We start from the raw sequence: 113735 nt of genomic DNA, 5'->3' as shown, positions 1-113735 counted from the left end.
CGCCGAGCGGGTCGAGGGCCTCCTTCTTCGCCTGGGCGGTGCCGGAGGAGCCGGAGACGATGGCGCCGGCGTGGCCCATGGTCTTGCCCTCGGGCGCGGTGAAGCCCGCGACGTAGCCGACGACCGGCTTGGTGACGTTGGCCTTGATGTAGTCGGCCGCACGCTCCTCGGCGTCGCCGCCGATCTCGCCGATCATCACGATGAGGTCGGTGTCGGGGTCGGCCTCGAACGCCTCGAGGGCGTCGATGTGCGTCGTGCCGATGACCGGGTCGCCACCGATACCGACGGCCGAGGAGAAGCCGAGGTCACGGAGCTCGTACATCATCTGGTAGGTCAGCGTGCCGGACTTCGACACCAGACCGATGCGGCCGGGCTTGGTGATGTCGCCCGGGATGATGCCGGCGTTGGACTGGCCCGGCGTGATCAGACCGGGGCAGTTCGGGCCGATGATGCGGGTCTTGTTGCCCTTGGACTTCGCGTACGCCCAGAAGGCGGCGGAGTCGTGGACGGCGATGCCCTCGGTGATGACGACCGCGAGGGGGATCTCGGCGTCGATGGCCTCGACGACGGCGGCCTTGGAGAAGGCCGGCGGCACGAAGAGGACGGAGACGTTGGCGCCCGTCTTCTCCATCGCTTCCTTGACGGTGCCGAAGACGGGGACGGACGTACCGTCGAAGTCGACCTCGGTACCGGCCTTGCGCGGGTTCACGCCGCCGACGATGTTGGTGCCGTCACCGAGCATCAGCTTGGTGTGCTTCATGCCGGTGGCGCCGGTCATCCCCTGGACGATGACCTTGCTGTCCTTGGTGAGGAAGATAGCCATGGTGTTGGAGTCCCTCGTCCTTACTTGGCCGCGGCCAGCTCGGCGGCCTTGTCGGCCGCACCGTCCATCGTGTCCACGCGCTGGACCAGCGGGTGGTTCGCGTCAGACAGGATCTTGCGACCCAGCTCCGCGTTGTTGCCGTCGAGGCGCACGACCAGCGGCTTGCTGACGTCCTCGCCCTTGGACTTGAGCAGCTCAAGCGCCTGGACGATGCCCTTGGCGACCTCGTCGCAGGCGGTGATGCCGCCGAAGACGTTGACGAACACGGACTTGACGTCCGGGTCGCCGAGGATGATCTCCAGGCCGTTCGCCATGACCTCGGCGGAGGCGCCGCCGCCGATGTCGAGGAAGTTGGCGGGCTTGACGTTGCCGTGGTTCTCACCGGCGTACGCGACGACGTCCAGAGTGCTCATGACGAGACCCGCGCCGTTGCCGATGATGCCGACCTGGCCATCGAGCTTGACGTAGTTCAGGCCCTTCGCCTTGGCCGCAGCCTCGAGCGGGTTGGCTGCGTCCTTGTCCTCGAGCGCCGCGTGGTCCGCCTGGCGGAACTCGGCGTTCTCGTCGAGGGAGACCTTGCCGTCGAGCGCGATGACGCGGCCGTCGGCAACCTTGGCGAGCGGGTTGACCTCGACGAGGAGGGCGTCCTCGTTGATGAAGGTCTCCCACAGGGTCACCATGATCTCGGCGACCTGCTCGGCGACGTCGGCCGGGAACTGCGCCTGCGCCACGATCTCGCGGGCCTTCTCGATCGAGACGCCCTCGTTGGCGTCGACCGGAACCTTCGCGAGCTTCTCGGGGGTCTCCTCCGCGACCACCTCGATCTCCACGCCGCCCTCGACCGAGGCCATGGCCAGGAAGGTGCGGTTGGTGCGGTCGAGGAGGTACGAGACGTAGTACTCGTCCGCGATCTCCGGAGCCGTCTCGGCAATCATCACCTTGTGGACCGTGTGGCCCTTGATGTCCATGCCGAGGATGTCGGTCGCGCGGGCGACCGCCTCGTCCGGGCTGGAGGCCAGCTTCACGCCGCCGGCCTTGCCGCGGCCGCCGACCTTCACCTGCGCCTTGACGACGGACTTGCCGCCCAGCCGCTCGGTCGCCTCGCGGGCTGCCTCAGGCGTGTCAATGACTTCACCGGCCAGCACCGGTACACCGTGCTTGGCGAAGAGGTCCCTCGCCTGGTACTCGAACAGGTCCACGCGCGTCCGTCCCTTGTCTTCTCAGAATCGCCGTAGTGATCGCGGTTCGTTGTCTGCGATGGGCGTGCCGCGAAGGGCAACGTGACGGCGCTGTCACAGGGGAGGCGTACACGGTGTCCGAATACGCGGCATGTCCGTCCCGCAGGTTATCGCCGCTGCACCTGGGTCCCTAAATCACAGATCACACTCCGGCGGTGATTACTGTCACAGAGATAGCGGTCACAGATCGTTTGGCCGAACGGCCGGCGACCTCCGCGCGGCGTTCGGGAACTGCGCCCGCTACCTCCCGTTCGCGCCCGTCCCGGGCGATTCCTACGGGCCGCCATTCCCCGGGCCTCCGTCGGCATTACTCCGGCATTCCACTTGCGGAGAATGCGAAAGGGCTCCGCACAACACCCCCTCAAACGGTGTCCGGAAAGCCCCCTTGACCCGTCAACTACCCACCACGGAGGATGCGTTGAGCAGTTGAGCACTTACGCATCAGGAGTCACAAGCCGGAGTCAGGCGCTCCGGACTTGGTCCCGTGCAGGTCGGTCGGCAGATCGTTCCGCACCGGGTGCAGACGGGGGAACTTGATGGGTAGTGGGGGGATGTACGGCCGACCGGGGACGAAGTGCCGCCCTGCGACCGCACGCTCTTCCGCGCCCGCCTCCCCTCCCCCTTCTCTCTCGATTTCTTGGTGTCCTCACACTCGGTGCCTGAAGGGATTGGAGGGGGAATGCCGACACATACGACCTATCCCGGCGTCTATGTCGAAGAGCTTCCCAGCAGCATCCGCAGCATCACCACGGTTACGACATCCGTGACCGCGTTCGTCGGCCACACCCGGCGTGGCCCGCTCAACCAGCCGGTCCGCATCACCAGCTTCGCCGACTTCGAGCGCCGCTTCGGCGGACTGACCGCACAGAGCCCGCTCGCCTACGCCGTCCACCAGTTCTTCGGCAACGGCGGCACCGTCGCGGTGATCGTCCGGGTCGCCAAGGCGGGCAGCGGCAAGGAAGCCCACGTCATCCTGGAGTCCACCGAGGGCCACAGCCAGTGCCCGGTGCTGGAGGTACACGCCAAGGAGCCCGGTGTCTGGGGCTCGGGCCTGCGGGTGGCCGTCGACCACGACACCCCCTGCCCAGGGGAAACCTTCAATCTCCAGGTCCTGGACGCGCACGGCACCGCCCGTGAGTCGTTCTCCGGCCTGTCCATGGATTCCGGCCACGGCAAGTACGCCGAGACGGTAATCAACGCCGGCTCCGCACTGATCCGCGTCGCGGTCGTCGGCGAGGGGCGCCCGGACCCGTCCGGCACCGTCTCCAAGGCCTTCCACCACGAGCTCCCCGACCTGAACGTCGACGTGACGGTCAAGATCGGCGAGGTCGAGCGCGAGTTCACCCTCTACGACCCGGACTGCGACGGCGAACCGCCCTGCAACGTCACCGAGCTGGCGCTGCTCCTGGAGCACAAGCTGCGCGCCCTGCCGGACGCCCCCGGCAAGCACGCCTTCGCGGGCGCCGAGGTGACCGCCTTCGGGCGCCGTATCCAGGTCGTCGCCGGGTCGATCGACCCCGACGACACGGTCCGCTTCCTCGGCGAGTGCGCCAACGACCTCGGCCTGGAGGCCTCCGTCAACCCGCCGGTGTTCCCGCTGTGCGGCGGCGAGGACGGCGACCCGCCGGGACCGCGCGACATCATCGGCAGCGAGTCCCGCAAGAGCGGCCTGCAGTCCCTCCGCGATGTCGACGACGTCAACCTCCTCGCCCTGCCCGAGCTGGCCGGGTACGAGAACGTCGACGACGCGATCACGGTGCTGTCCGCGGCCGAGCGGCTCTGCCAGGAGCGCCGGATCTTCCTGCTCGTCGACGCGCCCGCCACCTGGGGCAGCGTGGACGCCGCCCGCGCCGGCATCGCCGCCTTCGATCCGGTCCGCGGCAACCACTCCGGCCTCTACTTCCCGCACCTCCAGCTCACCGACCCGCTCACCGGCCGGCTGCGCTCCTTCCCGCCGTCCGGCGCCGTCGCGGGAGTCTTCGCCCGTACGGACAGCGAGCGCGGCGTATGGAAGGCGCCGGCCGGCACCGAGGCGCGGCTGGCGGGCGTGCACTCGTTCACCGTCAAGCTCACGGACCGCGAGAACGGACTGCTCAACCCGCTGGGCATCAACTCCCTGCGCACCTTCCCGGTGGTCGGCCCGCTGGTCTGGGGCGCGCGCACCCTGGAGGGCGCGGACGCTCTGGACAGCGAGTGGAAATACGTCCCGGTGCGACGGCTGGCGCTGCACATCGAGGAGAGCCTGCTGCGCGGGCTGCAATGGGTCGTCTTCGAGCCCAACAACGAGCAGCTCTGGCAGCAGATCCGGCTCAACGCCTCCGCCTATCTGCACACCCTCTTCGAGAAGGGCGCCTTCAAGGGCGGCACGCCGCGCCAGGCGTACTTCGTCAAGTGCGACAAGGACACCACGACGGAGGCGGACATCGAGAACGGGATCGTGAACGTCGTGGTCGGCATCGCACCCGTCAAGCCCGCGGAGTTCGTGATCGTCAAGATCCAGCAGATGGCCGGCCAGTTCGACGTCCGATGACGTCCGGGAAAGGAGATTGAGGGAATCCGATGGCTGAGTTCCAGATCAACGCCCATCGCTTCGACCCGTACAAGAACTTCAAGTTCCTGGTCCTGTGGGACGGTCGTACGGTCGCCGGAGTCAGCAAGATCAGTCCGCTGAAGCGCACCACCGAGGTCGTCAAGCACCGGCACGGCGGGGACCCCAGCTCCCCGCGCAAGTCGCCGGGGCGCTCCGAGTTCGAGGGGATCACCCTGGAGCGGGGTGTCACCCACGACCCGGAGTTCGACCGCTGGGCCAACAAGGTCTGGCAGGTCGGCGCCGGCCTCGGCTCCGAGGTGTCGCTGGCCGACTTCCGCAAGGACCTCGTCATCCAGGTCCTCAACGAGGCCGGGCAGGTCGCCGTCTCGCACAAGATCTACCGGTCGTGGCCGAGCGAGTACCAGGTCCTGGGCGAGTTGGACGCCAACGCCAACGCGGTCGCCATCCAGAGCCTGAAGCTGGAGTGCGAGGGGTGGGAGCGGGACTACGAGGTGCCGGAGCCGGAGGAGCCTTCGTTCACGCATCCGGCCTGACCGGAGGAGTCGGCGGAGGGGGACGCGGGACGGGGGCTGAGGGATGGCGCTGACCGGGGCGGCGGAGCTGCTGGCCACCTGGGAGGCGGGGCTGGACCGGGACGCGCCCGGCCGTGCCCTGCTGCTGCACCGCGCGGCGCGTCCGGAGGCCGGGACCGACACACTGCTGTCGATGCCGGTCGGCCGGCGCGCGGCCGATCTGTTCGCGCTGCGCCGGGCGCTGTTCGGCGAGCGGATGCAGGTACGGATCGAGTGCGCGGCGTGCGGCGAGGCGATGGAATTCGACCTCGACGCCGGGCAGTTCACCGGCCCGTCGGCGCAGTTCACCGACCCGTCGGCGCCCTCCGAGGAGGGTCCGCTGCGGGTGGCGGAGGGCGGCTGGGTGGTCGAGTTCCGGCTGCCGACCGTCGCCGACCTCGCAGCGGTCGCCCGCGCCGTCGCCGACCCGGCCGCCGCCTTCGACCCTCCGGATCCGCAGCACCTGCTCCTCACCCGCTGCACCGTCTCAGCCGTACGGGACGGGGAGCCGGTCCCCGCGGGCCGGCTCCCCGGCCTGCTCCCGACGAAGCTGCGCCGCCGGCTGGCCGAGGAGGCGGAACGCGCCGACCCGGCCGCCGAGACCACCCTCAACATCGCCTGCCCCGAATGCGGCGAGGCCACCCCGGCCGAGCTGGACATCGCCGCCTACCTGTGGACCGAACTGGACGCCTGGGCCCGGGACGTGCTCCTCGACGTCCATCTGCTCGCCACCGCGTACGGCTGGAGCGAGCCGGAAATCCTCGCGCTCAGCCCGCAACGCCGCCGCTACTACCTGGAGTTGTGCGCAGATGCCTGACCTGCCCGACTACTTCGACCGGCTGCTGGCCCGGCACACGCCGACGCCCGCGGACGGCCCGCTGCCGGGCGTCCCCGGGATCGCCCCGGACGACGGCCGGGGCCGCCCCGCGCTCGTACGGCCGCGGCTCCCGGGACCGTTCGAGCGGATCGAGGCGCTGCGGGCGGACGACGGGGAAGGCGGGGAAGGCAGGGACCCTGCCCTGACCGCTCCGCCCAGCCGCCTCCAACCCCCGCTCCCCGGCCCCTTGTCCGGTCGCGTCGAGCGGGAGGTTCGGGTCACGGAACGGGAGACCGTGGTGCGTACCGAGGCCGATGCGCGGGGGGCCGCGGAGGGGGCCGAGGGCGCACTGCGCCCGTCGGCTCCGCTGCTGCGGCCGGCCGCGCCCCTGACGCCCACCGCGCGCCCGGCCGCCGCGGAGCCGGTGCGGCCACGGCGACGGGCTGAGGCCTCGGGGGACGACGACGGCACGGCAGAGCGGTCCCTTGCACCCGTGACCGTCAGCCCTGGCGGGGAAACCACCCGTTCGTCTCCTCGCACGCCCCTGCAGCCACGTCGCGACGACGCGGCGGCGGCTCGTGGCGCCGCCCGGCAGGCCGCTGCGGGACGCCGGGGCGGGCGCCCGGCCGAGCGCGTGGTGCATGTACAGATCGGCCGGCTGGAGGTCACCGCGGCGGGCGGCCAGGACCGTACGGCCGCGGCCCGCCCGGACCGGACGGTACGGCGCGGCCCCGCGCTGAGCCTTGCGGACTACCTCTCCCGCGACGAGAAGAGGAACTGACGTCATGAGCAACGCACTCGCCGTCGCGACGGTCACCCAGGCCCTTGCGCTGCTGATCGAACACAATCTGCACCCCGAGATCGATATGGCCGTCTCGGTCGAGACCCGTAAGCCGCCGGCCGATCCGCCGACGGACCCGACGATCACGGTCTTCCTCTACCAGGTCACCCACAACCCGTCGATGCGCAACAACGACCTGGCCACCCGCGCCTCCGACGGCACGCTGCTGAAGCGGCCGGCCGCAGCGATCGACCTGCACTACGTGATCAGCGCATACGGCGAGGAGACCGAGCTGGTCGGGCAGCGGCTGATCGGGAGCGTCATCCGCACCCTGCACGAAATCCCGGTACTGCCCAAGGAGTTGATCGAAGAGGCGGCTCAACGGCCGTACCTGGAGGGCAGCGATCTCGCCGAGTCGCTCCAGAAGGTCCGCTTCACGCCGACCCAGATGGACGTCGACGAGACCTCGAAGCTGTGGGGCATGCTCCACAACACCCCCTATTCCCTGTCGGTCGTCTACCAGGCCTCCCTCGTACTCCTCGACGGCCACCAGAAGCCGGCCCCGGCGAAGCCGGTGCACAAGCCGGAGGTGACGGTGCTGCCGTTCGGGGCGCCGGGGGCTCCGGTGCCGCCGGGGGGTGCGGGGCCGGTGGGGTCGGTGGCTCCGGTGGGGCCAGTAAGGAGCGCCGGGGTGCCGCCCATACCTGCCGTACCGCCGAAGCCCGCGGGGACGCCTTGGGCTACGGATGCGGCGGGTGGCGGGAAGCCGGAGGACGGAAAGACCGAGGGCGCCAAGGCCGAGGGCGCGAGGGCTGACCGTGCCGAGGCTGGTGGGGGCAAGGCTGACGCTGCCAAGGCCGGGGGGATCAAGGCTGATGGTGCCAACGCCGGGGGCCGGGCGCGGTCCGGGCGTGCGGCGGGGGCGTCGACGCGCGCGGCGCGTAAGGCCGCGGCGGGCGTCGGGGGCAGCCGGGCCGCCAAAAAGGCGCCCGCCAAGCGGGAGACGCCGGGGAAGCCGGAGACGCATGAGACGCCGGCCAAGAGCGCGGACTCCAGCTCAAGCTCCAGCTCAGGCCCCGATTCTGCGTCCGGCTCCCATCCTGCGTCCGGCTCCGATTCCGCTTCCGCTTCCGGTTCCGGCGCGGGCAAGGAGGACTGAGCGGGGTGAACGATTTCACCGGGGACGACCGGACGGCGGACGGCCAGGCACTGACCGCCGCCCTGGCGGCCGTTCTCGCACGCCTCGACACCCACGCCGCCCGAACATCCGGTACGCCTGCCCAGCCCGCCGACCAGCCCCCCGCGTCCGAAGCTCTGCCCGCCACAACACCCACACCACCCGCCTCACCTCCCACACCTCCCACACCCCCCACCCTCGAAGCCCTCATCTCCTACTTCGGCCTCAGCGACTTCGAGCGGGACATCGTGCTGCTCGCCGCCGCGGCGGAGCTGGACCCGACCACCGCCTCCCGCTGCGCGGCCGCGAGCGGCGCCCCGGACCGGGCGTACCCGACCTTCTCCCTCGCCCTCGCCGCCCTCGACGCCCCGCACTGGAGCGCGCTGACGCCGGTCGCACCGCTCCGCCGCTGGCGCCTGGTCGAGCTGGACGACGAGTCCCGCCTCACCACCACCCGGCTCCGGCTGGACGAACGCATCCTGCACTTCCTGGTCGGCTCGCCGTACCTGGACGCCAAGCTGCACGGTCTGCTGCGCCGTACCACCGCACCCGGGTCGCTTCCCCCTGCCTACGGCCTGGCCGCCGACCGGGTCGCCGCGGGCTGGCGGGGTTCGGGCCCGGACGCACCGCTCCGCGTCGAGCTGGTGGGCGGCGATCTGCGCAGCCGGGCCGATATCGCCGCCACTGCCGCCCGCCGCTCGGGCCTGGGCCTGTACTCCATGGCCGCCGACGACGTACCGACCGACGCCGCCGAACGCGACCGCCTGGCCCGGCTCTGGCAGCGGGAGGCGATCCTGCTCCCGGCGGCGCTCCTCGTCGAGGTCGGCGAGATGGACCGCGACCAGCACGCCGCGGCGGACGCTTTCATCGCGGGCGCCGCCGTACCCCTGGTCGTCTCCAGCCCGGATCCGCGGCAGACCGGTCAGCCGCGCGGCGAGCGGGTGACCGTGCCGAAGCTCTCCGACGAGGAGCAGTTCGGCCTGTGGGCGGACGCCTTCGCCGACGTCCCGGAAGTGACAGATCGTCATCTCCAGTCACTGGTGGCCCAGTTCCAGCTGCCACCCCATGTCGTACGATCCGCGGCCGCCACCGTACGCCGCGACCTGCCCCTCTCCGGCACCCTCGACGCCGCCGAACTGGCCTGGCAGGCCGGTCTCACCGAGGCGCGCATGGGGCTGGACGAGCTCGGCCGCCGCATCGAACCGCGCGCGGGCTGGGACGCCCTGGTCCTCGCCGACCGACAGCTGCGCATCCTCCAGGAGGTCGTCGCACACGTACGCCAGCGCAGCACCGTCTACCAGGACTGGGGCTTCGCGAAGGCGCTGCGCAGCGGCCTGGGTGTCACGGCCCTTTTCGCGGGCGGCTCCGGCACCGGAAAGACCCTCGCAGCCGAGGTCATGGCCAAGGAACTGGGGCTGGACCTCTTCATCATCGACCTCTCCCAGGTCGTCAGCAAATACATCGGCGAGACCGAGAAGAACCTCAGCAGGGTCTTCGACGCGGCGGAGCGGGGCGGGGCGCTGCTCCTGTTCGACGAGGCGGATGCGCTCTTCGGCAAGCGCAGCGAGGTCAAGGACAGCCACGACCGTTACGCCAACCTGGAGGTCAGCTACCTGCTGATGCGGATGGAGGCGTATCGCGGCCTGGCCATCCTCACCACCAACATGAAGAAGGCCCTCGACTCGGCCTTCATGCGCCGTATCCGCTTCGTCGTCGACTTCCCCTTCCCGGGCGAGAAGGAGCGGGCGGAAATCTGGCGCCGGGTGCTTCCGCCCCAGGCCCCGACGAAGGGGATCGAACCTTCCCTGCTGGCCCAACTCACCGTAGCGGGCGGCTCGATCCGCAACATCGCCCTCTCCGGAGCCTTCCTCGCCGCGGAGGAGGGCGACCGCCTCCAGATGCGCCACATGTTGGCGGCCGCACGTACCGAATACCTGAAGCTGGAACGCTCCTTGACGCCGTCGGAGGTCCAAGGATGGGTCTGAGCGAGGTCAATGAACAGGTGGTGGCGGGGGACGCCGGACACACCCCTCCGCCCGCCTCCAGTTTCCGTATCGACATCGGGGAACTGGTCCTCGACGGCTTCGACAGCCGAGTGGACCCGGCCCGTGTGACGGCAGCCTTCGAGACGGAGCTGACCCGGCTCGTACGGGAACGCGGGGTGCCGCTGGCGGCGGACGGGACGGGCGTGGCGCTGGACGGACTCGCCGGCCTGCCACCCCTCCCGGCCACCACCTCCCCCGTACGGCTGGGTGAGGCACTGGCCCGTGCGGTGCACGCGGGGCTGGCGGGACGGGGGGAGGCGCAGTGAGTACGTCACAGACCGCACAGGACGCCCGGTCGGCCACCGACGACAAGCGACGCAAGCGCAAGGAGCGCGCCGCCAAGTCCCGTACCCCGGAGCCGAAGGACATCGTCAGCGGCGCCGGCCAGCCGCTGGACCTGAGCGTCCGCCGCGAGCTGGAGGAACAGCTCGGCCACGACTTCAGCCAGGTCCGCCTGCACACCGACCGGGACTCCGGACAGCTGGCGGACATGATGGGTGCGGACGCCTTCGCCGTCGGCCAGGACATCTTCTTCCGCGAGGGCACCTACCGGCCGGGGACAGCTGACGGGCAGCGGCTGCTGGCCCATGAGTTGCTGCACACGGTCCAGAACCCGCATGGCCTGGGTGCGTTGCGGGCGGGGCGCGACCTGGGCTCGGTGAGCCTGCCGCAGGAGTCGATCGAGCGGGAGGCGGAGTCGGCGGCACAGGAGTCCGTGCTGGATGCGCTGCGGGGTTCCGTACGCGAGGAGGAGCCGGCGGCGGAGGTCGAGGCGGGGCAGGCCACGCCGGGCTGGCTGCGGTACGCGACGGTGGATGCCGACCGTCGCCGTTTCGAGCAACTGGACCCGGCGACGCTGGTGGACCGGCTGGCGAACGGGGTGCTGAGGTCGCTGCGGGGTGATCCGGAGGACCTTTCAGGGCGGGTACGCATGCAACTCGCCCGCATGGGACCGGAGTTGCAGGAATCCGTCCTGGACCGCCTTGAGGTCCGGCTACTGGCCTCGGACCTCGACCGGCTCCTGGAACTGACGGAGGAGGCCGAGGTCGCCCCGCTCGGCCTGGAGCCCTCGAACGTGCCCGAGCCGATCCCGGACGCGATCGAACTGCTCCAGGACGAGCGCGCGGTAGCGGCCGAGCGTACCGACGGCGAGAAGAAGTCCCAGGAGGCGCGGGACGAGGACACCGCCAAGGAGAAGAAGGACGCCAAGGGGCGGGACGGCGAGCGCGAGCAGGAACAGACCCGGGCGCAGCAGGACTCGGCGGCGGAGGACAAGGAAGCCGGCGAGCGCAAGGCGCAGGAGGACGAGCGGGCCGAGGAGCGCGCCGACTCCGAGAAGGAACAGCGGCAGGACGAGGAGAAGCAGGGCCAGGAGCGCGAGAAGGCGGACCAGGCCGATGCGGAGAAAGCCGAGCAGGGCCAGGAGGGCTCCGAGCGCACCAAGGAGGAGCGCAAGGAGCAGCGGGAGCGCGAGGAGCGGGACCCGGAGCAGGCCAACCGGCCGGGCGCGGACAAGCGCAAGCGCAAGGATGACGAGAAGAAGCCTGCGAACGGCGCCAAGCAGGAAGAGCTCGAAAAAAAGAAGAAGGAACAGCCCGGCCCCGTACGCCCGGAGAAGGTCGACGAAAGGGCCGACCAGCGCGACAGCGCGCTGTCCGAGCACGGTCTGCACGAGAAGGACGAGGACGAGGGCGAACCGCGCGAGGAGGAACAGCCCATCGGGCTGGAGGCCGGTGCGGACAAGGAGGTCCACGGCGGCGAGGAGGAGAAGCGGGGCGGCGGCTCGGGCAAGGGCGAGGCGGAGCTGAAGCCCGAGGACCATCTGCCCGAGGCCAATCTGGATCTGTCCTCCGTCCCGACCGCGGACAGCATGACGCCGGGCGCCGCTGCACCTTCCATGCCCAGCTTCCCCGCCCCCCCGCCCACCAAGGCCGAGAAGATCCAGAAAGAGCGGGAGAACGAGGCCGACGAGGAGGAGGACGAGGACGCTCCGGAGGCCGAGACCAAGGCACCGGGTGCGGAGCGCGGTCCTGTAGAGGGCGAGGCTCCGCAGCCCGAGCACGGTCCCGCGTCCGAGGCCCCCGACCGCAGCGAAAAGGACCTCCAGCCGGAGAAGCCGGTCGAGCAGGAGGTCGGCCCCGACCCGGAGAACGAGGAGAAGCCTCAGCCGGAGCAGGAGGCCGAGGAGAAGAAGGACCCCGAACAGCAGCAGGACCAGGACGAGGACGGGGCCAAGGCCACCAAGCAGGACGCGGCCGACAAGGACGCGGAGCGCGACGAGGGGTCGGGCGACGGCGAGGAGGCGCCGGACGCCAAGGAGGCTCAGGACGAGCAGCAGGAGAAGAAGGACCAGGACGAGCACGAGGAGAAGAAGGAGGCCAAGGGCCAGCCGGAGGGCGCGGCGGCGGAGAAGCCGGCCGGTGCTTCCTCCGCGGGCCCGGCCGGTCCCGGAGCCGGCCCGGCGGCCGCGTCACTGGCCCCACCGGCTGGCGCGCGCACGGAGAAGACGCCCTCACAGGACCGTCATCCCTCCCCCGCCGCGCGGCGGGCCGTGGAGCCAGTACGCAGTGAGCACGAGGCGCCGGCTGCCAAGAGCACGGTGCCGAAGGAGGCCGGTCCCGGAGCGGCGCCCAGTGGCGCGGTCGGCGCGTCCGAGCCTACCGCCGCGCCATCCGCTGCCGCCGGCCCAGGAGGTGCGCCATCCGTCGCACAGGCCGCGGTCAGCCCGGCGGCCGAACAGGCCGAGAACCCCGGGAAGATGGGCGCGCCCGCGCCCGAGGGTGCCAAAGCGCAGCCCGATGCCTCGCTGGAGAAGGACGGTGGCGGCTGCGCGCCGCCGGAGCCCGCGGCGGAGAAGGAGGACAAGGGCGGCTCCTGTGGTGGGGGCGGCGGCGGTGAACAGGCTCCGGAGAAGAAGGAAGAGCCGCCGGACGTCTCGGGGCAGGACCCGAAGGCCGCGGTCAGCACCGTCAGCAAGCTCGCGCCGGACCAGGCGCAGGCCGCCATGCCCGGCGTGGACGCGGCCGCCGGCAAGAAGGTCAATCAGGAGCAGAAGCGTCTCGACGCCAATCCGCCCAAGCGGGAGCGGCCGTCGGGTGCCCCGCAGACCCAGTCCTCGCCGCCGCAGGCCGAGGCGCCGGAGACGGCGGTCAGCGGCAAGCTGGAGAAGGTCGGGCCCGAGGACCAGGGCAAGAAGCAGGAGGCCAAGGGCAGCGAGAAGGCCCAGGGCGCCAAGCCCACCGACAACGTCAAGACGCCGGAGCTCCCGCCCAGCAAGGACGGGAAGCTGACGCAGGGCGACGCCAAGAGCGTCGAGGCCGCGGCGGACAAGGTGCCGACGACCGACCCCGAACTCCGCAACAAGACGGTCGGCCCGGCCCCCAAGATCAAGCTGGAGGGCGAGAGCGACCCGCAGCGCACTGACAAGCAGGCGGAGAAGCTCAAGGACAAGCAGGGCAAGATCCAGGAGACCGGCAGGGCGGACACGTCCAAGCCGATGGGTGAGGACAAGGTCTTCCCCAACGCTCCCAAGGAAGAGTTGCAGGGCAAGGCATCCGGCCGTGCGGGAGGCGCCGGTGGCCGACTGTCGGCGGGCGGTTCCCCCAAACAGGGTGTCGGCGTCGTCGCCAAACAGGAACGCGGCGGCGAACTCAAGGCCGGGGCCGCGCAGTCACAGACCGACATGTCCGCCAAGGAGAAGGACCACCAGCAGGGCGAACAACAAGCAAAACAGAACAAACAACAGGAGGTCGACAACGAGGTCGCGCGCAGCGCCGAGCAGCAGACGGCAGAGCGCGGCCGGGCCGCCGAGAAGGCGACCAAGGAGCGTCAGAACTGGCGCGACGAGCAGGACAAGAAGGTCGAGAAGGCCGACAAGGACACAGAAAAGGAGCACAAAGACGGCAACGAAAAGATAACCAAGGAACGGGACAAGAAGGACAAGGATGTCGAGGGCCGCAAGGACACCGACAACAAGGATATCGACGGCAAAGCCAAGCAGGCCGAGAAGGACGCCGAGAAGAAGAAGGAAGACAAGAAGGGCGAGTCCGACGGCCTCTTCGGCAAAATTCTCAGCGCGGTCGGCGACTTCTTCAAGGGCCTCCTGGACGCCGTTACGGCGGTCTTCGACGCGGCGCGCAACGCGATCAACAGCGTCATCGACAAGTTCAAGGAGTTCGCGAACAAGGCGATCGACGCGGTACGCGACCTGGCCATCAAGGCCATCAACGCCGTCGCCGACGCCCTCATCGCCATCGGCGACGTTCTCCTCGCCGCCTTCCCCGAACTCCGCGACAAGTTCCGCAAGGCCATCGAGGGCCTGCGCGACGCGGCCATCGCCACCGTCAACAAGCTGGCCGACGGCCTGAAGAAGGCCGTCAACACCCTCCTCGACGCCCTGGCCGCCGGCCTCAACGCGCTCCTCACCGTCCTCGAAGCGGGCCTCAAGGCCGTCATCAAGGCCTTCCAGTCAGTCATCACCGCCGCGATCAAATTCGCCGAGGCGGCCATCGAGGCCCTCGGCAAGTTCGCGGCCCTGGTCGCCGATATCGCCCCGGACCCGGGCGGCTGGCTCAAGAAGGCCGGCAGCGCCGCCAAGACCGGCATCCAGGAACACCTCTGGGGCGCCATCAAAACGGCTGTGAAGCAGTGGTTCGACGCCAAGGTGGAGGGCATCCTCGGCCTCGGCAAGACGGTCATCAACGTCCTCGTCAAGGGCTGCATGTCCTTGAAGCAGATCGGCAAGATGGCCTGGGACGCGATCATCGCGTCCCTCCCGATGATGATCGCCGCCCTGGTCGTCGAGAAGGTCGTCTCGATGATCATCCCAGCGGCCGGCGCGATCCTCACCATCGTCCAAGGCCTCATGGCCGCCTGGCAGTCGGTCAGCGCGATCCTCGCCGCCTTCGGCAAATTCTTCGCCTTCCTCAAAGCCGTCAAGGCCGGCCCCGCCGCCTGCCTCTTCGCCGAAGCAGTGGCAGCCGGCGTGGTGGCCCTCCTCGAACTCATCACCAACCTGCTCCTGGCCCGCCTCGGCCGTGCCGCCAAGGGCGTAGGCAAACGCCTCAAGGCCATGGCCCAGAAGATCGCCGCCGGCCTCAAAAAAGCCGGTAAGGGCGCCCGCAAAGCAGCCGGCAAGGCCGTCAACTCCGCCAAGGCCGCCACCCGCAAGGCCGCCCAGGCGCTGCGCAAGCCCACAGGGCCGGTGAAACCCAAGGGGGCCCGGGTCCCGGGCCGGCCTGGCAAGTCCACTGCCCGCACCCCGGACGGCGCACAACCCAAGCACCAGCCCAAGACACACCCGACCGGCCGCCCGACGAGCAAGACCCCGGACCCGGCCAAAAAGAAGCACACCGACGAGGCCGACGCCAAGAAGGCCAAGGACGAGACCACTTCACTGAACAAGCACCCGGACAGGGACAGGCCTGACAAGCCGAAGGACAAGACGCCGGACCGCGACGGCCCGGACAAGGACAAGGACGGCGCGAAGGACACGGACGGCCCGGACAGCAAGAAAGACAACGCCCCGGACAAGGACAAGGACGGGCGGGACGAGAAGTCCGACAAGGACGGCCCTGACGGAAAGAAGGACAAGAAGCCCGACAAGCCGTCCAAGAAGAAGGAGACCGAGGCCCCCAGGCGCGCCAAGCCGCGCAAGCCGAAGTCCCCGCTGGGCCGCGCCCTCAAGAAGATGAAGGGCAAGGTCAAGTCCGCCCTCAAGAAGGTCCGCAATGCCAGGAAGGCGCTGGGCAAGAAACTCCGCAAGTCCAAGGTCGGCAAGGCTCTCAAGAACACGGCCAAGAAGACCCGCGATTTCTTCGAGAAGAAGCGCGGAAATCTCCGCGACAACAAACAGCACAAGAAGGACCACAAGAAACAGAAGAACGAAGACAGGAAAAAGAAGGAGAACTCCAAGGAGTCCAAGGCGGCTCGGCTCCACAAAATCGCAGGCCGCATCAGGCCGAAGCTGGACGGCATTCTCGAAAAGGGCGTACCCCGCCCGGTCATGAACGCGACCCTGGCCGGTATGCGTCTCTGGTACCGCCTCACGGGACTGTCCCTGCGTGGCGGCGACACGGGGTTCGTCAACGCGCGACTCAACCCCGATGAGGACACGAACCAATTTGCCACCCAACAGCCGGTAGCCGCTCCACAGCAAGCAGCGGCATCAGCGCCGGCCCCGCAGCAGGTTCAGCAAAGCACCATCCAGCGACAGCAGAATCAGGCGGCAGCCCAGAGTTCGGCCGGCGGGCCCGCCGGCCAGCGTGCGCAGAACGTGCAGCAGCTGAACTCAAGCCTGGCCACGATCCTCGCCTATCCCTTCGAGCCGCACCCGACCTACCGGCAGGCAGGCGAGGTGCAGACCTACAAGGAAGCGGATAAACGACGCAGGAAGGAGAAGCGCCACAGGACGAAGAACAGCCTCAAACCACGGAAGACACAGGTGACGGCAGATCACATACCGTCCGGTCGGGCCATCATCGCGTCTCACCAGCGACAGTTCATTGAGGAGCAGGCGAAGGGGAACAGAAGTCTTCGGCGCATGCTGGATGACGAGGCGGCCGGCGTCATCACGCAGAGGGACAAGGAGAAGCTCGACGCGGAGCGCTTGAGACTCCTCCGGAAGGAGAAATTGCTCGCTAAAGGCCAGGACGGCCTCAAGAGGCACCAGCGGAAGGCTCAGGAGAAGTACAACCAGGCCCTTACCGTCATGGTTCCGGAAGAGCCCGTACACAAGAAGGGCCGCACCTGGGGGCCCAATAACACGCCGGAGCAATACGAGCGTGACGCCCTGGACCTGACCCGTGCAGCAAAATTCGACTTCCAGCGGTACTTACGGCACCTCTCCACGCCGCCTCAGGTGCTCACCAAAGCCTATGTTGCCCACTATGTGCGACTTTACAAACAGCTCGTGGACGACGGGGTCATCGACTACTCTCGTGGGATCGACATGATGTTCTTGCACTACTGGGGGAAGGCGAAATGAATTCCAGCGACGAAATTCGGAGGATCAACGCCAGCTCCCGACTCGTCGGCCCGAAGAAGAGGGAGCGGATCTTCGCGTACCTCTGCACGCTGGAGGATCACGGCGTGCCCGCCGCCGTCGAAGAGCTGACCGCGACCGACAGCCGGCATCTCGCCGAATATCTGGCGCAGTACCTTGAGTTGGTGGCGGGCCACCCGGCGGAGAAGACCCGGGCCGCAGAGGCCCTCAGGGGGCACGAGGAACTCGTCAGCGCTGCCGCGCGCCTGGTGCCCTGGCTTCCCGAGAAGACCCTCCAGGGCTTCATCGAGGACTACGTCGCCGCAGGCGACCCCGACGCGCCCGTGGCCAACGTCCTTTACACCATCGGCATCTACCGGCCCGAGCTGCTCCGCTCTGTCGCCGACCGGATCCCCGATGACAGCATCCGGCAGTCGATGCTGTCCGGGGCACCCGACGGCGAGGTGCAGCAGCTGCTCGCTCAATGGGAGGCCACCCAGGACCCTCGTCACCTGCTCCAACTGGCCTTCATCCGCACCCCATTCGCCCAGGAGGCCCTACTCGGCGTCCGGGACGAGTTCGGCGGCTCTCCGGAGTGGGAGACCCTGCTGGAGCTCTCGGGCGCCCTGCCAGACTCGCCCCTGCCGGCCGGCCACTCCCCCGCGTACATGGGGTTCGTCGCCGAACGCGGCGCCGGCCCGCACCAGGTCGCCCGTCCGGTGTCGGATGACGTGCCGGTGTGCCACCTGTGCGAGACACCCGCCGGGCACCTGTTGACCCTGTCGGCGGAGGAACTCCCTTACGGGCTGACAGCAGACCCGACGTTCTATTGGTACGCCTGCGGATGCGACGGCATCGAATCCACAACAGTACGGACCGAGCCGGGCCGGACCACGGTGTATTACGGTCCGCAGGGTCCCGCCGACCCGGACTTCAGCTTCGCGGGCGGCGAGCGGTCCCTCATCCTTGAGACCCATCCCAACCAAGTGGGCGTGACCACTCGGGGAGTGACCGAGCAGTCCCTGCACCAAGTGGGCGGGCTGCCGCGGTGGATCAGGCCCGACATCCATCCGCGCTGCCCCGAATGCTCGGGAGTCATGCGCTTCCTCGCCTTCATGGACAGCGCCCGGACGCCCTTCGGGCAGCTCCGGCTCGGCGGGCTCGTCTACTGCTTCTGGTGTGACGACTGCCGCGTGTCGAGCACGAAAATTCAGCGTTGAGAAGTATAGGGGGATTTCATGACTCGTTATGCCGACATACCCAAACCCATCCGTTCCGGACTGGTCATCGTTGATCCCGAGCGGGGGACGCCGCAGCGGATCATCGTGCTGCAGTTCAACCCGGACACGTTGGAACGGTCCGTGGCGCCCCAGGCCGCCGGAGGTGAGGGAGATGGCGGCGGAGGCGGGAGTGGTGGCGATAGGAATGAGGCGCTAAGGCTCAAGGGCCCCGCGCAGGAGACCTGGAAGTTCACGGCCGAGATCGACGCCACCGATCAGTTGGACGTAGCCGCGCCGGACGGGATTCACCCCCAGCTGGCCGTGCTGGAAATGCTGGTGCAGCCGACGACCGCGCAGCTCAGGGCCGCGTCCCACCTCACCAAGAAGGGGACCATTGAGATCAGCCCGATCGAGACGCCGCTGACGCTCTTCACCTGGGGGAGTAAGCGCGTTATGCCGGTGCGGCTCACCGAGTTGTCGATCAATGAGTCGGCGTTCGATGTGAATCTCAATCCGATTCGGGCCTCGCTCAGCATTGGCCTGAAGGTACTGACCGTGAGTGACCTTCCGGCCGGGCACCGTGGAGCCGAGCTCTACCTCGCGCACCTCGCGCAGAAGGAGCAGTTGGCGCGGACGGCCCGGGGTGGGAGTTTTGCGGCGTTGGGGCTCGGGAGGGGGATCTGAGGCGTGATTGAGCCGTATGAGAGCGCGTTGGACGAGGTGCCCGGGGCGCATCCGTATCCGCGGAGCAGTCGGTATCACGATGCGGAGATCGGGGTGCATCGGAAGGCCGACGGGACTGAAGTGAGGTATGCCAAGCGGAGGTTGTTGCCGGCGCTCGACGATGCTGCGGAGGAGACCGTGCCGCACACAGTCAGTGCCGGTGAGCGGGTCGATCAGCTGGGGCAGCGGTACTTCGGGGATCCGGGGCAGTGGTGGCAGATTGCCGATGTCAATCCCGTCCTCGATCCACGGGAGTTGACGGATGAGCCGGGCGAGGAGATAGGCATTCCGTTGGCAGGCGGATTCCCTGGTGGCATGGGTGGACCGGGGGTGCGGAATGGCTGATGAGCAGCCGGTCGGGCGGGGGCCTATCCATGTGTCGTTGTACATGGGGCCGAAGTCGGCGCGGCCGGTGCCGTCGGAGGTGACGGAGGCGCTGCTGTCGGCTCAGATTACGAGTACGGCGGGTGAGAGGTCCGGGTTTCAGCTCGCGTTTGATCTGACGAAGAAGGGGGCGATCATCAAGCGGTTGTTGCCCGAGGGGTTCTTTGATCCAAAGACGCGGGTGATTCTGGCCGTGTCGATCAAGGGGACGGCGGCCGTGCTGCTGGATGGGGTGATTGTGCGGCAGGAGGTGGGGGCCAGTAATCAGCCTGGACAGACCACTCTTACCGTGACCGGGGAAGATCTGACGTTGTTGATGGATCTGGAGGAGCGGACGGACCGGTATCCCAACCTCGCGCCCTCGCAGCGGGTTGAGCGGATTCTGGGGAAGTATGCCGACTACGGGATTGACTCGCGGATTATTCGGGAGCAGGTGCCGCAGCCGCCCAGGGAGCAGCTCCGGGTCGACTACCAGACCGGGACCGACCTGCAGTATGTGAATGAGTTGGCCAGGGCGAATGGTTATACGTTCTATCTGGATCCTGGGCCCGTGCCGGGGAAGTCGACGGCGTTCTGGGGGCCGGAGCAGCGGCTCGGCCAGCGGCAGCACGCATTGAATGTGAATATGGATGTGAACTCGACTGTGGATCAGTTGACGTTTGCTTATGACGGGACGGCGCGGGAAGAGCCGCAGGCTCGGGTGCAGGACCCGGTGACGCGGCGGGCGCCGCTGCTCGACCAGCCGGACATCAGTCCGCTCAGGCCGCCGTTGGGGTTGCGTGGGTCGCCGGCGTTGAAGCGAAAGACGCTGAGCGGGACCGCGAAGATGGATGAGGCACTGGCGAAGGCGGAGGCCTTGGCGCGGGCCGCCACCAGTGCCGATTCCATTTCCGGGTCGGGGCAGTTGGACGTCAATCGGCATGGGTATGTGCTGCGGCCGCGGGAGTTGGTGGGAGTGCGGGGAGCCGGGGTGACGTATGACGGCGACTACTACGTGAAGAGTGTGACGACCAATCTCCGGCCCGGTTCCTACCAGCAGAACTTCACGCTGTCGCGTGAGGGCCTGATCGCCCGCAGCAACACCGTCCGTCCGTAAGGACTGTAAGGACCTAAGGAGAAACGCCGCTCATGGCTGGTGGACCGAACAACCGCTTCCTCGGCAAGTTCCGGGGCCGGGTGGCGGCGAATGACGACCCGATGGGGATCGGACGGGTCAGAGTCCAGGTCCCGGATGTCTTGGGGGATGAATCCTCCACCTGGGCGTTGCCGTGTTTTCCGTTCAGCGGGGAGAAGGCGGGGCAGGTGGTGGTGCCGTCCGTCGGGGCCGGTGTGTGGGTGGAGTTCGAGCAGGGGGATCCCAGTTTCCCAGTGTGGACGGGGTGTTGGTACGGGCGGCGGGACGAGTTGCCGGAGGATGCGCAGGTGGATCCGGCGACTTCGCATCCCGTTGTCATTCAGACGCCTGGGAAGCACAAGATTGTCATGTCGGATGTGCCCACCAATGGGATTTTGCTGGAGGCGCCAGGCGGCGCGTACGTGAAGATCGATGCGACGGGTGTGCATATCAATAACGGGCACGGGGCGTCGATTTCACTTGTCGGGGATCAAGTCGACATCAATGAGGGCCGGTTGACCGTGCCCAAGAAACGATAGCGAAAGCGGGGGGAGTAGTGACGTGTTGACCGGGAATCTCGTCCACGGTGGCATGGTGTTCAGCTGCCCGCACGGAGGGCGCGTGTTATCGACCGCGGCCGCCACAACAAGTGCAGGCACAGGCGCAGGCGTACGGATCGACGGCGCGCCCGTGGCCACCGTCGCGGACCTCTTCACGGTCAGCGGATGTACGCACTCCGTCGCCCATCGGCCGCAGCCCTGCACGAGTGTCCGCTGGACGACGAGCGCGAGCGCTGACGTCGTACGGATCGACGGTGCGCCGGTGCTGCTGGACACCACAGCAGCGATGTGTTTCAGCGCCGGGCTGCTGCCGCAGGGCCCGCCAGTCGTGGCGTCCGTCCATCAGGGCCATCAGGGGGTATCGAGTCGATGAGGGCTGCCAGGAAAGTACGTACCGAGGTCGCGTTTCCGTTTCGGATCGATCGGCGGGGGCGTACCGCGCATGCCGATCACGACGCGCATGTGCGGGATTTGATCGAGCAGTTGTTGTTCACGAGTCCGGGTGAGCGGGTCATGCGGCCCGAATTCGGGTGTGGGCTGCTGGATCTGGTCTTTACGCCGAACAGTCCGGAGTTGGCATCCGCCGTGGAGCTCTCCGTGCAGGCCTCGCTGCAGCGCTGGCTGGGCGACCTGATCGAGGTGGAATCGCTGGACGTGGTGAGCGAGGAGAACGTCGTACGCGTGTATCTGCGCTATGTGGTGCGTTCCACCGCCAGTCGGCGCGATGAAGTGTTCGAGGGGCGGGGCGAGATATGAGTGAGCAGCAGCTCGCTACGAGCGAGTTGACGTGCCGTACGGACAGTCGGCGCGGGCGGATCAGGGCGGCACAGCTCAATGGGATTGATGCGGTCGAGGTCGCCGACGATGGGGTGACGCTGACCGTCACCTTTCTTGGGAAAGCGCCGCACGGGCTGTGCCCGGAGAATGTCCGTATTGACGGCGGACGACGGATCACCGGCCTGGAGGCGCTGGAGATTTCGGTCGAGCGGGAGGAGGATCCCGAGCTCGACGACCGGTTGCACGTCGTCCTCGATCGCGCCGGTGACACATCCCGTTACCGTCTCTCCATCGTCACCACCGACCCGTACGGGCGGCCCGGCACCGACCCGTACGAGGGCTTCGACCAGCGGTATTTCCGTCAGGAATTCTCCTTCCGGGCCGATTGCCCGAGCCCTTTCGACTGCGTGGACGACGAGACGCAGCAGGACTGCCCGGACACCTTCAAGCCCGCGCCCGTCATCGACTACACGGCTCGTGATTACGACACCTTGCGGCAGCTGGTCCTGGACCGGCTGCGGCTGACTACCCCCGACTGGGTCGAGCGCAATCCGGCCGACCTGGGAATGACGCTGGTCGAGCTGCTCGCCTACACCGCCGACCAGATCAGTTATCAGCAGGATGCGGTGGCGACCGAGGCCTATCTCGATACTGCGCGGCGCAGGGTCTCCGTACGGCGGCATGTAAGGCTTATCGATTACCCGATGCATGACGGGTGCAGCGCGCGGGCGTTCGTGTCCGTGGAGGCCGTGGAAGAACTCACCCTCCTTCCCGGCGAATTCCGCTTCGCCGCGATCGACACGAGGACGTTCGGGCCGCGCGACCGGCCCGAGATCGGGACCGTCATCGACGACCGGGATCTGGCGGTGCTCGATGAGCGCGGCTCGGTGGAGGTCTTCGAGCCGGTCGCCGACGCACCGCTCGTCCTGCGCCCCGAGCACAACGCGATCCGGCTGTGGACCTGGGGCGGCGAGGTCTGCGCCCTGCCGAAGGGAGCCACCGGCGCGACGCTGCGCGACGAGTGGACGGATGACACCTGCGAGGGCCGCGCTCTCCGCCTCTCCCCCGGTGACCTGCTGCTCTTCGAGGAGGTCAAGGGGCCGCGCACCGGAACCCCCGGCGACCAGGACCCGACGCACCGACAGCCGGTCCGCCTCACCTCCGCCACCCCGGCCGTCGACCAGCTCGACGGCAGGCCGGTGCTGGAGATCACCTGGGCGGCGGAGGACGCGCTGACCTTCCCGCTGTGCCTGTCCACCCGTGGCGGCAGCGGCTGCGCGCCCGTCGAGGACGTGAGCGTGGCGCGCGGCAATGTCGTACTGGTCGACCACGGGCGGTCGCTGACCTTCGGGAGCGCGCAGGAAGGCACTCCCGAAGCCTTCACCGTCCCGCCCGTCCCTGCCGTCCTCGGCTCCTGCGACCCGCCGGCCTTCGGCTGCGCCGACCACAAGGACGGCGGGAATGCGACAGCCCGGACCATCAACCATCTGATGGAGAAGGCCGGCTGCCACCAGACGCTCACCCCCGACGACATCCGTGAGCTGTTCACCGTCGTCGGCGAGGAGGCGACCGTACGGGCCGGGCTCGGGCTGGAGCTGGCCGGGCAGCGGCGCGAGAGGGTGGTGCCGGGGACGGTGTATGCGCAGGCCGAAGCGCTCCGCACGCTGCTCGCCCAGTCCGTCTACCCGGGCGTCCGGCCGCGCTTCCGGCCCGTACTGCACCGCTCCCCCGTCGCCCAGACCGTGCCCTTCCCGCAGCCCGCGCAGGTGGCCGCCGGGCAGGCCGACCGGCTGGCGGGTATACGGGAGCGCGTACGCAACCGCCTCGTCGAGCTGTGGCGCAGCGCGCGCGACCACGACGGGCTGACAGAGGAGGAGATCGCCGAGCTGACGGTGATCTTCGGGCTCAAGGTCCTGGAACACATCGAACTGCACCGCCACCCGGTGCGTGCGCTGCGGGAGCTGCTGCATCGTGGCGACCGGCTGCTGGACGCCAAGCTGCGCCGGCTGGACGTGCTGACCGCACGGGCCCGCGCGGGGACGGTCCTCGACGGGCACATCGCCTGGGAGATCGCGCACAGCTGGGGCCCGGCGTACGCGGCGGGGCTGCACCCGGACGAGCCGGCGCTGCACGGCCCGGCCGCCGGTCTGCTGCCCGATCCGCGCGCCGCGCTGCCCGCCGTACGCCTCCACGATGGGGAACACACCTGGCTCCCCCGCCGCGACCTCCTCGAGAGTGGTCCCCGCGACCGGCACTTCGTGGGCGAGCTGGAGGACGACCAGCGGATCGCGCTGCGGTTCGGCGACGGGCGGTACGGGGCGCGCCCCGAGCCCGGCAGCCGCTGGGAACTCCACTACCGCCTCGGCGGCGGTACGGCCGGCAATGTCGGCGCCGAGGCGATCAACCATCTGGTGCTCAGCCGGGATCCGGACGCCTCGGACGCCGCCGAGCCCCTCCCCGTGGCCGGTGTCCGCAATCCGCTGCCCGCCACCGGTGGCGCCGAACCCGAGCCCGTCGAGCAGGTGCGCCGGCTCGCCCCGCTCGACCTCAAGCGCACCCGGCTGCGGGCCGTGACCGCGGCGGACTACGCGGAGCTGGCGTCCGCGCTTCCGGGCGTGCAGCGCGCGGCGGCCGAGATCCGCTGGACCGGCAGCATCCAGGAGGCGCATGTCGCCATCGATGCGGCGGGGACCGGTGAGCCCACGCCGCGGCTGCTGGATTCCGTCGCGTATGCGCTGGAGAGCTACCGGCGGATCGGGCACGACCTGGTCGTCGAGCCGGCCCGAACGGTGCCGCTCGACCTCGCGCTCGAGGTGTGTGCGACACCGGGGCATCAACAGGGTCAGATCCTGGCCGAGTTGAGCCGGGTGCTCGGCAACCGGCGCCTTCCGGGCGGCCGCCTCGGCTTCTTCCATCCGGACGCGCTGACCTTCGGCGAGCCGGTCCGGCTGAGCCGCCTCGTGGCGGTGGCCGCGGCCGTACCGGGCGTGGCGAGCGTACGGGTGAGCCGGCTGCAACGGCTTTTCCATCAGGGGCACATGGACAACAGAGCACGGGAGGACGGTGTGCTGCGGCTCGGCCCGCTGGAGATCGCCGTGTGCGACAACGACCCGGAGCGGCCCGAGAACGGCCGCCTGGCCATCGGCATCGCAGGAACCGGAGAGCTTGGGGGTGCCCGATGAGCGGCACATGCGGATGCGGATGCACGGGCGGCGGCAGCGACGAGCGCCGCGCCCCCGACGCCCTCTACAACCCGCCGGGCCGCAGCGCCCTCGCCTACCGCGTCGGCGACCACGCCTCGTTCCTGGCCGGGATGCTGGACCGGCTCGCCTCCCCCGCCTATCCGGCGCTGCGCGGCCTGACCGTCCGCACCCCGGACGACCCGGCGATCGGGCTGCTCGATGCCTGGGCGGTGTTGGGGGACATCCTGACCTTCCACAGCGAGCGGATCGCCGACGAGGGGTATCTGCGGACGGCGAACGAACACCGGTCGCTGGCGCTGCTCGGGCGGCTGGTCGGGCACCGGCCGCGGCCGGGTGTCGCGGCCGATACCCATCTTGCGTACACCCTGGACAAGGACCCGCGCGCGGCGGGACTGCCGGTCGTCATCCCCCGTGGCTCGCGCAGCCACAGCGTGCCCGCCGCCACCGGTGAGGAGTCGCAGACGTTCGAGACCGGCGAGGACCTGACCGCTCGCTGGGACTGGAACCTGCTGAAGGTGCGCAGGCGCCGGCCGGCGCTCCTGGTGCCGGAGGATCTGGCGAAGCGTGCGGAGGTGTTCGTCGCGGGGACGTCCACCCAGGTGCAGACCGGTGACCAGCTGCTGTTCGACTTCGGGAGCAGGCAGCTGCTGCTGCCGGTGGCGAAGGTGCGGATCGACCGGGAGGAGGATCTCACCGCGATCGGTCTGCCGCAGTCCGCGCCGCCCACGCTCAAGGAGCTGGTGGACGAGCTGCGGCAGTGGATCACCGAGCCGGAGGACACCGGCGATCCGGATGACCCCGACTACCCGCCGGGGCCCACCGCCGAGACGCCCAACCCCCGCCCCGTCAGCAAGCTGATCGAGACCTTCGACCTCCAGGTACTGGCGCCGCTGCGCAAGGATCTGGGCGCCCTCACCACACCCGCCGCCTTCGCCGCGCGGCTGGCCGGGCCGCATGAGCGGCTGGCGGAGGCGCAGGTGCTCGCCGAGCCGTACGAGAAGGTGGCCGCCTGGTTCGAGGAGCTGGAGGCGGTGGTCGGCGAACTCCGGGAGCACGCCGAGGACTTGGACCCGGTGCCCACAGTGCCCGGCAAGCCCAAGCCCGCAGCGGGAAAGCCCCGGCCGGAGTCCGCCGCCCTGGGCGCCCTGGCCTCCCTCCTCCCCGCCCTCCGCACCAGCGTCGTCCGCCCCCCGGCCGGCACCGATGTCGGCTCCCGCACCGCCGGCCGCCTCTTCGCCCCCGGCTCGGACCTCACCGCACGCCTGCTGTCCGCCCTGGACCCGCGGCTCGCGGACGGGATGTACGCGGCCTGGCGGCAGGCGTCGTCCGAGGTGCCGTCCGCGCTGCGCGAGGTGCTGGCGATGCGGGTGACGGCGGCGCCCTTCGGGGCGACCGCGCCGCTCAAGCCCGTACAGGACGAAAAGGGCCGGGTGATCCGGCAGGCGGACTGGCCGCTGACCGGTGGCGTGCTGACCAGCATGCGGATCGTGTTCGACACGGCGGGCAAGGCGCCGGTGAAGGCGGAGTTCGAGCACATCGAGACCGGCCAGACCGCTCAGCACACGGTGAATCTGCCGTCGGACGAGCCCTTCACGCTGGGCCCCGGCCGCGTCGAGCTGTCCACCCGCACCGGTCAGGACCACGATCTGAGCTGGCTGGGCCGCCGCCCGACCGACTCGCAGGAGTCGGGGATCACGGCGCGGCTGCTGGCCGGGCTGCCGGAGCGCAGCCTGTTCGTGGCGCGCCCGGACGAGGCGGGCCGGATCGAGGTCGCGGTCAATAACGGCCAGACGGAGACCTGGCATCTCCAGCCGGGGGATCAGCACCAGATCCGGCACGGCGAGTACGAGGTGACGGTGCGCCGCACGTCGGCCGGGGAGCCGCCCGCCGTGGAGATCGGCATCGCGACGGTCCCGGCGGCCGCCAACCGTTATGTGCTGCCGCTGGATTCCGTCCAGGACGGCATCACGGTCGGCAGCTGGGTCGCCGTCCAGCGGCCGGGTAAGGGCGCGGGCGGCAACGACGGTATCCCCGGCGACAAGAAGCTGGCGTTCGTCACCACGCGGGTGACGGCGGTGCGCACCGCCGCGTACACCAACTTCGGTATCACCGGGCGCGGTACGGAGCTGACCCTGGCCGATCCCTGGCTGGACGAGCACGATGTCGTCCTCTCCGCGATCCGTGACACCACGGTGCATGCGGGCGGGCAGCCGCTGCGGCGGGCGGACGAGCCGCTGGGCGAGGACGTGCACGGCAACGAGATCGAACTGGCCGGGCTGTACGACGGGTTGCGGCCGGGCCGGCAGCTCATCGTCTCCGGCGAGCGTACGGACATCCCGGGCATCCCCGGTGGTGCGGGACTCCGGGCCACCGAACTGGCCGTGATCGCCGCCGTCGACCAGCGGCTGGACCCCGATCTGCCCGGCGACCATGTGCACACCACGCTCACCCTCACCGCCGGCCTCGCCTACCGCTACCGCCGGGACACCGTCCGCATCCAGGGCAACGTCGTGGCCGCGACGCAGGGCGAGAGCCGGGACGAGGCGATCGGCAGCGGGGACAGCGCGCGGGCGCACCAGACGTTCGCGCTCTGGCAGTCGCCGCTGACCTGGCTGCCGGACGACAACCCGCTGGGCGCGACGCCGGAGCTGGAGGTGCGGGTCGACGGTCTGCTGTGGCATGCGGTGGACAGCCTGGCGGGGCGGGGCCCACGGGAGAGGGTGTATGTCCTGGGCGTCGCGAGCGGGGGACGTACGACGGTGACCTTCGGCGACGGGGTGCACGGCGCCCGGCTGCCGTCCGGGCACGACAACGTACGGGCCCGCTACCGCTTCGGCACCGGCCGGGCCGCCAATGTCGCCGCACACCGCATCACCCAGGTGATCACCCGGCCGCTGGGCGTCACCGGGGTCACCAATCCGCAGCCCGCCACGGGGGGTGCGGACGCGGACGGACCGGGGCTGACCCGCCGTACCGTGCCGCTCGCCGTCTCCGCGCTGGACCGGCTGGTCTCGCTGTCCGACTACGAGGACTTCGCCCGGTCGCGGGCGGGCATCGGCCGGGCCGCCGCGCGGGAGCTGTACGACGGGCGGCGCAAGGTGCTGCATCTGACGGTGGCCGGGGTGGACGACATCCTGATCGCGCCGGATGCGGAGGTGCTGCGGGCGCTGCGCTCCTCGCTCGCCGAGTACGGGGATTCCCGGCTGCCGGTGCGGGTGGACGTACGGGAGACCGTCCTGCTGCTGCTCGTGGCGAAGGTGAAGGTGGCGCCGGATCATTCCTGGGCGCTGGTCGAGCCCCGTGTGCGGGCGGCGTTGCTCCGGCACCTCGGCTATGAGGGACGGGAGTTGGGGCAGCCGGCGCAGTGGTCGGAGGTGCTGGCGGCCGCGCAGTCCGTGCCGGGGGTGGATTACGTGGACGTGGACGCCTTCACCGGGATTCCGGCCTCCGTCACGCCGGCCGAACTCGCCCGGCTGGGCGAACGGTTCGCCGGCCCTCCGCCTTCCTCCGTCCCCGCCCGGCTCGCCGCGTACGACGAGCAGATTCACGAGGTGACGTCGGCCGACGGAGAAACGCTCACCGCCGTCGCCGCCCGCTACGGCATCCCGCTCGCCGAGCTCCTCCGCCTCAACCCCGACATCACCGACACCCGGCCGCTGCCCAAGGGCCGCGCGGTCTGCGTCTTCCGCGGCATCCGGCCCGCCCAGCTCGCGCTGTTCTCGCCGCAGGTCGCGGACACGCTGATCCTCACGGAGGTAACCCGATGAGTACGACGAGGGAGCCGGACGGGCTCGCGGAGCTGCTGCCGCAGTGGCACCGGCTGCGGGACGCCGAGAATGGCGAGCCTCTGCGCGCCCTGCTGGCCGTGATCGCCGAGCAGGTGGACCGGGTTCGGGACGGGGTCGCCCAGCAGTACGACGACTGGTTCGTGGAGAGCGCCGCCGAATGGGTGCTGCCGTACATCGGCGATCTGGTGGGCTACCGCCCGCTGCCCGGCTACGAGCGGGTGCTGGCCACCGGGCTGCGCGACGGCGGGCTGCCGGACTCCTCGCGGCGGCGGCTGGCCGAGGCGCTGGCGCCGCGCCGCGATGTGGCGGCGACGGTCGGCAACCGGCGGCGCAAGGGCACCCTGGCGCTGCTGGAGGAGCTGTCCGAGGGGGTGGCGGGCTGGCCGGCGCGGGCGGTGGAGTTCTCCCGGCTGGTCGCGCACCAGCAGCCGGTGAAGCTGTACGGGTCGGGCACCGAGGCCGTCAATGCGCGGCGGGCCGGGCGAGGGCGGCTGGTGGACGTACGGGACGGCGCGGAGCTCGACCTGGCGGGCGGTCCGTTCGGGACCGTGGCCCGGTCGGTGGATGTGCGCCGGGTCAACTCCCGCCGTACACAAGGGGGTTACACCCCGGCCGGGGTCGGACTGTTCGTCTGGCGGCTGAAGCCGTACTCGGTGACGCGGGCGCCCGCCTACTGCATCGACCGGGCCCGTAACCTCTACACCTTCTCCATCCTGGGCAATGACACCGCGCTGGCGACCCGCCCGGAGCCGGAGCCGTCCGCCACGCACCTCGCGACCCTCGACAACGTCCCGGCCGCGATCCGCCGCCGCCAACTGCACGACCGGCCGGCGGACTACTACGGGCCGGGCAAGAGCTTCACCATCCGGCGGGACGGCGAGGACAACCCGGTGCCGCCGGCCGACATCGTCGTCGCGGACCTGAGCGACTGGCGCTACCGGCCCAAACGGGGCCAGGTGGCGGTGGACCCGGAGCTGGGCCGGATCGCCTTCGGGTCGCGGTCGGCGCCGCGGCAGGGCGTATGGGTGGACTACCACTACGGGTTCGGGGACGAGCTGGGCGGCGGGGAGTATCTGCGGGAGAGGGAGACCGCTCCCGACGCCGCCGTCTACCGGGTCGGGCCCGGCCAGACCTACCAGCGGATCATGGATGCGTACGGGGCGTGGCAGCACGACCGGCGGGGCGGGCGGTGCGGCCCCGACGGCATCATCGAGATCACCCACAGCGGCGCCTACCAGGAGCAGCTGGACTTCGACCTGGACCCCGGCGACCGGCTGGAGCTGCGCGCGGCCGAGGGAACCCGGCCTGTCATCCGGCTGCTGGACTGGTACAGCAACCGGCCGGACGCGCTCAACATCCGTGCGCAAGAGGCGAGTTGCGAGCCGGGCGAGCGGCCGCGGATGGTGCTGGACGGGCTGCTGGTCACCGGCCGGGGGCTGAACGTCACCGGGCCGATGGGCTCCCTCGTCCTGCGGCACTGCACCCTCGTACCGGGCTGGTCGCTGGAGCCGGAGTGCGATCCGCACTCCCCCGAGGAGCCGAGCCTGGTCCTGGACCGTACGACCGCGTGTGTGGAGATCGACCGGACGATCCTGGGCACCATCGAGGTCATCGGGGACGAGGTGGGCGAGGACCCGCTGTCGATCCACCTGCGCGACTCGATCCTGGACGCCACCGGCTCCGACCGCGAGGCCCTGTCGGCTCCCGACTGCCGCCATGCGCATGCCGTGCTGCACGCGCACCGGACCACCGTCATCGGCGAGGTCCACACCCACGCCGTACAGCTCGCCGAGAACAGCATCTTCACCGGGCGGATGCATGTCGCCCGGCGCGGCATCGGCTGTCTGCGCTTCAGTTACGTCCCGCCGGGGTCGCGCACCCCGCGCCGCTACCGCTGCCAGCCGGATCTGGTGGGGCCCGATGGGGGTACCTCCCGCTCGAGCGGAGCCGAGAGTGGGGGAGCCGCGCGGGTGCGGCCGCTGCTGCGCGGCGAGCGCTACGGGACGCCGTGGTACGGGCAGTTGGCGGTCGGCTGCGCCGAGGAGATCCGTCGGGGCGCGGAGGACGGGGCCGAGATGGGCGCGTACCACGACCTCTACCAGCCGCAGCGCGAGGACAGCCTGCGGGCCCGGCTCGCGGAGTACACGCCGGCGGGGACCGACGCGGGGATCGTGTGGGTGACATGAGCCCTCCCGCCCTTCCGCTTCCTGGCCGTGACCTTCCGACTCCCGACCTTTTGAGCATCCCGAACGAGGGGGACCCCTTCCATGCACGCTGATCTCTCGCGCTTCACCTTCCGGCCGCAGCGCCACTACTCCGCGGTGGTCGCCCAGCAGGGCCGCGTCCAGCTGGACGCCGACGCCAACGAGCAGACCGCGATCCAGCTGTTCCAGGCCCGTACGATCGCCGCCGATCTGATCGGGCAGCACGGCGGGCCGAGCGGCGCCACCGGCTTCAAGATCGACCTTCAGGGCGGCTCCCGCGACCTGGACAACCTGCTCATCGGCGGCGGCCGCTACTACGTGGACGGCATCCTGGTCGACGCGACCCGCCCGCAGCCCGGGGAACCGGTGCCCGCGGAAGGAACCAAGAACACCGAGGACGGCGAGGACAAGGACGGGCCGGACGACGGCGAGGACGCGGCCGCGCCCAAGGCGCCGGACGCCACCTGGTCGTACTGGGACCAGCCCGACGGCTTCCGCGACCCGGAGCGGCCCGGCGACCGGCTGCCCAGCCAGTTCCCGTATCTGGCCTATCTGAAGGTGTGGGAGCGGAGCGTCACCGCCGCCGAGGACCCGGCGCTGCGCGAGGTGGCGCTGGGCTCCGCGCTGCCCGACACCGCGGCCCGCACCAAGGTGGTGTGGCAGGTGCTGCCGCTCCCCGGCACCGTGCTGGGGCTGGAGGGCGACAACCCGCCGGTCAAGGACATCCGCAAGGCGTTCGACACATGGGCCCGGCAGGCGTCCGCCCCCGCCTCCCGGCTCGCGGCGCGCAGTGAGCGCCCGGACCATGCGGACGACGACCCGTGCCTGGTCAAGCCGGATGCGCGCTACCGGGGGCCGGAGAACCAGCTCTACCGGGTCGAGGTGCACGACGCGGGCGGCGCGAAGGAGGCCACCTTCAAGTGGTCGCGGGAGAACGGCTCCGTCACCTTCCCGGTCGATGAACTGGACGGCACCTGGGTCGCGTTGGCGACACTGGGCAGCGACGACAAGCTGGATCTGAATGTCGGCGACCGGGTCGAGTTCGTGGACACCGCCTCTACGAGCCGGGGCGAGGCGCTGCCGCTGCTGCGGGTCGAGGAGCTCGATCTGCCGGGGCGGCGGGTACGCCTCTCGGACGAGCCGGCGGCGGGCGTGGGGCGGCGGCCCGAGCTGCATCCGTATCTGCGCCGCTGGGACCACCGCGAGGGCAGCGCCCGGGCGGTCAAGCGGAGTGCGCAGGCCGGGCGGCTCAAGCACGGTGCGCTGCCGGTGGAGGAGGGTGGCTGGCTGCCGCTGGAGGACGGCGTCGAGGTGTACTTCGCGGCGGACGGCACCTACCGCACCGGCGACTTCTGGCTGATTCCGGCCCGTACGGCCACCGGGAGCGTCGAGTGGCCGACGGATGCGGCGCGCCGGCCGCTGCTGCAGTCCCCGTCCGGGATCGCGGTGCACTACGCGCCGCTGGCGTGGATCCACGGCGAGCAGGCGGTGCCCGATCTGCGGCTGTCGTTCCGGCCGCTGTCGGAGGGCATCCCGGCGGCGGACGACGCGGCGCGGGCCGCCGAGGAGGCGGCGCGGGACGAGGAGACCTACGCCGAGTCCGGTGCGGAGTCCGGCGCCGAGGGCGATGCGGCGGCCCCCGTGAGCAGGTCGCAGACGACGGCCGCGGCCGAGGCGGCGGTCGACGAGGCGCCCGATCAGGGGGGTGTGGGCTGATGGCCACCCCGCTGACCGCGTCCCAGCTGCTCAAGGCGCTGCGCGACGAGGGTCTGGTCGTCCATGAGGTGCGTAACTGGCGGAACCACAACCGCAATTCCAAGGGCCGATGGGGCCCCCTGCACGGGGTGATGATCCATCACACCGTCACCCAGGGCACCGAGCGGTCCGTGGACCTGTGTTACGACGGCCATGCCGATCTGCCGGGGCCGCTGTGCCATGGCGTGATCGACAAGAAGGGCGAGGTGCATCTCGTCGGCAACGGCCGCGCCAACCACGCCGGGCTCGGCGACCGCGATGTCCTGCGGGCGGTGATCAACGAGACGGAACTGCCGCGGGACAACGCCGCCGACACGGACGGCAACCGTCACTTCTACGGCTTCGAGTGCATCAACCTCGGCAATGGCGGGGACCCGTGGCCTCAGGAGCAGAAGCTGGCGATCGAGAAGGTCTCGGCGGCGATCTGCCGGGCGCACCGGTGGAGCGAGCGCTCGGTGATCGGCCACAAGGAGTGGCAGCCGGGGAAGGTCGATCCGCGCGGCTTCACGATGAGCGGGATGCGGGACCGGATCAAGCGGCGGCTGGCGAAGGCACCGGAGGGGCCGGCGGGGGCCGACGGGCCGGGGTCCGAGGGCGGCGACCAGGGCGAGAACCGGCCGCCGGTGCCGCCGAAGCCGGAGTATCCGCCGTACGAACCGTTCCCCGGCAGCGGGTTCTTCCGCTCGGGGGAGCGCAGCGCGGTGATCGCGGCGATGGGTGAGCGCCTGGTGGCCGAGGGCTGCGGCCACTACAAGGGCGGGCGCCCCGGCCCGGACTGGAACGAGGCCCACCGCAAGTCGTACGCGGCCTGGCAGCGCAAGCTCGGCTTCTCGGGCAAGGACGCGGACGGGGTGCCGGGGAAGGTCAGCTGGGATCGGCTGCGGGTGCCCAACGCGTAGTGATTCGGTGCTGGTTGACGCCGTTTATTGAAACGCCGAGGCCGGGCGGCTCTCCCCCACAGAGAACCGCCCGGCCGTTCAGCAGCACCGGAGATGATCCGGCGCAATCCGTGTCACCGGCGTGCGGTGACGTGCCCGGTCCGATGTCACCGCCGTGACGGATGGACCGGGGCTACCTCCGGCCGGGGTTACCGGCCGGAGGAGTTCAGACGCCCTGGACGGGCAGGTTCGGCACGCCCGACAGGACCGGGAGGGCCGGGATGTTGGCGGCGTTGGTCAGGTCGCCGAGGTTGGCCGGGACGGCGGGGACGGCCGGGGCGCCGGGGACGGCCGGGACGGCGGGGACGGCCGGGGCGGCGGGGACGGCCGGGGCGCCGGGGACGGCGGGGACGGCCGGGATGGCGGTCACGTCGGACAGGTTGGCCGGGAGGGACTTCACCGGGGCCAGGCCCTGCGCGCCGGCGGCGGCGTCGGCGGCGATGTTCTGGCCGTCGGCCGTGACAACGGTCACCAGGCCCTGCGCGAACGGGGTGGCGTCGGCGCGGACACCCTGCGCGAACGGGGTGGCCTGGGCGCCGACACCCTGCGCGAAGACCTGCGCACGGCCACCGACGGAGGTCGCGAACGGGGTCGCCTGAGCGGCCGCGTCACCGGCGAGCACACCGGCACCGCCAACGGTGTTCTGGACGACCGGCACCACCTTGATGACGACCCGCTGGGCGACGGGCGGCAGCACGTCCGCGGCGGTGTTGTCGACGGTCGGGCGGACGGTGGCCAGCGCGCCCTGGGCCTGGTGCGTCAGCTGCTCGGGGCGGACACCCGCACCAGCGAGCGCGGCCAGCAGGTTGGTGGCCGAGCCGGGGGCCTTGGGCAGCGCGGGGGCCGCGGGCAGCTTCTTGGTCAGGCCGTCCAGGTCGGCGGCGGGGACACCCGGGGTGGCGGGCAGCGACGGGGCGCCGGGCAGGTTCGGCACGGCGGGCAGCTCGACGTTGGGGAGCTGAGCGGCCTTGCCCAGCTTGGCGGCCTTCTTGAGGGCCTTCTGGGCCTTCTTCGCGTCGGCGGCCTTCTTCAGGTCACCGGCGTTGGCGTTCGGCAGACCGCCGCCCACCAGCTTCTGCACACCGCCGAGCTGGGGCAGGCGGTCGGTCGGCACACCGCCCCCGAGGGCGCCGGTCGCCTTGCCGGCCACGTCGCCGACCGTCGCCTTGACGGTCTTGGTGACGCCGTCGACGGTCTTCGTGACGGTGCCGGCCGCATCGCCGGTGGACAGGCTCTTCGCGGCATCGGTCGCCGTACCGGCGACGGGCAGGTTAGGGGTGGCGGGCAGCTCGGCGGCGCCGGCGGCGGCGGAGCCCAGGGCCCACAGACCGGTGGCGGCGGCAGCAACGACGATGGAACGGCGAATGTTCGAGCGCATGGTGGTGAAGTCCTTCGAATTCAGGGGTGTTGGGCAGACCTGTCCCGCCCCCGCGCGGCAGGTCGGTGATACAGACGCGGAGCGGTCTGCCCTAGCCGGGGAATTCGAGGATGTCTTCGGCACGCCGGCGCGTCGGAGCGCCATCGGCGGTGCGGACGCCACCGGGCAGGAGCCGGAAGCGTGTGGGGGCCGCCGGGGCGGCGGCGTGCAGGTCCCCGCCACGGGGACCGTTGCCGTCACCCGCGGAGTGCGAGGCGGGCGCCACCGGGCCCTGCGGGAACTGTCCCGGCAGGCCGTGGTGTCCCTGGTCGCGCTGCTGGTGCAGGGCGGGCCGGAGGTGCGCGACGGCCGTACGCGGGCCGTCGGTGCAGTGCGCCGGGTGCAGCGTGGCGGCGGAGCCGGCGGCCGGGCCGACGGTCCGCGAACCGGCCGGCTGCGCGCCGTTCGGCGCCTCGCCGTGACCGGAGGCGCTGCCGTCGCCGGGCCGTCCCGCGTGCTCACCGGAGGGGAGCTGTACGGGCAGCGTGGCGCCGACCGTGCTGCCGATCTCCCGTACGACGCCGGTCACCGGCTGGGTGATCGGGTCGGTGACCGGAGCGGTCCGCTCGGCGGCGGGCCGTGCGGCCTGGGTCAGGGCGGCGGAAGCGTCCTCCGTGTGCGCGGTGAACCGGGTGTCGGCCGCCTCGCCCTGCCGCGCGAACGCGGCCTGGGAGCCGGACAGCCGGTCCGCCCCGTCCCGGGTGGTGACCCGGTCCTGGGTGGCGGTCTCGGCCGGGGCCGTGGCCGTGGACGATGTCCCGGTCAGGTCCTGGGCGCCCGTACGGTCGTCGGCGTGTGCGCCGGGGCCGAAGGCGAAGCCGAGAGCGACGAAGGACACCAGGAAGAGCCCCGCCAGCAGCGCACGCCGCGCGGCCACCGTGCGCGGCAGGCGCACGGTGGCAGGCAGAGCGAGCACAGCAGACAAGGAGGGGACCTTCCCATACGGACGGGGACGCACAGCCGCGCGGACGCGCGGCCTTGCTGTCACTCTCGTCACGGGTGATCGAGCGATGGGCTGATCCTTGCACGACCAGCCAGGTGCCTGGCAAGTCCCCCCGGTGCTCCTGTCACCGTTGCTCCGCCATGTCCGGTATGGGCAGCGGACGTTTCTCGATGGCGGCCGCCATCACGTCCGGGAAGAGGTCCGGCGTACACGCGAACGCCGGTGCACCCAGGGCCGCCAGCGCCGCGGCATGCTCCCGGTCGTACGCCGGCGCACCCTCGTCGGAGAGCGCGAGCAGCGTCACGAACTGCACCCCGGCCGCCTTCATCGCGGCGACCCGCTTGAGCATCTCGTCCCGGATACCGCCCTCGTAGAGGTCGCTGATGAGGACGACGACGGTCTCGGCGGGGCGAGTGATGCGGGACTGGCAGTAGGCGAGGGCGCGGTTGATGTCCGTACCGCCGCCGAGCTGGGTGCCGAAGAGGACGTCGACCGGGTCGTCGATCTGGTCCGTCAGATCGACCACCGAGGTGTCGAAGACGACCAGTCGGGTGTCGATGGCCCGCATCGAGGCCAGCACCGCGCCGAACACCGAGGCATAGACGACCGAGGCGGCCATCGAGCCGGACTGGTCGATGCAGAGCACCACTTCCTTCTTCACCGACTGCGCGGCCCGGCCGTAGCCGATCAGCCGCTCGGGGACGACCGTGCGGTACTCGGGGAGGTAGTTCTTGAGGTTCGCCCGGATCGTGCGGTCCCAGTCGATGTCGCGGTGACGGGGGCGGTTGATCCGCGCGGAGCGGTCCAGCGCACCGGTGAGGGTGGCGCGGGTGCGGGTCGCCAGCCGCTTCTCCAGCTGCTCGACGACCTTGCGGACGACGGCCCGCGCGGTCTCCTTGGTGGTCTCCGGCATGACCTTGTTGAGCGAGAGCAGGGTGCCGACCAGATGGACGTCCGCCTCCACGGCCTCGAGCATCTCCGGCTCCAGCAGCAGGGAACTCAGGCCGAGCCGGTCGATGGCGTCGCGCTGCATCACCTGCACCACGGAGGAGGGGAAGTACGTACGGATGTCGCCGAGCCAGCGCGCCACGGACGGCGCCGAGGCGCCGAGCCCCGCCGAACGGCGCCCGCCGTCGGCCCCCTTGCCGCTCTTGCCCTGGCCGTAGAGCGAGGCGAGCGCCCCGTCCATCGCGGCATCGTTGCCCCGCAGTTGGCATCCGGTGCCGTCCGCGCCGGCGCCCCCGAGCACCAGCCGCCAGCGGCGCAGCCGTTCGGCCTCGGCGGCGGCGTCGGCGTCGGCCACGGCGGGGCCGGTCGTGGTGGGGCCGGTCGTGGTGGGGCCGGTCGTGGTGGTCATGTCCGTACCCCCGTGAGGTCGTTGTCCGGTTGTCGGGCGGGGTCGCCGCCCTGGTCGATTCCCAGCAGCAGGCGCAGCGTGGGGAGGACGGCCGCGGCGCGGTCGCGGTCCAGGCCGGGGCCGAAGCCGGGGGCCGCGGTGTCGGTGGCGGCGCCGGCCGGGTCGCGGGTAGTGGCGGGCCCGCGCCGGACCAGCTCGCCGAGGGTGCGCCGCACTCCGGACTCGTACTCGGCGAACGTCCGCCGCAGCAGCGGCAGCACGTCCGTGAACGCGGCGTCCGGCACGCTGGTCAGCCAGCCGTCGATCAGCGCGAGCAGCCGTGCGTCGTGGACCAGCAGCATGCCGCCGTCCCCGCCGCCGACGAACCCCTCGATCCATCCGGCGGCGTCGCCGGGCGGCGTGCCCGGCGAGAGGGCCAGGCCCATCAGCCGCTCCGCTCCCCCGTCGCCCAACTGACCGTCGTCCAGCAGGAGCCGGGTCGCGCGCCCTTGGATCAGTCCGGGTACGGCGTCGCGTCCGCTGACCGACCGCAGCACCCCGGCCCACCGGGACCGCAGGTCCGCCGTGCCGCCCCCGGGCCGGGTGTCGGCCTCGAGCTGGCCGAGGAGGCCGACGGCCTGGTGGGTGGCGTCGAGATGGCCGCGCATCTCGGCGGCGCCGTCGTCGTCCAGTCCGGCGCAGGCCGGCGGCAGTCCGACGAAGACCCGCTCGGCCAGGCCCAGCGCCACCTCGCGCAGCGCCGCGCCGTCCGTGCCGCGCACATCGCCGTACCGCACGGACCGTACGAGGGCGGGCAGCGCCTGGGCGAGATGGCCCACATCCGCGTCCAGCGCCGCGCGGTCCGACAGGGCCCGCATCACCACCGGCAGTGCGTCCGGGAGTTCGGCGAGCAGACAGCGCTCGGCAAGCGCGGTCACCTCGGCGAGGGACGCCGCACCGACCGCCTCCGAGGCCGCCTTGGCGGTGGCGGCGGACACCACGGTGGTGCCCCAGATGCCGGCCTCAGCGACCCGTACGGACAGTTCGGGCTCCCAGCACAGCAGCCAGGTCTCCCGGAAGGTGCCGGTGCTGCCACGGGAGCGGGTGGGCTCGCCCCAGGGGATGCCGAGCAGCCGCAGCCGGTGGAGCAGCCTGCTGCGCCCGGCGTCGGTCTCCTTGCGAAGATCCAGCTCCAACTCCCGCTCCAGAGCCTCCGGCTTGAGCCGCAGGGACCGCTGGCTGCGGGCGAGGTCCCGCTGCAACGGCACCGCCGGGGCATCGTCGGGCACCTCGCCCAGGACGTCGCCGACCACCAGCCGGTCGTGGATCAGCGAGGACGGGGCGTCGGAGCCGTCGCCCATGACGGCCCGGATCGCGTCATCGGCCTCCGCGAGACCGGCCAGCGGGCGCCCGCGCATCGTGGCCAGTCCCTGGGCGAGCCGCACCGCCTCGATGACATGGGCCGACGAGACGGCGTAGTCCTCCTCCCGCAGCAGCCCGGCGACCTTGGTCATCCAGCGCTCGATGGGGCGGTCGGGGGAACTGAAGAGATGGCCGTACCAGCCGGGTGAGGCGATGCCGGCGCCGTAGCCGCTGCGCCGGGAGAGCCGACGGTGGGTCCAGGGCACCCAGGTCACCGCCGCCTTCACCTTGGGCAGGCCCTTGAGCAGCTGGCGGTCGGCGGTCACGGTGCTGCGCTGGGCCAGCGCCGGGACGTGCCAGGCGCCGCACACCACGGCAATGTGGTCCCCGAACTCCCGCCGCGCCTCGCGCAGTCGGAGCCGCATATGGGCCTCGCGCACCGGATCACGGTCGTGGCCCCCGTCGCCGTACGCCTCGCGCAGCGCGCCCATGGCCTCGGCCAGCGCCGCGAACGGCGCCAGCGCGTCGGCGCCGGGGCCGCCCGCCTCCCCGCGGTGCTCGACGACGTCCTCCCACCAGCGTTCGGCGTCGTCGTAACCGGCGGTCTCGGCCAGGACGCCGATGGGGTCGACCCGGACGTCGGCGGTGTCGTCCTCCGCCGATGCCTCACCGGGCGCCCCCTCCACCGCGGCCCCGGCCCCCTTGGCTTCCGCCTCCTTGGCCTTTTCCTCCGCCTCCGCCTCCGCCTCCGCCGCCATGGCCAGGGAGTGCGCCGCGGGCAGATCGATGAAGCGGACCGGGACCTCGCGCTCCAGCGCCCAGCGCAGCGCCACCCACTCCGGGGAGAACTCGGCCAGCGGCCAGAACGCCGCGCGGCCGGGGTCGTCCAGTGCGTGGGCGAGCAACGCGACCGGCGGCCGCATGTCTTCTCGCAGGGCCAGCGGCACCAGTTCGTCCGCCTCGGGCGGGCCCTCGATCAGCACCACGTCGGGCGCGGCCTGCTCCAGGGCGGCCCGCACCGACCGCGCCGATCCGGGGCCGTGGTGCCGCACCCCGAGCAGCACCGGCTCCGCCGCAGATGTGGCGGTCATGCGCTCACCTCGCGGCAGGCGCGGTAGAAGTCCTTCCAGCCGGCGCGCTCGCGCACCACGGCCTCCAGGTACTCCTGCCATACGACGCGGTCCGCGGCCGGGTCGCGGACGACCGCGCCCAGGATGCCGGCGGCGACGTCGCCGGGGCGCAGCACGCCGTCCCCGAAGTGCGCCGCCAGCGCCAGGCCATTGGTCACCACGGAGATCGCCTCGGCCGTCGAGAGCGTGCCGGACGGCGACTTGACCTTCGTGCGGCCATCGGCGGTGATGCCGTCGCGCAGCTCGCGGAAGACAGTGACGACGCGGCGGATCTCGTCCATGCCCTCCGGGCCGGCCGGCAGATCGAGCGAACGGCCTATCTGCTCGACCCGCCGGGAGACGATGTCCACCTCCTCGTCCGGTGTCGCGGGCAGCGGCAGCACCACGGTGTTGAAGCGGCGGCGCAGCGCGCTGGAGAGGTCGTTGACGCCGCGGTCGCGGTCGTTGGCGGTGGCGATCAGGTTGAAGCCGCGGACGGCCTGCACCTCCTGCCCCAGCTCCGGGATGGGCAGGGTCTTCTCCGACAGGACGGTGATGAGGGTGTCCTGGACGTCGGCCGGGATACGGGTGAGTTCCTCGACCCGTGCGGTCATGCCCTGCGCCATCGCCCGCATCACCGGGCTGGGCACCAGCGCCTCACGGCTGGGGCCGTTGGCGAGCAGCCGGGCGTAGTTCCAGCCGTAGCGGATCGCCTCTTCGGGGGTGCCGGCGGTGCCCTGCACCAGCAGGGTGGAGTCACCGCTGACGGCCGCCGCCAGATGTTCGGACACCCAGGTCTTGGCGGTGCCGGGCACGCCGAGCAGCAGCAGCGCGCGGTCCGTGGCGAGGGTGGTCACCGCGACCTCGACGATCCGCCGCGGGCCGACGTATTTGGGTGTGATGACCGTGCCGTCCGCGAGCGTGCCGCCGAGCAGGTAGGTGGCGACCGCCCACGGCGAGAGCCGCCAGCGCTCCGGCCGCGGCCGGTCGTCGGCCGCGGCGAGGGCCTTCAGTTCGTCCGCGAAGGTGTCCTCCGCGTGCGGCCGCAGTGCCTCGTCGTTCGCTGCCTTGGTGCTGTTCTCGGAGTTGGCTGTCATTGCTCCCCCTCGTCGCAGAAAAATCGTCGCAAGGTGTGCGGCCCGCGCCGCGAGATCCGCCGGCCGCTTGCTGAAATCAAGCCTGCACCACACCACTGACAACGCCCCAAGAACCGCCTCTGACCAGCCACTTCGTTGCGTCCTCGACGAACGGCCGGGCCGACGCCGGGGGCATTGTCAGTGGCGCGTCGTAGCGTCGACGACATGAATCCGCAGGGGGAACGCTGGACGACGGATCAGGTGCTCGCACTGGCGCCTGACGATGCCTCACGCAAGGCGGGCGGCAAGCTCGCCTCGCCCGGGCCGTGGACGGAGACGGGCGCGGACGAAGGCGCGGTGTGGGGGCTGTGCAGGGGCAGCGGCAAAAAGCCGTACCAAGCCGTCATCGACATCAAAGGGCCCGCCTTCAAGTGCAGTTGCCCCAGCCGTAAGTTCCCGTGCAAGCACGCCCTGGGGCTGCTGCTGCTCTGGGCGGGCGAGGGAACCGCCGTGCCGGGCGGGGAGCCGCCGCAGTGGGCGGGCGAGTGGCTGGCCGGGCGCCGGGAGAAGAGCGAGCGGGCGGCGGGCACGGCGGCCGGGGGCAGCGCTGCGGCGCGTACGCCGGCCGACCCGGAGGCCGCCAAGCGGCGGGCGGAGCGCCGGCTCCAGCGGATCGGCGCGGGCGCCACGGAGCTGGAGCGGCGACTGGAGGACCTGCTGCGCACGGGCCTGGCCGCGGCCGAGGGGGCCGGCGGGGGCACCTCCGTCGAGAACGGGGGAGGGTCCTGGGACGAGACAGCGGCGCGCATGGTCGACGCCCAGGCGCCCGGACTTGCCGCACGCGTACGGGAGTTGGGTTCTACAGTGGCCTCCGGGGCGGACTGGCCGTCCCGGCTGCTGGAGGAGTGCGCCCTGCTCCACCTCCTCGACCAGGGCTTCCTGGGGCGGGAGCGGCTGCCGGCCCCGCTCGCCGCGACGGTGCGCTCGCGGGTCGGCCTCACCACGGAGGCCGCGGATCTGCTGACCGGCCCCGATGCGGCGACGGTCCGGGACCGCTGGCTGGTACTCGCCCAACAGGACAGCGACGACGGCAAGTTGATTACCCGCCGCATCCACCTCCGCGGCGAACGGACCGGCCGGATGGCCTTGCATCTCTCCTTCGGCGGACAGGGGCGCCTGCTGGACCTGGCCCTGCCGCCCGGTCTGGTCCTCGATGCGGACCTGGCCTACTACCCGGGTGCCCGCCCGCTGCGCGCCGCCCTGGGCGAGCGGCACGCCCCGGCGGCCCCCGGCCCGGTGCCGCCCGGTTGCGGCATCGACGCCGCCCTGGCCGCGTACGGCGACGCGCTGCGCGACGACCCCTGGCTGGACTCCTGGCCGGTGGTTCTCGCCGATGTCACCCCGGTTCCGCCGCGGGACGGCACGGGCTGGCAACTGGCCGACACGGACGGGGAGTCGGCGCTTCCGCTCGACCCGCGGAGTCTGGGCCGTACGGGCCTGTGGCGGCTGGCCGCGATATCGGGCGGCGCTCCGATCACGGTCTTCGGCGAATGCGGCCACCGCGGATTCCTGCCGCTGACCGCCTGGGACCCCACCCCGGTGTCCCTGTGACACGGCCACCGGCCAGGCCGCCGACGCCACCCCCATCCGCCGCCCGACTCTAGGAGAGACCCCATGACGAACGCCCCCTCCACCACCGCCGCCTGGGAGGACCTGGTGAGCGCCGCCCTGCTCGGGACGGAGCGGCGCACGCCACCGGTGCCACTGCGGGCCGGCCAGAGCCCGGCGGCCGCGCTGCTGGACGCGGCCGCCGTGAGCACGGTCCGCCGCCGCGCCGCGCTGCGCCCCGCCCTGGCCGGTGAGCGGCCCGCCGCCGCCCCGGCCGACCCGCGGCCCCCGCTGCCGCCCGCCGCTCGGCGCCGGCTGTCCCTGCTGCTCGCCGACCGCGGCGGCACCGGCGGCGGCAGCCGTCGCGGCACCGCCCCCGACCTCACCGAGCTGCTGCCCCAGTGGCTCACCGCCGCCGAGGAGTACGGCTACCGCGCCCCCGGCGCGCTGCTGCCCGCACTCCTGGACACCGCCCGCGCCCGTACGGACCTGCGGCCCGCCGCGCTCGCCCTGGCGGGTCCGCGCGCCGTGTGGCTGGCCCGGCTCAACGACGACTGGAAGTTCGCGCTCCGCGGCACCGCCGGCCCGGCGGCCGTGCCCGGCGAGGGAGGTACCGCCCGCACAGGGGCGTCCCCCCGCGCCGCGGAGAGCGGGAGAGACCCCGAGGGCGTACGGCGCCTGTGGGAGGAGGGCCTGTTCGCCGAGCGGGTCACCCTGCTGACGGCGCTGCGCCGCCGCGACCCGGCCGCCGGCCTCGACCTCCTCGACAGCACCTGGGCCACCGAGCGCGCCGAGGACCGTCTGATGTTCCTCGACTCGCTGCGCGAGGGGCTCTCCACGGCGGACGAACCCTTCCTGGAAGAGGCGCTGTCCGACCGCAGCCGCAATGTCCGCGCCACGGCCGCCGAGCTGCTCTCCGCGCTGCCCGGCTCCGCGCTCGCCGCCCGGATGGCGGAGCGCGCCCGCGCCTGCATCGGCCTGGACCGGACCCCCGCACCAGTGATCACCGTCGAGGCACCGCAGGAGTGCGATGCGGGGATGCAGCGGGACGGCGTGGTGCTCAAGCCGCCGTCCGGGCGGGGCCAGGGCGCCTGGTGGCTGAGCCAGTTGACGGAAGCGGCCCCTCTGGACAGCTGGCGCGACATGTTCGACGGCCGGCCGCCGGCGGAGATCATCGCCCTGCCGGTGGCCGACAACTGGCGGACGGAGCTGCACGACGCCTGGTGCCGCGCCGCGGTGCGCCAGCGGGACGCCGGCTGGGCGCGGGCCCTGCTGGGCGCGCCCGCCACCCCCGCCCAGGCCACCGAGGTGGCACCGGCCGGCTCGTCCCGAGACCTGGCCAAGCTGCTGACCGTACTGCCCGAGGACGAACGCGCCGCATGGGTGGCGGAGTTCATCGCCGCGCACGGCCTCTCGGACGCCTTCCGAATGCTCGGCGTCTGCGCGGTTCCCTGGGCCGAGCCACTGGGCCGGTCGGTCGTCGACGCGCTGGACATCGCCCGGGACGCGGGCAGCTACCCCTGGAGCTTCAGCGGGGTGATGGGCCTGGCCGAACGCTGCCTGGACCCGGCCGCCGCGGACCGTCTCGACATGCTCACCGCCGTCACGGACGAGCCGGAAGGCGCCTCCCCGGGCGCCGGCGGCTACTGGTCCGAGGCCTTCCAGCGCCTGGTCGGCACCCTGCGCCTGCGCGCCACCATGCACGCCGAACTCACCGGTTCCGCCACCCCGGCCACGGAGGCCGACGAGCCCGCCCGGCCCACCTCATGACCGCTCACCGGCCCCGGGGCCCGCTGCCTCACGCGGCCCCCGTACGTCCTCCGCTCGGCTCAGACCGCCGCCGACCGCACATTGGCGTTGACCCACTCCACGATGGAGGTCGTCGTCGCGCCCGGCGTGAAGATCTCCGCGACGCCCTGCGCCTTGAGCGGGGCGATGTCCGCCTCCGGGATGATGCCGCCGCCGAAGACCTTGATGTCCGCCGCGTCGCGCTCCTCCAGCAGGGCGATCACCTTCGCGAAGAGCGTGTTGTGCGCGCCGGAGAGGATCGACAGCCCGATCGCGTCGGCGTCCTCCTGAATGGCGGTGTCGACGATCTGCTCCGGGGTCTGGTGCAGACCGGTGTAGATGACCTCCATACCGGCGTCGCGCAGCGCCCGCGCGATCACCTTCGCGCCCCGGTCGTGACCGTCCAGCCCCGGCTTGGCCACCACGACCCGGATCGGCCCCGGCCTGCCCGCCGTGCCCTGGCTCTGCGCTTGCGCTCCGTCGTGCCGAGCCACACTCATCACTGCCTCCAAGCCAAGTACGGCACGCGCCGGGCGGTGCCGCCGAGCCGACAATCGATCGCGCGGCCACGATCGGCGGCCACGAGCGTGAACGAACGTTATCTCCAGCATCGCGTACCCAGCCGTTTCGTGACATCCGGCGAGGGGGAAATCACATCTGGGACACGTTCGCCAGGCGCCGCGTCCCTTGTGTCGCACAGCCACGGGACGGCGCAGTGCGCACGGGGACGGGCGCACGGGAAGCCGCAGCCGGGCCACCGCGCCGTTGAGCGCGCCTCCCGCATGCCCTTCGGGAGGTCGATCATGCAGGCCCCTCTCCCCGCCCGCCTCTCCTCCCTCCCGCTCCTTGTGCGCAGCACCGTCGTGGACCTCGCGGTCCTCGCCGGCCATCTGCTGCTCTACCCCACCGGCATCTCCCAGGAGCAGCCCATCCCGCACCCCACACCCGCCGCATCCGGGGCCGAAGCCCCACCGCTCCTCCCGACGGAAGGCCGCGCGCACCCTCCCGTCCTCCTGCTCCACGGCTTCATCGACAACCGCTCGGTCTTCGTCCTGCTGCGCCGCGCGCTGCGCCGGCACGGCTGGCGCCACCTGGAAGCGCTCAACTACTCCCCGCTGACCTGCGATCTCCGTAAGGCGGCCGAGCTGCTCGGCCGCCATGTGGAAGGGGTGTGTGCCCGGACCGGTCACCGCCGGGTGGACATCGTGGGCCACAGCCTCGGCGGGCTCATCGCCCGATATTACGTCCAGCGCCTCGGCGGCGACGCCCGCGTGCGCATGGTGATCACGCTCGGCACCCCGCACTGCGGCACCCGTTTCGCGCCCCTGATGTCGGCGCACCCGATCGTCCGGCAGATGCGGCCGGATTCCGAGGTGATAGCCGAGCTGTCGCTTCCGGCGCCGAATTGCCTGACGCGCTTCGTCGCATTCTGGAGCGAGGCGGACCAGGTGATGGTGCCTGCCGGGACGGCCCGGATCGATCACCCCGATCTGCTCGCGCACAACGCGCATGTCTCCGGTGTCGGACATCTCGCGCTACCGGTCAACGGCACCGTCGCGGCCGGAATACGCGAGGCATTGACGTCGGCGCGGGGCATGGAAGGCAGAGAAAACGCCATCTCAGTGGCCTGAATGCATCGCACGCCACGCCGCGGCGGCCCGCTTTCGCGACCCGACCTTGTCTTTTTCTCGAACAAACCTCGAACGGGGCGCCAAGAACTCGCATGCGGGCTCCCGAAAGGCGGCCAAATGCCCCTTCTCGTCGAGTCGGAAACCTGTAGAAGATTGTCGCCGTCACGTACCGCCGGGTACAGTCGCCGCTAATTCTCCTGCTGCCGAGGCGAAAGAGAAGTTGGTGAACGACCGTCACCCATCGGGCTACCCGGCCTACGACTCCCACGCGCAGCAGCACCCCGCGCCCGGCTACGGCGAGTATGGCGACGGCGACCCGCTCTTCGGCTCACTCCCCGGCTCGCACGACACGAGCCCGTACGGCACGGGCGGGTACGAAACGGGTCAATACGACGCGGCCCCGTACGACACGGGCGGCTACACCTACGGCACCGGTACGTATGACGCAGGTACGTATGACGCAGGTGCCTACGAGACCGGCAGCTATCAGACGACCGGCACGTACGCCGCGCCCACAACCACGTACGACCACACCGGGGCCTACGACACCGGCAGCTACGCAACAACGGGCAGCTACACCGCAGATGGCTATGCCACCGGTACGTATGACAGCGGCTCGTATGACACCGGCGCGTATGACACCGGCACCTATGGGGGCTACGACCCGTACGCCCACACCACGGACGAGAACGCCGGCTCCGAGCAGTACCGGCAACACGATCAGTACCCGCAGTACGACCAGTACGAGCAGCCCGCGTACGGCACCGGCACCTACGACACCGGCAGTTACGACACCGGTCAGTACGCCACCGGCGCATACGACACCGCCGGCCACGACGCCACCGCGATCTGGTCCACCGCCGACCAGAACCTGATCGCCGACATCCCGGCGCAGGCCGGCCCGCCGGCGTACGAGACCGTCGCGTACGAGGCAGCCGAGTACGACGCCTCCGGGTACGACACCGCTGAGTACAACACCGCTGAGTACGGCACCTCCGATTACGGCACTGCCGAGTACGACGCTGCCGATGTCGAACCCCCCCGGTTCGAGGCCGACTCCCCCACCCGCCTCTCCGACCCCACCGACGACCCGACCGACGACGCCACCTCCGTGGCCGACGCCATGACCCAGGCGATGCCGGTCACCGCCCCGGCCCCCGCCGCGCGGCGGGTCGCGGGGCCGGCGGCCGGGAAGCCCGTACGGGGCCGGGGCCGTCGCCGTACGGCCAAGCGCTCGGCGCTGCTGACCGTGGCCGTGCCCTCGGTGGCCGCCATGGGAGTGTGCGCCGCCGCGGCCGCCTCCGTCACCGGGTTCGTCGGGGACGACAAGAAGGACGACAAGCCCGCCCAGGCCATGGGAGACGCCGGGTCGGTCAAGGCGTCCGCGGCGAACAAGAAGCTCGACACCCAGCTCGCCGGACTCAGCGCGGACGCCCGGGACTTCGGCGACCGCGCGAACCGCACCCAGGAGCGCATCGACCTCAAGCAGCGCCAGGCCCTCGAGAAGAAGCGCGCCGCCGACGAGGCGGCCCGCAAGGAGGCCCTGCGGCCCAAGTTCGTGCTGCCGGTCACCGACCACGGGCTGAGCGCGCTCTTCGGCCAGGCCGGCGTGAACTGGATGTCCGTACACACCGGGATCGACTTCCCGGTCAGCTACGGCACCCCGGTCATGGCCGCCACCGACGGCACCGTACGCACCCAGTGGAACTCCGCCTACGGCAACATGGCGATCGTGACGGCGGCCGACGGCACGGAGACCTGGTACTGCCACCTGAGCAGCACCAAGATCCGTTCCGGGTCGGTCAAGGCCGGTGACCAGATTGCCTATTCGGGCAACTCCGGCAACTCCACCGGCCCGCATCTGCACTTCGAGGTACGGCCCGGTGGCGACTCGGCGATAGACCCGCTGCCGTGGCTGCGCAGCCACGGCCTCGATCCGAACTGACCGCCGCCCACCCCTGTTACGGCGTTACAGCTTCTCCACCGGCGCATACCGCAGCAGCAGCCGCTTCGGCTTCTCGCCGCCGAAGTCGATGGTCGCCTCGGCGTTGTCGCCGCTGCCCTGCACCCCGACGACGGTGCCCAGGCCGAAGCTGTCGTGGGTGACGCGGTCGCCGACGGCCAGCGCGACCACCTGCCGGTCCGTGGCGCGCCGCGTCGCGAAGCCGCTGGGGCCCTTCGAGCGGGCCGACGACAGTGAGGCGCCGATTCCCCCGCCGACACCGCCACGCGACGAGAGCCCACCCATCGAGGCGGACGGCGTCGCGGGTCCCGTCCGCTTCCACTCCACGTAGTCGTCCGGGATCTCCTCCAGGAACCGGGAGGGCGGGTTGTACGAGGGCTGGCCCCAGGCGCTGCGCATCGTCGAGCGGGTGACATAGAGCCGCTCGCGGGCGCGGGTGATGCCGACATACGCCAGCCGGCGCTCCTCCTCCAGCTCCTTGGTCTGGCCCAGCGCGCGCATATGCGGGAAGACGCCGTCCTCCATGCCGGTGAGGAAGACGACCGGGAACTCCAGGCCCTTTGCGGTGTGCAGCGTCATGAGGGTGATCACGCCGCTGCCCTCCTCGTCCTCGTCCGGGATCTGGTCGGAGTCGGCGACCAGCGCGACCTGCTCCAGGAAGTCGGAGAGCGTGCCCGGGTTGTCCTCGCCCCGCTCCTGCTCGAACTCCAGGGCCACGGAGGCGAGTTCCTGGAGGTTCTCGATCCGGGTCTCGTCCTGGGGGTCGGTGGAGGACTGGAGCTCGGCGAGGTAGCCCGTACGCTCCAGGATGGCCTCCAGGATCGTGGCGGGCCCGGCGCCGGACTCCACGATCGTGCGCAGCTCCTCCATCAGGACGTTGAAGCGCTTGACGGCGTTGGCGGAGCGGGCGGCCATGCCGTACGCCTCGTCGACGCGGCGCAGCGCCTGCGGGAAGGTGATCTTCTCGCGGGAGGAGAGGGCGTCGATCATGGCTTCGGCGCGCTCGCCGATGCCGCGCTTGGGGACGTTGAGGATGCGGCGCAGCGGGACGGTGTCCTCGGGGTTGGCGAGCACCCGCAGATATGCGAGGACGTCGCGGACCTCCTTGCGCTCATAGAAGCGCACACCGCCGACGACCTTGTACGGGAGCCCTACCCGGATGAAGATCTCTTCGAAGACGCGGGACTGGGCGTTGGTGCGGTAGAAGACGGCGACATCGCCGGCCCTGGCGTCGCCCGCGTCCGTCAGCCGGTCGATCTCGTCGGCGGCGAACTGGGCCTCGTCGTGCTCGGTGTCCGCGACATAGCCGGTGATCCTGGGGCCGGCGCCGGCGTCCGTCCAGAGGTTCTTGGGGCGGCGGTTCTCGTTGCGCTCGATGACGGCGTTGGCGGCCGAGAGGATCGTCTGCGAGGAGCGGTAGTTCTGCTCCAGCAGGATCGTGGTCGCGTCCGGGTAGTCCTCCTCGAACTGGAGGATGTTGCGGATGGTGGCGCCGCGGAAGGCGTAGATCGACTGGTCGGCGTCACCGACGACGCACAGCTCGGCAGCGGGGATGTCGGGCGTGCCCGCGCCGACCAGCTCGCGGACGAGGGTGTACTGGGCGTGGTTGGTGTCCTGGTACTCGTCGACGAGGACGTGCCGGAAGCGGCGGCGGTAGTGCTCGGCGACATCCGGGAAGGCCTGGAGCAGATTGACCGTGGTCATGATGATGTCGTCGAAGTCCAGGGCGTTGGCCTCGCGCAGCCGTGCCTGGTACATCGCATACGCCTCGGCCAGGGTCTTCTCGAAGCCGTCGGCGGCCGTGCCGGCGAAGGTCTCCTCGTCGATGAGCTCGTTCTTGAGGTTGGAGATCTTCGCGCTGAAGGACTTGGGCGGGAAGCGCTTGGGGTCCAGGTCGAGGTCGCGGCAGACCAGGGCCATCAGGCGCTTGGAGTCGGCGGCGTCGTAGATCGAGAAGGAGGAGGTGAAGCCCAGCTTCTTGCTCTCCCGGCGCAGGATCCGTACGCAGGCGCTGTGGAAGGTGGAGACCCACATGGCGTGGGCGCGGGGCCCGACCAGCTCCTCCACGCGCTCCTTCATCTCACCCGCGGCCTTGTTGGTGAAGGTGATCGCGAGGATCTGGCCGGGGTGGACATGGCGCTCGGCGAGCAGATACGCGATGCGGTGGGTGAGCACCCGGGTCTTGCCGGAGCCGGCGCCCGCGACGATCAGCAGCGGGCCGCCGGTGTGCATCACGGCGGCCTTCTGCTCGTCGTTGAGCCCCTCGAGAAGCGCCGCCGGGTCGAGGGGCGGGCGGGCGGCGCCGTCGCGGTAGTACGCCTCCCTGGGCACGGGCGCGTCGAACTTCCCGTCGAAGAGATCGGCGGGGATCTCCTCCGGGACCGGGCCGTGGTCGTCCTCGGGCGGTGGCGGGGGCTCCTCGCCCTTGGGGCCGAGGTCCGCCAGGAAGCTGTCGTCAAAGAGGCTGCTCATCGCCCACCGAGTCTAGGCCGCCGCACCGACAGTCGGCCCCGCCCTCTCCAGATCGGGCACCCGGCGGCTCCGGATACCGCAGCGTTTTCCGGCCTTCCGAAAAAGGTCACGAAAAGGTTTCGGGCATATCGAACATCAGCCTTCACAGGAGCCACACGAGTTGGCTACCGTGCCTGCTCGGGTAGCCCGTTTCCCCGCGAACGACCGTCCGCACGGGCCGCCTGCGCCGAGTCCGGCCCTGCCACCAGGCACCCGGAGCCGGGGACCCACCAGCACCACCGGGGTGAATCGACCGGTGCGGCCGCCAGCGGCGGACGTACCGACCGTAGGGCAAGCCTTCCGTCAGCGACACCGCCCGAACCCGACAGCTAACCCGGTAGGCGGTCCACGGAAGGAGTCGCCGGCCTTGGCGTCGCATCGCAAGCCGCGCACCCGCGTTCTCACCACGTCCGGAAGCCGTACGGCGGCCGGGCTCACCACCGCCGCCCTCGCCTCGGTCACGCTGCTCTCGCAGTCCGCCGACGCCGCCCCCAGGGCACCCAGGCCTTCCATCGAAGAGGTCAAGCAGAAGGTCGACGGGCTCTACCGTCAGGCCGAAGTGGCCACCCAGAAGTACAACGCAGCCAAGGAGAGCGCCGACCGGCAGCGCGCCACCGTCAACCATCTGCTCGACGCCGCGGCCAAGCGCGCGGAGAAGATGAACGAGTCCCGGCGCGAACTGGGCACGTTCGCCTCGGCGCAGTACCGCACCGGCGGCATGAATCCGACGACGCAGCTGATGCTCGCCAAGGACCCGCAGGAATTCTTCGACCGTACGCATCTGATGGAGCGGCTGACCGGTCGGCAGCAGCAGGCGGTCGCCAACTATCAGGAGCAGCAGGCGGCGGCCGCCCAGCAGCGGGCCGAGGCGAGCCGGAGCCTGGAGCGGCTCCAGACGTCGAAGGCCTCCCTGGAGGAGTCCAAGCGGTCCGTCCAGGGCAAGCTGGCCGAGGCCCGGCAGCTGCTGTCCCGGCTGACCGCGCAGGAGAAGGCGCGGCTGGCGGAGCTGGAGCGCCAGAAGGAGGCGGCGGCCAAGCGCAAGGCCGAGGAGGAGGCGCGCAAGCAGCAGGAGCGCGAGCGCCAGCGGCAGCACGACGACGACGGCTCGACCGGCGGCCAGACCGGCGGCGACACCGGAGGCCAGACCGGCGGCGGGTCCACCGACGACGGCTCGTACTCCACCAAGGCCGAGAAGGTCCTCGCCTTCGCCCGCGCGCAGATGGGCAAGCCGTACGTCTGGGGCGCGACCGGTCCCAACTCCTACGACTGCTCGGGCCTGACCCAGGCGGCGTGGAAGGCGGCCGGCGTCGATCTGCCGCGGACGACCTGGGACCAGGTCAAGGTCGGCCAGCGGGTCGCGACCGGCGACCTCAAGCCCGGCGACCTGGTGTTCTTCTACAGCGACATCAGCCACGTCGGCATATACATAGGCGACGGCAAGATGATCCACGCCCCCAAGCCGGGCGCCAACGTCCGGGTGGAGTCGATCTACTACATGCCGATCTACGGGAACGTCCGCCCGGCCTGACCCGGCCCGTTCCCCAAAAGGCCACCCCCCACGGCCACCCCCCACACGCCACCGCGCGGCCGTCCTTTCATCGGGACGACCGCGCGGTGAGCTGTATGTACGGGAGGCACAGGCAGTACGTGAGGCACGGGCAGTACGGGAGGCACGGGCCGGTACGGGCGCCGGGGCCTCAGGTCCAGAGCACCGCGATGAAGATGTTGGCCACCGTGAGCCCGCCGACGGCGCCGAAGAGCGGCTTGGCGACCGTCTCCTCGTCCCGCTTGACGTAGACCAGGGCGAGGATCACCACCAGGACGGCCATCTTGATGCCGATCTTGATGTTGTTGAGGGTGTGGTCCTGGGCCTGATTGAGCCCGACCAGCACGATGCCGGTGACCAGCATCGTCAGCGCGCCGTGCAGCATGGCCGGCACAAAGCGCGCGGTGCCCGCGCTCATCGCCTTCATCTGGGTGAGGAAGCCGCCCAGGAGGGAGGCGATGCCGACGATGTGCAGGCCGACGAAGATATTGGTTACTACGTCCATAGTGCGGGATCGTATCCACCGCATAGCACGCACCTTCCGGCAGGGCGCCCGTAATCGCCGCATCGGTCACGGCAGGCACCTTGCGACCCAGTGGACGGCGGCCGCACGGTCAGTCACCCATCACCCCCGGTCGAAAGCCGCCAATTCCGGGCAACTGGGCGCAACGCCGTGACCCGCAGGTTTAGCGTCCTCGGGTCGGCCCGGCCCGTAGGGAAGGAAGTGACGGCCCCAGTGGCGTCGCACCGCAAGACCAAGCAGCACCCGCTGGCCCTCGCCGGCGGCTCCCGCACCGGCCGTACGGCCGCCACGCTGGCCCTGGCGGGCGCCGCCGGCGCCACCGCCTTCGACGGCACCGGCCAGGCCGCTCCCCGCCCCACCCCCGCCCAGGTCAAGGGCCGGGTCGATGCGCTGTACCAGGAGGCAGAGGTGGCGACACAGCACTACAACGGCGCCAAGGAACAGGCCGACGCGGCACGGGCGGAGCTGGCCCGGCTCCAGGACGAGGCCGCCCGCCGGACCCAGAAACTGAACACCGCCAAGGCGGAGCTGGGCACGATGGCCGGGAGCCAGTACCGCTCGGGCGGCGTGGACCCGGCCGTACGGCTGATGATGTCCGCCGACCCGCAGCGCTATCTGGACGGCGCCACAGTCCTGGAGCGCGCGGGCAGCCACCAGGCCAACGCGGTGGCCGGTTACGCACGCCGGCTCGGCAGCGTCCGCCAGGTCCGCGGCCGCGCCGAGGCCACCGCGGAGCGGCTGGCGCGCCACGAAGGCACGCTGAAGCGGCAGCGCCTCACGGTCGTGCGGAAACTGGGCGCCGCCGAGGCGCTGCTCGACCGGCTGACGGACGAACAGCGGCGCCGGATGTCGCCCAAGGACGAGCCCCCGACGGACGGATCCGCCGCAGCCCCCGCCCCCAACTCCCGTGCCGCACAGGCCGTTTCCTTCGCCCACGCCGCCCTCGGCAAGCCGTACGTCTGGGGCGCGACCGGCCCCGCCGCGTACGACTGCTCGGGCCTGACCCAGGCGGCCTGGAAGTCCAGCGGCGTCTCACTGCCCCGTACGACCTACACCCAGATCGGCTCCGGGACGCGCATCGACCGGTCCCAACTCGCCCCCGGAGACCTGGTGTTCTTCTATTCCGGCATCAGCCATGTGGGCCTCTACATCGGCGACGGCAAGATGATCCACGCGCCGCATCCGGGGGCGCCGGTCCGTATCGCGCCCATCGACGAAATGCCGTTCGCGGCGGCGACGCGTCCTGCCTGATGGGTGCGTCCCACGTTGCCGGGTGCCCGTCCCTTCGGGGTGCGTCCCACGTTGCCGGGTGCGGCGCCGTGCCTCGTCCGTTGTTCTGGGCCCGCCTTCGGCGGGATCGGGGGAGGTTGTGGGGTTGGCCGCGGGGCGATGTCGTGGGGTGCGGGGCCGGTCCTCCAGGACTTCGTCCCTACGGCCCGGCCCCTCCCGCCGGTTTCGCGACCACCCCTGGGTGGGCGGGAAAGGGTGCGTGGCAGGTTGCGCATGCCCTGCACCCGGCGGCCGTCGTCTGTGCCCCTCCTCCCACCGGCCGGAGGTCGACTACGGACGGGAGGCGGCAGGCTGTAGGGACGAAGTCCTGGAAGCCTGACGTCGCACCCACCGCTCCAGAAACGCGACCGCGTCGGCCAACCCCCACCCCGCCCGCCGAAGGCGGGCAAAGCGCAACCCCCACGGCGGGAAAGCCGACAACGTGGGACGCCCCGTCAGGAACCCACCTGCTGGCCCAGCCACCGGAAGACCTCCGGCACCTGGGTCTGCCACACCGCCGTGGTGTGGCCGCCACCCGCCGCGAGTTGGTGCACGGTCACCGTCGTCGGCGGCTTGGCGATCTGGCGGAGGCCGATGCCGGCCTGGTAGCCGTCGCCCGCCGCGCCGGAGACGTACAGGGCGGTACGCGGCGGCCGACCGGTGGCGTTCGCCGCCTTCAGGATATGCATCGGGTTGGACTCGACGCGCAGCTTGGGGTCCTTGCCGGCGAGGGAGTCGGGCTCCAGCGCCGGGTCGTTGTAGCCGGACAGGGAGACGGCGGCGCGATAGCGGTCCGGGTGGGCCAGCGCCAGCTTAGCGGCACAGTGCGCGCCCGCCGAATAGCCCGCCAGCGCCCAGGAGTCCGGCTTGCCGCCGGCCCGGAAGTTGTCGATGACCATCTTGCGTACGTCGACCGTCAGCCAGCTGTCGGCGTTGACCTTGCCGGGAATGTTGACGCAGCCGGTGTCGGCGCCGGTGAGGATGTTCGTACGGGGCGACACCAGGATGAACGGCTTGATCTCACCGCGCTGCATCAGCGGCCGCAGCTGCTCGCCGACGTGCAGTGACCCGTACCAGGCCTTGGCCGAGCCGGGGTAGCCGGGCAGCAGCTCGACCACGGGGAACTCCGTGTTCCGGTAGGCGGGGTCGTTGTACTGCGGTGGCAGCCAGACGTAGACCTCGCCGCTGACGCCGGAGATCCGGCCTTTGAGGTCGGTCATCTGCACGCCGGTGCCCATGCGCGGGTCGCCCGTCGGACGGAAGCGCTGGAGCTGCTTGGGCTCGTCCTTGATCTTCCGGCCGCCCATGCCGTCGGGGCCGAGGTCCTGCGCCGCCTGGACATGGCTGTCGGTGCCGAGCAGATCGCCCCAGGTGTCGTAGAGGTTGTTGGCGTTGTTGACCAGGACGAAGACCACGACGATGGCGGTGACCTGGGCAAACAGCAGCATCAGCAGCCGGGCGAGGGTGCGTATCAGGCGCGGGCCGGCTATTCGGCCCCACAGGCCGAGCGGCAGGACGACGGCGGTGATCAGCAGCGCGAGCGAGGTGAGGAAGAAGGGCGTGCCCGTCAGGCTCATCGAGATCTCGTTCCAGGACATGTACGCGAAGGACGTGGGGCGGGGCGTGGTGCCGGCCCCGTGGTTCTGGCCCCGCCTCCGGCAGTGAGCCTCTCCGCGCCCTTAGATGGCGATCCGCGTGGTCCTGGTTGCCCGTCTTTGGCCCTTCTTTACGGCACTTTCCTCGTCCTGGCCGACATCTCCCTCGTCCTGGCGGCTCGTGGCGGCGCCGCTCAGACCAGCCGCCGGGCCGCCGCCCAGCGCGTCAGCTCGTGCCGGTTGGACAGCTGGAGCTTCCGCAGCACCGCCGACACATGCGATTCCACCGTCTTCACGGAGATGAACAGCTGCTTGCCGACCTCCTTGTACGCGTATCCGCGCGCAATCAGCCGCAGCACCTCGCGCTCGCGCTGGGTGAGGCGGTCCATGTCCTCGTCGACCGTCGGGGCGTCGGTGGAGGCGAAGGCGTCCAGGACGAAACCGGCCAGCCGCGGGGAGAAGACCGCATCCCCGTCGGCGACCCGGAAGACGGCGTTGACCAGGTCCGTTCCGGTGATGGTCTTGGTGACATAGCCGCGGGCGCCGCCGCGGATGACGCCGATGACGTCCTCGGCCGCGTCGGATACGGACAGCGCGAGGAAGCGGACCGGGCGCTCGGGGTCGGCCATCATGGTGGCGCTGCGGCGCAGCACCTCGACGCCGCCGCCACCGGGGAGGTGGACGTCCAGAAGGACGACCTCGGGGCGGGTGGCGCTGATGACCGTGATCGCCTGGTCGACGTCGGCGGCCTCGCCGACCACCTCGAGGCGGGTGCGCTCGGTCTGGCCGATCTCGGCCTGGACGCCCGTACGGAACATCCGGTGGTCGTCGACCAACACGACCCGTACGGTCCGCCCTTCGTCCGCCGCGCCGCCGGCCTCGCCCTGCTCTGCGCCGCCCTGCCGGGCGTCGTCGCTGCTCATGTCGTCCGTCCGTCCCTTGCTGTTCGCTGCGTCATGGTCCCTCACGATCCGTCATGCCCCGCCCGTCATCCTCCCGCGCCCCGGCCACCCGTACGGGCCGCTTCCCCGGGCCGCTTCCCCGGGCCGCTTCCCCAGGCCGCTTCCGCCCGCCACTCGGCCCCCTCGCTCACCGCCCGGCTCATTGCCCGCTGCCGGCCCGGCTCACTCGCCGCGCTGCCCCTCCCGCTCCCTCTCCATCTCCAGCTCGACGACCGTGCCGCCGTCGGGCGCGGAGCGCAGCCGGGCGGTGCCGCCGTGGCGCTCCATCCGGCCGATGATGGACTCCCGTACGCCCATCCGGTCGGCGGGGACCGCGTCGAGGTCGAATCCGGGGCCGTGGTCGCGCACCGAGACAAAGACCGCACGGCCCTCCACCTCGGCGAACACCTGCACCGCGCCGCCCTCGCCACCGTACTTGGCGGCATTGACCATCGCCTCGCGCGCGGCCTGCAGCTGGGCGCCCAGCGCCTCGTCGAGCGGGCAGTCGCCGACGACCACGACCTCTATCGGGACGCCGTGGTGGTCCTCCACCTCGGCCGCGGCCTTGCGCACCGCATCCGCCAGGGTCACCGGTTCCTCGTCCTCCTCCTTGCCGCGGCCCTCTGGCTTGTAGAGCCAGGCGCGCAGCTCGCGCTCCTGGGCGCGGGCCAGCCGGGCCACCTCCCGAGGGTCGTCGGCGTTGCGCTGGATCAGGGTGAGGGTGTGCAGGACGGAGTCATGGACATGGGCGGCGACCTCGGCGCGCTCCTGGGCGCGGATGCGCATCAGCCGCTCCTCGGAGAGGTCCTGGGTTATCCGTACGAGATAGGGGCCGGCCAGCAGCGCGATGCCGACCACGACGGCGAGCGCGGCCTGCAGCACCGAGCCGAGATTGCGCACCGAGCCCTGGAGCACGACGATGCCGGTCACGCCGACGCCGACCAGCGCCACTCCGGCCGCGCCGCGCAGCACCGGCAGCACACCCTTGCGGCGCCCGAGCTCCAGCCACTGCGCGCGGCGGGAGTTGTCCGCCTGGCGCCATACCAGTGCGACACCGGCGCCGATCAACAGCACCGGCCAGAGGTAGCCGTTGGCCTGCCCCAGCTGGAACCGGGAGGCGACGATCGAGGCGCCTACCAGCAGCGCGAGCAGCGCGAAGACCTGCCCCCTGTCGGGTCTGCGGGTCCGCAGCCGGCGTTTGTCGTCGGCCGCCGCGGGCCGCCGGGCCTCCACGCCACCGACGCCCAGCGGCACAAAGAACCAGAACGCGGCGTAGAGCAGGGCGCCGAGGCCGTCGGCCATGAACAGGGCCACGAACACGATCCGCACCCAGGAGACCGGCAGCCCCAGATGCCCCGCGAGCCCGCGCGCGACACCGCCGAGCAACCGCCCGTCGGCGCTGCGGTAGAGCTTGCGCACGGGCGGTTCGTCGGGATCCGGCGCCGGTGCGTAGTCCGTCTCGGCGCGGGGTGGCGCGGTGGTCATGTCCTTGATGTTCACACGCCGCGCGGGCCCGGGACATCAGGGTCGACCCTGATCGGACCCGGAGTTCGCCCTCAGGGTCGGGGAGTCACACGTACCGCTGCAGTCCGAGTTGCGGCGCGCACCGGAGACCCCGCGCAGTGGATGAGGCGTTACTTGTAGCTGAACCCGTCACGTACCGCAGTGAATACCGGCACGTACTGCTGCCACCGGTCGTAGGGGGCGGAGAGGTAGATCGCATACTCCTTTTCCCCCTCGCGTCCGAACCCCAGGTCCATGGCGCGGAATTCGCGGGCCCTGCCCTGCCATCTGTACTCCCAGATGGCCGCCGGACTGCCCCGGAATATGGTGTCCTGCAGCCGCATCCGGTCGTAGGTGGGCTCCATTGCCTTCACCTGCCCCTCGACCTGCCGAAAATGCCGTACGTGGTCCGAGCTGGCAAAGTCCAGCACGCTGAGCTTCAGGTTCACCTTCCCGGAGGGATCGATGTAGTTGATCTCATCGCGCCCCGGCTTCACGCCGCGGGTCCACCCGTCGGGGACGGGAAAGGCAATGTCGTAGGCCTTCTCCTCGACACGGTGATATCCGTCCGGGGTGGGCGGCAGCTTGGTCGGGGTCGCGCCGGGCTTCGGCTTCTTGGTGGCGTGGTTCCCCGCAGGCGCACTCCCCGATGCCTCGTCCGTCGACGGGCCCAGGTAACCGGTCGCGTAGAGGGTCCCGCCCGCGATGGCCATGGCGGCGAGGACGCTCACGACGCCCCACACGACGCCGTGGCGGCGTCCCGTACGGGGCGCGGGGCCGGTCGGCCTACGGGAGTCCCCTACGGGCCCGGCCGCCGGGCCCGACACCGGCTCAGGGGCATACGCCACCCGCCGGGTAGCCGCGCTCGCCCCGTCGCCCGATGTCGCCTCCCTGCCGTCGGCCGCGCCGCCCGGAACCAGCGCGGCGCGGCCCAGCAGCGCCGTGTCCGCCTCCGCCTCCGCCGCGCGCAGCGCCTGCTCCACGACATCGGCCGTCGGCCGGTCCTCCGGCTCCTTGGCGAGCAGCGCCTCGATCAACGGGGCCAGCGCCCCGGCATTCCGCGGCGGCTCCAGCGGATCCATGGCGATGGCATACGCCGTCTCCACCGCAGTGTTCTTACGGAAAGGGGGCCGACCCTCGACGGCCTGATAGAGCGTCGCTCCCAGCGCCCACAGGTCCGACGCGGGGCCCGGCGTGCCGCCCTTGACCCGCTCGGGCGCCAAGTAGTCGATGGATCCCACCAGCTCGCCGGTCTTGGTGAGCGTGGAGGTGCCGGAGGCGACCGCGATGCCGAAGTCGGTCAGCACGACCCGGGCGTCCTTACCGAGCAGCACATTGCCCGGCTTGACGTCACGGTGCAGTACTCCTGCGGAGTGCGCGGCCCGCAGCGCCGCGATCATGCCGCGCCCGATGCGCGCTGCCTCCCGCGGGGCGAGCGAACGGCCCGACCGCGCCTCCACCTTGATGGCGTCACCCAGCGTCGAGGACGGCACGTACTCCATGACGATGCACGGCATCCCGCCGTCGTCCACGACGTCGTGCACCCCCACCACATTGGGGTGGTTGATGCGGGCCGCGGCCTGCGCCTCCCGGGTGGTGCGCTCGTAGCGGGTGGCGAGTTCGTCCGGCTCCAACTGGGGTGACACGTGGAGACGCTTGACCGCCACCTGGCGCCCGAGGACTTCGTCCCGTGCCCTCCAGACGGTGCCCATACCGCCTTGGCCTATCCGTTCGACCAGACGATATCGCCCGGCGACCAGTCGCCCCTCGTCCACCGACGCCGCCTCCACCACCCGCACGCCCTTCCGGAAACCCGTACGTATCCAGGGCGCAACGATAGTCTCCGGCGCCGGCCGATCGGCCTTCGCCCGCCGCTCATCGGCGCCTCAATTTCCGGTCTCCGAGAAGTCTCGGGGGAATATGCGGATATGGGGAGCCCCCGCGGGACGTCAAAAACCGACCGCTGGGACGGCTACGGCACCGGCCGCGCGGATGCGTCGCGACCCACCGGCGGTGCGGCGCTGCATCTCAGGGTGATCTCAGGGATCTGTCAGGGTTCCCACGGATGCCGGGTGTCCGTCGCTGTTGTCACCATGGGTCCATGAACGATGCACCGGTCGAGGAGTCGGCGCCGTCCGCCTCCTCCAGCCCCGCCGGCACCGCCCCGCCGCATCCGCCGCTGCGCCGCAGCCGGCGGCACAAGGTGATTGCCGGGGTGTGCGGCGGGCTGGGCCGGCAGTGGGATCTCGACCCGGTGATTTTCCGGATCGTGCTGGCCGTCCTCACCGTCTCCGGCGGCATCGGCCTGATCGTCTACGGCTTCGCCTGGCTGCTCATCCCGCTCGACGGCCAGGAGGAGAACGAAGGCCGCCGGCTGCTCTCCGGACGGGTCGAGGGCTCCGCGCTGACCGCGCTGCTCTTCGCGCTGGTCGGCTGCGGGCTGTTCCTGACGACCCTCGGCAAGGGCAGCGCGATGTCCTTCGTCATCATGCTGACGCTGGCCGTGGCCGGTTCCGCCTACTGGTCGCGCCGGCGCCGCCAGGCCGAGGCCGAGGGCCTGGAGTCGGTGGACGCCGCGACCGCCCAGGCCGTCGCCGACGCCCCACCCGAGACCCAGGCGCCGCCTGCGCCGAACACCCCGTCGTGGTGGCGCGATCCGCGCTCCAAGGAGGCGATGGCGCGCCGGGGCTATCTCTGGGGCCCCGTCCACGAACCGTTCGACATCACCTACGAATTCGAGCACGGCGTGCCCGGCGCCACCGCGCAGCGCGGTGAGTGGTCCGTGGGAGGGCGCCCGCAGCCCCCTGCAGACCGCCTCGTCCGTGCCCCGCGCCGCGGCCCCCGGGGGCGGTCCATAGGCGGCTGGACGTTCCTTCTGGCGATGCTCGCCGGTGCAGGCACCGCCCTCGCCGTATCCCGGCACGACACCCTCGCCACCGCGCTCCAAGCGGGCCTGAGCTGTGCTCTGGTGGTCTTCGGTCTGGGCCTGGTGCTCAGCGCCTGGTTCGGCCGTACGGGCGGCGGCACGGTCTTCATGGTCGTGGTGACGGCCCTGCTGCTGGCGGGTGCCACCGTCCTGCCCGACAACATCACCGCCGACTGGCAGCAGCGCACCTGGTCCCCCGCCACCGTCGCCGCCGTCCGGCCGCATTACGAACTCGGCTCCGGGGACGGCAAGCTGAAACTCGACGGACTGTCACTCAAGGACGGCCGTACGCTCCGCACCAGTGCGGAGGTCGGCGCCGGTCGCCTCCTGGTGACACTGCCGCGGGGTGTCACCACCACCGTCCATGTCACGCTCGGCCTCGGCCATCTCCGGCTGGCCACCGACGCCACCAGGCATCAGGACATCTTCTCCGCCGCCGGTAGCGAGCGGACGGTCACCCTGCCCGCCACCGGCCTGAAGAAGGGCGAGAAGCCCCACGGCGCGCTGGACCTGACGCTCGAGGTCGGCGCCGGCCAGGTCGACATCCGCACCGCCCCGGACGCCGCCCCGCCCCCGGTCCCGACCCCCCGCCAGGGAGCCGCCCCATGAAGCGTCACCCCTTCGAACCGGCCCGTCTGATCTCGGGCGCCGCCGCCACCGCCGTAGGCACCGGCTACGGCCTCGATGCCCTCGGCATCTGGCACGCCCCCGGCCCCTGGCTCTTCCTCGCCCTCCCCGCCGGCCTGATCCTCTCCGGCATCGCTGCCGCCATCTGGGCCACCACACGCCGCCATACGGCGCACGACGCCTGACCCACCGCCCCGGCCCGGCCACCGGCCCACCAGGCACCTCACCCAGCCGACCACCGACCACCGACCGCCGACCGCCGACCGCCGACCGCCGACCGCCAACCACCTCACCCGAACAACTGCGCCCCGTGCCGACTACGCCGCACCCGCAGCACCGCATCCAGCGAAAACCGCGGCGCGCCCGCCATCACCAACGGGATCCAGGCGATGAGGTAGGCGAGGTCATTGCCGTAGTAGTACGGCTGGGTCGCCCAGCTCACGGTGAGCCAGAGCGTCAGCGATATCAGCGCGCCACCCAACGCCGCCAGCCGGCCGAGCAGGCCTACGAGCGTCCCGATGCCCACGGCCAGCTCGCCGACGGCGATGGCATAGCCGAAGCCGACCGGGCTCTTCTGGGCGAGGTCGACCAGCACCGGCAGCGCCGCCGTGTCATGGACCCGGCTCAGCATCTCGCCGAGCGAGCCGGTCCCCCGGGCGGCCAGAAACGCGGAGTCCGTCAGCTTGTCGAGCCCTGCATAGACAAAGGTGATGCCCAGGAAGAGCCGCAAGGGGAGCAGGGCCTGGCGCGCCAGGCCCGCCCGCATCCCGGTGCCGGAGTCACCGGCGCCCGTCCCTCCCAAGTCGGCACCGACCGTACGATTCGCGTGCACCATGACGTCCGCCTCTCCGTTGGCACCAGGCGCAGACGATTGTGCCTGCACCCGGCCCTCCTGGGGAGGTACGTACGCACATAGGTATCGGGTTCAACCAGTCGACGCCCGCGAGCCGCCCGTCAGTCGCACACCGGCCGCCCAAAAGCGGCACGTCGCCCACACACCGGCCGCCCACAGGCAGCCCGTCGGCCGCACGCCGCGGGGCTCACTCCTGGACGTCGATCGGATACCCGTCCGTCTCCACGCCCGCGGCCGTGACCACCCGGACCTCCACCCGCCCCGGCTCCACATCGACCGGCACCGGCACGGTCAGCACCGCATCCGTCGGATTGGCGAAGCCGCCCGCCACCGGGACCAGAGGCACCGGGACATGCACCGCACCGATCCGTACGACGGTACGGGCCAGCCGGTCCGGTGCGCCGGCGCCCGGCGGGACGAAGCCGGTGCCGCGGATCTCGATGTCATCGCCGGTACGGATGGGCGCCGCGAGATCGCCCAGCTCCCGGGACCGGACGACCGACAGAATGACCGGACGGCCGCCCGCCACCGCCTTCGCGGCCAGATACGTCGCGCCGGAGAGGAGGACGAGACCCACCAACCCCCAAGGGAGGGCCGGCAGTTGACCGGGCCGCCGGGCCAGGCACACCAGCGCGTACCCCATCACAGCACCGTTCATCAGCACATACTGCGCATCCGGGAAGCTGCCCCGCCCCGCGTCGTCCGCCAGGAGATCGGCGGCCCGCGGCCGCTCGGCGGGCACCTTCTGCAACCGCCCCGTCCGGACCCGTACGGCCACCAGGGCATGCGCCAGCACCGCCACCGCGCACCCGGAGAACACCACCGCCAGCAGGGCACCGGAGTGCGGGAGCTCCAGGCCGTCCAGGAGGCGGCGCCGCTCACCGGACCGGGCCGCCGCCAGCCGGACGGCCGCCATCAGCACCGCGTACAGCACGACGGTCACCCACCCGGCCGCGACCGCGCGCGAGGTGGACAGCCGGCGGTCCTCGCCGATCAGCGGGGCCGCCGCGCCGCCGTGCGCGCGGTGCCGCCAGGCCGCCGCCGTCAGGACGAGCGCCAGGACGACGGCCGCGATCAGCCCCGCCGTACGGGCCACGGTCCAGCCTGTCCCGATGGCGGTCAGCGCCTGCCCGAGCAGCAGCGCCACCACCGCGGCCCACACCACCAGCAGGGTCCGCCGCCGTACGACCGCAAGCCAGGTGATCCCTTCGGCGGTGGCGCGCTCGGCCAGTGCCCTTGCGGACAGGGTGAGTTCGTCGGAGACCCACTGCCGGGCGGCGCCGGCGGAATGGGCGAGCCCGGCCGGTACACCCCGCCCGGCGGCGAAGTCCTCGCGCAGCGCGACGAACGCGGCGACCGCCTGTCGATGCCCCGCGCGGGCGCCGTGCGGGCACTGTCCGCACAGACAAGCTCCGCCGCCCTCCGGCTCGCCCGTTCCGGCCACCCTGCCCGCCGCCTCAACAGACACGTCCGTTACCGCCCTGCACCATCGTCATCGTCATCGTCGCCATCGTTGTCGCCGCGGCGGGTTCCTGCCCCAGCCGCGGCGGTTGTCTTCAACTTGCCGTTCCTGGACGGGAATTGTGCCTCAGATGACGGGTCCCCCTACCAAACGGCCAGTTGGCGCGGGGTGGCGCGGGCCCGTGCAGGGTTGACGCGGGGGCCCCGGTCCGTACGGGACGCACCACAACGTCAAGTACGCCCGCATATGCGCCACTTACCACCTTCGAGGGAACCGGCGGAGATCGACGGCTGAGCCGCGCCCCGCCCGTGCAGGCTCTCCGGCGTGTGGGAAATAGATCGATCACGCCGGCTCGCGGCCTGTCTCGCGACCGCCGCCTTCGCCGTGCCGTTCGGGATCGCCGTACTGGCGGCCCCGGCCACCTCAGCACTCGCTCACGACCGCCCCACGAACCACCTCACCCAGCCCAGCCCCCATCCCGTCACTCATCCCAGCCCCCATCCCGTCACTCGCCACCGCACCGTCGTCAGCCACCGCACCGTCGTCAGCCAAGGCGCGGGCGCCGGCGACAACTGCGCCTATGCCGGGACACGCCCACCCGTCCACGTACCGACCGCATGGCCGATGCCGCGCGGCTGGCACTTCCCCTGTACGTCGGCCACCCCGACGCCAAAGCCGCCTCCCCCGGCACCGGCTCCCCGGAAGCCGCGTGCCGCAACGCCTCCGAAGCCGCCGCCGCCAACGCCGCGGCCCACTCCCCCGCCACCGCGGCACACCGACCCGCCGCCGCCCCCGAAGGTGACTCCCCGACGTGCCCCGAACCCTCCCAAGCCCTCCCCCGCCGCCCTGCCGCACAGCCGCCCCCCGGTGACCCACAAGCCCCGCGCCGGGCGCTCCATGGTGACCAGGACCCTGCTGGTCACCGCCCCGGCCGTGCTGGCCGGCGCCGCGCTCCGTCCCCGTTCGAGCTCCTCGTCCGGTTCCGCCGGGCGCCGTTCCTCGTAGGAGGTTTCCATGTCGCAATGGCTGGTATTGACCATCGCCATGGCCGCTGCCTGCGGCGTCGTCCTGGCCATCACGGTTCTCAGGCAGCGCCGGATCGGCGAGGACGACGACCCGTCCGAAACACCCGATGTCATCGAATACATGACGATGATGGTGGGGGTGGTCTACGCGATCGTCCTGGGCCTGGCCATCGCCGGCGTCTGGGAGGCCCGCAGCGCCGCCGAGGACGTCGTACGGACCGAGGCGCAGGCGTTGCACGAGGTCAGCACGCGGGCGGCGGCGTATCCGGCGCCCGTGCGGGCTCGTATCCGCTCCGACGTCGACGCGTACGTCAGCTACGTCGTCCACAAGGAATGGCCGGTCATGGCCGACCAGCAGCACCTCACCCAGCGCGGTACGGACCTGCTGGCCAAGGTCCGTAGCGACGTCATCGACTACCACCCGCGCAACGACTACGAGGGGCAGTCCTACCAGCCGCTCGTCGACCAGGTGGGCGCGGCCGACGACGCCCGCAACAGCCGTGCGGACGCCGCCGATTCGACGCTGCCGGGGGTGGTGTGGTTCGGGCTGATTGCCGGGGCCGCCATCACCATCGGCCTGATCTTCACGCTCCAGATCCGGCGCTCGGCACGTGAGCTGCTGATGGCCGGGCTCTTCAGCGCGCTGATCGCCTTCCTGCTGTTCCTGGTGTGGGACTTCGACGCACCCTTCAGCCGGGGCATCTCGGCCGGGTCCGATGCCCTCACGGACCTGTTCCCGCACCTGTGAGCCGGTGCCGCTGATCCGGTGCCGTTGACCCGGCGCCCCTGACCCGTTGCCCTGCGGGCCGCTCCCCCGGCCTGCAGGGCACTCGGACTCAGTTGAAAAGATCCGGCTCGCTCCGCGCAATCTGCTGATACAGCGGCTGGTAATTGATCCACGCGACGAGATCATTACCGAGCTGCTCGCGCGTGTGCACCGCATTGTGGTGATCGATCGGCACCGGCTTGCCGGCCGCCTTCGCGGTCAGCTGCACCTGGCACGACCGCTCCATGGTGATGAACCACCAGGCCGCCGCGTCCACCGAGTCGCCGACCGTCAACAGCCCGTGGTTGCGCAGGATCACGGCCTTGTGCGGCCCGAGCGCGGCGGCGATCCGACGGCCCTCCTCCTCGTCCACGACCACGCCCGTGTAATCGTCGAAGAGCGCATGGTCCTCGTAGAACGCACAGACGTCCTGGGTGATCGGGTCCAGCAGCTCCCCCAGCGAGGACAGCGCCCTGCCGTACGTGGAGTGGCTGTGGGCCGCGGCCACGACGTCCGGGCGGGCCTGGTGAACCTGGGAATGGATGGCGAACGCCGCCTGGTTGACGTGATAGCGGCCCTCGACGACCTTGCCGCCCGCGTTCACCAGGATCAGATCGCTCACCGTGATGTGCTTGAAGGACATCCCGAAGGGGTTGACCCAGAAGCAGTCGGTGAACTCCGGGTCGCGGGCGGTGATATGTCCCGCCACGCCCTCCTCGAAGCCGAAGCGCCCGAACAGGCGCAGCGCCGCGACCAGGCGCTCCTTGCGGTACCGCCGCTCATCGTCGACGCTCTCATGCGTCGGCGGCATCGCGAACTGCAGCAGTTCGGTGGGTATGGGCGTCGGCTCGGGCATCGCGGCTCTCCTGTCTCGCACGTACGGCTTACGGCGCTCCCCCTACGGGCGGAAGCTACCCTCCGGTACTTCAGAGGGCCAGGGCTGTGACGGGCAGCAGTGCCCGGACCGGCATGATGAGGTCCCGGCTCCATCGACGAACGCCCGACACCGGAGGCGACACATGAGGTCCATATCGGTCACCAGGGACATCGACGGCACGCCGCAACAGCTCTTCGCCGTCCTCCGGGACCCCGCCCGGCACGCCGAACTGGACGGCTCGGGCATGCTGCGCGGCCGGCCCGACGGCCCGTCGCTCCTGGGCCCCGGCGACCGGTTCAGCATGGGGATGCGGCAGGGGCGGATCCCGTACCGGTCGGTGAATGTCGTGGTGGAGTACGAGAAGGACCGACTGATCGCCTGGGAGACATGGGGCGAGTTCCGCGGCCGTCGGCTCGTCGGCGGCCAGCGCTGGCGCTACGAACTGGCCGCCACCGGGGCCACCACCCATGTCACCCACACCTACGACTGGTCCCGCGCCCGGCTCCCCCGCCTGGTCATCGAACTCCCCGGCTACCCCAAGCGGATGGGCCCGGCCATGACCACCACACTGGAACGCCTGGCTACCGCCGTAGCCAACCGCTGAGCCGCGCGTGCGGACCGACGGGTCGAAGGTCGGTCGGCAGGTGCGGCACCCGCGACGCCGGACCGTCGGGGCGAGCGTGTACCTGGCCCGTACGGGTCAACCCCGCCGTTCGCCGGTGTCCAACGCCGGGGCGATGACGGCGAAGGCCCGGTCGGTCAGTACGGCGGGGTCCTCGGCGCCGTCGCTGCCGCTCCACCGTTGCAGCACGGTGTCGAAGGCGGTGAGCGCCATCCCGGCGGCCAGCTGCACGTACAGATCGGTCTCGGTGTCGAGCTCCAGGCGGCGCGCCAACTCCGCCGCCAGGTCGTCGCGCCACTGCGCCTGGCGCTCCAGGAAGCGTGCGCGCAGGGCGGGGGTCCGCAGAATCAGCTGAACCACTCGCAGCGCCCTGCCGGCGTGGTCGGAGCGGTCGGCGCAGGCGGCGAGAGGGACCGAGACGGCGTGCTGCAGCGCCACGGAGGGGCGCTCCCCGAGGGGGCGGGCCGCCAGCTCTGCGCGCATGCCGGTGCCCATATCGGCCAGGAACTGGACGACCACGTCCTCCTTGGACGCGAAGTACCGGAAGAACGTGCGCTTGGACACTCCGGCGGAGGCCGCGATCTCGTCGATGGTGACCGCGTCGAACCCTTTCAGCGCCAGCAGTTGCAGCGCCGCTTCGGTCAGTTCGTTCGCGACGAGCTCACGTTTGCGCTGGGCCAGGCTCACTTCAGGGCGGGAGGTCACCGGGCAATGGTAGCGCCATGCCACGCATGGCACTCGGTAGCGTCTTGACACCGAGTGACACACGCGGCAACGTGTGCCGCATGACACAAGAGCAGCGCTGGACTGTCGAGCAGATCCCGGACCAGTCCGACCGGGTGTCCGTCGTCACCGGGGCCAACAGCGGCCTCGGCCTGGCGACCACCCGGGCCCTCGCCCGCCGGGGTGGGCACGTCATCCTCGCGGTGCGCGACGAGGGAAGGGGGCGTCGCGCGGCCGCGGAGATCACCGCCGAGCAGCCGGGCGCCCGGCTCGAAGTCCGCCGCCTCGACCTGGCCGATCTCGACTCGGTCCGGGCCTTCGCCGATCGGCTGCACACCGACCATCAGCGGCTGGACGTGCTCATCAACAACGCCGGCGTGATGGCGCCGCCCCGGTCGCTGAGCGCGCAGGGCCACGAGGTGCAGTTCGCCTGCAACCATCTCGGCCACTTCGCGCTCACCGGGTTGCTGCTCGACCTGCTGGCTTCAGGCCGCGACCCCCGCGTGGTCACGGTGAGTTCGGTCAACCACCGCAAGGGGCGCCTCCACTTCGATGACCTCACCGGCGAGCGCAGTTACTCGCCCATGGGCTTCTACAACCAGTCGAAGTTCGCCAATGCCGTCTTCGGGCAGGAACTCCACCGCCGGCTGACCGAGGCCGGCAGCCCGGTGCGCGGCGTGCTCGCCCATCCCGGCTACACCGCCACCAACCTGCAGACCAGCGCGCCGATCGGCCTGTGGCGGGTCGTCTTCGGCCGCATCGGCAACCCGCTGTTCGCCCAGGCCCCCGCCAGTGGCGCGTTGCCACAGCTGTACGCCGCGACCGCCCCGGATGTGGAGAGCGGTCAATTCATCGGTCCGGACGGCCTGGCCGAGCTGCGCGGCGGTCCGACGCAAGTGCAGCTGTCCCCCGCGGCGGCCGACGCCGAAACCGGCCGCCGCCTGTGGGAGTTGTCGGAACGCCTGACCGGCGTGCGGTTCGCCCTTCCGGCCCCTGCCTGAACGGCCGTCAGGGCAGATCGATGCGTCCCAGCCACGCCGGCTTCACGGGCACCCCGTCCGCGTAGTGCTCTTCCGACGGGGGCGAGGGCGGGGGCGGCACCGCAGGCTCCGGTTCGACCTCGCGTGTGGCCGCCGGTTCAGCCGGTGCGGCGGTGTCGTCCAGCAGCTCCGCGAGGGTGAACCGGACGCTGTAGGACTGCAAGGCGCCATCGCTGACCAGCAGGAAGCCGTCGCCGTTCCGGAAGAGCCGACGGCGCTTGGGACTTCTGGGGTGCTCCGGCCTGAAGCTCCGGGCGCGCCTCTCCAGCTCCGCCAGAGCCTCTTCGCGCGCGCCCTCCACATGCGCCAGGACATATGCCTCCACGCGCTTGCGCTCCGCCGCACCCACGGTCATCTCGATGATCAGCCCCCATGTCGCCATGCATCGCCCCTTCCCCCTGGGATCGGGACGCAGCCTCGATCGACGCGGAATTCCCGGCGCTGACGGGCATGTTGCGGGGCTACTCCTGGCCGTAGCCGCTCAGCAGCTCCGCCCCGCGCAGCAGCGCCGAGTGGTCCAGGGCGCCGTCGCCGCGGGCCACGGCGGACGCGATGAGCTGGGCCGCGACGGCGCCGACCGGGAGGGGGGCGCCGACGGTGCGGGCGGCGTCGGTGACGATGCCCATGTCCTTGTGGTGCAGCTCCAGCTTGAAGCCGGGGGTGAAGTCGCGGGCGAGGAGGTTGTCCTTCTTGCGGGCCAGGACGGCGGAACCGGCAAGTCCGCCGCCCAGGACCTCCAGCGCGGCGGCGAGGTCGACGCCGGACTTCTCCAGGAAGACCACGGCCTCCGCGACGGCCTGCAGATTGACGGCGACGATCAGCTGGTTGGCGGCCTTGACGGTCTGCCCGGCCCCGTGCGGGCCGCAGTGCACCAGGGTCTTGCCGACGGCCTCGAGGACCGGCCGCGCGGCGTCGAAGTCGGCCCGGTCACCGCCGACCATGATCGACAAAACCCCCTCGACGGCACCCGCCTCACCGCCCGACACGGGGGCGTCCAGCACCCGGATGTCCTTGTCGGCGGCGGCCTTGGCCAGGTCGATGGAGGTCTGCGGGGTGATGGAGGAGTGGTCGATGAGCAACGCGCCCGCCCGGGCGTTCTCCAGGATGCCGTCGGGCCCGTACGCGACCGCCTCGACCTGCGGGGACGCCGGAACCATCGTGATGACGACGTCCGCGTCACGCACCGCCTCCGCAATGGACGCCGCCTCCGTGCCGCCCGCCGCGATCAGCGCGTCCGCCTTGCCGGGGCTGCGGTTCCAGCCGAGCACGGTGTGTCCGGCCCTGGCGAGGTTCGCGGCCATGGGGCTGCCCATGATGCCGAGGCCGATGAAGGCAATGGTGCTCATTGCGCCACACTCACTAACTTCCACAGAATGGAATCCATCTGCCGCTATTCGGAATCCATGATGTGTGGCGCACAGTGGGGCGTCAACCTCAGAGCTCGTCGATGGCGGTCAGGTCGATGTCGATGTCGTACGGGGCGGGGAGCTTGAGGCGGTCGTGGTACATGCCGTTAGCCTTGTACACCTTCTTCTCAGGGTCGAGTTCGTAGACGTAGATGACCGGGCGCTCGTTATGTCCAGCCATCTCGACCCGCCAGAAGTGCGGGATGCCCGCTTCCGCATACAGGTGCGGCTTGCGCTTGCGGTCGCGGGACTCGGATTCCGGGGAGACCACCTCGACAGCGAGCACAACATCTGCTACCTCGAAATAGGTCTGCTCGCGACTAGTCACGGCCTCGGCACGGACGACCGAGACATCCGGCTCGGGCCCGTTGCGCCTGTCAGTCACCACGGTCATCTCGCGCTTGACCTTCAGCTCTGGCGGTACAGTGCAGCGCAGCCCGCTCACCAGCAAGTCGATCGCGTCGCTGTGAAAAACACGCTGCGGACTCACAAAAACCAAACTCCCGTCGATCAACTCCGTGTGCGGCGGGAGGTCGGGCAGCGTCAGCAGGTCGTCCACGGTGTAACCGTCCTGCGGCGGCACCGGCCAGTGGTGCGCGGTCTCAGCGGTCATAAGTCCTCCCATGGACGGGATTCTGGGCCGTAGCGCCAGCGTAGCGAGGGCAAACGACAACGCCGCCACTCAAACGAATGAGCGACGGCGTTTCGTTCACGTCAGCGGGAGATCACTCGGGGATCACTCCCACTCGATCGTCCCCGGCGGCTTGCTGGTCACGTCCAGCACCACGCGGTTGACGTCCGCGACCTCATTCGTGATGCGGGTCGAGATGCGCGCCAGGACGTCGTACGGCATCCGCGTCCAGTCCGCCGTCATCGCGTCCTCCGAGGAGACCGGGCGGAGCACGATGGGGTGGCCGTAGGTGCGGCCGTCGCCCTGGACGCCCACCGAGCGGACGTCGGCGAGCAGGACCACGGGGCACTGCCAGATGTCGCGGTCCAGGCCGGCCGCGGTGAGTTCCTCGCGGGCGATGGCGTCGGCCTCGCGCAGGAGGTCGAGGCGGTCCTTGGTGACCTCGCCGACGATACGGATGCCCAGGCCGGGGCCGGGGAACGGCTGGCGGTGGACGATCTCGTCCGGCAGGCCGAGCTCGGAGCCGACCATCCGGACCTCGTCCTTGAACAGCTGGCGCAGCGGCTCGACGAGCTCGAACTCGATGTCGTCCGGCAGCCCGCCGACGTTGTGGTGCGACTTGATGTTGGCGGTGCCGGTGCCGCCGCCGGACTCGACGATGTCCGGGTAGAGCGTGCCCTGGACCAGGAACGCCACGGGGTGGTCGTTCGGGGCCTCGGCCACGATCTCGGCCTGGGCCTGCTCGAAGACGCGGATGAACTCGCGGCCGATGATCTTCCGCTTGGTCTCGGGATCGGACACCCCGGCCAGCGCGTTCAGGAACCGCTCCTGGGCGTCGACGACCTTCAGCTGGACGCCGGTGGCGGCCACGAAGTCCTTCTCGACCTGCTCGGACTCGCCCTTGCGCATCAGGCCGTGGTCGACATAGACGCAGGTCAGCTGGTCGCCGATGGCCTTCTGTACGAGGGCGGCGGCCACCGCGGAGTCCACGCCGCCGGACAGCCCGCAGATCGCCCGCTTGCCGCCGACCTGCTCGCGGATGGCGGCGACCTGCTCCTCGACCACGTTGGTGGTGGTCCAGTTCGGCACGATGCCCGCGCCGCGGTAGAGGAAGTGCTCCAGCACCTGCTGGCCGTGCGTGGAGTGCAGCACCTCGGGGTGGTACTGGACGCCGTAGAGCTTCTTCTCGTCGTTCTCGAAGGCGGCGACCGGCACCACGTCCGTGGACGCGCTGACCGTGAAGCCTTCGGGGGCGGCGGAGCAGGCGTCGCCGTGCGACATCCAGACGGACTGCTCGGCCGGGGTGCCCTCAAAGAGCGTCGAGCCGGGCTTGGAGACGGACAGCGCCGTACGGCCGTACTCGCGGGCGCCGGTGTTGTCGACGGTGCCGCCGAGGGTGGTGGCCATCAGCTGGAAGCCGTAGCACATGCCGAAGACCGGGACACCGGCTTCGAACAGGGAGCGGTCGAGGCTGGGGGCCCCTTCCGCGTAGACCGACGAGGGACCGCCGGAGAGGATGATCGCCTTCGGGTTCTTGGCGAGCATCTCGGCCACCGGCATGGTGGACGGCACGATCTCGCTGTAGACCCTGGCCTCGCGGACGCGGCGGGCGATGAGCTGGGCGTACTGCGCACCGAAGTCGACTACGAGGACGACGTCCGGGGCGGCGGCAGGGGGTCCTGATGACACTTCGGCGGCCTTCCGGCGGTGGAACAAGGGGTTGGACTTTCGATTCTAACGGGCTCATACTTGGCGCCATGTCCAAGCAGCTGACCTTCGTCTTTACCTATGGCACCGGCCCGTCCGGCTGCCATGGTCGTGCTGCTTGATCAACTGACAAGCAACTTCCCAGGCGCCCCGGGCCGACAAGGCCCGGGGCGCCTGCGTTCGGGATCATGTCGGCTCCGGGGACACCCACCCCAGGAGATACGGATATGAGCACCGAGACCGCGACCGCCACCCCCACCGCCCCGGACACCGGCGCCCGCACCCCCGAGGCCGCCGGGCTGATCACCGACGCGCGCAGCCGGATCGACGATCTCGACGGCCGGATCATCGGCCTCGTACAGGAACGGATGGCCGTCTCGGCCGTCATCCAGCGCGAGCGCATCGCCTCCGGCGGGCGCCGGGTGAACCTCTCCCGCGAGATGGAGATCCTCGAGCACTACCGCAACCAGCTCGGCAAGCCGGGCACCGCGCTGGCGATGACGTTGCTGGAGCTGTCCCGGGGCCAGATCTGAGACGGGCAGGACAGAGACGGGCAAGGCCGAGGCGAGCAGGGCCGAGGTGGGCAGGGCCGGCGCATGGCCGGATTCCGTCGGTCGGCGCGGGCGCGTGGTGCCAGGGCTCGCGCCCGGCGCAGCGGCCGGATCTGAGTTCGGTTGCCGACTCACCCGTACGGCGCGTGACCGGCCGCCGAGGGGCTTCGTTGTTCCCGGTGCCACGCCAGCCAGGCGCGGCCTGCAGGACTACGCGTAGACGCCGCCCCACGGGCGGAAAACCGGAGCGATGAGACGCCGGCCGCTTGCCGCGGTCCGCGTCGTGGGACCTCGTTCCGGTGCCGTGGCCGGTCAGCAGGGGACAGCAGCCCGGTCACATCCGATGGGGTGGTCGGTCCTGGGGACGCCCGGGACCGACCGCATCCGGTCGAAACGGTTGCGCCGGGTGAGGCGCATCCAGGACGATGCTTGCCGTACCACTTACCGCGCCTGGTGCGGCCCTCGGCATTGCCATTGGTCCGACCACAGCGCGGCCCGCACCATCCCGAACCACCCCATAGCCAGCGGCGCTACCCCCCCCCCAGCGCCGCCCGTCGGTGCCGGCGCTGCCCTGACGCCGACACCGAAAGCCAAGGGCCCCGTGGCCGTCCGCACTCCCCCCCTCGCGGACGGTACCCGGGGCCCTTCGCTGTGCCCGGCCCGTACGGCGGCTGAGCACCGACGACGAGGCGACTGCGCGAGCCCTGTCCCGTCGGCCGCGCGCTGTCTGTGTATTGCCTGGGTGTTGTCTATGTGTTGCCTGTGTGGCGCCTGTGAGAGATGTGACGGGCATCACTGGGCATCCCCTGTGCGGCGGACAACCTTTTTCGGCCATGGCTGGTCATGTACCTGCAATCGCACGGCCATACCGCGCCCCACCGCGACGGCCCGCACCCACTTGTGCCGCCCCTGCGGCGCTTTGGACCCGAGAGGTCTTCTCGATGAAGCTTCGCCGTGCCCTGACGGCCGCTGCCGCTGCGGCCGTCATCGCCCCTGCCGCCCTGATGGCGGCCCCCGCCGCGTACGCGACCGGTACCGACACCGAGTCCAGCGCGAGCGCCGACCCGACGCCGGCCACCCCCGGCCCGGAGCAGAGCGACGACACCACGGCGCCGTCGGAGACCCCCACCACCGACGACACCACCCAGCCGGGCGGGGAGACCCCGCCCGGCGACGACACCGAGCCCGGTGAGGAGACCGGGAACGGTGACGAGGCCGAGCCCACCGCCCCGTCCACCCCAGGCGACGACACCGCGCCCAGCACCACTCCGGAGCCCTCCACCTCGGCCAAGCCCACCGCGAAGCCGACCGAGGAGCCCGACGACGAGCCGGCCTGCGCCGAGGAGTCCGACGAGATGGCGATCAGCACCGAGCTGCGCGGCCTGCCCAGCAAGGTCGTGGCCGGCTCCGGCTGGAAGAACTTCACCTTCCGCGCCACCAACACGTCGGACAAGGCGATGAAGTCGGTCGACGCGTACGTCGCGCTGGCCGGCATCAGCAACGGCAACTTCGACGATGTCTCCCGGCACCTGACGGTGCAGTGGTTCGACGAGGACGCCGGCTCCTGGCAGGCCATCACCGACGAGGACGGCTACTTCGCCTCCATCGACGACCTCAAGCCCGGTGAGTACGCCGACGCCAAGCTGCGCCTGAAGGTCGACGCCAGGACGCCGGGCAGCTACGGCTTCGCGTTCACCATCGGCGCGTACCACAACGAGGACGACGTCTGCGGCTTCTCGGATGTCGCGGAGTACGACTTCGACATCCTGGTCGCGGGCAGCCACCCGGGCTCCGTGCCGCCGGCCAAGAGCAAGCCGGGCAAGGCCAAGGGCAACAAGCCCGCTCCGCAGGGTGAGCTGAAGCAGATACCGGCCACCGGCAAGCTCGCCGAGACCGGCTCCTCCTCCGCGCTGCCGACCATCGGTCTGGTGGGCGGCATCGCCATGGCCGTCGGCGCGGGAGCGGTCTTCGTCGTCCGTCGCCGGAAGACGGACGCCACGGACGGCGCCGCGGCCGCGTGACGTAACGGCAGGCGCACAGGGCGAAGGGCCGCATCCGCGAGGGAGCGGCCCTTCGTCCTGGCGGCCTTCGTCACGTGGAGGAGCGGGAGTTCTCCTTCTTCGGCGGCACCGTCGGGACGGGCACGAACGGCAGGTTCAGCGCGCCGAACGCCTTCTTTGGGACAGCGGGCCGCACCGGCGCGACCGGTGCCAGCCGCTCGTAGCGTCGGCCGGGGGCGGGGCGCGGGTCCGGCTCACCCTTGTTCGGCCACAGGGACATGGCTCGCTCGGCCTGTGCCGTGATCGTCAGGGACGGATTGACCCCCAGGTTCGCGGTGACCGCGGCGCCGTCGACCACCGAGATGCCCGGGTGGCCGTAGAGCCGGTGGTAGGGGTCGATGACGCCGTGGTCCGCGTCCTCCCCGATCGGGCAGCCGCCCAGGAAGTGCGCGGTGAGCGGCGTACCCATCAGCTCGCCGACATTGCTGCCCGCGAAGCCGTTGATCTCCTGCGCGAGGAGGGTGGCCGCTTCGGTCGCCTCGGGGATCTGGTTGGGGTTCGGGGCGCCGTGGCCCTGGCGCGCGGTGAGCAGGCCCTTTCCTATGCCGTCCGGTTTGCGGTAGGTCGTCAGGGAGTTGTCGAGCGACTGCATCACCAGGCCGATGATGGTGCGCTCCGACCAGCGGCGGTTGGAGAGGGAGCGGAGGGCGAGCCAGGGGTGGCGGACGACATTGCCCAGCCAGCCCGCCACGCGCCCGGTGGGGCGGTAGGGCACCTGGAGGATCGTCAGGCCGCCCATCGCGTTGGAGCCCTTGCCGTAGCGGACCGGCTCGATATGGGTGTTCTCGTTGGGGTGGATCGACGAGGTGATCGCCACTCCCTTGGTGAAGTCGGCCTTCGTCGCGCCGTGCGCCGTGCGGTAGCGCCGGTTGTCGGTCTGCGCGCCCACCAGGGCCTCGGAGTTGGTACGGGTCAGCGAGCCGAGACGGCCGGAGACGTGCGGGAGCAACCCGCAGTCCTTCATGCGGTGCAGCAGGGTCTGCGTACCGTACGTACCGGCCGCGATGATCACACGGCGGGCCGTGAACGTCCGGCCCGCACCCTTCTTCTTGTTGTCGGTGGGCAGCGTCCCGACGGCGAAGCCGCCGCGCGAGTCCTCGGTGACGGTGACGACGGAGGTCATGGGGTGGATGACCGCGCCGGCCCGCTCCGCGAGATGCAGATAGTTCTCGTTGAGGGTGTTCTTGGCGCCGTGCCGGCAGCCGGTCATGCACTCACCGCACTCGGTGCAGGCCTTGCGGGAAGGGCCCGCGCCGCCGAAGTACGGGTCGGCCGCCTCTCCGCCCGGCGCGGCCTTCGAGGTCCCGTCCGCATCATCGCCGTCCCCGAAGAACACCCCGACCGGCGCCATGTGGAAGGAGTCGCCGACGCCCATGGCCTGCGCGGTGGCCTTCAGATGGACGTCGGACGGCGTCATCGTCGGGTTGAGCCGCACACCGAGCATCCGCTGGGCCTGGTCGTAGTACGGCTTGAGCTCCGCCTGCCAGTCGGTGATGTTCTTCCACTGCGGATCGTCGAAGAACGGCTGCGGCGGCACATAGAGGGTGTTGGCGTAGTTCAGCGAACCGCCGCCGACGCCGGCGCCCGCCAGGACCATCACCTTGCCGAGGAGGTGGATGCGCTGGATGCCGTAGAGGCCGAGCGCCGGGGCCCAGAGGTAGTTCTTCAGGTCCCAGGAGTTCTTCGGGAGCGTCTCGCGGGTGAAGCGCCGGCCCGCCTCGAGGACGCCGACGCGGTAGCCCTTCTCGGTCAGGCGGAGCGCGGAGACGGACCCGCCGAATCCGGAGCCGACAACGAGGACGTCGTAGTCGTAACCGCCGTACTCGCCGCCGTCGTCCTGGTTCTGGGCAGAGTTCTCCTGGGGCACTGGCTCTCCTGGGGTTTTTGTTACCGGAGTCGGAACGCCTTCATCGCGCGCAGGCTGAGGGTCATGAACTGTGCGTACTTCTCGTCGGTCATGCCGAAGGACGGCGCGAGCGGCATGATCCGCTGGTGGGCGACGGTCTGCGCCTCGGTGTACTTGAGGATGCCCTCGGAGCCGTGCCGGCGGCCGAGCCCGGAGTCGCCCATGCCGCCCATCGGGGACTGCACGCTGCCGTAGCCCGCCGCGTACGACTCGTTGACGTTGACGGTGCCGGTGCGCAGCCGCGCGGCGACCGCCCGCCCCCGCCGCCCGTCCTTGGTCCAGACGCTGGAATTCAGGCCGTACGGCGTGGCGTTGGCCAGGGCGACCGCCTCGTCCTCGTCGCTGAAGCGGTAGATCGAGACGACCGGGCCGAAGGTCTCCTCGGCGCAGACGGCCATCGGGGCCTCGACGCCGTCCAGGATGGTGGGCTCGTAGAAGAGGGGGCCGATGTCGGGGCGCGGCTTGCCGCCGGCGACGAGCTTGGCGCCCTTGGCGACGGCCTCCTCGACATGCCGGGTGACGGTCTCCAGCTGCCGCTCGCCCACCAGGGAGCCCATGTCGGCCCCGTAGGCGAGGGCGTTGCCCAGGCGCATGGCCTTCGTACGGGCGGCGAAGCGCTGGACGAAGTCGTCGGCGATGGACTCGTGGACGTAGAGCCGCTCGATGGAGATGCACAGCTGGCCGGCAGAGGAGAAGCAGCCGCGGACCGCCCCGGCGGCGGCCTTTTCCACGTCGGCGTCGTGCAGCACCAACATGGCGTTCTTGCCGCCCAGTTCGAGGGAGCAGCCCACCAGACGGGCCGCGGCGCCCTGGGCGACCTCGCGGCCCGTACGGGTGGAGCCGGTGAACGAGACATAGTCGGCGTGCCGGACGACCTCGGGGCCGACGACCGGGCCGTCACCGAGGACGACCTGCCACACCTCCGGCGGCAGTCCGGCCTCGATGAGCTGCTCGCGCGCCCACAGGGCGGTCAGCGCGGTCTCGGTGTCGGGCTTCATGACGACGGCGTTGCCCGCGACGAAGGCGGGGAGGGCGTCGCCGACGGAGAGCTCGAAGGGGTAGTTCCAGGGGGCTATCTGACCCACCACGCCGCGGGGCTGGCGGAGCTCGGTGACCTTGGTGAGGGTCGGTACGACACCGGTGTGGCCCTTGGGCCGCAGGTACGAGGGCGCCTTGCGGCCGTAGTGCCGGGCGGCGACGGCGACCGCCTGCACCTCTTCGTGGGCGTGCAGCCGGGCCTTGCCGGTCTCCAGCTGGATGAGGTCGAGGACCTCGGCCTGGCGCTGGAGGACGAGATCATGGAAGCGGAGCAGGACGGCGGCGCGCTGCCGGACGGGGACCTTGGCCCAGCTCGCCTGGGCGGCGCGGGCGCGCTCGAAGGCGGTGGCGACGTCCTCGGGGGTGGACTCGGGCAGGTCCGCGAGCTTCTCGCCGGTGAACGGCGTGTGGTTCGCGGTCTTGCTGGTGCCGACCACTCCGCGGGTCAGGCGGGCGACCACCTCCGGGGTGACCACATCGGCGGCGGTGCGGGTGCCGGCGGCGGAGGGGGCCACGGGGTTCCCGGCGGGCGTCGCTGCAGTGTCCTGAAGGGCGTCCTTGGTGTCCTGCGAGTCCGTCATGCGGGCGAGCGTATTCCTCCCCGGGCACTTTGTGTACCCGGCAGTAATGAGTTTTCACGCGGCGCCCACAATCACGCCAGTGATTGCTGGCCGTAAAGGGTCTGGTCAGCGACGACGCCCCGGATGCCGAGGGGGGTCAGCCGGTGAGCCGGAAGGCGTCCAGCGCGGTGTCGAAGTGGCGCTTGGCCTCGGTGCGCGATCCGAGCGGCGACGAGATCCAGACATCGATCATCTTCCCGCCCTCGTCCCAGCTCAGGTCGTAGGTGTACCGCGGCCCGGCGTCCTGGCTCTTGCCGTTCCACGCGAACTCCCAGAGCCCCGCCTGGAGTCTGTTGTGCGTGGTCTCGGTGACCTGGCCCTGGCTGTAGCCCGCGTAGTTGCGGGGCCCGTTCGCGTGGGCCGTCCGCATCGCCCCGATCGGCCCCTCGGGCACCTGCTTCTGCAGCTGGACGCCGATCCGGAACCGCTTGCCCTGCGAGTAGTAGTAGACCCGGTCGTTCTCGTACGAGCGCGTGAAGCCGTCGGGCACGGCGAGCGCAAAGCCGGCCGGGTCGCGGACGAGGCGGTAACCGGTGGGGACCTTGGGGGCGTTGCCCCCGGAGGGCTTCGAGGTGCCCGTGACGGTCGCACCGGGCCTGGCGGGCCGGGAGGACCCGGTGGCGTCCTTCACCGTCGGCCCCGGCCGCGGGGTGTGGTGGGAGGCCTGCTGGGACGTGCCGGGCTTGGCGCCGCCCTTGCCCTGGTTGCCCTGGTCGCCGTTCTGGTTCATGACCAGGGCCGTGATGCCCGCCCCCGCGCCACAGAGGACGACCACCGCGAGGGCGACGAGCAGGACGGTGCGGCCGGTGCGCGGGCGGGCCGAGGCGGCCGGCGCCCGGCCGTCGAGCGCGCCGGGGTGGGAGGCGCCGGGGGTGCGGCCGCCGGTACGGGGATGGCCGGGGGCGGGGTCGGCGGGCGTACGGGGGTCGGAGAAGCCGGTGGGGGCGACGGGGGTGCTGCCGGGGGACGAGCGGCCGAGGGCGTCCAGGTCGTCACTGGGCAGGTGCTCGCCGGGGAGGCCGTCGCTGTGGCCGTCGTAGAAGGGATCGTGGGCGTCGGCGCCGGGGGGCCGGGTGCCGGCAGGGGCCGTGGCCGCCTCGCCGAATCCCGCGGGCGCGGACCGGCCGTGGCCCGCGCGCCCGCCCGGCCGGCGCTCCGGGGCCCGCCCCGTCCGCGCATACCCCCGCAGCAGCCGCTCCGTCTCGTCGATGTCCAGCCGGCGCTCGGGGTCGCGCTCCAGCAGTCCCTCGATGACGGCCCGCAGCGGCCGGGCCGCCTCCGGGATCTCGATCTCGTCGTACACGACGGCATGCAGAACGCCGCCGATCGAGTCCCGGCGGAACGGCGTTTCCCCGCTGAGCGTGGCGCACATCAGCACCCCGAGCGACCACAGGTCCGCCTCGGGCCCGGTGCCGCGGCCGGCCATCCGCTCCGGCGCGGTGTACTCGGGCGAGCCGACGAACCCGCCGGTCTCGGTCAGCGTCGTCGCCCCCGGGACCTGGGCGATCCCGAAGTCGGTGAGCACCACCCGGTTCGTACCCGACTCCATCAGCACATTGGCGGGCTTGATGTCACGGTGCAGCACCCCGCGGGCGTGCGCGGCCCGCAGCGCGCCCAGCAGCGCCACCCCGATCCGGGCCGTCTCGCGCGGGGCGAGCGGCCCGCCGCTGTAGAGCCGGTCGGCCAGCGACGGGCCGTCCACCAGCTCCATCACGATCCACGGCCGGCCGTCCTGCTCGACCACGTCGTGCACGACGATCACATTCGGATGCTTGACCTGGGCGACCGTCCGCGCCTCCCGCATCGCCCGCTCACGCTGCACCCGTGCCTCGGGCTCGGCCGTGGCTTCGTCCAAGTGCAGTTCTTTTACGGCGACTTGGCGGCCCAACAGCTCATCGGTGGCCCGCCAGACCGTCCCCATTCCGCCGCGGCCCAGCCGTATGTCCAAGCGATACCGGCCGCCCACGAGCCGGCCCTCGCCCCCGAAGATGCCCATGGGGCCATCTTGCCGCACCGCCATGGGCCTTGCGGGGGCGGCACCCCTTCGCTGGCCGCTGCTCGGCGGGAATCGCCACTGACCTGGGAGCATGGTGATCCACTGCCATCACGGAGGCAGGTGTGGCAGGCATCGCAGCCGTCATGGCACCCTGCTGGACGAGGACTCCCCGCCCCGCGCGACCAGACGTACAAGTCGCGCTATGCGGCCCAAGAGGCCATGTTCCGGGCACAGATGGTGAGCGACGATGCGGAGCTGCCCGTCCGCGCCGAGCAGGTGATGTCCGGCCGGGCGTCCGCGACTTCATCGCGGCCACGGCGCCGCGCGCGCGTGTGCGGAAACCGCAGACCACGACACACGGGAGGGAACCTCCACCGCCCCTCCGGCCGTCCTTGACACAGTGAGGCCAGTGAGGCCGCCGTACGGGAACGGTGGCCGGTGCAGCGACTGGTGCGGTGGAACGGGGGTCGGCCATGGTGATGCAGGACGGCGGAACGGTGGATGTCCGTCCGGGCCCCGACCCGGCCCGGGCCGCCCCGGAACACAGCGGCGCGTATCTGGCGACCGGCCTGTGCCTGGGACTGTACGGCGGCGCGCTGCTCGCCTGGACCGTCTACGGCATCACCCAGAGCAGCGGCACCGCCTGGGACTTCGTCGAGGGTCTGTTCAACCCGGGCGCCTCCCCCGCCACGGCCGAGGTGCTCGGCCCGTACGAATGGTCCTTCACGGTCGCCTTCCTGACCGTCGCGGGCCTGTCGCTGGCGCAACGCCGGGTGGCCCGCAGCGCCGCACTCCTCTGCGCCTTCCTCCTCCTGGCCGTCTCCCTCCGCGAAGGCATCGGCCTGCTCCACGCCGCCTACCGCGACCAGTACAGCAACGACCCGCTGGGGAGCTGGGCCCTGGCGACCCGCGGGCTCTGCCTGCTGACCGCGCTGGTCGTCCTGACCGTGCTGTTCCCGGCCACGGAACAGCGGGGCGGCCGGCCCCTCCCGCCACCCGCCGGGCGCACTCCCGACAGCCCCGAAGCCCGCTGGCGCCGCCTGTCCCGTATCTGCGGCGTCCTGTTCCTGATCACGGCCGTGGTCCGGATCGGCTGGACCGTACGGAACCTGACCTCCAGCGGCATGAGCACCGACAGCTACCTGCGCGGCGTGGTCGACGGCTCGATCCCCGGCACCCTGGACCTTTCGGCCACCGGCGAGTTCACCACGGTCGTCTCGATCCTCGCCTTCCTGGTCCTCGGCGTGATCGCCTTCCGGGGGCGCCGCGACATCCGGGGCGCGCTGCTCGCCTTCGCGGCCGTGGAGCTGTATCTCACCGTACGAACCGTGGTGTGGCTGGCCGTCACGGACTTCTTCAACCTCTCCTCCCAGACGTCGGAGGGGGCGCTGTCCATGGCGACGACGGCGTATGCGCTGGCGGCGATGACGTCGGTGGTGGTGCTGGCCACGGGGCGGGGGTTCGGTCCGTACGACGGGGTGCGGACCCCGCTGGGGCCGCGGCTCCCGACCTCCGAGTGACGCTCCTGGCGCCGGTGGCACGGGCCGGCCGGATGTATTGACCACCACGGGCCGCATCATCAAAGATCCGCCCATGCCCCGCCCGGATCCCTTACCGCCGTCCAACAACCGTCTCTGGTCGTTCCGGTGGGAGCGGACGGCCTGAGGGACGGGCCCTGGTCGGCGGTGCGGGGGAGATCCCCCTCCGAACCGCCCCCGCACGCCAACGGCGGCCGCCGCGTGTGGGGGTCGCGACGGCCGCCGATGTGAACTGCAACGCCTCCTGGGCTTGTGGCCTCTTCAGTGGTGCAGCATGTGAACAAGTCTGCCCGTGGGGGCCTCCCCACGGCATCCTTCCCAGGTCGCGGGATCACCCCCGCCGAGCGGCGGGGGTGCGGGTCCGTCGCGGGGCGGGTGCGGGTGACAGGGGTACGGAGTCGCGCAGCGCCGGGTGGTTCCGTGAGCTCGGATGGGTGCGAAGGAGAAAGGGGCGGCCGGTGATCCGTGTCGCTGTGGTGGACGACGAGCGGCTCGTCAGGTCCGGGTTGCGGATGATTCTGGGGACCGCGCCGGATATCGAGATGGTGGCGGACTGCGGTGGCGCAGAGGCCGTGGACACCGTGCTGCGGAGCGGGGCGGAAGTGGTGCTGCTCGATATCCGGATGCCGGACGTGGACGGGCTGACCGTGCTGCGGCGGCTGCGGGCGAGACCGGAACCGCCTGCCGTGGCGATGCTGACCACTTTTGACGCGCAGGAATATCTGAGCGCGGCGCTGCGGGAAGGGGCGGCCGGGTTTCTGCTGAAGGATTCGGATCCGGAGCAGCTGGTGCGGGCCGTACGGACGTTGGCGGCGGGCGGGAGCGTGCTGGATCCCGGCGTGACGCGGGCGGTGATCGGCGGCTATCTGACGGCCGAGGACCAGGTGTCCGCGGCGCGGGCGGTCAGCGGGCTCACCCCGCGTGAGTCGCAGGTGCTGGCGCTGCTGGGCGAGGGGCTGGGCAATGCCCAGATAGCGGAGCGGATGGGGCTGGCGCCCAGCACGGTCAAGGATCATGTGCGGGCCCTGTTGGGGAAGCTGGGCGGGATCAATCGCATCCAGGCGGCAATAGTTGCCGACCGGGCCGGCCTGGTGGCGGGCGACCCCCGGGGGGCGTGGTGAGTGCCCCGGGGGGCGTGGTGAGTCCCTCGAAGGGTGCGGCAGGCGTACGGGCGCGGGCGGCGGCGCGGGGCCGGGCGCTCGCCCAGGGGCCGTTGGCGCGGCGGGTATGGCGGCTCGCCCCGGTGGTGGTGCCCGTCCTCCTGGGCATCGCCGACTCGGTGCTGGTCAACGGCTTCGAACTCCGCCTGGAGCTGGGCGCCTCGGTGGTTGCCGCGACGGCCCTGCTGCTGCGTCGGCGTTTCCCGCTGCTGGTCTATCTGTTCACCCTGCCCGGGCTCTACATCGGCTACATCTGGTTCGCGCCGATGATCGGCCTGTACACGCTCGCCGCCCGCCGGCCCGGCCGGGCGCGGCTCGGCGTCTGTGCGGTGCTGCTGATCGCCGCGCATTTCCTCCCGTATCCGATCTCGGACTTCGAGCCGACGCACTACCGGGAGAACACCCTGGTCCTGATCGACGCCTGCGTCACCTCTGCCGGACCGATCGCCATGGGGCTGCTGGTCCGTACGCGGCGGGAGCTCGCCGTCCGCGTCGAGGACCTGACCCGCAGCCTGCGCCGCGAGGACCGGCTGCTCGCGGACCGGGTCAAGACCACCGAACGGGCCCGGCTCGCCCGCGAGATGCACGATGTCGTGGCCCACCAGGTGAGCCTGATCAGCCTGCAGGCGGGGGCGGTGCAGGTGAGTACGGAGGACGAGGCGGCGCGGGCGGGCGCACGGACGATACGGGAGTTGTCCGTGCGGACGCTGGAGGAGCTGCGGCACATGGTGGGGGTGTTGCGGGCGGACGGCGGTGAGGCGGCGGAGGCGCGCGGGCTCGCACCGCAGCCGGATCTGGAGGAGCTGCCGCGGCTGATCGAGATGAGTGCGCTGGATGTGACGTACGAGGGGGGTGTGGTGGCCGGGGCGAGCGGCGCCAAGACGGTGGAGCGGGCGGCCTTCCGCACGGTCCAGGAGGCCCTCACCAATGTGCGCAAGCATGCGCCGGGGGCACAGGTGCGGGTCCGGGTGGGAGCCGATGGCGGCGGGGAGCGGGAGAGCCTGCGCGTCGAGATACGCAACGGGCCGCCGGACGAGACGGCCACGGCGCCCGCGCTGCCCGGTGGCGGGCACGGGCTGGTGGGGCTGCGTGAGCGTGCCCAGAGCCTCGGCGGGACGCTGGAGGCGCGGCACACGGCCGATGGGGGGTTCGTGGTGCGGGCGGAGTTTCCGTACGGGGTGACGGCCAACGGGGCGGGGTGACCGCCGGTCGGTGTGCGGCGGCGGGGCGACGCCCCGCCGTCAGGCCGACAGCGGCGCCGCCGCCTCGTCCACGGCCGTGTGCAGGTCCGGGTAGACCTCGAAGAGGCGGCGGACACCCAGCGCGGCCAGCACGCGATTGACATGGGAGCCGTCGACGGCGCCCTGTGCGGGGAGGATCAGCCGCAGCCGCCCCTGACAGGAGCGCATCAGTCTGCGGGCGGCGATCAGCACTCCGACGCCGCTGGAATCACAGAACCGGACCTCGGAGAGATCGAGCACCAGACTCCGCCGGCCCTCGGCCACCGCATCGTGCACATGCTGGCGCACCGCGGGCGACGTGACCAGGTCCATTTCGCCGGAAACCTGCAGCACGGCCCACCGGCCCTGTTCGCCCTCTGCCACCTTCAACGACACGCGCTCGAAGCCTTTCGCTCGCTTTCGGACCGGATGCGTTCCAGATCTATCCGGAAGTCACCCTTCCCCGGCTCGACTGCCCGGCCTCTCTCCCCTGAAACTCTTGCGGACCCTTGGCACAACAGACAGTCCCTGCCCAAGGCTATGCCCAGTGGGCGGTGCCCTTTCCCCGGCATCCGGTCACACGCGGGTAACACATCGGCCGATACGGGCAGGAACGATGCGCATTGATCCGTACAGCGATTGTTTTCGCTCCACATCGATCCCCTTCAATCAAGGGAGACCACCCCATAGTGACAACTCCCTTACCATCCGCATCCATCGAAGAAGGTGGTTTGCGGCAAAGGAGCGTGCGTTGTCGGACCCGCGCATTACATTCGATGGGAGCACGGTCGTTGAGCGCGGGACGAACCGGGGCACGGCGCCCCTCGCGAGATCGGCGGAGGCGGTACCGACAGAGGTGTGAGCACGGCGACGACGGACAGGGATAGGGGTCCGATGGGAAACGACACACCCCCGCGCTGGGACAGGCGGATGCAGCAGCGGCTGGCCCGCGGCGAGGCGGCCGCGCTCGGCGAGCTCTACGACCGCTTCGCTTCGCTCGTGCACAGCCTCGCGCACCGCGTCCTGGACGACGAGGACGCCGCCGACCGCATCACCCGCGAGGTCTTCGGCTACATCTGGGAAAACCCCCATTCCTACGACCCCAAGCAGGGCTCGCTGCGCTCGTGGGTCGCCGCGGTCACCCGCCACCAGGCCGTCCAGCGGCTGCGCCAGACCGAGGCCGCCTCGGCACAGGACTGCGGCCCGGACGCGCCCGCGCCGGCCGAGATGGAGCAGAAGATCCGCGAGGCCTCCACGGCCGCCCGCGCCGACTACATCGTCACCTCCATGCCCGCGCCGCTGCGGGACGCCCTGGAGCTGGCGTACTTCCAGCGCCGGAACTACCGCCAGACCGCTGCCGACCTGGGCGTCACCGAGGACGAGGCCCGCCGCCGGCTCCGCCTGGGGCTCCAGCTGCTGTCCACCGCCCACAACCACCCCGCCCTGCCGCCGTCCGCGCCCCGGTCGTCCCCCGCACGGAACGCACCCGCCGCCTCCCGTACGGCGTCCCACGCGCCCCCGTCACCGCACGCACCCCACGGACCGCGCTCCCCGCATGCCCCGCAGCACACCGGCCCGCACTCCGGCACGGGAAACGCCCCGCCCGGCACGGGCCACGGACGGTCGCTGTGAGCGGCCCGGACCATTGGGAGGGCCCCGGCCGGCCGGGCGGGCCCGGTGAACGGCCGCGGATACCGTCTCCGCGTGCCGCCGCCGAGGACCACGGCCCGCTGCCGGACGCCCTGCCCGCGCCCGAACCAGAAGCGAAACCGGAACCGGAACCCATGACCGACGCCACCGGCCCAGGCTCCGGACGCGACTCCAGCTCCGGCTCCGGCTCCGGCTCCGGCTCCGGACACGACTCCGGCTCCGGGGACCTGCCGCCCGAGCCCCCACCCGAGCCGGACCCGCTGCCCGCCCCCGCAGCCCCGCCGCACCGAGTCCTCAAGTCGCTGCTCGGCGCCTGGGCGCTGGCCGTCTGCAGCGCCGAGGAGACCGTCGCCGTGGAGACGCACCTCACGGACTGCGCCTCCTGCGCGGACGAGGCGCTGCGGCTGCGGGACGCCGTCGGCCTGCTGCATCCCGCCGACAGCCTCGACCTCAATCCGCTGCTGCGCTCCCGCGTCCTGGAGGGCTGCCTGGTCCGCCGCCCGGCCCGTATCCCGGTGCCGGAGTGGGCGACGCCGTACGACGCGGAGACCGCGAAGCTCGATGCGCTGCTGCGGGACATGGGCGAGGCGGAGTGGCGCGCTCCGGTGCGGCTGCGCTGGTTCGAGCACGAGCGGGCGGTCGAGCGCGAGACCACCGTCGCCGGGGTCATCGGCCATCTGATGATGGTCGACGGCCTGGTGGCAACGGCCCTCGGTCTGCCCGATCCGCTCGGCGCCGACACCCCGCCGGGCACCCCTGGGCCGACGACCCGTACGGAGGCCTACTGGCGGGCGGTCGGCGAGGAGCCGGGCCGGCTCGCCACCCATGGGCCGTGGCGCGACCAGAGCTATGCGCTGATAAGGACCGTCTCGTTCGCCGGCAGCGGAGTCGACGAACTCGCCGTTCCGTACGGCAAGTTGCAGCTCGCGATGTGCGATTCGTTCCTGGACCGCGCCTTCGGGTGCTGGGTGCACGCCGGCGATATCGCGGACGCGGTGGACTATCCGTACGAGCCCCCGGCCGCCGCCCACGTCCACCAGCTGGTCGACCTCGCCACTCGGCTGCTGCCCACCACGCTGGCCCACCGCCGCCGGGCCGGGCTCGCCTCGCCGCCGCAGAAGCTGGTCGTGCCGGGCACTCCGGGCCGTACGCTCCACCTGGAGGTCGAGGGCAGCGGCGGCGGGCACTGGTACATACCGCTGGACTCCCCGGCGGCCGTCGGCGCGAAGGAGCACACCGTCGCGCACATCGCCCTGGACAGCGCCGAGTTCTGCCAGCTGGCCGCGGGGCATGTCTCCCCCGAGGAGGCCGCCGCGGGCCAGCACGGCGAGCGCGACGCCATCCGCGATGTGCTCTTCGCGACCGCGTCGCTGTCCCGGATGTGAGCCGCGGCCGGGCGGCCGTAAGCGGCGTGAACCGCGGGCGGGCGACCCGTGAGCGTCAGGCGAAAACGACCGTCCGGCTGCCGTTCAGCAGCACCCGGTGTTCGCTGTGCCACTTCACGGCCCGCGCCAGCGCCTGGCACTCCACGTCCCGCCCGATCGCCACGAGCTGGTCGGGCGTGACGTTGTGCCCGACCCGCTCGACCTCCTGCTCGATGATCGGACCCTCGTCGAGATCGGCGGTCACGTAGTGGGCGGTGGCCCCGATGAGCTTCACCCCGCGCGCGTGCGCCTGGTGGTAGGGCTTGGCGCCCTTGAAGCTCGGGAGGAAGGAGTGGTGGATGTTGATGATCCGGCCGGACAGCGCCTTGCACAGGTCGTCGGAGAGGACCTGCATGTACCGCGCCAGCACCACCAGCTCGACCCGCTCCGCACGCACCAGCTCCAGCAGTTGCGCCTCGGCCTCGGCCTTGTTGTCGCGGCTGACCGGGATGTGGTGGAAGGGGACGTCGTACGAGCCGGCCAGCTCGGCGAAGTCGGTGTGGTTGGAGACCACGGCCGCGATCTCGACCGGCAGCGCCCCGATCCGGGAGCGGAAGAGCAGGTCGTTGAGGCAGTGCCCGAACTTGGACACCATCAGGACGACCCGCATCTTCTCCTCGGCCCGGTGAATCTGCCAGTCCATCTGGAAGGAGTCGCCCACCGCCGAGAAGCTTGCCCGCAGCTTCTCCAGGCTCACCGAGGCGTCCGCGCCGAAGTGGACCCGCATGAAGAACAGCCCGGTGTCGTGGTCACCGAACTGCTGACTGTCCTCGATGTTGCAGCCGGTGATGAACAGGTAGCTGGACACGGCGTGCACGATCCCTTGCTTGTCCGGGCAGGACAGCGTGAGGACGTACTGATCGGCCCGGTCGGGCCGGCCGGGCTGCTGGGTGGGCTGCGACTCGCTCATGACCTCATAGGGTCGCACACCTGCGGGGATGCTCAGGCCGGGGCGTCCATGGCTCCGGTCATGAGGGCCAGCACCTCCAGCGAACGCGGCGGGACATCGGGGTCCTCGCCGTCCGCCGTCGCCAGCCGTACGTGCGCCTCACGGGCCGCCCGTAGGGCCTCCGGCCAGGCCTGATGCTGGATGTACGCGGCCACCGGGGCGTCCGGACCGACCTGGTGCATGATCCGCAGCACCTGCAGCACGGCGACATCGACCAGCTGCGCCTCCTGGGCGTCGCGGAAGATCGTGCCGACGTATTTGTCGGCGGACCAGTTGTCCAGCCAGGTGTCCTCGACGAGGCGGTAGACGGCGTCGGTGACATCCCCGTAGCCGGGGCGGCCCGCCAGCCAGGTCTCCTGCTGGAAGGCGGGGTCGGAAAGCATGTGCAGCGCGGAGCGCACATTGCTGCGCCAGCGCCACCACGGCATGTCGTTGAGTGGCATACCGCCCATGGTGGTCGAGCGGCGGCCGCGACGGGAAGACTTCTCCGAACCTTGCACAGTATTCGATCGTACGTTCCTCCCTAATGATCTCGAGCGGCCCCCCGGAGTTCACCTCTGTGTCACTTTCCGTTGCCCCGACGTCACTCACCCGTTGTCGGCGGGACGGAAGGGTGCGGTGTCATGACCGGACGGCGACGCTCCTCCCCCCGCCCCTACTCCCATGCTCCCGCGGTCGCGATCGCCTCGGCGGTGGCATGTGCGGCGGTCATCGCGTCGCTGCTCTCGGGCTGCGGCTCTCTCCCCGGGGCCTCGGGGGACTCCGGGGAGAAGGCGCCGATCACGGTCATGACCTGGGCGCCCGAGGGCACCAAGGCGACCAATATGCCGGGTATGCCGGCCATGGCGCAGGCGTACGCCCGGTGGGTCAACTCCCGGGGCGGCATCCGCGGCCACCATCTGAAGGTCCTCACCTGCAACGAGCACAACGACACGGTGGCCTCCGCCCAGTGCGCCCAGCGCGCGGCGGACCACAACGCGGTCGCGGTCGTCGGCTCGTACAGCCAGCACGGCCGCTCGTTCATGTCGCCGCTCGAGGTCAAGGGAATCCCGTTCATCGGCGGTTACGGCGCCTCCGAAGAGGAGTTCGCCAGCCCGCTCTCGTACCCGATCAACGGCGGCCAGGCATCCCTGCTCGCCGGAAACGGGCGGCAGTTGGCGCGCAACTGCAAGCGCGTCGCCCTCGTACGGCCGGACACCATCCAGGGCGACCAGATGCCCTCACTGCTCAACTCCGGCCTGCACAACGGCCATCGGAGCCCGGCCGAGGACATCAAGGCGCCCGAGGACGGCACCGACTACGCGCCCCAGGTGACCCGCGCCCTGGACGGCGTGGGCGCCGACCCGACCGTCCACGGCACGGCCGCGGACGGCGGCACCGCGCCCGGCTCCTGTGTGACCGCCTCGCTCGGCGACCACACCGACGCGTTCTTCGACTCCTTCCGGCGGCTCCAGGAGGACAGCCCACGGGTGCACATCGCCTCCGTCCTGGGCAGCGTCGGCCAGGCGCTGGTGGACCGTACGGGCGGCCGCTCGGGTCCGCTGGAAGGGGCGTACATCACCGGCTGGTACCCGGTCGCGAGCGATGCCCGCTGGCAGCCAATGCGCAAGGTCCTCAACGACTTCGCCTTCGGCGACAACCGCATCGACCCCGCCGATCAGGGCGTCCAGACGACCTGGATCGCCTATACGGTGCTGCGCGCGCTGATCGAGCAGCTCGACGACGAGGGCGTCGAGGAGATCACCCCGCGCGCCCTCCAGAAGACGCTGGACGACGGCAAGCGCGCCATCGACACCGGCGGCCTGACCCCGAAGCTGCGCTGGCGCGAGGACGACATGCTCACCGTCCAGAACTACCCGCGCGTGGTGAACGGGATGGTGACCTATCAGGTCGTGCGCGACGGGCAGTTGGTCGCCGCGCAGGACGGGTTCGTGAACGTCACCAAGACGCTGGAGCGGCGGGTGACGGACGAGGACCGCTGAGCGCAGGCCCCGCTGCGTACGGGGCGGGAACTGCGTACAGGGGCTGCGTACGGGGCCGGGCGAGGTGCGGTGGGCCGCCCGGCCCGGCCGCTGTCTACAGCGCTGTGGGCGGGCGCTTCGTCAGCTTGTACTTCGTTGCGAGCGGGTTCCAGATCTGCGCCGCCTGCTGCTTGGCCGTGGTTGCCGCATTGCTGGCCGCACCGGCCTGCGCGGTCTGCCTGGTGCTGCGCGCCTTGCCCTTGTGGCAGCCCTTCTTGCCGGCGACCTGACCGGCCCAGACCGCGTAGTGGTTGTCCGCGGCGGCAGAGGACTGCCAGGCCTTGGTCAGCGCGGCGGTCAGCTGCCCATGGTTCGGGATCTTGTCGACCGGCAGCTGCTTGAGCCGCGTCACCAGGTCGTTGCGCTGCTTGGCCGCGGCACGCAGATCCGTGGCCGCGACGCCGAGGCTGTCGCAGGACTTGATGTTCTGGACGGCCCTTCCTACGGAGGAGCGGGTGTTGCCGCTGTCGCCGAGCAGCGCGTCCAGGCCCTTGGCCTGCTCCTCGGCCGGATCGGCGGACGGGCTCGCCGGGGCCTTCTCCTCGGCCGACTTGGCGGCGCTGGTTCCGGCGTCCTTCTTCTTTGCGTCGTCGTCGCTGCCGCCGCTGAGCAGCCAGCCGACGCCGAGACCGGCACCCGCCAGGACGACCACGACGATGCCGATGATCGCGGCAGTGGGCAGACCGCGGCGGCGCCCGCCCTGGTCGTCCTCGTACGGCGGCTGATAGCCCTGCTGGTCGTAGCCCTGGCCGTACGGGGGCCGGCCCGGGTCCTCGAAGCGCGGCAGCTGCGCGGTGGAGTCCGGCGCCCCGGCCGCTCCCGGCGCGCCCGGCCCGTCGCGGAACAGCCCGTCGAACTCGGCAGGGGTCGGCCGGTCCCCTGGCGCACCGGGGCGGACCCCGAAGGGCGCGCCGGGCGGCTGGCCGGGCACCCCGGCACCGACCGGGGGAATCAGCTGAGTGGCCTCGGAGTCGCTGCCCGGGGCGGCCCCGGGCATCGGCTGGGGCTGCGGCATGGGCTGCGCGTGATTGCCCTGGGCCTGGCCCTTCGGCTTGATCACGCGCAGCATCGTGGTGGACTCGCCGGGCGACTCGGGCTGCCCGGCCGTCTCGGTCGGCAGCGGCGCGGCCGACCGGTCGGCTATCGGGGATATCAGCGCGGTGGCGTCGGCGTCACCCGAGGTGGGCGGCAGCGGGGCGCCGGCCTGGGGAGTCGCGCGCACCAGCTCGCCGGACCGCTCCGGCTGGGGCTGCGGGGGCTGCTGGCGGTACGGCTCGGGGTGGGGCGCCTGAGGCTGCGATGCGTAGGGCTCGTGCTCCGGCAGGGGCTGCGACTGCGGGGCCTGCTGGCCGTACGGGTCGGGCTGGGGCTGCTGCGGCGCCTGGGGCTGCCCGTACGCCGGCGGCTGAGCGGCTCCGTACGGCTCTCCGTACGACCGGCCCTCCGGCGGCAGCGCGGCGTTCTGAGGCTGCGGCGCGGGCGCCTGCTGCTGCGGCATCGACGGCGGCATGGGCGGCACCGGCGGCTGCCCCTGGGCCGACGGGAAGGCCTCGCCGTGCGGCGGGAGCGCCTGCTGGGCGGCGGGCTGGGCCGGGGCCTGCGGCTGAGATGCCGCCCAGTCCTGGCCGGGGGCTTGCGGATAGCCCGGAGTCTGCCCGTAGCCCTGCTGCTGGGCGGGCGGCTGACCGGCCTGCTGGTCGGGACCCCAGGGCTGGCCCCACGGCTGGCCGGCCGACGGCGCGGCCTGGTGGTCGGGCACCCACGGCTCACCGTTGGCGGGCAGCACAATGCCCTCTCGCGCGGGGCCGGCCGCAGAATTCTGCGGGTCGTGCCCCTGTCCGCTCTGCGTCACCGGGACTCCTACCATCGTGCAACCTACGAAACCGTCGGCTCACGCTACCGGGTCGCAGCAACGTTCGACCACGGCCCCTGGTCACCGCCCCGCCCGCCCCCTGGACGCACCGGGCGGGGCCGGATGACCCGCCCCGCCCCGAGCGCCCGACGGCACTTGCGTCCTCCCCCGTTCCGTACGCCGTTGCCCGTGCGCGTTGCCCGTACGCGTTGCCCCGCCGCCCGGTCAGGCCGCCGCGGCCCGCAGGTCCAGCCGCGCGCCGAATTCCCGTACGACCGGTTCGTCCCGGTACGGCTCGAGGCGCAGCTGGAAGTCCTCCAGATACTCCGCGCCACGGTCCGAGCGCAGCCCGCTGAGCAACTCCACGGCCTGGGTGCCCGTATGGCAGGCCTGCTCGATCTCCCGCTGCTGCACCTGCGCGCCGGCCAGCAGTACCAGCCCGATGGCGCGGCGCCGGGCCCGGCTCTCGGGGTGCCCGTCCAACGCCTCCTGGGCCCGCTGGACGGCCGGGCCGGGCTGGCCCAGATCCCGGTGGCAGTGGGCGAGTTCATCGGCCAGATACGCCTGGTCGAAGTGGCCGATCCAGGCCGGGTCGTCGCCCGCGTCACTGGTGGCCTCGGCGCGCTCCATCGCCGCGAGCGCCCGGCCCGCCACCGTCTGGAAGGCCCGGCCGTCGCCCATCAGGGCGTGCCCCCGCGCCTCCGCCGCGAAGAACATCGCCTCCGCCCGCGGGGTGACCTGCCCGCGTGCCCCTTCCTGTGCGGCCCGCGCGAGCTGGGCGATCTCCCGCGGATTACCGAGCGAGGCAGCGAGATGGCTCATGCTCGCGGCCAGCACATAGCCGCCGTAGCCGCGGTCGCCCGCCGCCTGGGCCAGCCGCAGCGCCTGGATGTAGTAGCGCTGCGCGAGGCCGGGCTGCCCGGTGTCGACGGCCATGTAGCCGCCCAGCTCCGTCAACCGGGCGACGGCGGCGAAGAGTTCACGCCCTACGGACTCGCGGTACGAGCCCGCGAGCAGCCCGGAGACCACGCTGTTCAGGTAGTGCACCACCACCGGCCGGACGTGCCCGGCGCCGAACTGGTGGTCGAGCGTGCTGAGCGCCGCGGTCGTGGCCTGTACCGCTTCGACGTCCGCCGTCCCGACCCGTGCCCCGGCGCTCCGCGCCACCTGGGTGTCCGCCCCGGTGATCAGCCAGTCACGGCTCGGCTCCACCAGAGCGGAGGCCGCCACCGTGGAGCCGCTGAGGAAGTCGCGCCGCCCCACATCGCTGCGCCACAGCTCACAGACCTGCTCGATCGCCCCGAGGACGGTCGGGGAGAACTGGAGCCCCACCCCGGAGGCAAGATTCTTGCCGTCGGCCATCCCGATCTCGTCGATGGTGACCGTACGCCCCAGTTTCCGGCCCAGCGCCTCCGCGATGACGGCCGGTGCGCGGCCGCGCGGCTGCTGGCCGCGCAGCCACCGGGCCACGGAGGTCTTGTCGTAGCGCAGGTCGAGTCCGTGCTCCGCACCGCACATGTTGACCCGGCGGGCGAGTCCCGCGTTGGAGCAGGCGGCTTCCTGGATCAGCGCCTGCAGCCGCTCATTGGGCTGCCGCGCGACGAGTGGCCTGGCGGCCATGCTGTACCCCCTGATTACTGCTGCGCGTTCACCGTCGAACGCCGTTCCCCGTGATCAATTCCCCGTACATATGCCGGATATCCGAGACATCCCGGATACGCGAGGTACACGCGGTTCGCCGTGTCATCGGATGCATCCGGGTGCGCGGCGCTGGTACGTGTGCCGATACGTGTGCTGGTCCACAAGACGGTGCAGGAGCCGGCCCGTAGGGGACTGATCCCAAGAAGGAGAATGGCGCGCGGTGCCCGTGCTCAGATCGCGGCGCCGCCATGGCCCCGGACGCTCCGGTGCGCACCGCGGACTGCCGCGTGGGCGGCCTCTCCGCCCGTCACGCAGGTGGCTACCCGCTCCCCGGACCACACCCGCATATGCGCCCCCGCCCATGCATCCATGCGCCCCAGGTGCAAGAACGATGCGCCGGGGGTGTCCCCCATTCGGCCGTAACCCTTGGTGACGCGCGAAGTTGTCCTGGGCGTGGAAGAGACCATCGGAGTCACAGAAGCCTCGCCCATCCCCCAGCAGCGCGGCGAGCAGCTGCTCGAGACCGCGGTGCGTTACGCGGAAGAGCGGCATTGGGATGTGTTCCCCGGCGCATGGCTGGAGCACGACGGTGAGACACCGCGCTGTTCGTGCGACGCCAAGGACTGTGGCGCGCCCGGCGCGCACCCCACCGCGCCCGGCTGGGCCGGACTGGCCAGCGGCAGCGCGACGGCCGTCCGCAGGATGTGGAGCAAGCAGCCGCGCGCCTCGATCCTGCTGCCGACGGGCCGCGCCTTCGAGGCGCTCGAAGTGCCCGAGGCCGCGGGCTGCCTGGCGCTGGCCCGTATGGAGCGGATGGATGTGCCGCTCGGCCCGGTCACCCGCACCCCCGACCGCCGCATGCTCTTCCTCGTCCTGCCGGGTGCCTCGGCGAAGGTGCCGGACCTGGTACGGAATCTGGGCTGGCGGCCGGCCTCGCTGGACCTGATCTGCCGCGGCGAGGGCGAGTACATCGCCGCGCCGCCGACCCGTATGGCACCGCACGGTTCGGTGCAGTGGGTGCGCCGCCCGACCACCACCAACCGCTGGCTGCCGGACGCGGAGGAGCTGATCAGCCCGCTGGCGTATGCGTGCGGGCGGGACGCGGCGGCGTTCCGCGGTCGCTGAACGCGCAGCCCGGCCCGGCCGTGTCGGTGGCCGCCCGTATCGTGGAAGGCGTCGGACGGGGGCCGTGACCGGGGCCCCTGCGGGGACGTCGGAAGGCGGGGCCGGTGGGCAACGAACCGGAGCAGAGCGAGCCAGTAGGGCCGGAAGACGCAAGTGAGCGTGCCGCCGGGGCGACCCGCGACGGTGCCGCGGCCGGCCCGCCGCCCGCCGTGCGCATCCAGGGCCTGTGGAAGAAGTTCGGCGAGCAGGTCGCCGTCTCCGGCATCGATCTGACCCTCCCCGCGGGCCGCTTCATCGGCCTGGTCGGCCCCAACGGCGCGGGCAAGACCACGACCCTGTCCATGGTGACGGGGCTGCTGCGGCCGGATGCCGGTCAGGTCGAGATCGGCGGCCACGACGTCTGGCGGGACCCGGTGTCCGTCAAATCCCGTATCGGCGTCCTTCCCGAGGGACTGCGCCTCTTCGAGCGGCTGTCGGGCCGCGAACTCCTCGGCTATATGGGGCGGTTGCGTGGCCTCCCGGGCGACGAGGTCGACAAGCGGGCCGGCCAGCTGCTGGACGTACTGGACCTCTCCGGCGCCCAGCACAAACTGGTCGTCGACTACTCCACCGGCATGCGCAAGAAGATCGGCCTGGCCGCCGCGCTCCTCCACAACCCTGAAATCCTCTTCCTCGACGAGCCCTTCGAGGGCGTCGACCCCGTCTCGGCGCAGACCATCCGGGGCGTCCTGGAGCGCTACACCTCCTCCGGGGCGACGGTCATCTTCTCCAGCCATGTGATGGAGCTGGTGGAGTCGCTGTGCGACTGGGTCGCCGTGATCGCCGCCGGGCGGATCCGCGCCGACGGCCCGCTGGCGCAGGTGCGCGGCGAGGCGTCCTCCCTCCAGGAGGCCTTCCTCGGGCTCGTCGGCGCCAACGACCGCGGCGCGGGCCAGGACCTGGACTGGCTGGGCGGCGGCGCCCGATGAGCACCGAATCCGCCGCGGCGCCCCCGGCCTCGGCCGCCGCCCCGCCCCTGACCTCCGTTTTCGTACGGCTGAAGCTGTCGCTGCTGCGCAACGGCCTGCGCCAGTCGACGGGCCGCACGCTCGCCTATGTCGGCTCGATCGTCGTCGGCCTGCTGTGCGCGGCCGGTGTCGTCCTCGCCCTGACCGCACTGCGCGGCAACCCGCACGCCGGCGCCGTGTCGGTACTCCTCACCGGGATCCTGACCCTCGGCTGGGCGGTGATGCCGCTGTTCTTCCCGTCCGGTGACGAGACCCTGGACCCGACGCGGCTCGTCATGCTGCCGCTGCGGCCACGCCCCCTGATCGTCTCGCTCCTGGTGGCGTCGCTGATCGGTATCGGTCCCGTCTTCACCCTCGCGCTGGTGGTGGGCGCCGTGATCGCGGTCGCCCACGGGGCGGCCGCCGCGGCCATCGCCGTGCCGGCCGTGGTCCTGGTGGTGCTGGTGTGCGTGTCCCTGGCACGCGCGGTCGCCACCGCCTCCGTACGGCTCCTGACCAGCCGCCGCGGCCGCGATCTCGCCGTGCTGAGCGGCCTGTTCATCGCCCTCGGCGCCCAGGGCGTGAACATCGCCGCCCAGAAGCTCGGCCGCCCGGACGGCCTGTCCGTACTGGAGCCGCTGGGCGAGGTGCTGCGCTGGGTACCGCCCGCCTCCGCGATCGGCGCGGTGCACGACGCGGGCCAGGGGGCCTACGGCCGCGCGGCGGCGGGCCTGGCCCTGACGGCGCTCGCGCTGGCCCTCCTGCTCTGGTGGTGGCAGCGCACGCTGACCACCCTGATGACCTCCCCCGATTCCTCCACCCTCCAGGCCGTCGAGAAGGACAGCGCGCGGAGCTCCGGCAGCGGTGAGCGGGGGCTCGCGCGCCTGCTGCCGGGCGGGCACACGGGCACGGTCATGCTCCGCACCCTGCGCTACGCCTGGCGCGACCCGAAGTCCAAGATGTCCTGGGCCGCGGCGCTCGGCGTCGGCCTCCTGGTCCCGTTCGTGTCGTCCGTCCAGGGCAAAGGCAGCATCTACACCGCCTTTTCGGCGTCCGCCCTGCTCGGCATGCAGATGTACAACCAGTTCGGCCAGGACACCTCGGCGTTCTGGATGGTCGCCTCGACGATCGCCACGCCACGGGACGCGTACGCGGAGCTGCGGGCCCGCGCGCTGGCACTGGCCCTGGTGGCCGTCCCGTACGTCACCCTGGTCGTCGTCGGCACCGCGGCCTTCATCGGCCCCTGGTCGGACTTCCTCGAGGTGTACGGCCTGTCGCTGGCCCTGCTGGGCGCGTTGCTGGCCACCGGTGCGCTCTGCTCGGCGCTCTTCCCGTACTCCATTCCCTCCGAGGGCAACAAGAACGTCGCCCCGGGGCAGGGTGCGATCGCCTGGTTCAGCATCTTCGGCGGGTTCGTGGTGGGCGCCGTGCTGTGCTCGCCCCTGCTGGCGCTGACCATCTGGCTGCATGTGGCGGGGCTGCACGGCCTGTTGTGGGTGCTGCTGCCGGTCGGCGCGGTCTACGGACTGGGCATCGCGGAAGCGGGCCTGCGGGTGGCGGCGCCCCGGGTGGCGGCGCGGCTGCCGGAGATCTTGGTGGCGGTCAGCAAGGGGTGAGGGGCCCTACGGCGTCGGCCGCCGCCCGGGGGTTCGAGCGGCGGCCGGGGCCGAGCAAGGGTCAGACCTTGGTGAAGCACCAGTTGGTGGTGGCCCGGTGGTCGTACGAGTAAACAATGCTGCGCGTGTACTGCGGCCCGCACTTCTCGTTGCCCCCCAGCACCTCGCCCGTCTTGTACTGGGCCTCCGATGAGTCACAGCCGACGACGGTCATCTCCATGGCGTCATCCGAGCCCGTGATCTTGACGCAGTCGCCGACCTTCGGGTTGTGGTTCTTGTCGTAGGCCTCGGCCGAGGCGGACGCCGAGGCCTCCTTCGCGGCCTTGCCGCCGTGGGGATTGGTGTTGTAGTCCCACACGTACCAGGCCCCGCCGGCGATGAACGGCAGGACGACCACGAAGCCGATCAGCCGGTGCTTCAGAGTCGGCTGCGGCCGCTGCGGACGCTGCGGGCCGCGCGGCGGCTGCGGCTGGCCGTACTGCGGGGGCTGCTGATACCCGTACGGCTGCTGCGGGGGCTGCTGGTATCCGTACGGCTGCTGCGGCTGGTTCTGGTAGGGCGGCGGTGCGGACACGGCTTTTGCTCCCCCATGGTTGATTGCGTGCACGAAGGTCAATGCGATATTGACCGGTGCAGGGTACCGTCCGGCGTCTTGCCGCTGGTCAGTGGTCCCGGAGCGCGGGATCCCCTCGCCCGCGCACGGCATTGCCGGGAAGTTATCCACAGGGTTGAGCGCGTTGTTGGCCCGGACGTTACCGTCGTGGGAACGCATGAACGAGGGGGTGGGGCCGATGCTGCGCGCCGGAATGGTGCTGGTGGCTGGGTGGTTGGCGGTTCTCTTCGCCGCCGGGCTGGGGCATGCGGCGACCGCGGGTGCCGATGCACCGCCCCGGACCGCCTATCTGGCCGAGCGGCTGCGGAAGAACCCGGTGTACGTGACCGACCAGCTGCCGCGTGCGGTCCCGCGGTCCACGGCCGCCGAGTTCGCCAAGGAGGCCCGGCGGCTGGGCGTCCCGACGTATGTCATCGTCCTGCCGAGCGACGTCAACCTGGGCCTGGACGGGCTGCTCCCCGGTGTGCACGACCGGCTGGGGCGCAAGGGGCTGTACATCCAGCTGGACGAAATGGGCCTGGCGGACGTGCAGACGTACGGGGTGAGCGTGCCCGGCGCCCAGGAGGCACAGCGGGCGGCGATGTACGAGATGCCGTACGACGCCACGGCCCGCGAAGAGTTCCGGCGTTTTGTTGACATTCTCAAATCGGGCCGGGCGGCACAGCGGGCCGAGCGGGCCGAGGCCGAATACGGCGGCGCGGACCCGGCGGACGAGCCGGCGAAACTGCACACCAGCCGGACCGACCGCGAGAATCAGAGCTTTGCGACGGGTGCCGTGGTCACCGGCGTCCCGCTCTTCGCCCTGCCGGTCGCGGTCTACTGCGTACGGCGGCGCCGCGTCCGCCGTGAGCCTGCGGCACCGTCGGCCGTGGCTCCCGCCTCACTTGGCGCCCCCGGCCGCTCCCGACTCGTCCGGCTGCTCCCCCTCCCGGTGGCCGCCCTCACCCTCTCCGGGGTGCTCGCCTTCACCGCCTCGCAGGTCTTCGGCGACACCATCAGCGGCGACGGCACGTTCCCGACGGCCGCCGATATGCGGGCCCGGGTCGACCGGGTGGCCGATGGCCTGCGCCACGATCCGCTCTATATCGACCCCGAGAGCCCGGACGTACTGGACGCCGCCACCCGCACCCATCTCCGTAAGCGGCTCGGCGCGCTGCACATCCCGGTGGTGGTCGCCGCCGTCCCCACCACGATCGACGACGAATCCGGCGGCAGCACCGAGCTGTTGGCCAAGTCGCTGCACGACCGGCTGCACCGCGGTGCCGTAATCGTGCTGGCAGACCCCGCGACCGGGGACATCGAGCCGGTCAGCTACGGCGCGCGGGTCAGCAATATGTACCTCCTCGACCGCCCGGACGACCTCACCTACGACGCGTCGCCCGACAAGCTCAGCTCCCGTTTGGACAAGCTGCTCACCTACATCGCCAAGACCCCGCCCACCGGTCCCGATGAGCCGTACGCGCCCTCTCCGGAACCGGACCCGCGGCAGGAACAGACCCTGCCCGGCCTCTTCGCCGGGGACTTCGTACCCGGCCTGCTCATCGGCACCTTGGCCGCGGGTCTGCTCTTCGGCGTGGTGCTGGTGGTCGGCAAGATCGTCGGCCTGGTGCGGCGGCGGCCGAGCGGCCCCCGGGCCGTCGCTCCTGACCGGCCCTCGCACCGCTGGCTGCGGGAGACCGCCGCCACAGACCTCGACGCCCTCAGCGCCGTCGTGGACCGCACCGCCGTACTGGCCACGGGGTCCCGACGCCGCGCGTGGGAGTGCCTGGACGCCGCCGTGATGCTGCTCGACGGCGACAGCGATGCCCGGATCGACGCCGATGCCACCCCGGCCGACCTGGCCTGCGCGATCGTGCTGGCCCGCGCCGGACTCACCGCCGTCCAGAGCCCGGGCGCCGGGCAGCGCGTCTGCCACCGCAACCCGCTGCACGGCCCCGCCCGGAGGGTGCGGCCCTCGGGCCAGGAGGGGCGCTCGTACCCGGTGTGCGAGGCATGCCGGACAACACCGGGCCCGGTTCTTCACCTGGGCCCCACGGCCTCCGCCGGTCGCGCCTCCTCTACCCCCTACCCCACCCTTCCCGGACCACTGGCCACGCTGGGCAACGGCGCCGGAATAGATCAACTCACCCGCGAAATACGGGAGCACTACGGTGTCCACTAACCCCCGCCGCCCGGTGCGGACCGCCCTCGCGCTCGCCGCGTCGTCCTTCGCGCTGCTCCTGTGCACAGCGTCGCCCGGCGCGGCCGCCGAGAGCCCCGGGCAGAAGATCGCCAACGCCCTGGACAAGTCGCCCGTCTACGTCGACCCCTCCCTCTCCACCGCCGTCGACCCCGCCCAGCAGCGGAAGCTGGCCGCCCAGATCCGGCAGACCCATCTGCCGATCCGCGTTGTCCTGGTGCCGCTGGTCGAGGGCGACAGCTGGGACGGCGAGCCGCAGCAGCTCGCCGAGGTGGTGCACGACCGGATGGGCGGCGGTCCGGCCATCCTGATCACGCTCGGGACGTACCACGACGACATCGACGCCGGCGAATGGCCGAACGATGCCCACCAGGCGATGCACGCCGCCTCCGCGGTCAGCTTCCAGGACGATATGGAGGGCGCCGGTCTGCCCCGGCGGATCGCCCGCGCGATCGAGATCATCGAGGCCGGGACCGGCGATGCGGAGTACGAGAAGGCCACCGCCGATCTCAACGGCCCCAGCCATGAACCCCGTTCGCCGGCTTCCGAACCCCAGGCCTCGGCTTCGTTCCCCCGGATCCTTGCCCTCGCCCTCGGCCCCGTGCTGCTGCTCGCGGCCACCGGGCTGCTGCTGCGCCGCCGTGCGCGGCTGCGCGGCGAGCTGGCCACTCCGTTCGCGCTGCCCCGCGCCGTCTTCGCCGCCGCCCGGCGTGCCGACGAGGCCGGGCTCCGGGACCGCGCCGGCGAAGAGGTCGTACGGCTCGGCGAGGAGGCCCGCGCCGCCCAGGGCGACCCCGCGGCCATCGAGCGCGCCCTGGACGCCTATGCCGCGGCGGGCACGGTCCTGGACCGCGCCAGCGGCATCCCCGACCTCGCGGGCGTGTTCGCGCTGATCGCCGAGGGCCGCGCGGCGCTGTCCGGTGCCCCTCTCACGCTGCCGCTCTGCTTCTTCCACCCGCTGCACGGCCCCGCCGCCCGCCGCATACCCTGGCGCCCACTCGGGCGCCGCGAGCAGCTGCAGGTGGCCGCGTGCGAGACCTGCATACGGGCGATACGCACCCGCCGTGCGCCGGAGGTCCTCACCGACCGGCGGGAGGGCCGCCCGGTCCCGTACTTCGAGGTGCCCGCCGAGCAGAGCCTGTGGGCGGCCACCGGGTACGGCTCACTGCTGACCGGTGACTCCCTTGCCGGCCGCGTCCAACGGGGCGAATTCACCCGGACGTTGACGTAGTCGGGCCGGGGCGCGGCCTCACACCGCCGGCAGGCCGTACACCTCGTCGCCATGGGTGACCAGGAGCCGCTGCTTGGCGGCGACGACATGCCACTCCTCCGTGTTTCCCGTGTTGTCGTTGTAGTGCCAACGGGCCTTGCCGGTCTTCGGGTTCAGGGCGAAGATGCCGCCTGCGTCGTCGTAGGACGCGCCGTAGAGGGTGCCGCCGACAAGGACGAACTCGGTGGGTGCCCGGCGTGCGCCGGGTTCCTCGCACAGCCACAGCTTCTTGCCGTGTATGGGATCCACGGCCCATACGCCACCGCTGTGGTCCCCGGCATAGAGCACGCCACCGACGACCATCGGCTGGTAGAAGCTGCGGCGTCCCCCGGAGGAGAGCGACCAGTCGGCCTTGCCGGTGTCGAGGTGCACCGAGCGCAGCCGGTCGCCGCCGAGGAAGATCCGCTTGGCGTGTACGGCCGGGTGCCAGGCGATATCGTCGCCGATCTTGCGCGTCCACAGCTGGCGGCCGGTCGCCGTATCGCGCACCGTGACATTGCGGCGCCCGTCGGTGTAGACGAGCCGGCCGCCCGCCGCGACGCCTTCGAGGTCGTAGTCCTGGGTGCCCTTGTCGCGCGGCTTGCGCCATTCCGCTTTACCGGTACGGATATTGATGGCGGCGATGGCCGTGAGGTTGTCCCGGATGTTCTTGGTGCGTACCGAGGCGATGACGTAGACGCGCTGCTCGTCGGCGGCGAGGATGTGCTCGACCGTCAGCCTGCCGCCCAGCCTGCTGCGCCAGGCCTCCTTGCCGGTGTCCGGGTCGAGGGCGATGACATCGCCGTCGTACTCCGTGCTGACGAGGAAGAGCTTGCCGGTCGCGTAGACCAGCGGGGCGCCCGGGGACACGACTCCCTTGCGGGTCCATTTCGCCTTGCCGGTGACGGCGTGCCGGGCCACCAGCGGGTCGCCGCTGACCAACAGCAGCCCGTTGTGGGCCAGCAGCGGCTGGCCTCGGCTGAGGCTGTCCGTCTCGGCGGTGCGGTGCCACAGGACCTGCGGGGCGGTGCCGGGCGGCGGCGTACGGAACTTCTCGCGGTCCGCGCCGTCGGGGGCCTGCCCGTCGCCGGACCCGCCCGTCCCCTGTCCGCCGCCCTGTCCGCTCCCCTGCCCGTTGCCCTCGTCCTTGTCCCCGAACGCCCAGAGCCCGGCGCCGCCGACGGCCGCGACGCCGACCGCGGCGCCCGCGGCCAGTCCGAAGAAGCGGCGGCGGGAGGGGGCGGCGGGCGCGGCGGCGGCGGCGGTGGCTCCGGGCGTGTCCGCCACGGTGGCCCCCGCCCCGCCCGTCGGCGCAGCCCCGCCCGTCGGCGCAGCGCCCGCCATGGGCGCACCCGAGAGCACATACGTCGGCGCGGTCCCGAATCCGCCCTGCGCGGCGGCCGGAGCCGGCGTGGACGCGTCGGAGTCCCCGGGTGCACCGGGCCCCGCGACCGCAGGCGTCCCGTGCTCCGGCGTCTCCAGGTCCAAAATGCGCGACGCATGGGTGGCGATGGTCGAAGCGACGGCCCCCGGAAGCCAGTTGGCGAAGACCGCCCCTGTCCCCTGCGGCGCCAGCGTCTCCAGCACCTGCTGGGGTGTGGGCCGTTGTTCCGGCTCCCGGTGGAGGCAGGCCGCAACGAGTCCGTGCAGCTGCTCGGGCACGCCCGTCAGGTCCGGCTCGCCGTGGACGACCTGGTAGAGGACGGCGGCCGGGGTGGTGTCCCCGTAGGCCGTATGGCCGGTGGCCGCATAGGCGAGGACGGCGCCGAGCGCGAAGATGTCGCCCGCGGTGCCGACCTGCTGCCCGAGCGCCTGCTCGGGCGGGATGTAGCCGGGCGAGCCGACGACCACGCCGGTCTGCGTCATCCGGTCGCCGTCGATGGCGCGCGCGATGCCGAAGTCGATCACCCGGGGGCCGTCGGCGGCCAGCAGCACATTGGACGGCTTGAGATCGCGGTGCACCAGACCGACGGAGTGGATCTCGGTGAGCGCCGCGGCCAGCCCCGCCCCGAGGGCGCGCACGCTGTGTTCGGGCAACGCCCCGTGGCCGTCGACCACTTCGGTCAGCGACGGGCCGAGGACAAAGGCGGTGGCGAGCCAGGGCAGCGCGGCGTCCGTGTCGGCGTCGACGACGGGTGCCGTGTAGCGGCCGGACACCGCCCGCGCGATCTCGACCTCCTGCCGGAACCGCCCCCGGAAGCCGGTGTCCTGGGCCAGATCCGGCCGTACGACCTTGACCGCGACGGTACGCCCGCCGGCCGACCGTGCCAGATACACCCGGCCCATGCCGCCGGCGCCGATCCGGCCCAACAGACGGTACGAGCCCAGGGATTGCGGGTCGTCCGGAAGCAACGGGTCCATCTCGGTCTCCCCCATCGAGCGAACATCGAACGAACGTGGCACGACGCACCGCACACACACTGGGCAGGCTGCGGGCCGCGACGCCGGGACAGTGCATCGTAACGTCGCGCCACGAAGCACCACTTGCCGAGGTCCGGCCGACGCCCCTGGGCGGTATTGCGGATTCACCGCCGGGTGAGCAATGCCGGTCAATGCCGGTCAATGCCGAGAAATGGCGGTGCACTGGCGGTGCACTGGCGGGCCACCGCAACTCTTCAAGGTGCATTAGCGCCAATTTTGACCGCCGACCGCTACGGAATCCCGGATTACGTTTCGACAGCACCGAAATGCGGATCCTAAGCTCCGGGCAGGCCGTTCGCGAGCACACAGCACATCGCCAACTGTGTGGCGTGACGGGGGAATCTGCGAGGAGACACGTGGTGCTACACACAAGAACTGCCTGGTTGCGCGCCGTCGCGCCGGTTGCCGTACTGGCCCTGACCCTGACCGCCTGCGGCGACAAGAAAGACGCGTCCGACGCAAAGGACGGCGCACGGCACGACAAGGCGAGTTCTCCCGACTCCCGCGCCAAGCCGGAGAATGAGGCACCGGATCCGGATAAGCTCGATGGGCTGAAGTCCGGTCACGGCAAAACGCGGCAGTTCGTGGAAGGCGGCAAGAAAGTCACCTACGAGATCGCCGTGCAGGGTGTGGAGTCGGAACTTGCGGCCCAGGCCAGAGACCTGGTCCGGGACCCCAAGGACGCCAAGGGCCTACTGGCCGATACCGTATTCGTGAAGTACACGCTCAAGGGCGGCGGTGAGGTGAAGGGCCTGCCGCACGTGGCCGACAACATCACGGTCTCTTCGGACGGCCGCCCCAACACTCCGCCCGCCAACGCCCCCAAGGGCCTCCACGGCTGCGAGGACCCGGCCGGCATCGGCACCTGGAAGAGCGGCCAGAGCCACGTCCTCTGCCATATCTCCCTGTCCCCCGCGGCCGCGAAGATCACGGAGGTCCGCTGGGCGGCAAAGGGCGACAAGGACCCGCTCTTCTGGAAGTTCGTCAACACCGGCTGACGGAGCCCCGGAACCGCCCGCCGGAGCCCCAATCCGCCGACGCCCGGCGCCGGCCCGGCTTCGCCCGCGCGCCCCACCCCGCCACGGCCCCTCGGGGCGCCGTGGCGCGCGGGGCGCGCGGTGCCTGCTCCTCAGCCCGGTGTCATGGCCGTACGGAGGAACGGCTCGATGGCGCGGCACCAGGCGTCGGGCTGTTCCCAGGGGAGCAGATGCCCCGCGTCGGATATTTCGGCGTACTCGCCGCGCGGCAGTACCCGGACCATTTCCTGGGCCTCGGCGCGGCCCAGTTCGGCGTCCACACCGCGGACGACCAGGGCCGGGCACCGGACCTGCGCCAGCTCCTCCCAGTGCGCGTCATACACCCAGGTCTCGCGGGCCCGGAGCATCTGACGGCGCGAGAAGGTGGGCCGCCAGCCGTCGGCCCGCTCCGCCATCACCTCCGCGAAGAATTCGCCGCGCGCGGGCTTGGGCCGCTCCAGCGTCGGGTCGTCCTCGCCGAACCACTTACGGACGTCCGCGAGCGTGGCGAACGGCACCGGCCAGGAACGGAACCACTCCGTCCACTCGTGTTGCGAGGCCGCACCCAGTGCCGACGCCCGCATATCGCAGACGACCAGCGCGCTCACCAGATCCGGCCGCCGGGCCGCCACCTGCCACGCCGTCAGGGCCCCCATGGCATGCCCGATGAGAGCGGCCGGGGCCAGCCCGAGCTGCTCGATGGCCGCGATGGCGTCATCGACATAGGCCTCGCGGTCGTACGGTCCGTCCGCGGGCTTCTCGCTGCGGCCGTGACCACGCTGATCGAGCCCGACCGGGCGATGCCGCGCGCTCAGCCGACGCGCGGTGTCCGCCCAGTGCGCCGCGCGCCCCATCAGACCATGGAGCATCAGCACGCCCGGGCCGCACCCGGCCGCCTCTGCCCCGCCGCCCCTCTTGGGCGGATCGGTGAATTCCCAGGCCGCGAGCCGTACTCCGCCGGCCCCTGTCACATCGATGCGCCGCACCATGTGCCCCGGCACCCCCAATCGTCCTTGGCCAGCCCCCACGCCCACATTATCGAACCTCTATTCGAACACGCCGTTCTCGCGCCCAATACCCCTCGTTCGAGTGACCTCGCCCAAGGATTGACCGCGCCCGGCAGGGGGAGACATGTGCCGGGAGGCGGGCCCTACCGGGAAGGGGGCCCGAAGGGAAAGACCCTGGGAGCTCGGGGCTCCGGGTCTTGGCGGGGGGACATGGGGAGGCAGGGCCCCGGCTGCTCGCAGCGCCGGGGCCCTGACCGTCCCACGACACAGCCAGCGGACGCACTCACGCCTCCTCCCCACCCCGGAGAGCCGGCACCCCACATCAGAGCAATGCGCCTCGTGCCGACATATGCCAATGCGTCAGCGCCAGCGTGGCACGACACCGGCCGAATCGCACGGGTTCCCACAAGTTCGTTCAAAGCACAAACAGTTGACGAGCCCGCCGAACGGCGCATCGGCGCAGTTCAGCGGGCTCGCGGGGAAAAACCAAAAGAATCCTTCAAAAGGAAGCGGCCGGGACGTCGGCCCCGGCCGCCTCAGCATGTGGCCTCAGCGTTTGGCGACAAACACATGCGAGGCAATGTCCGCATGCAGCTCGGCGGCCTCGCCGCTGCTGCCGACCAGCACCCCGGCCGGTGACTCCGTCACACTCACCACGGCGCCCGGCTGCACTCCGGCCCGCCGCAGCGTGTACATCAGCTGGGCGTCGGCCTGGATCGGCTCGCCGATACGGCGCACCACGACCGTCTTGCCGTCCGCCCCGGGGTCCAGATCCATCAGGCTCACCATGCCGGCGTCCAGGAACGGATCGGCCTCGGACTTCTCGCCGAGCTCCTCGAGGCCCGGGATGGGGTTGCCGTACGGCGATTCCGTCGGATGCCGCAGCAGCTCCACGACGCGGCGCTCGACCGCCTCGCTCATCACATGCTCCCAGCGGCACGCCTCGGCGTGCACCTGCTCCCACTCCAGCCCGATGACGTCGACGAGCAGGCACTCGGCGAGGCGGTGCTTGCGCATCACGCGCGTGGCCAGCCGCCGGCCCTCCTCCGTCAGCTCCAGGTGGCGGTCGCCCGCGACCGTCAGCAGGCCGTCTCGCTCCATGCGCGCCACGGTCTGGCTCACCGTCGGGCCGCTCTGTTCGAGCCGCTCCGCGATGCGGGCGCGCATGGGGACCACACCTTCCTCTTCCAGCTCGAGGATGGTGCGGAGATACATCTCCGTGGTGTCGATCAGTCCGGACATGCGTGCCCCTCGATGTGTCGTGCGGTGGCCCTGAACTCAATTCTGACGCATCCCACCGACAACGGTGCCTCCTCGTCCGCACGCCGGACTCCCCGCACCGAGTTGCGCCCGTATTGACAGGGCACTGGTCCAGACCGCAACGTGATCCGCGCCCCGACTGATCCACCGCTTCCACGAGACCCGACGAGAGGGCCCGCGGCGATGCCTGAGAGCGACCAGAGTGACCAACTGGCCGGGAAATACTTCGACGCCGCGATCGGCCTGCTACAGCGGGTACGGGACGAGACGGGCGACCGGATCACGGCCGCCGGACGCATGATCGCCGACACCGTCGAGGCGGGCGGCCGGGTGTTCTCCTTCGGCGCCGGACACTCCTCGCTCCCCGCCCAGGACACCGTCTACCGGGCGGGCGGCCTGGCCGTCATGAACCTGCTGTCCGTTCCCGGTGTCGTCGGCGTGGACGTACGGCCCGCGACGCTCGGCAGCGCCCTGGAGCGGGTCGACGGGCTCGCCGCGGCCGTCCTGGACACCAGCCCGCTGAAGGCCGGCGATGCGCTGGTGATCATCTCGCTCTCCGGGCGCAATGCGCTGCCCGTGGAGATGGCGAGGAACGCGCGGGCGCTCGGCATCAAGGTCATCGGGGTGACCTCGGTGGCGTACGCGGCACAGACCACGTCCCGGCACGCCTCGGGCGACTTCCTCAAGGACCACTGCGACATCGTCCTGGACAGCGCCATCGCGGTTGGCGACGCCGCGCTGGCGCTGCCGGGCATCGACGCGCCGTTCGCCCCCGCCTCCACGGTCGTCACCAGCGCGATCATGCAGGCCATGGTGGCGACGGCCGCGGGCACGCTCGCCGAGCGGGGCATCGAGCCACCGCTGCTGCGCTCCGGGAACGTCGACGGCGGGCACGGCTGGAACGACCGGGTGATGAGCGAGTACGCGGACCGGATCTTCTACCGGCACTAGGGCCGATGTCCGGCGGTCATCTGAATTTCGGGTCAACTGATGAGCGGAACGGCGCCAGTTCGCGGCGGTCGTGGGATTCGGCGCGCCACTGACTGGGTGCCTGGCATTTCGTATTAGCCTCCATTCACTGTATGAAGTCGATCGATTACTGATCGCAACCGCTCGATCTATCGGAGATGACATGCGCAAGCTTCGCAAGGCTGCCGTCGCGGTCGCCGTCCTCGGCAGCGTCGGCCTCCTCGGTGCCGGAGCCGGCACCGCCTACGCCGGCGGCGGGACGGCCGACGGCAACTACAGCCGCACCCAGTACAGCCAGGGGGACTCCTACCGTCCGCAGTCGAGCGGCGGCCACAAGCATGGCAAGTCGCACGGCCACAAGGTCATCATTCGGCAGGGCACCACCTGCAGGTCCTGGGAGGCGAACGCCGACGTGCTCGGCGAGGTCGGGGTCGCGAACGGCCTGGCGGGCAACGCGGGCGGCGGCGCGGGAAAGCCGGGCCTCCAGTCCACCAGGATCGGCTCGTCCGCCGGGTGCAACAACATCGTCCGCCTGTAACGGAAAGGGGCCCCGGTCCGAGCCGCCGGCCCGGCGCCGGGGCCCCTTTTTGACCGTCGGCGGGACCTGGGAGCGGCGTCCGTCCGTGGGCCGCTGGATCACGGCCCGGCCGGCCTCCTCCCCCATGGGCGGTTATCCACCCGCCGCCCCCGCGAGGTCCAGCGCCGCCGCTATCCGGGCCGCGACCTCCTCCGCGTAGTCCGCGTCCGCACGGTCGAAGGGGCGGCGCGAGGGCACCCGCAAAAACGTGGCGACGCCCAGCGTGCGGCCGCGGCTGCGCAGCACCACACACAGGCCGTGCACCGTGCCGTCCGGCCATTTGCGGGCGGCCGCCCAGCCCTCTGTCGCCTCCGGGCCCGCGCTGGTGCGCACCGATCCGCGCCGCTCGTACGCCTGCGCCGCCGGATGCCCCGGCGGGTAGGCCATCGGGATGCCGGGCACCGGAAAGGTCTCGGTGGGCCCCGGCGCCCCGGCCGGGGAGGCCAGCGCCCGCACCAGCCGCGGCGCCCGCCCGGCCCTGGCGGCCCCCACGTCCCAGTCCGCGTCCTCGTCCGCGGCCTCGTCCACCGCCCCGTACGGCGCCGGTACGGGAGCCGGTACGAGGTCCACCAGACCGTGATCGGCGAAACCCGCCAGCGCGAAGTCCAGGTGGACGGCGGCCGCCTCGGACGGGTCCGGGCACTCCGCGGCCGCGCGGCCGGCGCGGTGCAGCTGGTGGGCGCGGAAGCGCAGCAGGGAGCCGTCCTGTTCGGCCCGCTTGGCGTCCGTCACGTCCTGGAAGAGCCAGGCGACGCCGAGCGGCACCGGCTCCTCGGCCAGCGGTGAGGCCAGCCGGACGAAGCCGCTGCGCCAGCACCGGCGCGGCGGGCCCGCCTCCTCCGAGCGCAGCGTCACCCACAGCTCGGCCGCGGCCGGCGGCGCGCCCTCGGCGAGGACGTGCTGCAGCGCGCCCTCCAGCTCCTCCACGCCCTGCGCCAGCAGATCGCCCAGCGGACATCCCAGCAAGGCCGTACGTCCCACCCCCAGGGCACGGGCGGCCGGTGCGTTCAGGACGGCGAGCCGTAGGTCCGCGTCCACCAGGACCACGCTCCAGGAACCGTCGTCGAAGAGCGCCTCGCTGAGTGCGATGGAGCGCTCCAGGTCGAGCTGGGCGTGCACCTCGCTGAAGGCGCAGTAGACCCCGACGGCCCGGCCGCCGGGCCCGCGGACCGCCGAGATCTGGGTACGGACGAGCACGCGCCGGCCGTCCTTGGTCAGCAGGGCGAATTCCTGCACCTGGCGGCCCGGGGCACGCATGGCGGCCGAGAGCGCCGCCCGGATCTCGTCGGCGTCCCCCTTGCGGGCCGCCCAGCCCGCCAGACCGGCGCGGCCGACCGCCTCGGCCGCGGTCCAGCCCAGGATGCGCTCGGCCTCGCGATTCCAGTGGGTGACCGCGCCGTCGGCCCCGAAGCCGGCGAGGGCGGCGTCCATGCCGTCCAGGAGCGCGGCGAGCAGCGCGGAGTCGTCGGCTCCGTCCCTCTCGCCGGGCGATCGGCGGGCGGACGCGGAGGAGGACGCGGACGAGGACGAGGCGGAAGAAGCCGACGAAGTCACTGGCACCCCTTTGGAACACGGCTCAAGAACACGGCTCAAAATCGCCGCCGCACGTGCTGTACCTCGCCTTATTCAACTGGAACGTGACCCAGAGCACACCCGATTCACGGAAATCGTTGCGTCCGGGAAAATCGGTTGAACGGGGCCGTACGGCTGCCTAACGTGTGGTGCACACGAGAAGGGAGGTGGTTCGGCTAATGATCAAGAACCGGACGCGTGAGGTGGCTGCGGGCTAGCGGCCCGTCGCTTCACCGAAGTGCAGCGCCGGACCAGCGCATTCTGCAGATGCGCAGCCGGCCCCATTCCCAGTAGTCACCCGACCCGCGGGCTGCCGGTTCGTCCGACCGGCCCTTCGCGCCACCGAGCGCGGAGGAACCAGCCCGCGGGTCGTCTGCGTGCGCGTGCGTATCAGGGCGATTGCGGACTGCCGCAGGGGGCGACTACGGACTGCGGGCGCCGATCACGGGGCGTGCGCGGCGCCCGTACCGTCACGGCGCCAGCCGCTCCACCCGCCAGCCGTCGGTGGGCTGGACGTGGACGTATCGCAGCCGGTCGTGCAGCCGATTGTGCCGACCCTGCCAGAACTCCACCGTTTCGGCGACGACCCGGTAGCCGCCCCAGTGCGGCGGCGCCGGGACCTGCTCGCCCTCCGGGTAGCGGGCCGCCAATTCCTCGTAGGCATGCTCGAGTTCGCTGCGCGAGCCGACGACCGCGGACTGGTCGCTGGCCCAGGCGCCCAGTTGGGAGCCGTGCGGGCGGGTGCGGAAATAGGCGGCGGTCTCGTCCCGGCCGATGCGTTCCGCGGTGCCGTTCACGATCACCTGGCGGGCGAGCGGGTGCCAGGGGAACAGCAGCGAGACATAGGGGCTTTCGGCCAGTTCGCGGCCTTTGCGGCTGTTGTAGTTGGTGTAGAAGACGAAGCCGCGGTCATCGAATGCCTTCAGCAGCACGGTCCTTGAGCTCGGCCGGCCGTCGGGGCCCACCGTCGCGACGACCATCGCGTTCGGCTCGTGCAGGCCGGCCGCGACCGCTTCCTTGAACCAGCGCGCGAACTGGTCGTACGGACCGGCCGCGAGATCGGCTTCGGCCAGTCCCTCGGCGCGGTAGTGCGCGCGCATGGACGACGGGTCGGGGGTTTCGGCGAAGGGCGCGTCGGCAGGGTGCACGGCCTCATCTTGCAGCATCGGATCCGCCCGGGTCAGCCGTGAGGGGCGGAAGTCTGCCCGCCGTCGACCGGACGTAACCCTCTCGTCAGCGAATCGACCAGTGTGCCGGATGTCACGCTGCCCCGCAGGTGACGAACCCGCCAAAATCGCGGGCCTGCCCACTGTGGCCTGTGGACATCGGGAGCTATCGTGTCCGGCCTGAAGGGACGCATCGCGCCCTGACGGGACCCGGCACCACAGCACCCAGACCGACGCACCACACCGACGCACCACACCGCACCGTGCCCGCCCGCGGCCCGACCACCGTGAGCGGCCCCTTCGCGTGACCCATGCCCTGGCCGGGCATCACCGGGGTGACCGGTACGGACCGCGAGCTGCCCGCGCAGCCGCGTAACCGCACCGCCGCCCACACCAGACTCGACTGCACGGCATCCGGTTCTCGACCGTCTGCCGTCCCCACTCATGAGGAGCCGCCTGATGTCCGACTTCGTACCCGGACTTGAGGGAGTCGTCGCGTTCGAGACGGAGATCGCCGAACCGGACAAGGAAGGCGGCGCCCTGCGCTATCGCGGCGTCGACATCGAGGAACTCGTCGGGCAGGTCTCCTTCGGGAACGTCTGGGGGCTGCTGGTCGACGGGGCGTTCAACCCCGGTCTGCCGCCGGCCGAACCGTTCCCCATCCCGGTGCACTCGGGTGACATCCGGGTCGACGTCCAGTCCGCGCTGGCCATGCTCGCGCCCGTATGGGGCCTGAAACCGCTGCTGGACATCGACGAGGCGGAGGCCCGCGACAATCTCGCCCGCGCCGCCGTCATGGCGCTGTCGTACGTCGCGCAGTCGGCCCGCGGGCAGGGCCTGCCGATGGTGCCGCAGAAGGAGATCGACAAGGCGGAGACCGTCGTGGAGCGCTTCATGAAGCGCTGGCGCGGCGAGCCCGACCCCAAGCACGTCAAGGCCGTCGACGCCTACTGGACGTCGGCCGCCGAGCACGGCATGAACGCCTCCACCTTCACCGCCCGCGTCATCGCCTCCACCGGCGCCGATGTCGCGGCCGCGCTCTCCGGTGCGGTCGGCGCGATGTCCGGCCCGCTGCACGGCGGCGCGCCCTCCCGCGTCCTGGGCATGATCGAGGAGATCGAGCGCACCGGCGACGCCACCGCCTACGTCAAGAACGCCCTGGACCGCGGCGAGCGGCTGATGGGCTTCGGCCACCGCGTCTACCGCGCCGAGGACCCGCGCGCCCGTGTGCTGCGGCGTACGGCCAAGGAGCTGGGCGCCCCGCGCTTCGAGGTCGCCGAGGCGCTGGAGAAGGCCGCGCTGGAGGAGCTGCACAACCGCCGCCCGGACCGGGTGCTGGCCACCAACGTCGAGTTCTGGGCCGCCATCACGCTGGACTTCGCCGAGGTCCCGGCGCACATGTTCACCTCGATGTTCACCTGCGCCCGTACGGCGGGCTGGAGCGCGCACATCCTGGAGCAGAAGCGGACGGGCCGACTGGTCCGGCCGTCGGCCCGGTATGTGGGGCCCGCCTCCCGCAGCCCGCGGGAGATCGTGGGCTTCGACGGGCTCTGAGGGCAGTCCTTTCGGGGTTCGCCCCACGTTGTCGGCTTTCCCGCCGTGGTGGGTTTGCCCGCCTTCGGCGGGTGGGGTGGGGGTTGGCCGCCGCGGTCGCCTGTACGTGGCGGGGGTGCGGCGACAGGCCTACACGACTTCGTCGCTACGGCCTGCCGCCTCCCGCCCGTAGCCGCCCTCCGGCCGGTGGGAGCAGAGGTACGAACGACGGCCGCCGGGTGCAACGCATGCGCAACCCGCCACGCACCCTCCCCACCCACCCAGAGGTGGTCGCGTCACCGGCGGGAGGGGTTGGGCCGTAGGGACGAAGTCCTGGAGGACCGGTACACACAGAGCAGGATGACGGTCGAGGTGACCGCGGCGCGGCCCGGCGTACGACTGC

The 113735-nt window shown here is 71.5% G+C and carries 84 protein-coding genes, 1 pseudogene and 1 riboswitch; of the genes and pseudogenes, 49 read left to right on the top strand and 36 right to left on the bottom strand.

All coding sequences use genetic code 11. The features are described from left to right. Both sucD and sucC read right to left on the bottom strand, forming a co-directional pair. Positions 1–823 (bottom strand): succinate--CoA ligase subunit alpha (gene sucD / locus AB0D04_RS12765; protein ID WP_362702312.1); only part of this gene is annotated, 823 nt, incomplete at its 3' end. Between the two features lie 20 nt (positions 824–843). Continuing rightward, the gene (sucC, locus tag AB0D04_RS12760) at positions 844–2022 is read right to left on the bottom strand and encodes an ADP-forming succinate--CoA ligase subunit beta (protein ID WP_362702310.1); all 1179 of its coding nucleotides are present in this window, start codon (positions 2020–2022) and stop codon (positions 844–846) included. A gap of 718 nt (positions 2023–2740) precedes the next feature. Between sucC and AB0D04_RS12755 the strand changes: the two genes are divergently transcribed. The 20 genes from AB0D04_RS12755 (at position 2741) to AB0D04_RS12660 (ending at position 33592) form a co-directional block, all read left to right on the top strand. Further along, entirely contained in the window at positions 2741–4591 is a 1851-nt protein-coding gene (locus AB0D04_RS12755; protein WP_362702308.1) for a phage tail sheath C-terminal domain-containing protein, read from the top strand. A gap of 29 nt (positions 4592–4620) precedes the next feature. Beyond that, complete coding sequence (locus tag AB0D04_RS12750) at positions 4621–5145, top strand: phage tail protein (protein WP_362702306.1); 525 nt, start codon at positions 4621–4623, stop codon at positions 5143–5145. A 43-nt stretch (positions 5146–5188) separates the two neighbouring features. After that, positions 5189–5980 (top strand): hypothetical protein, encoded by a 792-nt coding sequence (locus AB0D04_RS12745; protein ID WP_362702304.1) that lies wholly within the window; start codon positions 5189–5191, stop codon positions 5978–5980. After that, entirely contained in the window at positions 5973–6761 is a 789-nt protein-coding gene (locus AB0D04_RS12740; protein WP_362702302.1) for a hypothetical protein, read from the top strand. The genes AB0D04_RS12745 and AB0D04_RS12740 overlap by 8 nt, the downstream gene beginning before the upstream one ends. A 4-nt stretch (positions 6762–6765) precedes the next feature. Next, on the top strand, positions 6766–7920 hold the full coding sequence (locus AB0D04_RS12735) for a Pvc16 family protein (protein WP_362702300.1): 1155 nt from the start codon (positions 6766–6768) through the stop codon (positions 7918–7920). 5 nt (positions 7921–7925) lie between these two features. Next, complete coding sequence (locus AB0D04_RS12730) at positions 7926–9923, top strand: ATP-binding protein (RefSeq protein ID WP_362702298.1); 1998 nt, start codon at positions 7926–7928, stop codon at positions 9921–9923. Then, the gene (locus tag AB0D04_RS12725) at positions 9914–10249 is read left to right on the top strand and encodes a hypothetical protein (protein ID WP_362702296.1); all 336 of its coding nucleotides are present in this window, start codon (positions 9914–9916) and stop codon (positions 10247–10249) included. The genes AB0D04_RS12730 and AB0D04_RS12725 overlap by 10 nt, the downstream gene beginning before the upstream one ends. Continuing rightward, on the top strand, positions 10246–16968 hold the full coding sequence (locus tag AB0D04_RS12720; RefSeq protein WP_362702295.1) for a DUF4157 domain-containing protein: 6723 nt from the start codon (positions 10246–10248) through the stop codon (positions 16966–16968). Before AB0D04_RS12725 ends, AB0D04_RS12720 begins: the two co-directional genes overlap by 4 nt. Then, entirely contained in the window at positions 16965–18185 is a 1221-nt protein-coding gene (locus tag AB0D04_RS12715; protein WP_362702293.1) for a hypothetical protein, read from the top strand. The genes AB0D04_RS12720 and AB0D04_RS12715 overlap by 4 nt, the downstream gene beginning before the upstream one ends. 18 nt (positions 18186–18203) lie before the next feature. Further along, complete coding sequence (locus AB0D04_RS12710; RefSeq protein WP_362702292.1) at positions 18204–18869, top strand: hypothetical protein; 666 nt, start codon at positions 18204–18206, stop codon at positions 18867–18869. Between the two features lie 3 nt (positions 18870–18872). Continuing rightward, positions 18873–19253 carry a hypothetical protein gene (locus AB0D04_RS12705; protein WP_362702291.1) on the top strand — a complete coding sequence of 127 codons (381 nt, stop codon included), beginning with the start codon at positions 18873–18875 and terminating at the stop codon, positions 19251–19253. Then, positions 19246–20388, top strand: a complete 1143-nt coding sequence (locus tag AB0D04_RS12700) for a hypothetical protein (RefSeq protein WP_362702289.1) — start codon at positions 19246–19248, stop codon at positions 20386–20388. The genes AB0D04_RS12705 and AB0D04_RS12700 overlap by 8 nt, the downstream gene beginning before the upstream one ends. Positions 20389–20420: 32 nt before the next feature. Next, entirely contained in the window at positions 20421–20945 is a 525-nt protein-coding gene (locus AB0D04_RS12695) for a phage baseplate assembly protein V (RefSeq protein WP_362702287.1), read from the top strand. Between the two features lie 82 nt (positions 20946–21027). Further along, positions 21028–21339, top strand: coding sequence for a hypothetical protein (locus AB0D04_RS12690; protein ID WP_362702285.1), 312 nt, complete (start codon positions 21028–21030; stop codon positions 21337–21339). Beyond that, complete coding sequence (locus tag AB0D04_RS12685) at positions 21336–21722, top strand: GPW/gp25 family protein (protein ID WP_362702284.1); 387 nt, start codon at positions 21336–21338, stop codon at positions 21720–21722. Before AB0D04_RS12690 ends, AB0D04_RS12685 begins: the two co-directional genes overlap by 4 nt. After that, complete coding sequence (locus AB0D04_RS12680; protein WP_362702282.1) at positions 21719–24925, top strand: putative baseplate assembly protein; 3207 nt, start codon at positions 21719–21721, stop codon at positions 24923–24925. Before AB0D04_RS12685 ends, AB0D04_RS12680 begins: the two co-directional genes overlap by 4 nt. Further along, a complete protein-coding gene (locus AB0D04_RS12675; protein WP_362702281.1) occupies positions 24922–28713 on the top strand; it encodes a putative baseplate assembly protein in 3792 nt (1263 codons plus the stop codon). The genes AB0D04_RS12680 and AB0D04_RS12675 overlap by 4 nt, the downstream gene beginning before the upstream one ends. Continuing rightward, positions 28710–30920, top strand: coding sequence for a hypothetical protein (locus tag AB0D04_RS12670; RefSeq protein ID WP_362702279.1), 2211 nt, complete (start codon positions 28710–28712; stop codon positions 30918–30920). Before AB0D04_RS12675 ends, AB0D04_RS12670 begins: the two co-directional genes overlap by 4 nt. A gap of 81 nt (positions 30921–31001) precedes the next feature. Next, positions 31002–32654 (top strand): DUF6519 domain-containing protein, encoded by a 1653-nt coding sequence (locus AB0D04_RS12665; RefSeq protein WP_362702277.1) that lies wholly within the window; start codon positions 31002–31004, stop codon positions 32652–32654. Further along, positions 32654–33592 (top strand): peptidoglycan-binding protein, encoded by a 939-nt coding sequence (locus tag AB0D04_RS12660; protein WP_362702275.1) that lies wholly within the window; start codon positions 32654–32656, stop codon positions 33590–33592. The genes AB0D04_RS12665 and AB0D04_RS12660 overlap by 1 nt, the downstream gene beginning before the upstream one ends. 205 nt (positions 33593–33797) lie before the next feature. Here AB0D04_RS12660 and AB0D04_RS12655 read toward each other — a convergent pair whose 3' ends face one another. The 5 genes from AB0D04_RS12655 to AB0D04_RS12635 all read right to left on the bottom strand — a co-directional run bounded on the left by AB0D04_RS12655 (position 33798) and on the right by AB0D04_RS12635 (position 40895). Next, the gene (locus AB0D04_RS12655; RefSeq protein ID WP_362702273.1) at positions 33798–35009 is read right to left on the bottom strand and encodes a hypothetical protein; all 1212 of its coding nucleotides are present in this window, start codon (positions 35007–35009) and stop codon (positions 33798–33800) included. A 91-nt stretch (positions 35010–35100) separates the two neighbouring features. Further along, the gene (locus AB0D04_RS12650) at positions 35101–35973 is read right to left on the bottom strand and encodes a hypothetical protein (RefSeq protein WP_362702271.1); all 873 of its coding nucleotides are present in this window, start codon (positions 35971–35973) and stop codon (positions 35101–35103) included. Between the two features lie 142 nt (positions 35974–36115). Next, positions 36116–37348, bottom strand: a complete 1233-nt coding sequence (locus tag AB0D04_RS12645; RefSeq protein WP_362702269.1) for a VWA domain-containing protein — start codon at positions 37346–37348, stop codon at positions 36116–36118. Then, positions 37345–39780 carry a DUF5682 family protein gene (locus AB0D04_RS12640; RefSeq protein ID WP_362702267.1) on the bottom strand — a complete coding sequence of 812 codons (2436 nt, stop codon included), beginning with the start codon at positions 39778–39780 and terminating at the stop codon, positions 37345–37347. Before AB0D04_RS12640 ends, AB0D04_RS12645 begins: the two co-directional genes overlap by 4 nt. After that, positions 39777–40895: an AAA family ATPase gene (locus AB0D04_RS12635; protein WP_362702266.1), complete on the bottom strand. Its 1119-nt coding sequence runs from the start codon at positions 40893–40895 to the stop codon at positions 39777–39779. Before AB0D04_RS12635 ends, AB0D04_RS12640 begins: the two co-directional genes overlap by 4 nt. A gap of 204 nt (positions 40896–41099) precedes the next feature. On the opposite strand from AB0D04_RS12635, the gene AB0D04_RS12630 reads away from it, so the two are divergent. Together AB0D04_RS12630 and AB0D04_RS12625 are read left to right on the top strand one after the other, a co-directional pair. Continuing rightward, positions 41100–42485, top strand: coding sequence for an SWIM zinc finger family protein (locus tag AB0D04_RS12630; RefSeq protein WP_362702265.1), 1386 nt, complete (start codon positions 41100–41102; stop codon positions 42483–42485). 63 nt (positions 42486–42548) lie between these two features. Further along, positions 42549–44252: a DUF5691 domain-containing protein gene (locus tag AB0D04_RS12625; RefSeq protein WP_362702264.1), complete on the top strand. Its 1704-nt coding sequence runs from the start codon at positions 42549–42551 to the stop codon at positions 44250–44252. A 59-nt stretch (positions 44253–44311) separates the two neighbouring features. Here the strand turns inward: AB0D04_RS12625 and AB0D04_RS12620 are convergent, their stop codons facing one another. Then, positions 44312–44770, bottom strand: a complete 459-nt coding sequence (locus tag AB0D04_RS12620) for a cobalamin B12-binding domain-containing protein (RefSeq protein ID WP_362702262.1) — start codon at positions 44768–44770, stop codon at positions 44312–44314. A gap of 303 nt (positions 44771–45073) precedes the next feature. Between AB0D04_RS12620 and AB0D04_RS12615 the strand changes: the two genes are divergently transcribed. Next, positions 45074–45901 carry an alpha/beta fold hydrolase gene (locus tag AB0D04_RS12615; RefSeq protein WP_362702261.1) on the top strand — a complete coding sequence of 276 codons (828 nt, stop codon included), beginning with the start codon at positions 45074–45076 and terminating at the stop codon, positions 45899–45901. Positions 45902–46124: 223 nt separating this feature from the next. Then, positions 46125–47846: a M23 family metallopeptidase gene (locus AB0D04_RS12610; protein ID WP_362702260.1), complete on the top strand. Its 1722-nt coding sequence runs from the start codon at positions 46125–46127 to the stop codon at positions 47844–47846. A gap of 24 nt (positions 47847–47870) precedes the next feature. On the opposite strand, the gene pcrA is transcribed toward AB0D04_RS12610, so the two are convergent. Continuing rightward, the gene (gene pcrA, locus AB0D04_RS12605) at positions 47871–50336 is read right to left on the bottom strand and encodes a DNA helicase PcrA (RefSeq protein ID WP_362702258.1); all 2466 of its coding nucleotides are present in this window, start codon (positions 50334–50336) and stop codon (positions 47871–47873) included. A gap of 214 nt (positions 50337–50550) precedes the next feature. Then, positions 50551–50735: riboswitch (cyclic di-AMP (ydaO/yuaA leader) on the top strand. Between the two features lie 7 nt (positions 50736–50742). Here pcrA and AB0D04_RS12600 point away from each other — a divergent pair. Next, positions 50743–51903, top strand: coding sequence for an NlpC/P60 family protein (locus AB0D04_RS12600; RefSeq protein ID WP_362702257.1), 1161 nt, complete (start codon positions 50743–50745; stop codon positions 51901–51903). Between the two features lie 169 nt (positions 51904–52072). Here AB0D04_RS12600 and AB0D04_RS12595 read toward each other — a convergent pair whose 3' ends face one another. Continuing rightward, complete coding sequence (locus AB0D04_RS12595) at positions 52073–52426, bottom strand: hypothetical protein (protein WP_362702255.1); 354 nt, start codon at positions 52424–52426, stop codon at positions 52073–52075. 219 nt (positions 52427–52645) lie between these two features. Between AB0D04_RS12595 and AB0D04_RS12590 the strand changes: the two genes are divergently transcribed. Next, positions 52646–53695, top strand: a complete 1050-nt coding sequence (locus tag AB0D04_RS12590) for a C40 family peptidase (protein WP_362702253.1) — start codon at positions 52646–52648, stop codon at positions 53693–53695. 473 nt (positions 53696–54168) lie between these two features. Here AB0D04_RS12590 and AB0D04_RS12585 read toward each other — a convergent pair whose 3' ends face one another. The 4 genes from AB0D04_RS12585 to AB0D04_RS12570 form a co-directional block, all read right to left on the bottom strand. Then, the gene (locus AB0D04_RS12585; RefSeq protein WP_362702324.1) at positions 54169–55290 is read right to left on the bottom strand and encodes an alpha/beta hydrolase-fold protein; all 1122 of its coding nucleotides are present in this window, start codon (positions 55288–55290) and stop codon (positions 54169–54171) included. A 212-nt stretch (positions 55291–55502) separates the two neighbouring features. Continuing rightward, positions 55503–56231 carry a response regulator transcription factor gene (locus AB0D04_RS12580; RefSeq protein WP_362702252.1) on the bottom strand — a complete coding sequence of 243 codons (729 nt, stop codon included), beginning with the start codon at positions 56229–56231 and terminating at the stop codon, positions 55503–55505. A gap of 201 nt (positions 56232–56432) precedes the next feature. Beyond that, positions 56433–57734, bottom strand: coding sequence for a PspC domain-containing protein (locus AB0D04_RS12575; RefSeq protein ID WP_362702250.1), 1302 nt, complete (start codon positions 57732–57734; stop codon positions 56433–56435). Between the two features lie 149 nt (positions 57735–57883). Next, complete coding sequence (locus tag AB0D04_RS12570) at positions 57884–59545, bottom strand: protein kinase (protein WP_362702248.1); 1662 nt, start codon at positions 59543–59545, stop codon at positions 57884–57886. Positions 59546–59853: 308 nt separating this feature from the next. On the opposite strand from AB0D04_RS12570, the gene AB0D04_RS12565 reads away from it, so the two are divergent. Both AB0D04_RS12565 and AB0D04_RS12560 read left to right on the top strand, forming a co-directional pair. Further along, positions 59854–61287: a PspC domain-containing protein gene (locus tag AB0D04_RS12565; RefSeq protein ID WP_362702247.1), complete on the top strand. Its 1434-nt coding sequence runs from the start codon at positions 59854–59856 to the stop codon at positions 61285–61287. After that, positions 61284–61490 (top strand): hypothetical protein, encoded by a 207-nt coding sequence (locus tag AB0D04_RS12560; protein WP_362702246.1) that lies wholly within the window; start codon positions 61284–61286, stop codon positions 61488–61490. Before AB0D04_RS12565 ends, AB0D04_RS12560 begins: the two co-directional genes overlap by 4 nt. A 104-nt stretch (positions 61491–61594) precedes the next feature. Here AB0D04_RS12560 and AB0D04_RS12555 read toward each other — a convergent pair whose 3' ends face one another. Further along, positions 61595–62140: a TQO small subunit DoxD gene (locus tag AB0D04_RS12555; protein WP_362702244.1), complete on the bottom strand. Its 546-nt coding sequence runs from the start codon at positions 62138–62140 to the stop codon at positions 61595–61597. 205 nt (positions 62141–62345) lie between these two features. Continuing rightward, a complete protein-coding gene (locus AB0D04_RS12550; RefSeq protein ID WP_362702242.1) occupies positions 62346–63626 on the bottom strand; it encodes a hypothetical protein in 1281 nt (426 codons plus the stop codon). A gap of 861 nt (positions 63627–64487) precedes the next feature. Here AB0D04_RS12550 and AB0D04_RS12545 point away from each other — a divergent pair. Further along, positions 64488–64625 (top strand): hypothetical protein, encoded by a 138-nt coding sequence (locus AB0D04_RS12545; protein ID WP_362702240.1) that lies wholly within the window; start codon positions 64488–64490, stop codon positions 64623–64625. Positions 64626–64634: 9 nt separating this feature from the next. Further along, positions 64635–65393 (top strand): hypothetical protein, encoded by a 759-nt coding sequence (locus AB0D04_RS12540; RefSeq protein ID WP_362702238.1) that lies wholly within the window; start codon positions 64635–64637, stop codon positions 65391–65393. Between the two features lie 88 nt (positions 65394–65481). Here AB0D04_RS12540 and AB0D04_RS12535 read toward each other — a convergent pair whose 3' ends face one another. Next, positions 65482–66267, bottom strand: coding sequence for a class II aldolase/adducin family protein (locus AB0D04_RS12535; RefSeq protein WP_362702237.1), 786 nt, complete (start codon positions 66265–66267; stop codon positions 65482–65484). A gap of 163 nt (positions 66268–66430) precedes the next feature. Between AB0D04_RS12535 and AB0D04_RS12530 the strand changes: the two genes are divergently transcribed. Beyond that, on the top strand, positions 66431–66892 hold the full coding sequence (locus AB0D04_RS12530) for an SRPBCC family protein (protein ID WP_362702235.1): 462 nt from the start codon (positions 66431–66433) through the stop codon (positions 66890–66892). 96 nt (positions 66893–66988) lie between these two features. On the opposite strand, the gene AB0D04_RS12525 is transcribed toward AB0D04_RS12530, so the two are convergent. After that, positions 66989–67615, bottom strand: coding sequence for a TetR family transcriptional regulator (locus AB0D04_RS12525; RefSeq protein WP_362702233.1), 627 nt, complete (start codon positions 67613–67615; stop codon positions 66989–66991). A gap of 80 nt (positions 67616–67695) precedes the next feature. Here AB0D04_RS12525 and AB0D04_RS12520 point away from each other — a divergent pair, with 80 nt between their 5' ends. Beyond that, positions 67696–68634 carry an oxidoreductase gene (locus tag AB0D04_RS12520; RefSeq protein WP_362702231.1) on the top strand — a complete coding sequence of 313 codons (939 nt, stop codon included), beginning with the start codon at positions 67696–67698 and terminating at the stop codon, positions 68632–68634. Positions 68635–68641: 7 nt separating this feature from the next. On the opposite strand, the gene AB0D04_RS12515 is transcribed toward AB0D04_RS12520, so the two are convergent. From AB0D04_RS12515 to guaA, 4 genes are all read right to left on the bottom strand, one after another. Then, the gene (locus tag AB0D04_RS12515) at positions 68642–69055 is read right to left on the bottom strand and encodes a hypothetical protein (RefSeq protein ID WP_362702230.1); all 414 of its coding nucleotides are present in this window, start codon (positions 69053–69055) and stop codon (positions 68642–68644) included. Positions 69056–69134: 79 nt separating this feature from the next. Then, positions 69135–70019 (bottom strand): 2-hydroxy-3-oxopropionate reductase, encoded by an 885-nt coding sequence (locus tag AB0D04_RS12510; protein ID WP_362702228.1) that lies wholly within the window; start codon positions 70017–70019, stop codon positions 69135–69137. 88 nt (positions 70020–70107) lie between these two features. Then, on the bottom strand, positions 70108–70692 hold the full coding sequence (locus AB0D04_RS12505; protein WP_362702226.1) for a Uma2 family endonuclease: 585 nt from the start codon (positions 70690–70692) through the stop codon (positions 70108–70110). Positions 70693–70815: 123 nt separating this feature from the next. Next, the gene (guaA, locus tag AB0D04_RS12500) at positions 70816–72399 is read right to left on the bottom strand and encodes a glutamine-hydrolyzing GMP synthase (protein ID WP_362702225.1); all 1584 of its coding nucleotides are present in this window, start codon (positions 72397–72399) and stop codon (positions 70816–70818) included. A 245-nt stretch (positions 72400–72644) separates the two neighbouring features. Here guaA and AB0D04_RS12495 point away from each other — a divergent pair, with 245 nt between their 5' ends. Together AB0D04_RS12495 and AB0D04_RS12490 are read left to right on the top strand one after the other, a co-directional pair. Next, positions 72645–72950 carry a chorismate mutase gene (locus tag AB0D04_RS12495; RefSeq protein ID WP_362702223.1) on the top strand — a complete coding sequence of 102 codons (306 nt, stop codon included), beginning with the start codon at positions 72645–72647 and terminating at the stop codon, positions 72948–72950. A 959-nt stretch (positions 72951–73909) separates the two neighbouring features. Further along, positions 73910–74989, top strand: coding sequence for an LPXTG cell wall anchor domain-containing protein (locus AB0D04_RS12490; RefSeq protein ID WP_362702222.1), 1080 nt, complete (start codon positions 73910–73912; stop codon positions 74987–74989). 70 nt (positions 74990–75059) lie between these two features. Here AB0D04_RS12490 and AB0D04_RS12485 read toward each other — a convergent pair whose 3' ends face one another. The 3 genes from AB0D04_RS12485 to AB0D04_RS12475 form a co-directional block, all read right to left on the bottom strand. Continuing rightward, the gene (locus AB0D04_RS12485; RefSeq protein WP_362702220.1) at positions 75060–76895 is read right to left on the bottom strand and encodes a GMC family oxidoreductase; all 1836 of its coding nucleotides are present in this window, start codon (positions 76893–76895) and stop codon (positions 75060–75062) included. Between the two features lie 20 nt (positions 76896–76915). Then, complete coding sequence (locus AB0D04_RS12480; protein ID WP_362702218.1) at positions 76916–78553, bottom strand: succinic semialdehyde dehydrogenase; 1638 nt, start codon at positions 78551–78553, stop codon at positions 76916–76918. 136 nt (positions 78554–78689) lie between these two features. Continuing rightward, positions 78690–80588, bottom strand: a complete 1899-nt coding sequence (locus tag AB0D04_RS12475) for a protein kinase (RefSeq protein ID WP_362702216.1) — start codon at positions 80586–80588, stop codon at positions 78690–78692. 473 nt (positions 80589–81061) lie between these two features. Between AB0D04_RS12475 and AB0D04_RS12470 the strand changes: the two genes are divergently transcribed. The 3 genes from AB0D04_RS12470 to AB0D04_RS12460 all read left to right on the top strand — a co-directional run bounded on the left by AB0D04_RS12470 (position 81062) and on the right by AB0D04_RS12460 (position 84488). Further along, entirely contained in the window at positions 81062–82108 is a 1047-nt protein-coding gene (locus AB0D04_RS12470; protein ID WP_362702215.1) for a hypothetical protein, read from the top strand. Positions 82109–82584: 476 nt separating this feature from the next. Next, entirely contained in the window at positions 82585–83247 is a 663-nt protein-coding gene (locus AB0D04_RS12465; RefSeq protein ID WP_362702213.1) for a response regulator transcription factor, read from the top strand. Positions 83248–83339: 92 nt separating this feature from the next. Further along, a complete protein-coding gene (locus AB0D04_RS12460; protein ID WP_362702322.1) occupies positions 83340–84488 on the top strand; it encodes a histidine kinase in 1149 nt (382 codons plus the stop codon). Between the two features lie 39 nt (positions 84489–84527). Here AB0D04_RS12460 and AB0D04_RS12455 read toward each other — a convergent pair whose 3' ends face one another. After that, positions 84528–84902 (bottom strand): STAS domain-containing protein, encoded by a 375-nt coding sequence (locus tag AB0D04_RS12455; protein ID WP_362702211.1) that lies wholly within the window; start codon positions 84900–84902, stop codon positions 84528–84530. 498 nt (positions 84903–85400) lie between these two features. Between AB0D04_RS12455 and AB0D04_RS12450 the strand changes: the two are divergent. Both AB0D04_RS12450 and AB0D04_RS12445 read left to right on the top strand, forming a co-directional pair. Then, positions 85401–85937 (top strand): annotated as a pseudogene (locus AB0D04_RS12450) (sigma-70 family RNA polymerase sigma factor); the annotation flags it as partial. A gap of 197 nt (positions 85938–86134) precedes the next feature. After that, positions 86135–87541, top strand: a complete 1407-nt coding sequence (locus AB0D04_RS12445; protein ID WP_362702209.1) for an MDMPI N domain containing protein — start codon at positions 86135–86137, stop codon at positions 87539–87541. 55 nt (positions 87542–87596) lie between these two features. Here AB0D04_RS12445 and purU read toward each other — a convergent pair whose 3' ends face one another. Both purU and AB0D04_RS12435 read right to left on the bottom strand, forming a co-directional pair. Continuing rightward, positions 87597–88490 (bottom strand): formyltetrahydrofolate deformylase, encoded by an 894-nt coding sequence (gene purU / locus AB0D04_RS12440; RefSeq protein ID WP_362702207.1) that lies wholly within the window; start codon positions 88488–88490, stop codon positions 87597–87599. A 32-nt stretch (positions 88491–88522) separates the two neighbouring features. After that, a complete protein-coding gene (locus tag AB0D04_RS12435) occupies positions 88523–88981 on the bottom strand; it encodes a hypothetical protein (RefSeq protein ID WP_362702320.1) in 459 nt (152 codons plus the stop codon). Positions 88982–89152: 171 nt separating this feature from the next. Here AB0D04_RS12435 and AB0D04_RS12430 point away from each other — a divergent pair, with 171 nt between their 5' ends. Next, positions 89153–90511 carry an ABC transporter substrate-binding protein gene (locus AB0D04_RS12430; protein ID WP_362702205.1) on the top strand — a complete coding sequence of 453 codons (1359 nt, stop codon included), beginning with the start codon at positions 89153–89155 and terminating at the stop codon, positions 90509–90511. A gap of 94 nt (positions 90512–90605) precedes the next feature. Here the strand turns inward: AB0D04_RS12430 and AB0D04_RS12425 are convergent, their stop codons facing one another. Both AB0D04_RS12425 and AB0D04_RS12420 read right to left on the bottom strand, forming a co-directional pair. Then, complete coding sequence (locus AB0D04_RS12425) at positions 90606–92402, bottom strand: hypothetical protein (RefSeq protein WP_362702203.1); 1797 nt, start codon at positions 92400–92402, stop codon at positions 90606–90608. 225 nt (positions 92403–92627) lie between these two features. Further along, complete coding sequence (locus tag AB0D04_RS12420) at positions 92628–94022, bottom strand: transcriptional regulator (RefSeq protein WP_362702201.1); 1395 nt, start codon at positions 94020–94022, stop codon at positions 92628–92630. Between the two features lie 474 nt (positions 94023–94496). Here AB0D04_RS12420 and AB0D04_RS12415 point away from each other — a divergent pair, with 474 nt between their 5' ends. The 3 genes from AB0D04_RS12415 (at position 94497) to AB0D04_RS12405 (ending at position 97770) form a co-directional block, all read left to right on the top strand. Further along, positions 94497–95168 carry a bifunctional DNA primase/polymerase gene (locus AB0D04_RS12415; protein ID WP_362702318.1) on the top strand — a complete coding sequence of 224 codons (672 nt, stop codon included), beginning with the start codon at positions 94497–94499 and terminating at the stop codon, positions 95166–95168. Positions 95169–95377: 209 nt separating this feature from the next. Then, on the top strand, positions 95378–96136 hold the full coding sequence (locus AB0D04_RS12410; RefSeq protein ID WP_362702317.1) for an ABC transporter ATP-binding protein: 759 nt from the start codon (positions 95378–95380) through the stop codon (positions 96134–96136). Then, complete coding sequence (locus tag AB0D04_RS12405) at positions 96133–97770, top strand: transporter (RefSeq protein ID WP_362702199.1); 1638 nt, start codon at positions 96133–96135, stop codon at positions 97768–97770. The genes AB0D04_RS12410 and AB0D04_RS12405 overlap by 4 nt, the downstream gene beginning before the upstream one ends. A 61-nt stretch (positions 97771–97831) precedes the next feature. Here the strand turns inward: AB0D04_RS12405 and AB0D04_RS12400 are convergent, their stop codons facing one another. Next, complete coding sequence (locus tag AB0D04_RS12400; RefSeq protein ID WP_362702197.1) at positions 97832–98344, bottom strand: hypothetical protein; 513 nt, start codon at positions 98342–98344, stop codon at positions 97832–97834. A gap of 196 nt (positions 98345–98540) precedes the next feature. Here AB0D04_RS12400 and AB0D04_RS12395 point away from each other — a divergent pair, with 196 nt between their 5' ends. Continuing rightward, positions 98541–100544 (top strand): hypothetical protein, encoded by a 2004-nt coding sequence (locus AB0D04_RS12395; RefSeq protein ID WP_362702195.1) that lies wholly within the window; start codon positions 98541–98543, stop codon positions 100542–100544. Beyond that, positions 100534–101793, top strand: a complete 1260-nt coding sequence (locus AB0D04_RS12390; protein ID WP_362702193.1) for a hypothetical protein — start codon at positions 100534–100536, stop codon at positions 101791–101793. Before AB0D04_RS12395 ends, AB0D04_RS12390 begins: the two co-directional genes overlap by 11 nt. A gap of 18 nt (positions 101794–101811) precedes the next feature. Here the strand turns inward: AB0D04_RS12390 and AB0D04_RS12385 are convergent, their stop codons facing one another. Further along, the gene (locus AB0D04_RS12385) at positions 101812–104187 is read right to left on the bottom strand and encodes a PQQ-binding-like beta-propeller repeat protein (RefSeq protein WP_362702191.1); all 2376 of its coding nucleotides are present in this window, start codon (positions 104185–104187) and stop codon (positions 101812–101814) included. A 401-nt stretch (positions 104188–104588) separates the two neighbouring features. Between AB0D04_RS12385 and AB0D04_RS12380 the strand changes: the two genes are divergently transcribed. Continuing rightward, the gene (locus tag AB0D04_RS12380; RefSeq protein WP_362702189.1) at positions 104589–105230 is read left to right on the top strand and encodes a hypothetical protein; all 642 of its coding nucleotides are present in this window, start codon (positions 104589–104591) and stop codon (positions 105228–105230) included. Positions 105231–105361: 131 nt separating this feature from the next. Here the strand turns inward: AB0D04_RS12380 and AB0D04_RS12375 are convergent, their stop codons facing one another. Further along, the gene (locus AB0D04_RS12375) at positions 105362–106237 is read right to left on the bottom strand and encodes an alpha/beta hydrolase (RefSeq protein ID WP_362702315.1); all 876 of its coding nucleotides are present in this window, start codon (positions 106235–106237) and stop codon (positions 105362–105364) included. 567 nt (positions 106238–106804) lie between these two features. Beyond that, positions 106805–107497 carry a metal-dependent transcriptional regulator gene (locus AB0D04_RS12370; RefSeq protein ID WP_362702187.1) on the bottom strand — a complete coding sequence of 231 codons (693 nt, stop codon included), beginning with the start codon at positions 107495–107497 and terminating at the stop codon, positions 106805–106807. 201 nt (positions 107498–107698) lie between these two features. On the opposite strand from AB0D04_RS12370, the gene AB0D04_RS12365 reads away from it, so the two are divergent. Both AB0D04_RS12365 and AB0D04_RS12360 read left to right on the top strand, forming a co-directional pair. Next, complete coding sequence (locus AB0D04_RS12365; protein WP_362702185.1) at positions 107699–108466, top strand: SIS domain-containing protein; 768 nt, start codon at positions 107699–107701, stop codon at positions 108464–108466. Positions 108467–108647: 181 nt separating this feature from the next. Continuing rightward, positions 108648–109022, top strand: coding sequence for a hypothetical protein (locus AB0D04_RS12360; RefSeq protein WP_362702183.1), 375 nt, complete (start codon positions 108648–108650; stop codon positions 109020–109022). A 132-nt stretch (positions 109023–109154) separates the two neighbouring features. On the opposite strand, the gene AB0D04_RS12355 is transcribed toward AB0D04_RS12360, so the two are convergent. Both AB0D04_RS12355 and pdxH read right to left on the bottom strand, forming a co-directional pair. Then, positions 109155–110615: a PAS domain-containing protein gene (locus tag AB0D04_RS12355; protein WP_362702181.1), complete on the bottom strand. Its 1461-nt coding sequence runs from the start codon at positions 110613–110615 to the stop codon at positions 109155–109157. A gap of 488 nt (positions 110616–111103) precedes the next feature. After that, the gene (pdxH, locus tag AB0D04_RS12350) at positions 111104–111733 is read right to left on the bottom strand and encodes a pyridoxamine 5'-phosphate oxidase (protein WP_362702314.1); all 630 of its coding nucleotides are present in this window, start codon (positions 111731–111733) and stop codon (positions 111104–111106) included. Between the two features lie 525 nt (positions 111734–112258). Between pdxH and AB0D04_RS12345 the strand changes: the two genes are divergently transcribed. Further along, entirely contained in the window at positions 112259–113353 is a 1095-nt protein-coding gene (locus AB0D04_RS12345) for a citrate synthase 2 (protein ID WP_362702179.1), read from the top strand. Positions 113354–113735 lie beyond the last annotated feature (382 nt).

It is taken from the genome of Streptomyces sp. NPDC048483, assembly GCF_040651455.1.
GTDB lineage: Bacteria > Actinomycetota > Actinomycetes > Streptomycetales > Streptomycetaceae > Streptomyces.
This window is presented reverse-complemented; position numbering and strand designations above follow the sequence as displayed.

Excerpts from the sequence above, each read along its gene's own strand:
- AB0D04_RS12755 (WP_362702308.1), top strand. The coding sequence starts at position 2,741 with ATGCCGACACATACGACCTATCCCGGCGTCTATGTCGAAGAGCTTCCC.
- AB0D04_RS12750 (WP_362702306.1), top strand. The coding sequence starts at position 4,621 with ATGGCTGAGTTCCAGATCAACGCCCATCGCTTCGACCCGTACAAGAAC.
- AB0D04_RS12745 (WP_362702304.1), top strand. The coding sequence starts at position 5,189 with ATGGCGCTGACCGGGGCGGCGGAGCTGCTGGCCACCTGGGAGGCGGGG.
- AB0D04_RS12740 (WP_362702302.1), top strand. The coding sequence starts at position 5,973 with ATGCCTGACCTGCCCGACTACTTCGACCGGCTGCTGGCCCGGCACACG.
- AB0D04_RS12735 (WP_362702300.1), top strand. The coding sequence starts at position 6,766 with ATGAGCAACGCACTCGCCGTCGCGACGGTCACCCAGGCCCTTGCGCTG.
- AB0D04_RS12725 (WP_362702296.1), top strand. The coding sequence starts at position 9,914 with ATGGGTCTGAGCGAGGTCAATGAACAGGTGGTGGCGGGGGACGCCGGA.
- AB0D04_RS12715 (WP_362702293.1), top strand. The coding sequence starts at position 16,965 with ATGAATTCCAGCGACGAAATTCGGAGGATCAACGCCAGCTCCCGACTC.
- AB0D04_RS12710 (WP_362702292.1), top strand. The coding sequence starts at position 18,204 with ATGACTCGTTATGCCGACATACCCAAACCCATCCGTTCCGGACTGGTC.
- AB0D04_RS12700 (WP_362702289.1), top strand. The coding sequence starts at position 19,246 with ATGGCTGATGAGCAGCCGGTCGGGCGGGGGCCTATCCATGTGTCGTTG.
- AB0D04_RS12695 (WP_362702287.1), top strand. The coding sequence starts at position 20,421 with ATGGCTGGTGGACCGAACAACCGCTTCCTCGGCAAGTTCCGGGGCCGG.
- AB0D04_RS12685 (WP_362702284.1), top strand. The coding sequence starts at position 21,336 with ATGAGGGCTGCCAGGAAAGTACGTACCGAGGTCGCGTTTCCGTTTCGG.
- AB0D04_RS12680 (WP_362702282.1), top strand. The coding sequence starts at position 21,719 with ATGAGTGAGCAGCAGCTCGCTACGAGCGAGTTGACGTGCCGTACGGAC.
- AB0D04_RS12675 (WP_362702281.1), top strand. The coding sequence starts at position 24,922 with ATGAGCGGCACATGCGGATGCGGATGCACGGGCGGCGGCAGCGACGAG.
- AB0D04_RS12670 (WP_362702279.1), top strand. The coding sequence starts at position 28,710 with ATGAGTACGACGAGGGAGCCGGACGGGCTCGCGGAGCTGCTGCCGCAG.
- AB0D04_RS12665 (WP_362702277.1), top strand. The coding sequence starts at position 31,002 with ATGCACGCTGATCTCTCGCGCTTCACCTTCCGGCCGCAGCGCCACTAC.
- AB0D04_RS12660 (WP_362702275.1), top strand. The coding sequence starts at position 32,654 with ATGGCCACCCCGCTGACCGCGTCCCAGCTGCTCAAGGCGCTGCGCGAC.
- AB0D04_RS12655 (WP_362702273.1), bottom strand. The coding sequence starts at position 35,009 with ATGCGCTCGAACATTCGCCGTTCCATCGTCGTTGCTGCCGCCGCCACC.
- AB0D04_RS12645 (WP_362702269.1), bottom strand. The coding sequence starts at position 37,348 with ATGACCACCACGACCGGCCCCACCACGACCGGCCCCACCACGACCGGC.
- AB0D04_RS12640 (WP_362702267.1), bottom strand. The coding sequence starts at position 39,780 with ATGACCGCCACATCTGCGGCGGAGCCGGTGCTGCTCGGGGTGCGGCAC.
- AB0D04_RS12635 (WP_362702266.1), bottom strand. The coding sequence starts at position 40,895 with ATGACAGCCAACTCCGAGAACAGCACCAAGGCAGCGAACGACGAGGCA.
- AB0D04_RS12630 (WP_362702265.1), top strand. The coding sequence starts at position 41,100 with ATGAATCCGCAGGGGGAACGCTGGACGACGGATCAGGTGCTCGCACTG.
- AB0D04_RS12625 (WP_362702264.1), top strand. The coding sequence starts at position 42,549 with ATGACGAACGCCCCCTCCACCACCGCCGCCTGGGAGGACCTGGTGAGC.
- AB0D04_RS12620 (WP_362702262.1), bottom strand. The coding sequence starts at position 44,770 with ATGAGTGTGGCTCGGCACGACGGAGCGCAAGCGCAGAGCCAGGGCACG.
- AB0D04_RS12615 (WP_362702261.1), top strand. The coding sequence starts at position 45,074 with ATGCAGGCCCCTCTCCCCGCCCGCCTCTCCTCCCTCCCGCTCCTTGTG.
- pcrA (WP_362702258.1), bottom strand. The coding sequence starts at position 50,336 with ATGAGCAGCCTCTTTGACGACAGCTTCCTGGCGGACCTCGGCCCCAAG.
- AB0D04_RS12595 (WP_362702255.1), bottom strand. The coding sequence starts at position 52,426 with ATGGACGTAGTAACCAATATCTTCGTCGGCCTGCACATCGTCGGCATC.
- AB0D04_RS12585 (WP_362702324.1), bottom strand. The coding sequence starts at position 55,290 with ATGAGCCTGACGGGCACGCCCTTCTTCCTCACCTCGCTCGCGCTGCTG.
- AB0D04_RS12580 (WP_362702252.1), bottom strand. The coding sequence starts at position 56,231 with ATGAGCAGCGACGACGCCCGGCAGGGCGGCGCAGAGCAGGGCGAGGCC.
- AB0D04_RS12575 (WP_362702250.1), bottom strand. The coding sequence starts at position 57,734 with ATGACCACCGCGCCACCCCGCGCCGAGACGGACTACGCACCGGCGCCG.
- AB0D04_RS12565 (WP_362702247.1), top strand. The coding sequence starts at position 59,854 with ATGAACGATGCACCGGTCGAGGAGTCGGCGCCGTCCGCCTCCTCCAGC.
- AB0D04_RS12560 (WP_362702246.1), top strand. The coding sequence starts at position 61,284 with ATGAAGCGTCACCCCTTCGAACCGGCCCGTCTGATCTCGGGCGCCGCC.
- AB0D04_RS12555 (WP_362702244.1), bottom strand. The coding sequence starts at position 62,140 with ATGGTGCACGCGAATCGTACGGTCGGTGCCGACTTGGGAGGGACGGGC.
- AB0D04_RS12540 (WP_362702238.1), top strand. The coding sequence starts at position 64,635 with ATGTCGCAATGGCTGGTATTGACCATCGCCATGGCCGCTGCCTGCGGC.
- AB0D04_RS12535 (WP_362702237.1), bottom strand. The coding sequence starts at position 66,267 with ATGCCCGAGCCGACGCCCATACCCACCGAACTGCTGCAGTTCGCGATG.
- AB0D04_RS12530 (WP_362702235.1), top strand. The coding sequence starts at position 66,431 with ATGAGGTCCATATCGGTCACCAGGGACATCGACGGCACGCCGCAACAG.
- AB0D04_RS12520 (WP_362702231.1), top strand. The coding sequence starts at position 67,696 with ATGACACAAGAGCAGCGCTGGACTGTCGAGCAGATCCCGGACCAGTCC.
- AB0D04_RS12515 (WP_362702230.1), bottom strand. The coding sequence starts at position 69,055 with ATGGCGACATGGGGGCTGATCATCGAGATGACCGTGGGTGCGGCGGAG.
- AB0D04_RS12510 (WP_362702228.1), bottom strand. The coding sequence starts at position 70,019 with ATGAGCACCATTGCCTTCATCGGCCTCGGCATCATGGGCAGCCCCATG.
- AB0D04_RS12505 (WP_362702226.1), bottom strand. The coding sequence starts at position 70,692 with ATGACCGCTGAGACCGCGCACCACTGGCCGGTGCCGCCGCAGGACGGT.
- AB0D04_RS12495 (WP_362702223.1), top strand. The coding sequence starts at position 72,645 with ATGAGCACCGAGACCGCGACCGCCACCCCCACCGCCCCGGACACCGGC.
- AB0D04_RS12490 (WP_362702222.1), top strand. The coding sequence starts at position 73,910 with ATGAAGCTTCGCCGTGCCCTGACGGCCGCTGCCGCTGCGGCCGTCATC.
- AB0D04_RS12480 (WP_362702218.1), bottom strand. The coding sequence starts at position 78,553 with ATGACGGACTCGCAGGACACCAAGGACGCCCTTCAGGACACTGCAGCG.
- AB0D04_RS12475 (WP_362702216.1), bottom strand. The coding sequence starts at position 80,588 with ATGGGCATCTTCGGGGGCGAGGGCCGGCTCGTGGGCGGCCGGTATCGC.
- AB0D04_RS12470 (WP_362702215.1), top strand. The coding sequence starts at position 81,062 with ATGGTGATGCAGGACGGCGGAACGGTGGATGTCCGTCCGGGCCCCGAC.
- purU (WP_362702207.1), bottom strand. The coding sequence starts at position 88,490 with ATGAGCGAGTCGCAGCCCACCCAGCAGCCCGGCCGGCCCGACCGGGCC.
- AB0D04_RS12435 (WP_362702320.1), bottom strand. The coding sequence starts at position 88,981 with ATGGGCGGTATGCCACTCAACGACATGCCGTGGTGGCGCTGGCGCAGC.
- AB0D04_RS12430 (WP_362702205.1), top strand. The coding sequence starts at position 89,153 with ATGACCGGACGGCGACGCTCCTCCCCCCGCCCCTACTCCCATGCTCCC.
- AB0D04_RS12420 (WP_362702201.1), bottom strand. The coding sequence starts at position 94,022 with ATGGCCGCCAGGCCACTCGTCGCGCGGCAGCCCAATGAGCGGCTGCAG.
- AB0D04_RS12405 (WP_362702199.1), top strand. The coding sequence starts at position 96,133 with ATGAGCACCGAATCCGCCGCGGCGCCCCCGGCCTCGGCCGCCGCCCCG.
- AB0D04_RS12395 (WP_362702195.1), top strand. The coding sequence starts at position 98,541 with ATGAACGAGGGGGTGGGGCCGATGCTGCGCGCCGGAATGGTGCTGGTG.
- AB0D04_RS12385 (WP_362702191.1), bottom strand. The coding sequence starts at position 104,187 with ATGGGGGAGACCGAGATGGACCCGTTGCTTCCGGACGACCCGCAATCC.
- AB0D04_RS12375 (WP_362702315.1), bottom strand. The coding sequence starts at position 106,237 with ATGGTGCGGCGCATCGATGTGACAGGGGCCGGCGGAGTACGGCTCGCG.
- AB0D04_RS12370 (WP_362702187.1), bottom strand. The coding sequence starts at position 107,497 with ATGTCCGGACTGATCGACACCACGGAGATGTATCTCCGCACCATCCTC.
- AB0D04_RS12365 (WP_362702185.1), top strand. The coding sequence starts at position 107,699 with ATGCCTGAGAGCGACCAGAGTGACCAACTGGCCGGGAAATACTTCGAC.
- AB0D04_RS12360 (WP_362702183.1), top strand. The coding sequence starts at position 108,648 with ATGCGCAAGCTTCGCAAGGCTGCCGTCGCGGTCGCCGTCCTCGGCAGC.
- pdxH (WP_362702314.1), bottom strand. The coding sequence starts at position 111,733 with ATGCGCGCGCACTACCGCGCCGAGGGACTGGCCGAAGCCGATCTCGCG.
- AB0D04_RS12345 (WP_362702179.1), top strand. The coding sequence starts at position 112,259 with ATGTCCGACTTCGTACCCGGACTTGAGGGAGTCGTCGCGTTCGAGACG.